Raw genomic sequence first — 112644 nt, forward strand, 5'->3', positions numbered from 1 at the left:
TGGCGCTTTCCTGACCATCCGCGAAAGCCTGCGTTCGATGCTGGAAACCGACTGGGGCCGGGTGATCACGGTCGCCTCGATTGCCGGGCTGCGCGGCGCCCCCGGCGCGGGCGCCTACGCGGCCTCCAAACACGGCATGATCGGGCTGACCCGGACCTACTCGGAAGAGTTCATGGGAACGCCCTACACGTTCAACGCGCTTTGCCCCGGATATGTCGACACGCCGATCGTCGAGCGCAATACCGCCTCGATCTCGCAACGCACCGGCATGGCAGCCGATGACGCCCTGCAACTGATGGTGAACCAGAACCGGCACAAGCGGCTGATCGCCCCCGAAGAGGTGGCCGCCGCCGCCCTGTGGCTGGTGCGCCCCGGTTCGCAGAGCATCAACGGCCAGTGCATCGAGATTGCCGGCGGTCAGACCTGAGCCGGTATCGCATTTTGGCGCGGGCGGTTTCCAAAACAGAATAGCGCCCGCACAGATCACTGTAACCGTTTGTTTTCAAAAACATCCCTTCGACGCAGGGCAGAGATGCCCCGCGCCCCTGCCCCCTTGCGCATGGGCAATTTCCCCAACAAAAGCTGGACAGACCGGGCGGCGATGCGTATCCCTGCCCCAGATGCTTTAGGCTTAAAATATCCATGTGAGGACTCATGACCGACTTTGCCGCCACCAAGGCCATGTTCGACCTGCCCCAGGGGGTGCTCTATCTCGACGGCAATTCGCTGGGACCGCTGCCGCGGGCTGCGGCCGCGCGGGTACAGCAGGCGGTGACCGACGAATGGGGCCAGATGCTGATCACCGGTTGGAACAAGGCCGGATGGATGGCGCAGCCCAGCGAGCTGGGAGACCGCATCGGTCGGCTGATCGGCGCCGAACCGGGTCACGTGGTCACCGGCGACACCCTGTCGATCAAGGTCTATCAGGCGGTTGCCTCGGCGCTGGAACTGAACCCGGACCGCAAGGTGGTGTTGTCGGACAACGGCAACTTTCCCACCGACCTTTACATGGTCGAGGGGCTGCTGCGCTCGATGGGTCCGGGATACGAGTTGCGCGTGGTCGCCCCCGAAGAGGTCGAGGCGGCGATCACCGACGAGATCGCAGTGCTGATGCTGACCGAGGTCGATTACCGCACCGGGCGCAAGCATGACATGGCGGCGCTCACCGCGCGCGCCCATGCGGCGGGCGCGTTGACGGTCTGGGATCTGGCCCATTCCGCCGGGGCGCTGCCGGTCGATCTGGCCGGATGCGGCGCCGATTTCGCGGTGGGTTGCACTTATAAATACCTCAACGGCGGCCCCGGCGCGCCCGCCTTCATCTATGTCGCCCCCCGCCATGCGGAGCAGGTGCGTCCGGCGCTGTCGGGCTGGCTGGGTCATCAGGCGCCGTTTGCCTTTGACCTCGACTATCGCCCCGGCGCCGGAATCGAGCGGATGCGGGTCGGCACCCCGCCGGTGATCCAGATGGCGGCGCTGTCGGCAGCGCTCGATGTCTGGGACATGGCCGATATGGCCGACGTGCGCGCCAAATCCATCGAACTGACCGAGATGTTCATCGCCGGGGTCGAGACCACCTGCCCCGATCTGGAACTGGCCAGCCCGCGTGACCCCGCCCAGCGCGGCAGTCAGGTCTCGTTCCGCTTTGCCGATGGCTATGCCGCCATGCAGGCGCTGATCGCGCGCGGTGTGATCGGCGATTTCCGGGCGCCCGATATCATGCGGTTCGGCTTTACCCCGCTGTTCATCGACGCAGGCGATGTCGAGGCCGCCGTGGCGATCATCGCCGATGTGATGCAGAACCGGCTGTGGGACAAACCGGAATACAAGACCCGCGCCCGTGTGACCTGAGCGCGGATTACCCGCGCATAAGCCCGGCGCCGAGGATCTGCGCCAGTTGCGCGATGCGGGTCTGATAGGTCGCAAAATCGGGGGTCGTCATCTTGACCCCTTTCAGCGCGGCGGCGATGGTCGCCGCCACCTCGGGCGCCGGCCCCGACAGCATGACCCGCCCGGCGGTCGCCTCGCGCGTCAGCCAGTCGGCATAAAGCGCGCAAAGCCCGGCCTCGCCCGCCTCGACGATATCAGGCGCGGTCGAGCTGCCGGCATCCAGCAACTCCACCCCATGCGGGGAGTCAAGCAAGGCCATCACCGTTTGCCCATGGGCGGCAAAGGCGCGTTCCAGCACCTCGGGCACAGCGCCGCCTGCGCCCAGCGCGGCGGCCACCGCCTCGGCGGTCAGGTCATAGCAATACTGGACCACGGCGCGAAAAATCGCCTCTTTGTTCTTGTAATACAGATAGACCGCAGGCCGCGACATGCGGGCGCCGCGGGCTATGTCGTCCATCGAGGTCTTGCGGAACCCATAGGCGGCAAAGACCTGCCAGGCAGAGTCGAGGATCGCTTGTTGCTTGGGGTCGATAACGTCGTCTTTCATGTCCGACCTCTGACAGTTTTTCGCGATTTTGTCAATTGACACTCTGACAAATAGCGCTAATTTTGTCAGAAACTCATCTGACAGCCATCAGCACAGCAAAGCGAGGACCACAATGGCCACTTCCCTGACCGTCAACGGAGAAACGCATCGGGTCGACCTGCCCGACGATGTCCCGCTCTTGTGGGTGCTGCGCGACGAGATCGGACTGACCGGTACCAAATTCGGCTGTGGTGTCGCCGCCTGTGGCGCCTGCACCGTGCATATCGACGGCGAGGCGGTGCGCAGTTGCCAGGTGTCGCTGGGCGATGTCTGGGGCCAGGTCACCACGATCGAAGGCACCGGCACGCCCGAGGCGCTGTCGGTCCTGCAACAGGCCTGGGTCGAGCATCAGGTGGCGCAATGCGGCTATTGCCAGTCCGGCCAGATCATGCAGGCCGCCGCGCTGCTGGCAGAGACCCCCGCCCCCAGCGACGCCGAGATCGACGACGCGATGCAGGGCAACCTGTGCCGCTGCGGTACCTATCCCCGCATTCGCGCCGCCATCCACGGCGCCGCCGCCAAGCTGCAGGAGGTCTGATCCATGGCCCGCATTGGCAAGATCGTTCGCCGTACCTTTCTGATCGGTTCCGCCGCCATCATCGGCGGCGTGGCTTTTGGCGCCTATTACGTCTCGCGCCCTGCCCCCAACCCGTTGAAGCCCGGCCTGGGCGAGGCGGCGCTCAACCCCTTTGTGCTGATCGACCAGCAAGGCGTCACGCTGTTTGCCCCGCGCGCCGAGATGGGTCAGGGGGTGATGACCACCTGGGCCGCGCTGATCGCCGAAGAGCTGGACGTGATCCCCGATCAGGTGCGGGTGCTGCACGGCCCGGCGGCAGCGGCCTATTACAACAGCGCCCTGATGGGCGACGCCCTGCCCGGCAAGGGTTATGACACCTCGAATTTCCAACACAGCCTGGGCGAGGCGCTGGGGGTGATCGGCAAGGTGCTGAGCCTTCAGGTGACCGGCGGTTCGACCTCGATGAAGGACGGGTTCGTGCGGATGCGCGAGGCCGGCGCCAGCGCCCGCGAGACCCTTAAACAGGCCGCTGCCAACCGGCTGGGCGTGGCGCGCGATACCTTGCGGACCGAGGCGGGCGCGGTGATCGCCCCCGATGGCAGTCGCATCCCCTATCCCGAGCTGGCAGAGGACGCGGCCAAGCTGGACCCGGTCGAGGCGCCGCTGCGCGACCCGTCGGAATGGCGCTATCTGGGCCGCACCCTGCCCCGGCTCGACATGGTGGCCAAATCCACAGGCACCGCCGAATTCGGGGTCGATGTGCGACTGCCGGGGATGAAATTCGCCAGCGTGCGGATGAACCCCAATCTGGGCGGCGGCATGAAAGGTTTTGACGACAGCGCCGCCCGCGCCATGCCCGGGGTGGAACAGGTGGTCGATCTGGGCACCGGTGTGGCGGTCATCGCCTCCAACACCTGGCTGGCGATGCAGGCGGTCGAGGCGATCGCGGTCGAGTGGGAAGCGGCGCCCTATCCGCCCGAAACCGACGCCATCTTTGCTCAGATTGCCCGCGCCTTTGACGACAGCCCCAACTCGACCATGCGCGACGACGGCGATGTCACCACCCTGCCCGAGGGCGCGACGGTGATCGAGGCCGAGTACAGCGCCCCCTACCTGGCCCATGCCACGATGGAGCCGATGAACGGCACCGCGCTTTACACCGGCGACCGGGTGGAGTTCTGGGGCGGCAACCAGGCGCCGACGATCATCCAGAGCAAGATCGCCGAGACCGCGGGCCTCGAGACCGAGGCGGTCGAGGTGCACACCACCTATCTGGGTGGCGGTTTTGGCCGCCGGGCCGAGTTCGATTTCGGCGTGATCGCCACCCGCGTCGCGATGGCCTTGCCCGGCGTGCCGGTGCAGACCACCTGGAGCCGTGAAGAGGACATGCGCCACGATTTCTACCGCCCCGGCGCGCTGGCCCGGATGCGCGGCGCGGTCAAGGATGGCAAGGCAGTGATGATCGACGGGCGACTGGCCACGCAATCGCCCTCGCGCCAGGCGATGCAGCGGGTCACGGGGATGCCCGGCGCCGGCCCCGACAAGGTGCTGGTCGAGGGGTTCTTCAACCAACCCTATGCGGTACCCAATTACCGGATCAGCGGCCATATCGCCGAACTGGCGGTTCCCGTCGGCTTCTGGCGTTCGGTCGGTAACAGCCATAACGGGTTTTTCCACGAGACCTTTGTCGACGAAATGGCCCATGCGGCCGGGCGCGACCCGCTGGAGTTCCGGCTGGAACTGATGCGCGCCGAACACGCGCCCTCGGCCGGGTGCCTGGAGGCGGTGCGCGAGATGTCGGGCTGGACCGGCAAGACACCCGAGGGTGTCGGACGCGGCGTTGCCTTTACCTATAGTTTCGGCACCTCGGTCGCGCAGGTGATCGAAGTGGTCGACGAAGACGGCACCATCCGCATCGCGCGCGCCTGGATCGCCTGCGATATCGGTCTGGCGCTCGACCCCGAAACGGTCAAGGCGCAGATGTTCGGCGGCATGGTCTATGGCCTGTCGGCGGCGGCCCATGGCAAGATCACCTTTGCCGGTGGCGCGGTCGAACAGGGCAATTTCCCCGATTACGACGCCCTGCGCATGCACAACACGCCGCAGGTCGAGGTTCGCGTTCTGGAAACAAACCGCCATATGGGGGGCGCGGGCGAACCCGGCACGCCCCCCGCGATGCCCGCCCTGGGCAATGCCTTGTTCGATCTGACCGGCAAACGTGTGCGCAGCATGCCCTTTGCCGAGCATTTCAACCTGCTGGTCTGACCCTGCACCTCGCCCGTATCCGGTCGGATACGGGCGAAACTCACCACAATTTTACCCAAATTTGTTTCCAGATCGGACAAAATCCGACCCCGGATTTGCCACGCCCCCTCTCTATTCCTGACCATGACGGCAAAGGTTTCGACCCAGCCGCAGCATGAACAAGGAACAGGCGGTCCCAGGCCGCGATTGAGGTGAACCCATGCCCAGCGGCTATCTCGTCACGCTCGGAGTCGATCAGGACCTGTCGCTTGCCGCCAGCATCGGCGGCGCGCTGGTCAATTTCACCACCGCCCAACTGATCGGCACCGGCGAATGGGCCTGGACGGGGTCAGTCGGCAGCACCTCGTACAACAACGAACTGGAAACCGGCCAATATTACCTGGCCACGGACGGAAACCTGTACTTCGTGCCCGATCTGGGCCCGGTCGGCACGTTGTCCAGCGCCGAGCCGGTGGCAGCACCCTATTTCTCGCCCTTCAACAAGGTTCAGGGCACGACCAACGACGACCTGATCGACGATACTTATGTCGATAACAACGGCAACTCGGTCGACAGCGGTGAGGGTACCGGCCCTGACGGCAATGGCGATCAGGTCTTTGCCTCCAAGGGGAACGACACCGTCGATGCGGGCCTCGGGAACGATATCGTCTATGGTGGCAGCGGCGATGATGACATCCAGGGCGGCGACGGCGATGACCTGCTGTATGGTGACGGTCAGGGTGGCAGCACCGAATCCCTGAACTGGTTCGCCGAAGGCACCGACGGCACCGACCTTTCGGCCGGTTTCACGCAGGCGACCGGACGTATGAACGTGTCGGTCAGTTTTACCGATGATGGTAATAACAGCCCGGCTTTCGAGGTCGATACCGGTGAAGAAAGCTATGTCCGCAGCGGCGAGACGCAGTCCGAGTTCTCTTCTCTCTATCTTGCCGGACAAGGCCGCGGAGCAACCTCGACGACCCGGATAGAGTTTGCAGCCCGTACCGATTTCGATGTCGAAAACGAAGTCGAGAACGTGATGTTCCGCATCAACGATATTGACTGGGCCAACCGCAATCACCGCGATATTCTCGAGGTCAATGCATATGACGCCAACGGCAATCCGGTTGCCGTCACCCTTACCCCTACCGGCGCGGGCACCAGCCCCGACACTGTCTCGGGCAATACGATTACTGCCGGGAGCCAGTCCGACAGCGCCCTGGACGAATCCGGGTCCGTCCTCGTCGAGATTGCCGGACCGGTTCAAGCGATCGAGATCGTCTACTCAAACACACTCAACGGAACTCAGGCCGTTTGGGTCAGTGACGTCTACTTCGACACGCGCGTCCCACAGGACGGCAACGACACGATCGACGGCGGCAGCGGCGATGACACGCTTTCGGGCCAGGGTGGTGACGATCTTCTGCTTGGCAATACCGGTGCCGATCAGGTGTTCGGCGGCGATGGCAACGATACCATCGAAGCCGCACAGGGAGACGCAGCCGAAGGCGGTGCGGGCGATGACCTTTTCATCCTCACCGAGCTTGGCGAAGCGGGCAGCGGCACCATCTCGATCATCGGGAACGAGGAGAACGAGATCAATGGCGACACGCTCGACCTTGGAGGCGTCGCCGACCGTAACACCCTGAACCTGACCACCAACCTGCCCGGCGAACTGGCCGGCACGGTTGAACTGACCGACGGCACGCTGGTCACCTTTTCGAACATCGAGAATATAATCTGCTTTACTCCCGGAACGCTGATCGCCACCGCCCATGGCCCGCGCGCGATCGAAACGCTGCGTCCGGGTGACCTGATCGTCACCCGCGACAACGGCCTGCAACCGCTGCGCTGGGTCGGCAGCCGCGCCGTGGCCGCCAAGGGCAAACACGCCCCGATCCAACTGGACCCGACCCTGTTGCAGGGCGCCAGCGCCCCCCTGCTGGTGTCGCCCCAGCACCGGATGCTGTGGACGGGATCACGGGCTCAGATGTATTTCGGCGAGAGCGAGGTTCTGGTGGCCGCAACCCACCTGCTGAGCAGCCCGGCAGCACGCCGGATCGAAGGTGGCAACGTCACCTATATGCATCTGATGCTGGACCGGCACGAGGTGATCTATGCCAACGATGCCGCGACCGAGAGCTTCTTTCCCGGCGACGAGGGTCTGGACGCACTCAGCGACCGGTCCCGGCAGGAAGTCTTCGACCTGTTCCCCGAACTCCGCAGCCACGCCGGTGCCTTTGGCGATACCGCGCGGCTCTGCCTCAAGGCGCATGAGGCGCGCATTCTGGCGGCGTAAGCGGTGATGCGCTGCCTAATCCGGTAAACAACGATCAGAGCAGCAACCAAGCGCAGAGCAAGCACACTGCCAGCTTCGCAAACGGGCCGAAGCTGCCGTCCGACCGTGGTTGCCGTTGCTGCGGGTGCGGGTGCCGCTCGTGAGAGAAACCATCCGCTCCGGCGGCAAGTTGCAACAGCACTTGCAGGTTGGCAACGCGCCAAGGGCATACAAATCGACTTTGCGTCAAAGGCCCTGTGGCCAGCAAATCTTCAACCTCACGCGGGCTCAGCGCAAACCGATGGTTCGCCCGGACTGCATGGCCGATAATCGAGCGTGGGAAACCGAATTCCATGAAGCTGGAGAGATCAGACAGATTCAGCAAAGCTCGGCGCCATGACCGAACGACAGTACCGACAACCTGACGATACCAGCCAAGCTACAGGTATTGGCACCTCTGGACTTCTTGGTGCCTCTGGCGGGCGGATTGCTCGGGTGCTGTCGCGCGCCATACAAGCGCGGCGAGCCAATGACGTTCCTATGGGGCTGCGCCCCTGAATGCCTGGCGTTCAGGTTTCGCTGTCCCTGGCTGCAAAATGTTCTGAAACGGCCTCAGCTGTCTGCAAGTCAAGAAGGTCGGCCCTGTCGGCAAGGACCTCGGCATAGTAGGGAATGTTCAATAGCCGCTCTTCCCTTGGCTCAGACACCTGCATCGCATTGTAGCCGGTCTGATGGAAATAGGTGACATAGGCTCGAACCTGTGCGGCCCGACCAGTGAATCCCATTGCCAGAAATACCTGATGCAGTTGCTGGATCCTGAGCGCCTCGATTTCTTTCAGTACTTCGGCCGTTCGCTTTGAGCTATGTGCCCAGTCCCGGATCGCGTTGTCATATTGGGGTATGTATTCTTCCTCTTTCAGCAGCACGCCCACATAGGCGAGGTACTGCTCCCAACCGTCATCGCCTGCGGCCTCGATCGCTCTCGTGAACGGTGCGGTATTGCGTTGTGCCCAGTCCTGCCGCACGTCTTCCAGAAGCTCTTCGAGATTGGCGAATTGCCAGTAGAAGGCCCCGGTTGTTGCGCCCAACTCTTCTGCAAGTTGGCGCAGGCTGATACCGGCGATGCCCTTTTCTATCAGCATCTTGCGCGCAGCCGCAATCCAGCTTGCCTTGTCTAGGTTCCTGTCTTTCCTCGGTTTTCGCTCCGCCATGCCAGCTCCTGTTGCCGGACCTGGGGGCGCCCGGAAAAATTTATTGACTCACCTACAGGACATAACGCATGTTACGCAATATACGTAACACCTGTTATGTAGAAGCGCCGTAGAACAACCCAACAAGGAGGATTGAGATGTTTCGAAGCTTTTTTTCGGCTGTCGTGTTCGGAACCGCGCTGGCCGCAACGGCCGCCTCGGCGGAAATCGAACTGAAGTTTGCCACCGATTCCGGGGACCGCGAATCTCCGTCGGGCGTCGCTCTTGCCGCCTGGGCGAATGCCGTGAAGGAAGGGTCCAACGGTGAGATCGACGTCAAGATCTTCTACCAGAATGAACTCGGCGGCCAGCTTGAGGTGTTCGATCTGTTCGTCGCCGGCGAAGTCAATGCCATGATTTCATGGCCTTCGACCTCATATGACAAGCGGATCGGTATCCTGAACACCCCTTACATGGTCACCTCTTGGGAAGAGGCGCTGGACGCATACAAGCCCGGCGGCTGGGCCAATGGCGTGCTGAACACGGTGTTCAACGACATCGGGCTGAAGTATTTCGGCGCCTGGCCCGAAGGTTTCAGCGGTGTCGCAACCCGCGGCGCCTATGCCACCGATGTCGCCGGTGCCGCGAACATCAAGGTGCGGACGCCGCCGCTGTTCCCCTTTCCGCAGATTCTGGAATCGATGGGCTACCAGACCGCCGCGATCGACTGGGGCGAAGTATACACCTCGATCCAGACCGGTGTGGTCGACGGTGACGCGGGCAACGTGATCTACTGGGACTACGAATATTTCCGCGACGTGCTGGACTACTATGTCCGCACGAAACACACCTTTGTCACCGGAAACCTGCTGGTCAACCTCGAGACCTACGAGGGCCTCTCGGACGAACACAAGAAGCTGATCGAAGACGCCGCTGTCGCCGTCATGGAGGCGCGTTTCAAGGCCGCCCGTGACGAAGACCAGCATTATGTTGATCTGGCCGTCCAGTCGGGCATGGAATATTTCGAACTCACGGACGAGCAGATTGCGCCGCTCGCCGAGAAGGTTCGTGCCGAAGTCTGGCCGCAAATGGAACCCGATGTCGGCAAAGACATCATGGACCTGATCCGCGCCCAGGTGAACTGACCTGCACCGTGGCCGGGATCTGACGGTTCCGGCCGCCCTCCTATCAAACATGCTGCGAACCGGGAGAAACGCGACATGGTCGACCTTCTCAGAAAGCTCGATGCCGGGCTGATCGGCATTCTCAACCTCATCGTGATTGTGACAAGTCTCGCGATCACCGGGCTGATCCTGTTTCTGGTTCTCGCCCGTTTCGTGCTTGGCTGGTCGGTCGTGGGCGTGCTGGAGCTCGCCACCCTTTCGGCAATGTGGCTTTACATGTGCGGCGCCGTCGTCGCGGCCCGCAACCATGAACATCTGGTGGTCGATTTCCTTGCCCTGTCTTTGAAAACTCCAAAGCACAAGGCCCTGCACACCTTTGCCGTATCCGTGATCATGGTCGTACTAAGCCTGTTCTTTCTGAGCCTGGCCAATGACATGGTCGCCTGGTCGATCAAGCGGCCGCAAACAACCGCCGCTCTCAGCATTCCCCTCATCGTTCCACAGTCTGCGGTCGTCCTCGCTGCCGTACTCTGTGCTGTCTATGCCGTCCGGGACGCCATCCTCGCCGCTGCTGCCGTTTTTGGCAAAACCGATCAAGAAACAGGAGAGGTCTGAACCATGGAAGCTCTTTTTGGTATCTTGCTTCTGATGGCCCTGATGATCTTCGGGGTACCGGTTGCATGGTCTTTCGCGGGCGTCCTGATGTTTCTGGTTTGGGCCTATGATGTCAGCACGTCGACATTGCTTTTGCAGGGGTTCCGGTCGCTCGACTCGGTTATCCTGCTGGCGCTGCCGCTATTCGTTCTGGCCGGCTATCTGATGCAAAGCGGCGGGGTTGCCGCACGTCTGATCAGCTTCATGTCCATGGCGATGCGGGGCCGCAAGGGTGGCTTGGGTGCAGCCCTGATCGGATCCTCCGGAGTATTCGGTGCGATTTCAGGAACGGCGACCGCCGCCGTTGCCTCGATCGGCACCATCATGGGCGATCCGCTGGCCGCTCGCGGCTATCCCCGCGGTTACACCAGCGCCCTGCTTGGCGTGTCCTCGCTTCTGGGCATCCTGATCCCTCCGTCGATCACGCTCATCCTTTTCGGCGTTGTCACGCGCCAGTCCATCACCGCCCTCTTCGCGGCGACGATCGTGCCAGGTCTGCTGCTGATGTTTGGCCTGATGCTCTTCAACAAGATCGTGACCGCACGCATGCTGGTCGACACGCCCGAACGCATGGCGGCGATTTCGGCACAGAAATCACCCCATGGCCCGCTGCGTGCCACGCTTCAGGCCCTTCCGGCCCTGATGATGCCGGTGGTCATTCTGGGCGGCATCTATGGCGGCGTGTTCACCCCGACCGAGGCCGCAGCGGTTGCCTTGTTCATGGCGATCCTGATCGGCTTCTTCATCTACCGCGATCTTACCTTGTCGCGCTTCCGTCAAAGCCTGGTCGAGGCCGGCGAAACGACGGGCACGATCATTCTTATCCTGCTGTTTTCCTTCATGATCGGACGCATCATGGTGGCCGAAAGCGTGCCGCAGGAACTGACCGAAGCCGTCACGCACCTGACAGAGAACAAGATCCTGATCCTGCTCTTGGTCAACGCATTCCTGATCTTCGTCGGAATGATCATGGACGACCTGTCGGTGACCGTGGTGATCGCGCCGCTGATGATGCCCCTGATGGTTCATCATGGCGTCGACCCGGTCCACTATGCCTCTATCGTGGCCTGTTCGGTCGTGATCGGTGCCAACAGCCCGCCGGTCGCCCCGATCCTTTACATGGCCTGCCGCATCGGCAAGGTTTCTATTCATGAAGCGGTCAAGCCAGCCTTGCAAATCATCTTCTACGTGGCACTTCCCGTGATGCTTCTGGTTACGTTTTTCCCGGAGCTGTCGCTTTTTGTCCCGCGACTGTTGGGCTTGCACTGAGAACAGAGAACCAAAATGCCACTGCTCACTCTTGCCCTTTTTCAAGCTCGCCCAGCGTTTCGTTCCGCTGACGACGCTCTCACCGATCTAGATCTGGCAATGTCGCGTGCCGCAGCAGCAGGCGCCGGCATGCTGATCACACCAGAGTTGTACCTTTCAGGCTATGGCTCTGCTGGCGCCGTGCGAGCAACGGCCCAGGTCCAGGGATCGCAATTTCTACGCGCTGCCGGACAGCTTGCGGCACGGCATCGCGTCGGGCTGGTTCTCGGATACCCGGAACAAAGCGGCTGCGCGCTCTATAACAGCGCCGCCGTCTTTGACCGGGCCGGGCACCTGATCAGCAACTATCGCAAGGTGGCGTTGCCGAACGACTTCGAAAGGGACTGTTTCACGCCGGGGGCCGGACCGGAAGCGTTCGACTTTGAAGGCATCCGCTGTTCGGTCCTGATCTGCTATGACATCGAATTCCCTGAACTGGCGCGGCGGGCTGCGCTGTTGGGAACTGAACTCTTGCTCGTGCCGACAGCGCTTCGGGCCAAGTGGCGCTTTGTCTCGGATGCCATCGTGCCGTCGCGGGCGTATGAAAACGCCATGTTCATCGGCTATTGCGATTTCGCGGCCGACGAAGCCAATTCAGAATTCAGTGGAACCAGTTCGATCTGCGCCCCGGATGGACAGCACCTTTGCCGCGCGTCCGGCCGGGAGGACATGGTGTTGGCGACAATCGACACCTCCGCCGTTCATCTGCGCAAGTCCGACTTCGACTTCTTGCAGGATCTAGAGCGGTTTGACCTCGCAACACCGCCGTTCCCGAAGATCGCTTGAACACCCGGCTAGATAGAAAGCATCGCGATGGCCTATGCAAGCCACACTCCGGTAATTCCGCCACTTGACCGACCGTCCGGCTGGCGCCCGGCAGATGAAATCGTCCCCATCAACGAAGTTTCCGAGATCGGCGCCAACTATGACTGGCTCATCGTTGGCGCTGGCATCACCGGGCTGTCCGCGGCGCATCGTCTGGGTGAACTGGTGCCACAGGACCGCATTCTGCTCGTCGATGCGCGCCCGGTCGGCTGGGGGGCATCGGGGCGAAACTCTGGTTTTCTTCTCGATCTGCCGCACAAGTTCGACCTGGATCACCCCGATGCCACGAGGCTTCGCAAGATCATGGCTCTGAACCGCAGCGCGATTTCGGTGCTTGGGGAGCAGACCGAGCGCTTGGGAATCGATTGCGACTGGTCGCCCGTCGGCAAGCTGCAAGGTGCGGTACGTGAGCGCGGAACGGGCATGATGCGCAAGTTCTGCGCGGCGCTGGACAAGATTGGCGAACCTTACGAGGTTCTCGACCGGCAAAGTTGCGCTGCCATCATGGGAACGGAATACTACGCTGGCGCCGTCTTTACCCCCGGCGCTGTGCTGGTGGACCCTTTCCTGCTGGTCAGAGGATTGGCGCGGCAGCTGCCGGAAAACGTGACCCTGCGCGACGATGCGGCAGTCGTCGAGTTTTCGGAAAAGGCCGGGGGATTTGCGGCCGAGCTGCGTTTGGCCGATGGGAGCACAGTCTCCGTTTCGGCCAATAAGGTCATTCTCGGGACCGACCCCTACACGCCGGAGTTCGGCTATATGAAAGACCGGATTCTGCCAACGATCACCTATGCAAGCATCACGCGGGCGCTCACTCCCGCCGAGCGCAAGCGCTACACCGGCAAGATGAACTGGGGACTGACCCCGGCCGATGCGGGTGGAACCACGCTCAGGATGACATCGGACGGGCGGCTCCTGATCCGTAACCACTATGGCTTTGCCCCGAACTACAAGGCGTCTTCGCGCGACCTCGGCAAGGTGGCCGAAGCGCACCGGCAGGGGCTCGACAACCGGTTCCCGGCCTTGGCCAACGTCCCGATCAGCTCGAGCTGGGGCGGGGTCGTCAGCCTGTCGCGGAACCATGCGACATTCTTCGGCGAAATGGCTCCAGGGGTCTATTCGGCGAACTGTTACAATGGTGTCGGCATGACGCGCGGCACCAGCTCGGGTCGTCTTCTGGTCGATCTCGCGCTCGGGAGATCCTCGCAGGCGCTCGAAGACATCATCGCCGTCAGTGGCCGGCCTTCGACGATTCCACCGGATCCATTCCGTTCGCTCGGTGTCAGCGGACGCATGAAACTGGTCGAGTGGGAAAGCCGCTCCGAAATCTGAGATTCGGCAAATCTGAAAGAAAACGAAATGAAGGCAGTCCGTCACAAGATTGGTCCGCGCATGAGTCAGGCCGTGCGCGCGGGCGACATGGTATACTTCGCCGGGCAGATTCCCGATGATCGGACGACCGACATCATGGGCCAAACTGCCGAAACTCTGGGCAAGATTGACGCGCTTTTGGCCGAGATGGGCGGCACCAAGTCCGACCTCGTCTCAGTTCAGATCTGGCTGAGCGACATGACGGATTTTGCGGGGATGAACATCGTCTGGGAGTCTTGGGTAGACTCGGAAAACCCGCCAGCCAGAGCAACAGCAGGAGTCGCGCTGGCCAGCCCGGATGTACGTGTAGAGATTATAGCGATCGCTCACATCCAGGCGGGCGCAGAAACCGCTGGCACTGATGGTCCAACAATGTCCGCATCCTCAGATACGCGGTGACCAGTTCGCACCAACAGCAAACGGCAGCTCCGCGCCCCGAACGACAATTTGCAGGAGCAGGTGCGGGCTTGCAGCCGTTGTTGGACAACCTTGTATCGACCAAACGCCCGATGTGCCCGCCAGGTGGCTTCCAGTTGCGCGGGTTGCCGTCAGGTGAAAAACTCTAGCCCGTTTTCTGCAAAACGGGCCCGGTTCCGCGCGCGGCCCAGGCGCGCACGGCGTCGCCGAAGGCGGTGAACAGCGGCCGCGAGACCGGATCGCTGGCCGCGTCCCATTCGGGATGCCATTGCACCGACAGGGTAAAGCCCGGCGCGTCGCGCACATAGATCGCCTCGGGAGTACCGTCCGGGGCATGACCGTCGATCTCGATGCGGGCACCCGCGGTCTTGATCCCCTGCCCGTGCAGCGTGTTGGTCATTACCTCGCGGGCGCCGAAAACACGGTGGAACACGCCGCCTTCGGTCACGCTGACGATATGGCGCAGGGCGAACTTCTCTTCCAGCGTGCCATCCGGCGGCATCCGGTGGTTCATCCGGCCCGGCAGGTCGCGGATCTCGGGGTAGAGCGTGCCGCCCATCGCCACGTTCACCTCTTGAAAGCCGCGGCAGATGCCCAGAAAGGGCTGGCCCCGCTCGACACAGGCGCGCACCAGCGGCAGGGTGATGGCATCGCGGGCACGGTCGAATTCGCCATGCGCGGCGGTTTCGCTCTCGCCATATTCCTCGGGATGAACATTGGGGCGACCGCCGGTCAGCAGGAACCCGTCGCAGACATCAAGCAGTTCGGAAACCGAGACATAACGCGGGTCGGCCGGGATCAGCAGCGGCAGACAGCCCGAGACATTGGCCACCGCGTCCGAATTCATCGTCCCGCCCGCATGGGTCGGATACTGATCGTTCAGCAGATACGAGTTGCCGATGATCCCTACGACTGGCCGCGTCATCCCGTCCCCTTGCGCTTGCCCCTTTCGACGCAGCCTAGCCGCGCCTCACAAGCGCTGCAACAGCGGCCGCATCGCAGCAAGCGCGCAGGCGCGTGTTCACCTGCGCACACAGGGGCGTGACCGGCTTGCGGGATCAGGCGCCAAGGCTGGCCTTCAGTTCCAGCCGGCGGGCATGCAGAACCGGCTCGGTATAGCCCGAGGGCTGCACCCGCCCCTTGAACACCAGATCGCAGGCCGCCTGGAAGGCGATGCCGTCGAACCCCGGCGCCATCGGGCGATAGGCCGGGTCGTCCGCGTTCTGATCATCGACCACCGCCGCCATCTTGCGCATGGCCGCCATCACCTCCTGCGCGTCCACCACGCCATGATGCAGCCAGTTGGCGATGTGCTGCGCCGAGATGCGGCAGGTGGCGCGGTCCTCCATCAGGCCCACGTTGTTGATATCCGGCACCTTGGAGCAACCAACGCCCTGATCGACCCAGCGCACGACATAGCCGAGAATGCCCTGCGCGTTGTTCTCGACCTCGCGGCGGATCTGATCGGACGACCATTTGCGGAAGCTGGCCAGAGGGATTTCCAGGATCCCGTCCACATGCGCCCGCCGTCCGCCGGCGCGCAGCGCGGCCTGTACCGCGAACACGTCGACCTTGTGATAATGCAGCGCATGCAGGGTGGCCGCCGTCGGGCTGGGCACCCAGGCGCAATTGGCGCCTGCCTTGGGATGCTCGATCTTGGTCTCGATCATGGCCGCCATCCGGTCCGGCATCGCCCACATGCCCTTGCCGATCTGCGCCTTGCCCGAGAGGCCGCATTCCAGACCGATATCGACATTCAGGTTCTCATAGGCGGTGATCCAGGATTTGCGCTTGATGAAATCCTTACGGCTGAACGGCCCCGCCTCCATCGAGGTATGGATTTCGTCGCCGGTCCGGTCGAGGAACCCGGTGTTGATGAAGCAGACCCGCGATCTGGCGGCACGGATACATTCCTTGAGGTTGACGCTGGTGCGCCGCTCTTCGTCCATGATGCCGATCTTGACCGTGTTGCGCGGCAGGCCAAGAATATCCTCGACCATGTCAAAGGTCCGGACGGCAAAACCCACCTCTTCCGGCCCGTGCATCTTGGGCTTGACCACATAGACCGAGCCGGCAAGCGAATTGCCGCCCGCCCGGTTCAGGTCATGCATCGCGATGGCGACGGTGACCAGCGCGTCCATCAAGCCTTCGAAGATTTCCGCCCCATCCGCATCCAGCACCGCCGGGTTGGTCATCAGGTGACCGACATTGCGCACCAGCATCAGCGCCCGGCCCTTGACGCTCATCGCGCTGCCATCGGGGGCAAGATAGTCCAGATCGCCGGCCAGCGCGCGGGTGAAGGTGGCACCACCCTTGGTCACCTCCTCGCTCAGGTCACCACGCATCAGGCCCAGCCAGTTGCCATAGGCCAACACCTTGTCCTCGGCGTCGACACAGGCCACCGAATCCTCGCAATCCATGATCGCCGAGACCGCGCTTTCCAGCCGCACATCGGCCAGACCCGCCTGATCGTGGCAGCCCACCGGATGGGTGCGGTCAAAGACCAGCTCCACATGCAACCCGTTGTTGCGCAAGAGCACCGCGTCGGGCGCCTTGGGGTGACCGCGATAGCCTGCGAATTTCGCCGGGTCGATCAGCGGCTGACCATCGACCAGCAACGCGCCTTCACGGATGTGATAGCGGCGGGCATCGGCATGGCTGACGCCCTGCACCGGAAACGCCTCGTCCAGAAAGACACGCGCGCGCGCCACCACACGGGCGCCACGACCCCGGTCGTAGCCGCCCGCCGGTATCGGCCCGGCCATGGCGTCGGTGCCATAAAGCGCATCATACAGGCTGCCCCAGCGGGCATTGGCGGCGTTGAGCGCGTAGCGGGCATTGGTGATCGGCACCACCAGCTGCGGCCCCGGCACCGATGCGATTTCAGGGTCGGTATCGGCCGTTTCGATCTCGAAGGCCGCGCCTTCGGGCAGCAGATAACCGATCTGGGCCAGAAACGCCTTGTACGCTTCGTGATCATGCGGCCGGTCGCGATGGGCGACATGCCAGGCGTCGATCTGCTCCTGAAGCGCCTCGCGCCGCGCCAGCAATGCGCGGTTCACCGGTGCCAGTTCGGCCACCATCCGCGCCATCCCGGCCCAGAAATCGGCGGGTTCCACCCCGGTACCGGGCAAGGCGCGCGTCTCGATGAAATCCGCCAGTTCCCCAGCGACTTTCAGCCCGTTCCGTTCCACTCTGCCGCTCATCATCGCGCCTCCGCCTTGCCGCCTGTGTACAATCGCATACTCCAGTTATCGCGAATGCAGCGGTCAAACAACAAAATGGCACGCCGGATTTACCAATGAAGCCGAAGGCAGTTTCCACCATTCCCGAACAGCGCAGACCATGAACGGCAAAGGAGCGCCGCTTGCACCCCCGGCGTGTTCTACCTAACGTCTCGCCAAACCGACAGCAGCCGAGGTTCCCATGCGCGACGCCGCCCCGAAAACCATCCACCTCAAGGATTACACCCCGTTCGGCTATCTGGTGGACGAGGTGCGCCTGACCTTTGACCTGGCGCCCGACGCAACCCGCGTCACCTCGCGCATCGCCTTTCGCCCCAATCCCGAGACGACCGACCGCCGGTTCTTTCTGCATGGCGAGGAACTGCGCCTGCTGCGCGCCGCCATCGACGGTGCCGAGATCGCCCCCGAAATCACCGACGAGGGTCTGATCTGCGCCGTTCCCGATGCGCCCTTTGTCTGGGAAGCCGAGGTCGAGATCGCACCGGCCGCCAATACCGCGCTCGAAGGACTTTATCTCTCGAACGGGATGTACTGCACCCAATGCGAGGCCGAAGGCTTTCGCAAGATCACCTATTACCCCGACCGCCCCGATGTCATGAGCACCTTTACCGTGCGTATCAACGGCACGCATCCGGTGCTCTTGTCCAATGGCAACCCGGTCGATAGCGGCGAGGGCTTTGCAGAATGGCATGACCCATGGCCAAAACCGGCCTATCTCTTTGCACTGGTGGCGGGGGACCTGCTGGCTCATTCCGACACGTTCACCACCGTTTCGGGCCGCGTAGTGGATCTGAACCTCTGGGTCCGTCCCGGAGACGAGGGCAAATGCGCCTTTGGCATGGAGGCGCTGAAGAAATCCATGCGCTGGGATGAAGAGGTCTATGGCCGCGAATACGATCTGGACGTGTTCAACATCGTTGCGGTCGACGATTTCAACATGGGCGCGATGGAGAACAAGGGGCTGAACATCTTCAATTCGGCCGCCGTGCTGGCCAGCCCCGAAACCTCGACCGACGACAATTTCGAACGGATCGAGGCGATCATCGCGCATGAGTATTTCCACAACTGGACCGGCAACCGCATCACCTGCCGCGACTGGTTCCAGCTCTGCCTCAAGGAAGGGCTGACCGTGTTCCGCGACGCCCAGTTCACCTCGGACCTGCGCAGCGCGCCCGTCAAACGCATCCGCGACGTGATCGACCTGCGCGCCCGCCAGTTCCCCGAGGATCAGGGCCCGCTCAGCCACCCGGTGCGGCCCGAAAGCTTTCAGGAGATCAACAACTTTTACACCGCCACCGTCTATGAAAAGGGCGCCGAGGTGATCGGCATGCTGAAACGGCTGGTGGGCGATGCCGCCTATGCCGAGGCGCTGGACCTCTATTTCGCCCGCCATGACGGGCAGGCCTGCACCATCGAGGACTGGCTCAAGGTGTTCGAGGATGTCACAGGGCGCGACCTGTCGCAGTTCAAGCGCTGGTACAGCCAGGCCGGCACCCCGCGCCTGACGGTCGAGGAGGCGTGGCAGGACGGCACCTTTACCCTGACCCTGTCGCAAGAGACCCCCGCCACGCCCGGCCAGCCCGACAAGCTGCCACAGGTGATCCCGGTCGCCGTCGGACTGCTCAACCCCAATGGCGACGAGGTGCGCGCCACCGAGGTGCTGGAACTGACGCAGGCGCGTCAGAGCTTCTCGTTTGACGGGCTGGCGGCACGTCCAGTGGCCTCGGTGCTGCGCGATTTCTCGGCGCCGGTGGTTCTGGACCATGACCTCTCGCCCGAGCAGCGCGCCTTTCTGTTGGCCCATGACACCGATCCCTTCAACCGTTGGGAAGCGGGCCGTGCGCTGGCCGGGCAATGCCTGCTCGACATGATCACCGAGGACGCCGCGCCCGATACCGCCTATCTGGACGGGTTGACGGCGGTGCTGCGCGACGATGGGCTGGACCCGGCCTATCGCGCGCTGATGCTGGGCCTGCCCAGCCAGTCGGAACTGGCCGCCACCCTGCATCAGCGCGGCCTGATCCCCGATCCGCAGGCGATCTGGGAGGCGACCGAGACCCTGCGCCAGACCACCGCCCAACACATGCAGGACCTGCTGCCACGGCTCAGGGCCGAGGCACAGATCGAGGCACCGTTCCGGCCCGATGCAGACCAGGCCGGCAAGCGCGCATTGGGCAGCGCCGCACTGGCTCTGCTGTCGCGGCTCGATAGCGGTACGCAGGCGGCGGCGGATTATGCCTGCGCCGACAACATGACGCTGCAACTTTCGGCGCTGTCCTGTCTGCTCAAGGCGGGCAAGGGCGAAGTCGAACTGGCCGCCTTTTATGACCAGTGGCGCGGCGACCGGCTGGTGATCGACAAATGGTTCGGGCTTCAGGTGGCACTGGCGGCGCCCGAACAGGCGGCGGAAACCGCCCGGCGCCTGAGCGCGCATGCCGAGTTCAACTGGCGCAATCCGAACCGGTTCCGTGCCGTCTTCGGCGCGCTGGCCATGCACCATGCCGGCTTCCATCATGCCTCGGGCGCGGCATACCAGCTGTTGGCGGACTGGCTGATCCGGCTGGATCCGGTAAACCCGCAGACCACCGCGCGGATGTGCTCGGCCTATCAGACCTGGCGACGGTATGACAACGACCGGCAGCTGCTGATCGGCGCCCAGCTGGATCGCATTCTGGCCCAGCCGAACCTCAGCCGGGACACCACCGAGATGCTGACCCGCATCCGGGGCAGCTGAGCCATGCGCCGAACCCTGCTCATCACCGGGGCCAGCGCCGGGATCGGCGCCGCCATCGCCCGCCTCGCCGCCACGCGCGGCTATGATCTTGCGCTCAACTACCGGCAGGACCGGGCCGGGGCCGAGTCGGTGGCCGAGGCCGCCCGCCATGCGGGCGCTACTGTGATCCTGTGCCCCGGCGACGTGGCCGACCCCGAAGACATCCGGCGCATCTATGCGCGGGTGGATGAGGGCTTTGACCGCCTCGACGGGCTGGTCAACAATGCTGGCATCGTCGACCGCGCGGCCCGTGTCACCGACCTCACTCATGACCGCCTGCGGCGCATGTTCGATGTCAACGTGATCGGCGCCATTCTGGTCGCCAAAGAGGCGGTGCTGCGGATGCAGGCCCATGGCCGGGGCGGCGCCATCGTCAATCTTTCCTCTGCCGCTGCGCGTCTGGGCTCGGCCAACCAATATGTCGATTACGCCGCCAGCAAGGCCGCGATCGACACCTTTACCAAGGGCCTCGCCGACGAGGTCGCCGCAGAGGGGATCCGCGTCAACGCGCTCCGCCCCGGTCTGATCGAGACCGGGATCCATGCCAAGGGCGGCGAACCGGATCGGGCGCAACGGTTGGCGCCGGGTGTCCCGATGCAGCGGACCGGCACCGTGACCGAGGTGGCCGAAGCGGCGCTTTTCCTGCTCTCGGACGCGGCGTCTTACATCACCGGCACCACGCTCGACGTCAGCGGCGGGCGGTGACCCTCACGATGACCGAACCGCTCCGCTACGTCCGCCACGCCCGCAGCCCCCGCAATGTCGTGCTGCTGCTGGCGGTCTGGACGGGGCTTGCGACAGTGATGGTTCTGTTTCAAGCGGCCTGGTGGCTGATCGCGCTGTGCGCCCTGCCGACCCTGCCGCTGTTGTCCGAGATCATCACCGACCGCCGCGCGGGTCTCGATCTGGACGCCGCTCGGCTCAGCTGGTTCTCGGGGCGCCTGGACGGGTCTGTCGCGCTGGACGAGATCGCGCAGGTTCGGCTGGATACGCGCTGGGATTTCAGCATTCGCGCCACGCTGTGCCTGCATTCAGGCAAAGAGATACGGCTGCCACAAGAGTCTCTGCCCCCGCATCGTGAGTTCGAAGAGATCCTGACCGCGCGTGGACTGGCCGTGGTTCGGCATCATTTCGCCGGTCGTTAGCGGATTGATGCCAGTCCGGGCGCAATCCCCAGAGCCCGCCGCAAAACCTGTCCCGAAACACCCCGCTCCGGCCTTTTTTGTGCCGCAAATCAGCGTCAGCCTGAAGCCAATACGACACCACACAGGCCAAGCATTAATCAGTATGCTGAAAAGATCCCGCACCGTTCTGAGTTCTTTGCCTGATCTGACCGCGCGACTGTTCGGTCGCGCGGTCGACTTCTCGGCTCAGACAGAACCGCGCCCTCCGATCCGGCTCGAAGATTTCCTGTCGATCCCGATCGCCGAGCACGGACAGGACGAAGACATCCGCGCCAGGCTGCGCGCTCATGGCCAGTTCCTGGCCCGGCAAGAGCGCTGGCAGGACCTGTCGGATGAAATCCGCGCCGCCGATGCCACTCGCGAAGCCACGCCGGGCGGGACCCCGGTTGCCGACCTGCTGGCCTTTGGTGCCCGGTCCGACGTGGTGCTGGCCGTCGAAGAGGCGCTGATGGACAGCCATCGCACCGATCAGGCCCCGTTGATCAACGGGATCCGGGCGCTGGAATTCGTGCGTCAGGATCATGCCGACGATCCCTATATCGCGCTGATCGTGGCGCTGACCCATATCGACCTGGCCTGGGCCTGGCGCGGCACCGGATGGGACACGATCGTGCCCCGACTCCACCGCGAGAAATGCGCCGCGCATTTCGACCGCGCCATCGAGATCCTGTCACCCTGGTGCGGCGTCAGGATGGACAGCCCGGTCCTGCAATCGGCCTGCTGCGCCTTGCTGGCCGGTCGCCGGACGCCGCAACGCAGGGTCGCGGATTGCTACGAGGCACTGATCGACCTCGATCCGTACAATCCCCGCCACATGCGCGCGCTGGGCAACCACCTGTTGCCGCGCTGGTTCGGCTCCTACGCGGAATTGGAACTGGAGGCCCGCCGGACCGCCGCGCGGACACAGGATATCTGGGGCGCCGGCGGTTATACTTGGGTCAGCCTGGACGCGATCGCCCAGGATGAAGAGGCCTGTGCCCGCGTCGATGTCGACTTCTTTGTCGACGGGTTGCGGGACATCGTGCGCGCCCGCCCCGAGCAAGAGACCATCAACATGCTGGCGTCCTATTGCGCGGTGACCCTGCGCGGCAATCTTGGCCTGCATGAAGAAGCGGATCTGAACCGCATCCGTATCTGCAACGCGGCCGACTGGTTGATCCGCGACCACCTGACCGAAGTGCATCCGATGATCTGGGCGCATGCCGCCGATGGCTTCGACAACAACATGCGCGTCAGTTCACCCAGCCGGTTCGCCGCGCGCGGTCGGGCCGATGCCCTGCAGGTCATCGCCAATCTGTTCCGCGACGAGATCCGCGAGGGCAACCGGGTCGTTTTCACGCCCGAGGGGCCTCAGTTGCACGGCGCCTGAGGTCCCCCGCTTCGGGTGACATCGTCGAACCGGGGGCGCCAGCCCAGCGCGGTCAGGCGCGGTGCAGCCAGCCTTTGATCCAGCATCGGCCCCAAGGCGCTGTCGCCATAACGCACCAAGGCCTCGGCCCGGTCCAGCACCCTGATGGACGCATCGGGCCCGGCGACGGCGCGCGCGATCTCGCCCACCGGGCGGCCGGGTTCGGCGGTGGCGAGGAAATCTCCGCCCTGCCCCGGCAGCCCCGCCAGCAGCAGATAGGCTTGTGCCAGGTCATCGGCATGCACCAGTGGCCAGCGGATCGCCGGGTCGCCCAGGATCTCGACCTCGGGCGCGTGGAACCGTTCCAGCATGCCACCCGCGTTGCTATCATAGACCGCACCCGGATGCAGCACTGCCAGATCGGTGGCATTGCTCGCTTCCAGCATCGCCACGGTATCAAGCATCCAGCCCCAGGGCGTAGCAGGGTCAAAGGGCGCGGTTTCATCCCTGACCTGCCCGCCGGTATCGCCGTAAAGCCATATGCCGCCTGTATAAATCAGGCGCGGATGGCGCCCGGCCCGGCGCGCTGCCGTTACCAGTGCCTCCATCGCGGCGCGGTCGACGTCGCCCATATCCGGGCCAAAGGTGGCCGCGGCATGGATGATGGCATCCGCCGCCACGGCCTCTGCCGCCCAGACCTCGGGTTGACGCAGATCGCCGCGACAGACCTGCCCTCCGTCACCCTCTACCTGCGCGGCCGCGTGGCCGGACCGGGCCAGCCCGGTCACCTGGTGCCCCGCCGCGACGCCAGCGCGCAGAACCGCCCCCCCGACCAACCCGCTGGCCCCTGTCACAAACAGCCTCATTTCCGTGCCTCCCTTCTGGATTCGTCCCAACCTGCCGCCTCAACCATGGTTGAGATCAAGCCCCTTTCCCCGTGCCCCCTTGCCCAACGCCGCGCACGCGCCTAGAAGGCGGTTTGAACCAAGCGGACAAGAGGCACACCCATGCTGGACCTGACCTTCGAGACCCCCAAACCCAAGACCATCGCCGGTGCCAAGCACGACTGGGAACTGGTGATTGGCATGGAGGTGCATGCTCAGGTCGCGTCGCAGGCGAAACTGTTCTCGGGCGCCTCGACCGCTTTTGGCGCCGAGCCCAATTCCAACGTCTCTTTCGTGGATGCGGCGATGCCGGGCATGCTGCCTGTGATCAACGAGTTCTGCGTCGAACAGGCGGTGCGCACCGGGCTGGGGCTGAAGGCCGAGATCAACCTGAAATCGGCCTTTGACCGCAAGAACTATTTCTACCCCGACCTGCCACAGGGATACCAGATCTCCCAGCTTTATCATCCCATTGTGGGCGAAGGAGAAGTGCTGGTCGAGATGGGAGACGGCACCGCGCGCCGGGTCCGGATCGAACGTATCCACATGGAACAGGACGCGGGCAAGTCGATCCACGACATGGATCCGAACATGTCCTTTGTCGACCTGAACCGGACCGGCGTCTGCCTGATGGAGATCGTCAGCCGTCCCGATATCCGTGGCCCCGAAGAGGCCGCCGCCTATATCGCCAAGCTGCGCCAGATCCTGCGCTATCTGGGCACCTGCGACGGCAACATGCAGAACGGCAACCTGCGGGCCGATGTGAACGTGTCGATCTGCCGTCCGGGCGCCTATGAGAAGTATCAGGAAACACAGGACTTTTCGCATCTGGGCACGCGTTGCGAGATCAAGAACATGAACTCGATGCGGTTCATCCAGGCGGCCATCGAATACGAGGCGCGCCGCCAGATCGCCATTGTCGAGGCGGGCGGCAAGGTGGATCAGGAAACCCGGCTCTATGACCCGGACAAGAACGAGACCCGCTCGATGCGGTCCAAGGAAGAGGCGCATGATTACCGCTACTTCCCCGATCCCGACCTGTTGCCGCTGGAGATCGAGCAGGCCTGGGTCGACGATATCGCGGCCAACCTGCCCGAACTGCCAGACGACAAAAAGGCGCGTTTCATCAAGGATTTCGGCCTGACCGATTATGACGCCTCGGTGCTGACCGCCGAGGTGGAATCGGCCGCTTATTTCGAAGACGTGGCCAAGGGCCGCAACGGCAAGCTGGCGGCCAACTGGGTCATCAACGAGCTGTTCGGACGGCTGAAGAAAGAGGACCACGATATCACCGACAGCCCGGTCAGCCCGGCGCAGCTGGGCGGCATCATCGACCTGATCGCGTCTGATGCAATCTCGGGCAAGATCGCCAAGGACCTGTTCGAAATCGTCTATACCGAAGGCGGTGACCCGGCCGAGATCGTCGAGGCCCGCGGCATGAAGCAGGTCACCGACACCGGCGCCATCGAGGCCGCGCTGGACGAGATCATCGCCGCCAACCCGGCGCAGGTGGAAAAGGCCAAGGTGAACCCGAAACTGGCGGGCTGGTTCGTCGGTCAGGTGATGAAGGCCACCGGCGGCAAGGCCAATCCGGGTGTCGTCAACCAGATGGTTTCGAAGAAACTGAATGGCTGACACAGCCGCTCTCGCATGATCCAAGGGATCGTGCGAGCGCGCGCCAAGGCCGTCTAGGATCTGGCCACGGCCAAGCTGGGCCTGTGATCTGTACGGGGCTTTGACCGTTTTACACCGGAGATCAAGGGCGCCCTCGGGCGCCCTTTTTGCTGCGCCAACGGATACAGCAAGGGGGTACGGAGCGGATCAACCCACCTTGCTCTCCACCGGTTTCACGCTCCGATCGCGGACGTGATCCAGAAACGCCACCACGTGATCGGCCGGTCGCCCGGTGCCTGACCATGCCCAGACAAATTCGAACCGGGCCGGAGCGCCGTCGGCGCGCAGCAGCGGAACCGCGCTCGTGGCATCGGCCAGCAGCTTGGCCCGGGGCAAAATCCCCGCCCCCAGCCCCAGCCAGGTCCATTCCTGGATCACCTGATAGCTGAGCGCATAGCCCGGATAGGCGGGCGGCGAGATGCCTTCGGCCTCGAACAACACCTCAAGCGAGCGATTGAGACCGCACCCACCCGCTGTCATGATGACCGGATCATTGGGCAGATCGGTCAGACACAGGGCCACGGGCGGTTCAACCCTTTGCCCCGATTGCGGCAGATAGTAGAGCGGATCGGAATAGAACGGCGTCTGTTGCATCCCGTCCGGGACACTGTCGCGCGGCAGGATCGCCATGTCGATGGCACCGCTCTCCAGCCGCCCGGCCAGATCGTCCAGCAGGCATTCCTTGAAAAACACCTCGACCCCTTGGTGCAGGCGGCAGAACGGATCGGTCACGCCAGTCAGCATCCGCATGTCCACCAGCGGGGAAAATCCCAGCCGCAGCAGTTTGCGCGCGGGGTTGTGAAAGGCGGCGGCGGCGGCTGTGACCTCGTCACGCGCGGACAGGACGCTTTCGAGATGGGGCAGGATATGCCGCCCGAACGGGGTCAGCGCCACCTTGCGCGTGGTCCGGGCAAAGAGTTTGGCGCCCAGTTCCTCCTCGATCTGCGCCACCGCGCTGGACAAGCTGGGCTGGGTCGCGTGGCAGATATCGGCGGCCCGGCTGAACGATTGCTCGCGCGCCACTGTCACCACAAATTCGATCTGTCTGAGTTTCATGCCGAACCCCGCCCGATTAATACACAATACCTATCAATGATATCCATTAATGCAATTTCTCTTTTGAAGCAGCCAGAGCGACAGTGCCGGGGAAAGCCAACCAGAAGGGACAATGAAATGGCATTTGATTTTCGGAACAAGCTCTTGGGCCAGATTTCGGGCGCGGCACTGATGCTGGCCGTGACAACCGATGGGGCAATGGCTGGGGACCTGAGCGACGCGCAGATCCTTGGCATTTATTCCCAGGTCAACAGTTTCGACATAGAAACCGCGCTGCTGGGGCAGCTCAAAGGCGCCTCGGACGAGGTGCGCGCCATCGGTGCCATGGTGTCGGCCGATCATACCGGCGTGCGCGCGGCGGCGCATCAGCTGGCCGCCAGCATCGGGGTGACCCCGGAACTGCCGCCCGCGCGCATCGACGCGGCGCGCGACCATGACGCGGTGATCCTGAGCCTGCACAAGCTGGAGGGCGCCGAGTTCGATGCCGCCTATCTGCGCCACGAGATCGCCTTTCACACCGCTGCCATCAGCGCGGTCGAGGGATTGCTCTTGCCCAGCGCCGACAGCCCCGAGCTGAAGGCACATTTCGAGGCGGTGCTGCCTGCCTTTCAGCATCACCTGCAAATGAACCTGGACGCCGCCGAAACACTGGGTGTCGCTCTAGAGTAACCCCCTGGCGCGCGCGCTCCTGCCCGCGCTCAGGTGGTGCCGGCGGGACGTCGCTGTCCTGTCCGGCACCTCTGGTCTTTTTGCATCCGCCTGGAGTAGTCTGCGCGCGATCCAAAGAGGCTCTGAGCATGATCCGCTACGAATACAAGGTTGTCCCCGCCCCGGAGAAGGGCATCAAGGCCAAGGGCGTCAAGACCGCGCCGGCGCGGTTCGCGCTGTCGGTGGAACAGGCGCTGAACCAAATGGCCGCCGAGGGCTGGGAATATCAGCGGGCCGAGTTGCTGCCCAGCGAGGAGCGCTCGGGCCTGACCGGCTCGACCACCAACTGGCGCAACGTGCTGGTGTTCCGCCGCCCCCTGCCCGCAGGTCCCGAAGTATTGCCCGAGGCCGAGGTCGCGGCAGAGCCCGTGGCCGAGGCGACCGCGCCCCTGAGTGCCGACAGCCCGCCGCTGGCCCGGCCCGTACCCGGCCCGTCCGAGGCGGATCGCCGCGCGCCCGCGCCCATCGCGGCGCCGGTCAACGATCCGCCGATGCATGGTGCCAAGACCACGGACGCCGGCAGCACAGAGCCCGAGGCCAAGGTCGAGAAGGACTAGGTGCCGATATCCAGTGCCAGCGCATGGATGCGCGGCACGATATCGCCCAGCGCCTGATGCACCGCGCGATGCCGCGCCACCCGGCTTTGCCCGGCAAAGGCGGCGGCACGGATGCGGATGTTGAAATGGCTCTGACCGCCCTCGCGAAATCCGGCGTGGCCGCGATGGCTTTCACTGTCGTCCACCACCTCCAGCTCGGTCGGCGCGAATGCCGCCTGCAACCGCGTGCGCATTTCCTCTGCGATCGTCATGCCCGTCTGCCCTCACATTCCCGCGCAATCTGCGCTCTTTTCCGCGCGGCCGCGATTTTCTTGCCGCCGCCCTCTTCTATCTGGCGTCACTTAGACTAAACTCCTGCCTCCGAGTCGAGAAGCCGCAACCGAAAGGGCCCGCCATGAGCAAATCAGATCCGTTCGGATTCGATATGTCCGTCTCTTCCGCCAAGAAAAAGAACCCGCGCGGGCGCCGGGGCATGTCGGGCGCGTCCGAAACCTCGGTCCGGGTCTGCGAACACGAGGGTTGCACCGAGGCAGGCAAGTTCCGCGCGCCCAAGGCCCCCGATGTGCTGGACGACTATTTCTGGTTCTGCCAGCAGCATGTGCGCGAATATAACCAGAAATGGAACTTCTTCGACGGCACCACCGAGGCCGAGATGAACGCGCAAATGTCCAAGGACAAGGTGTGGGAACGCAAGACGCGACCGATGACCGACCCCGAGGCGCGCGCCTGGGCACGGCTGGGCATCGAGGACCCGCATCAGGTTCTGGGGGCCAACGCCACCCAGAATCCGGGCCGCGTCAATACCGGCCGCCGCCTGCCGCCGACCGAGCGCCGCGCCATCGAGATTCTCGAAGCCAAGGACAGCTGGACCAAGGCCGAGGTGCGCGCCGCCTACAAGAAGCTCATCAAGGTGCTGCACCCGGACATGAACGGCGGCGACCGCAGCCAGGAAGAGCAGTTGCAAGAGGTGGTCTGGGCCTGGGACCAGATCAAGGACAGCCGGAACTTCAAATAGGCGCCGGCTCCGGCGCCGACCGGCCCCATCAGCGCCTGTCCGCGCGTTGGGGGCGTGATACGGCCGTGACAATCCGTCGATAGGGCTCATTCGGATGCGCGCGGCACTGCTCGACTGATGCCCCCGAGATCGTGACGGCAAAAAGCGCCCGCGCGGCGCTTTTCGCCTTTTCCTTGCGGCTGGGGGCGATATGGTGCACCCCGACAAGATTGGCCCGCCCCGACGCGGCGCGGCAAGGCGATAAGGACGATTGGTATGGCTGACGGAACGATCCCGATGAACGCAAAACCCACCGAGGAGATTTCCGTCCGCGAAGTCTTTGGCATCGACACGCCGATGGTGGTCAAGGGCTTTGCCGAGCGCAGCGACCGGGTGCCCGAGATCGATCAGACCTACAAGTTCGATCCCGATACCACGCTGGCCATTCTGGCGGGCTTCAGCCACAACCGCCGCGTCATGGTGCAGGGCTATCACGGCACCGGCAAATCGACCCATATCGAACAGGTCGCCGCGCGGCTGAACTGGCCCTGCGTGCGCGTCAACCTCGACAGCCATATCAGCCGGATCGACCTGATCGGCAAGGACGCGATCAAGCTGCGCGACGGCAAGCAGGTTACCGAGTTCCACGAAGGCATCCTGCCCTGGGCGCTGCGCAACCCGGTGGCCATCGTGTTCGACGAATACGACGCGGGCCGCGCCGACGTGATGTTCGTGATCCAGCGGGTGCTGGAACATGACGGCAAGCTGACCCTGCTGGACCAGAACGAGATCATCACGCCGAACCCCTGTTTCCGCCTGTTCGCCACCGCCAACACGGTGGGACTGGGCGACACCACCGGCCTCTATCACGGCACCCAGCAGATCAACCAGGCCCAGATGGACCGCTGGTCGCTGGTGGCGACGCTGAACTATCTCAGCCATGACGCCGAAACGATGATCGTGCTCAGCAAGGCGCCGCATTACAACACCGAGAAGGGCCGCAAGCAGGTCAGCCAGATGGTGACCGTGGCCGACCTGACCCGGACCGCCTTCATGAACGGCGATCTGTCGACCGTGATGTCGCCCCGGACCGTGATCAACTGGGCGCAGAATGCCGAGATCTTCCGCGATGTGGGCTATGCCTTCCGGCTGACCTTCCTCAACAAATGCGACGAGCTGGAGCGCCAGACGGTGGCCGAGTTCTATCAGCGCTGTTTCGACGAGGAACTGCCCGAAAGCGCGGCAAGCACGAGCCTGGGGTGATCCGGGCGGCCGCCATATCCGCCTTGCGGCCCACCATGGGCCGCGACCGCCTGTTTGCAGGACCGAAGTGACATGAGCAAACCGACCGACAACCCCGCCGATCCGTTCAAGAAGGCGCTGGCCGAGGCGACCAAGGTGATGGCCGACGACCCGGATCTGTCGGTCAGCTATACGGTCGATCCCTCGGGTGTCAGCGGCGACGCGATGCGCCTGCCGCAGGTCAGCCGCCGGATGACCCGCGACGAGGTGTTGCTGGCGCGCGGCACGGCGGATGCGCTGGCGCTCTATCGCCGCTATCACGACGACGCCACCCACAGCCGCTATGCCCCGCCGGGCGACATGGCGCGCGACCTCTACGAAGCGATGGAGACCGCCCGTTGCGAGGCGATGGGCGCCCGCGACATGCCCGGCACCGCGTCCAACATCGACGTCAAGATCACCCATGAGGCGCTGCGGCGCGGCTATGACCAGTGCAAGCAGCCCTCCGAGGCACCGCTGCCGGTGGCGGCGGGCTATCTGGTGCGGCATCTGGCGACCGGGCGCGACCTGCCGGCGGCGGCGGCCAATGTGATGAACCTGTGGCGCGGCTTTATCGAGGAACAGGCCGGCGGCACGCTGGAAAACCTGAGCGATATCCTCTCAGATCAGGCCGAATTCGCCAAATTCGCGCGCCAGGTGATCAAGGACCTCGGCTATGGCGACCAGCTGGGCGATGACCCGGACGAAATGGACGAGGATCAGGAGGATCAGGCCGAGGACGACGCCGACGAGCAGCCCGATCCGGACAGCACCGGCCAGGACGATCAGGATGATCAGGACGCCGACGCCGATCCCGAGCAGAGCCAGGAACAGCAGCAGGACGAAAGCCAGGCCCAGGTCTCGATGGACGAGCTGGCCGACGAGGAGCTGGCCGAAGAAACCGAGATGCCCGATGGCGAGGCGCCGCTGGAGCCGCCCCCGCCGCCGCCCGCCTCGGAGGCCGATCCGAACTACAAGGTCTATCTCGATACCCATGACGAGGAGATCGCCGCCGAAGAGCTGGCCGAACCGGCCGAGCTGGAGCGGCTGCGCGCCTATCTCGACCAGCAGCTGGAGCCGCTGAAAGGCGCGGTGTCGCGCCTTGCCAACAAGCTGCAACGCCGCCTTCAGGCGCAGCAGAACCGCAGCTGGGAATTTGACCGCGAAGAGGGCATTCTGGATGCCGGCCGACTGGCGCGGGTTGTGGCCAACCCGACCACGCCGCTGTCGTTCAAGGTGGAGAAGGATACCGAGTTCCGTGATACGGTGGTGACGCTGCTCTTGGATAACTCGGGCTCGATGCGGGGACGCCCGATTTCGATCGCGGCGATCTGCGCCGATGTGCTGGCGCGCACGCTGGAACGCTGCAACGTCAAGGTCGAGATCCTGGGCTTTACCACCCGCGCCTGGAAGGGCGGGCTGGCGCGCGAGGCCTGGCTGAACGAAGGCCGCCCGCAGCAGCCCGGTCGCCTCAATGACCTGCGCCACATCATCTACAAGGCCGCCGACGCGCCGATGCGGCGCACACGGCAGAACCTGGGCCTGATGATGAAAGAGGGCCTCTTGAAGGAAAACATCGACGGCGAGGCGCTGGAATGGGCGCATCGCCGGATGCTGGGCCGCCGCGAGCAGCGCAAGATCCTGATGGTGATCTCGGACGGGGCGCCGGTGGACGATTCCACCCTGAGTGTGAACCCGGCGAATTACCTGGAAAAACACCTGCGCGACGTGATCGCCATGGTGGAAAAGCGCAAGCAGGTCGAACTGCTGGCCATCGGTATCGGCCATGACGTGACCCGCTATTACCAGCGCGCGGTGACGATCACCGATGTCGAGCAGCTGGCCGGTGCCATGACCGAGCAGCTGGCGGCGCTGTTCGACAGCGACCCGCGCGCCCGCGCGCGGGTGATGGGCATGAAACGCGCCAGCTGACCCGGATCGGTGGCGCCTGTCTTGCTTCCGGGCGCCTCCGGCGGGAGTATTTCCGACCAGAAAGAAGCACAGGGTCCGTCTCCCCCCTCAGCCCGTCAAGACAGGCTGACAAGACGCCGAAAGGCGAACAGTCGGGCGATCCGTCCTGCCCGCCAAGCTTTTGCGGTCCGACGCGGTGTCACGTATCGGGCGGCCGTCCTTTCTTCCTCACTCGGCGGTTGCAGATGGACAGGGCGGTGGCTGAGAAGCGCGGTATCGGTATGCAGGATCATGTCAGGTCTCCTTGTTGTGTTCCCAGCATGGCAGCATCGGGCGCGCGGCGCTTTCAGACAGCCTTGGGAAACCCCTGCCTGAATCCTTATTTTTTGCTTGGGGCTTGCCGAAACACCGAAAGCGGGGTGTTAATTCACCATGCGCTATGTGTTTCGCGATTGCGTTCTGGATACCGGGCGGCATGTCTTGATGCGGGGCGATGCGCCGGTTGCCGTCGAGCCGCAGGTATTCGACCTGCTACACCTGCTGGCACGCAATGCCGGGCAGCTGGTCACCCGTGACGAAATCCTGGCCGAGGTCTGGAACGGGCGCATCGTCTCGGAAAGCGCCGTCAGCGCCCGCATCGCCGCCGCGCGCAAAGCCGTAGGCGACGACGGCAAGGCACAGCGGGTCATCCGTACAATCGCCCGGCGGGGGTTGCAGATGGTGACCGAGGTCACGGAACGAACCCACGAGACCGCCCCCATGGCGACCGGGGACAGGACAGACGAGCCACGCATTCGTTACATCATTCTGCCCACCGGACATTCCATGGCCTATTCGGTTTCGGGTCCCGGCCCTCCTGTGATCCTGCTCGGCCAAACACGTTCGGATATTGCCGCGGAGTGGCGGCTGCCTTTCGAACGTCATCGCTTCGAAGCCTTGTCACGCCAAAACGCGCTGATCCGGTTCGACGCCATTGGTTCGGGGCAATCCGACCCCCGGTCCGATCGTTCCACGATTGATGAGCAGGCCGAAGATGTCCTGTGCCTTGCCGACGCGCTGGGGCTCGACCGGTTCGCGCTCTATTCCCAATCCGGTGGTTGTGCTCAGGGCCTTTACATCGCAGCGCATCACCCTGAACGCGTAACACGTCTGGCCATGATGGGCGCCTATGCCGAAGGGCGCGCGGTGCGCGACAATGCGGATGGCAAGGAGGCCGAACCCTTGCAAGCCATGTTGCAAACCGCGCGGTCGCGGTCGGATAGCACCTTTTTCGAAGCCTTCCTGCTGGCATATCAGCCCGAAGGGCCACTGGACTCCGTCCGGGCCTATGCCCGGATGATGCTGGATTCGGCGACCAGAGAACATGACCTGCGCCACCGCCACGTGATCAATCATCATTCGAGCCTGGACTTCCTGTCACGGATCACTTGTCCGACGCTGATCCTGCATTCCCGCCACGATGCGGTTCATCCACTCTCCGAGGCCCGCAAGCTGGCCGCTGGCATCGCGGATGCGGAAATGGTGGTGCTCGACTGCGCCAATCACATTCCCTGGCAGGGCAATGCGGCCTATGACACCTACCTGGAAACGCTGACCCGGTTCCTTGCGGCGGGGGTGGGCTAGACCGCCATGCGCTATGCTTTTGCCAACTGCCTGCTGGATACCGACGAGTTGACGCTGGTTCGGGACGCCGAGGAGATTGCCGTCGAGCCGCAGGTATTCGACCTGTTACACCTGCTGGCGCGCAATCCCGGACGGCTGGTGACCCGAGATGAAATCCTGGCCGAGGTCTGGAACGGGCGCATCGTTTCGGAAAGCGCGATCAGCGCCCGCATCGCGGCGGCACGCAAGGCGGTGGGTGACGATGGCAAGGCGCAACGGATCATTCAGACGGTCACCCGGCGGGGGCTGAAATTCGTAGCCGAGGTGACGGCGGACACGCCGCCTGCCCTGCTCCGGCCTGCCCACATGGTGCAGCGCATCCGGTACACACGCACGGCGGAGGGGAAGTCGCTGGCATATGCCGTCATCGGAGCCGGCCCACCGGTGGTGCGCGGCGGCTACAACACCACCGATCTGGAAGCAGAGTGGAACACGCCCTCGGAACGGGCGATGTTCGATGCAATTGCCGAGCGCCACAGCCTGTTGCGGTTCGATCCGATCGGGTTCGGGCGGTCGGACCGGGCGCTGGAGGAATTCTCGTTCGATACCCTGGCCGAGAACCTGAAGCTGGCAGCGGATGCGGCGGGGTTCGAACGGTTCGCGCTCTACAGCGAATCCGGCGGCGTTCTGTCGGCGCTGCGCTTTGCGGTCAAGTACCCCGAGCGGGTCAGCCGCCTGGCCATTGTCGGCGGCTATGCCGAAGGGCGCGGGAGGCGAAACCCCGACCTGAAGGCCGACGTGATGCATTCGCTGGTCACCGAGGGCTGGACCGCGCAGGAGATCAGTTTCGTCTCGGCGATGATGCTGAGCTATTTTCCCGAAGGTCCGCTGGAGGCGATCCACGACATGGCGCGCAACATGATCAATGCTTCGTCGCGCGAGACCATGCTGAAGGTTCGGGCGGCGATCCACGATGTCTCGCTGTTGCCGCTGTTGCCCCAGGTGCGATGCCCGACCCTGATCATCCATGCCCGGCATGACAATGTGCATCCGCTGTCCGAGGCACAGAAACTGGCGGCTGGCATTCCAGGGGCCGAACTGATGGTGCTGGAAACCGCCAACCACATCCCGATACCGGGCAATGCGGTCTGGGACGAATATCAATCGACCTTGTTGGGTTTCCTTGGGGAACGGGAACGGTCGCCCGCCCAAGGGGTCACTCGCCCAGCATTTCCCTGAAGGGTTTGTAATCGGCCCCATAACAGTGGGACAACAGGCCGGTAACGTTCCGGGTCCTCAATACGGTCTCGCCATCCGCGCTGAGCGTGACCTCCCAATAGTCGCGACCGATATAGGTACCTCGGGCATTGCGGGCATCCGACGTGGCGCAAAGCTTGATCGTATCGCCTTGCTTGACAAGCCGCGAGACCCGCGCCTGTCCGGGATTTGCCGGGTTTGCAAGCTTCTTGCCGATGGCATCGGCCGCATTGCGGCGGGCGATCTCGGGTGTTGGCCGCTTTTCCTCCTGCGCGGCAAGCGGCAGGGCAAGGCTGGCAAGGACAATCAGGGCAGGCAAACGGATCATGCCGGCATGATAGGCCAAGTCGCGCGCATCACAAGAGCGTCGCGGAGGTGCTGGACATTTCCGGTTCCACGCCGCACCTTTCGCGGCAACAGCAACACGGAGGCGCAGCATGTACCAGAGCTTCGAGGTGACCGCCCGCCCGGAACAGGGGCCACCGCGGCTGGAGCGCCTGCGCGCCGAAATCGAGGCCGAGGCTCTGAGCGGGTTCCTGGTGCCGCGCGCGGATGCGCATCAGGGCGAATATGTCGCCGCCCATGACGAGCGTCTGGCCTGGCTCACCGGCTTTACCGGCTCGGCCGGGTTCTGCGCCGCGCTCAAGGATGCGGCGGGCGTGTTCATCGACGGGCGCTATCGTACTCAGGTCAAGGCGCAGGTGTCTGATGTCTTTACACCCGTTCCCTGGCCCGATGTAAGCCTGACCGACTGGCTCAAGAAGCAGTTGCCGCAGGGCGGGCGTGTGGGGTTCGATCCCTGGCTGCATGCAGCCGGTCAGATCCGCACCGCGGTAAGCGAGTTGAAGGGCAGCGGGATCGAACTGGTGCGCTGCGACAATCTGGTGGATCGGATCTGGCCGGATCAACCCAGCCCACCGATGGAACCGGTCAAGGTGCATCCGCTGGAATTCGCAGGTGAAACCGCCGCCGACAAGGCGGCGCGGCTGGCCGAGGACCTGCGCAGCGCCGGCCAGAAGGCGGCTGTGATCACCCTGCCGGATTCGATCATGTGGCTGTTGAACATTCGCGGCGCCGATATTCCACGCAACCCGGTGGCACATGGCTTTGCCATCCTGCATGACGACGGGCGGGTCGACCTGTTCATGGCAGCGGCCAAGCTGACCGGTCTGGAGGAGCATCTGGGGCCGATGGTGACGCAGTACGAGCCGGATGCGTTTCTTGATGCGGTAGAGGCACTGGCAGGTCCGGTGCGGGTTGACCTGAGCACGGTACCGCAGATTGTCGCAGATCGGCTGGGACACCGGCTGGCCAAGGGGGGGGATCCCTGCGCCCTGCCCAAGGCCCGCAAAAACGCCGCCGAGATCGCAGGCGCCGCCGAGGCACATCTGCGCGACGGGGCCGCGATGGTGGACCTGCTGGCCTGGCTCGATGCGCAAGAGCCCGGCAGCCTGACTGAAACGCAGGTGGTCAGCCAGCTGGAGGCCTGCCGCCGCCGTGACAACGCGCTCCAGGATATCAGCTTTGAGACCATCGCGGGCACCGGGCCCAATGGTGCGATCATGCATTACCGGGTGACCGAGGAGACCGACAGCCGTCTCGAGGACGGGCATCTTCTGGTGCTGGACAGCGGCGGCCAGTATCTGGACGGGACCACCGACATCACCCGCACCATCGCCATCGGCACCGTGGGGGACGAGGAGAAAACCTGTTTCACGCGGGTGCTGAAAGGCATGATCGCCATGTCCATGCTGCGCTGGCCCGTGGGGCTGGCGGGGCGCGATATCGAATGCGTGGCGCGGCTGCCTCTGTGGCTGGCGGGACAGGATTTCAACCACGGGGTCGGGCATGGCGTCGGTGCGTATCTGAGCGTGCATGAGGGGCCGCAGCGGCTGGCACGGGTCAGCCACGTGCCGCTGGAACCGGGCATGATCCTGTCGAACGAGCCGGGATATTATCGCGAGGGCGCATTCGGCATCCGCATCGAGAACCTGGTGGTGGTGCAAGAGGCCGCCCCCCTGCCCGGTGGCGACGCAGAGCGCGCCATGCTGAATTGGCGCACCCTGACCTATGTCCCGATTGATCGGCGGCTGATCGTCGCGGAGATGCTGACGGTTGAGGAACGCGACTGGCTGAACGCCTATCATGCCGACGTCGCGGCAAAGATCGGTCCACGTCTGGGCGCCGAGACGCGGATGTGGTTGGATGCCGCAACCGCGCCGCTTTGACACGCGGCTGTTACACCGGCGGGGCAACACTCGCCGCCGGACCGAAAAATACGAGATACGAGATACGAGATACGGGGAAGGAAACGGAACATGAGCGATCACATCACCATCCGCAAGGCGCCGGGCAAATGGAGCGTCCGGTCGGGCGGCGCCATCCTGGGCGAAAGCAGCAACGCGCTGGAACTGAGCGAGGGCGATCTGCCGCCGGTGATCTATTTCCCGCGCGCCGATATCGCCATGGCCTTCCTGGACCGCAGCGACAAAACCACCCATTGCCCGCACAAGGGCGATGCCAGCTATTACTCGATCGTCAACCGGTCTTCGGTGACCAAGGACGCGGTCTGGAGCTATGAGGACCCGCTGCCCGCGATGGAGCGGATCAAGGGCCATCTGGCCTTTGTGCTGAGCGACAGCGTCAAGGTGGAACAGATCTGAACGAAAAGAAACGCCGTGCAGGACCTTGCTCCTGCACGGCGTCGTGCCTTTTGGGACGTGCCCCTTAGCCTGCCGCGCGCACAAGCCCCTGCGGAACCACCTCGTACCCCGGCTCTTCGGGTTCGTCGTCCACCATCTCGGGCGGAAAGCCCGGCGCGGTGATGTCGAGGCCGGTCGCCTCTTCCAGGCGGCGGATGATGTCGTCGGACTGGGCCCGCATGCCATAGCGGGCGATCCCGTCCTCGAAGATGCTGATCATCAGCGGCGAGATTTCCAGCGGTACGCCGGTGCGGTCGGCAATCGACTGAAACAGGCCGATATCCTTTTTCACCAGGTCCATGGTGAAGTTGATGTCGCGACTGCCGTTCAGGATCACCTGGCTTTCCGTCTCGTGCACGAAGGAGGTGCCCGAGCTGATCTTGATCGCCTCGTAGGTGGTGTTCAGATCCATGCCGGCGGCCTTCATCGTCACCAGCGCCTCGCAGCAGGTCAGCAGGTTTGCGGTGGCCAGATAGTTGGTCATCACCTTCAGGACCGAGGCGCTGCCCAGCGGTCCGGTATGCAGGATGCGACGGCCCATGACGGTCAGAAAGGGCAGGATGCGCTCGAACGTGGCCCGGTCGCAGCCCGCGAAAATCGAGATATTGCCGGTATCGGCCCGGTGACAGCCCCCCGAGACCGGGCAGTCGACCGCGGCCCCGCCGCGCGCGATCACCTGTTCACCCAGCCGTTTGACCTCGGCCTCGTCGGTGGTGGACATTTCCATCCAGATCTTGCCGGGTCCGACCTCGGGCAACATCTCCTCCATCACCGCGGCACTGGCGGCGGGCGACGGCAGACAGGTGATCACCGCGTCGCAATCGCGCATCATCTGCGCCGGCCCTTCAGCCGCCTTGGCGCCGCGCGAGACGAAACCCGCGACAAGATCGGGGTTGAGATCGTGCACCGTCAGGTCGATGCCATTGCGCAGGAGCGAGCCCGAGAGCTTGCCACCCACATTGCCCAGTCCGATAAAGCCTACTTTCATTGCGTCCTCCCTTGCCGGTCCTGCCGGGGTCATGGTTCGCGCGCAGTATGAAAGCTGGATTTAGCCAAGAGAAACGAATAAAAAATCGAAAGATGCCATGAATTTTTTGGTGATGGATGTCGAACCAGCGCAGCCGACAAAATTTCCCCGGAAATTTTGTCCCAGAAAATTTGAATTTTCTGGGCCCCGCCCCGATCCTCGGTCCCGAGCCACGCTGAGATGGCCCGCCTGCCCAACCCGGTCTGGCTGCGGACGTTCGAGGCCGCCGCGCGCCATCTGAACTTCACCGAGGCCGCGCGCGAATTGGGGCTGACCCAGACCGCCGTATCCCTGCATATCCGTTCGCTCGAGGCGGAACTGGGCGAGCCGCTCTTCACGCGCGCCGCCCGGCGGCTGGGCCTGACCGAGCTGGGGCGCAGCTATGCGCTGTCGGTGCGGCAGGCGCTGGCGGATGTGGCGTTGTCGACCTCCAGCCTGTTCGGCCCGGCCAGGCGCGGCATCCTGCGCATCCGTGCGCCGATCTCCTCGGCGACCTACTGGCTGGCCGCCACCCTGCCTGATTTTGCCACCGATCATCCCGGCATCCCGGTCCGGCTGGTTTCGAACATCTGGGATGACGGTCCGGCGGCGGGCGGCGTGGATGTGGATATCCGGCTGGGGCGCGGCGACTGGGCAGGGCTGGTGACCGAGAAGCTCTGCGATGAGACCATCGTGCCGGTGGTCCGGGCCGGGGCGCCGGAGCAGCCCCTCGCGGCGTTACAGGCGCACCAGTTGATCCACATCCTGGGTTACGAGGACAACTGGCCGCGCTGGTTCGCGGCGCAGGGCCTGCCCGCTCCGACCGGCGGCAGCCTTTATTCAGTCGATACCACCGTCGCGGCGCTGCAACTGGTGATGGCGGGTGCCGGGCTGGCCATCGTGCTGACCCGCTTTGCCCAGGGCGCCATCGCCCAGGGGGCTCCGCTTCGGCTGGCGGGACCGCCGATTCCCTTTTCGCAGGCGCATTACTTGGTTCGGCCTGAACGCGCCGCCGCGCCCGGGGCCCCGGCACAGCTCTATCTCGACTGGCTGCGTACGCGGCTGGCGGCGGATGCCGCTGGCTGAACGTCAGAGGTCGCTTTTCCCCTGCCCCCTCAGGCGCACCGCCAAGCGCGCTTGACAAGGCCCCTGCCCATGCCGCATGTCCGCCCTGTTGGTGTCCGGGAAACCGGATGAAAAGGGAATGCGCCAGCGGATCGGCCCCAAGGCCGGACGTCAAGCGCAGCCGCCCCCGCGACCGTGACCGGAGAGGGTGCCCAAGCCACTGGCCGATTGGCCGGGAAGGCGGGACGCCCGACAGGGCAAGACCCTGACATCCGCAAGCCGGGAGACCTGCCAGCACCCGAAGACAAGACCGGACGGGGTGTTCCGGTGTCGGGTCCATGTCCGAGAGCGTGGCCCGCGCAAGCCCCGTCCCCCGCACCAGACGAGGGGGGATGAGAGACATGACCGAAGCTGCACCAGTCGAACTGCTGGTCTGCACCACCTGCCGCCGCGGTTTGCCGGTCGAGGACGATGCCCAGCGCCCCGGCGCCCTGCTGCACCGCGCGCTGAGCGCGGCCGAACTGCCCGAAGGGGTCACCGTGAGGCCGGTCGAATGCCTGTCCAATTGCGATCAGGGCTGTTCCATCGTGTTGCGCGGCGGCCCGGCGCGCTGGACCTTTGTTTATGAGAACCTCAACGAGGCCGACGACGTGGCCACCATCGTCGAGGGCGTCACCAAGTATCACGCCACCGCCGACGGGCTGGTGCCCTGGCGCGAGCGTCCCGTCCATTTCCGCAAGAACTGCGCCGCGCGCATCCCCCCGATCGGAGCCTGAGCCATGAGCACCCTTGAAAAACTCCCCGTTACCGTGATCACCGGCTTTCTCGGCTCGGGCAAGACCACGCTGATCCGCCACCTGATGCAGAACCCGCAGGGCAAGCGGCTGGCCGTGGTGGTCAACGAGTTTGGCGATGTTGGCGTCGATGGCGAGATCCTGAAAAGCTGCGCCATCCCGGAATGCCCGGCGGAAAACATCATGGAACTGGCCAATGGCTGCATCTGCTGCACCGTGGCCGATGATTTCATTCCTACCATCGAGGCGCTGATGGCGCTGGAGCCGCGCCCCGATCACATCCTGATCGAGACCTCGGGCCTGGCGCTGCCGAAACCGCTCTTGAAGGCGTTCGACTGGCCCGATATCCGGTCCAAGATCACCGTGGATGGCGTCATCGCGCTGGCCGATGCCGAGGCGGTGGCGGCAGGCCGCTTCGCGCCCAATGTCGCGGCGGTGGATGCCCAGCGGCTGGCAGACGACTCGATCGACCATGAAACGCCCCTGTCCGAGGTGTTCGAGGATCAGATTTCTTGCGCCGACATCATCCTGCTGACCAAGCCCGATCTGGCCGGCCCCGACGGCGTGGCCCGCGCGCGCGAAGTGATCGCGGCCGAGGCCCCCCGCCCGCTGCCGGTGGTCGAGGTGGCCGAGGGCGCGGTGGATGTGCGGGTGATCCTGGGCCTTGGCGCCGCCGCCGAGGACGACATGGACGCCCGCCCCAGCCATCACGACGGCCATGACGATCACGAGCATGACGATTTCGAAAGCATCGTGGTGGAACTGCCCGAACAGGCCGACCCGGCGGAGCTGGTCGCGCGGATCGAACGGTTGGCCAACGAGTTGAACATCCTGCGCGTCAAGGGCTATGCCGCCGTTGCGGGCAAGCCCATGCGCCTGCTGGTGCAGGCGGTGGGCGCGCGGGTGCGCCACCAGTATGACCGTCCGTGGCAACCCGGAGAGGAGCGCCGCTCGCGCATGGTGGTGATCGCCGAGCATCACGACATCGACCCGATCGCGATCCGTGCCATCCTGACCGGCGTTTCCGAGCCTGCGGAGTAAGCACACGCCATGCATGTCGTTTTCCGCGAAAGCCACGGGCTGGAAGAGACCGAGACCCCGACCGACCTGGGCCAGAGCCCGGCGGATCTGGTGGTTTTGTCGTTCTCGGACAGCGACCTGGGGGCTTTTGCGGCGGGCTGGCATCGCGGCGGCGGGACGGTGGGCAGAATGCCCACCCTACGACTGGCCAACCTGACGGCACTCAAGCATCCTCTGTCGGTCGATACCTATGTGGAAAATACCTTGTCAGGGGCCAAGGGCATTCTGATCCGGCTGATCGGCGGGGTGCCCTATTGGGCCTATGGGCTGCAACAGGTGCTGGCGCTGGCGCAGGAAAAGGGGCTGGCGCTGGCGGTGTTGCCGGCGGACGGGCGCGAGGATACGCGCCTTGACGCCTTTTCCACCCTGCCAGTGTCCACCCTGCGGAGGCTGCAACATCTGTGCGATACCGGCGGCGAGGTGGCGGCGCAGGCGGCACTGGCACAGATGGCTCTGGCGACCGGGCTTTATGCCGGGCCAGTGGTCGGGTCAAAGATACTACCCGAATGCGGGTTCTGGTGCCCCGAGCGCGGCGTGATCGCCCCCGAGACCGTGTTCGAGGGCGACGCCCCGCGCATTCTGGTGACCTTTTACCGCGCCTACCTGACTTCGGCCGACACGGCCTCGGTCGCGGCGCTGATCCGCGCCTTTCGCGCGCGTGGGTTTCAGGCGATGGGCATGTTCGCGCCCTCACTGAAGGCGCCCGCCGCTGCCGACTGGATTGCCGGGCAGATGCAGGGGCTGGCCCCGGCGGCCATCGTCAATGCCACCTCTTTCTCCGGCAAGGGCGCCAATGGCGCCTCGCCGCTTGATGCCGCCGGTGTACCGGTGTTCCAGGTGGCGCTGGCCACCTCGCGCCGCAAGGCCTGGGCCGAGGCCGAGCGTGGTCTGTCGCCTGCAGATCTGGCCATGCATGTGGTCCTGCCCGAGGTCGACGGGCGCATCGACGCAGGCCTGATCTCGTTCAAGGAGCCGGGCAAACGCGACCCGGAGTTGGAGTATTCCCGTTTCGCGCACCGCCCAGAACCCGACCGGATCGAGGCGGTGGTGAACCGGGTGTCGGGCTGGCTGCGGCTGGCGGCCAAACCCGCTGCCGAGCGGGTGCTGGCGCTGGTTCTGTCCACCTATCCCGGCAAGGACTGGCAGATGGCCCATGCGGTGGGTCTGGACGCGCTGGCCTCGGCCGAGGCGATCCTGAGTGATTTGCAGGATGAAGGGTACGGCGTCGCATCAGGGCAACCGATTGCGGAAGACCTGCAAAATGTGTCGATTTCGTGGCCAATCGCGGAATACCGCAAAGCTTTGGCCAGCTTTCCGCCACAATTGCGCCAAAATCTGCAAGACGTCTGGGGTGAGCCCGAAAGTGATCCGGCATTTTCGCAAGGTAATTTGCAGTTTCGCGCCATCCGGCGTGGCAAGGCGCTGGTCGCCCTGCAACCGGAACGGGGCACGCCCGAGGCGCGCGATGACGATTATCACGACCTCTCCCGCACTCCGCGCCACGGCTATGTCGCCTTCTATCTCTGGCTGCGGCAGGCGCTGGGGACCGATGCGCTGATCCATATCGGCGCCCATGGCACGCTGGAATGGCTGCCGGGCAAGGCGGTGGCGCTGTCGGGGGCCTGCTGGCCCGAGGTGCTGATCGGCGATCTGCCGGTGATCTATCCCTTTATCGTCAACGATCCGGGCGAGGCCGCACAGGCCAAGCGCCGCATCGGCGCGGTGACGCTGGGCCATATCCCCCCAGCCCTGCGCAGCAGCGGCACGCCGGACCGGATGGTGCAACTCGAAGCACTGCTGGACGAGTTTTCCAATGCCGACGGGCTGGACCCCAAGCGCCGCGACCGCTTGCAGGGAGATATCCGGGCCGAGGCGCAGGCGCTGGGGCTGGAAGACGATCTGGGCCTTGATCGCGCCACCTCGACCGCCGAGGCGATCACCCGCATCGACCGCTTTGTCTGCGACGTGAAGGAAAGCCAGTATGGCGACGGGCTGCATGTCTATGGCCGCCTGCCCGAGGTCAGCGGCCCGTTCGATCCCGCTCCTTCGGCGCAGGGCGAGGCGCGCGCGCTGATCGACGCGCTGGCGGGCAAGCGGATCGCGGCGGGGCCGTCGGGGTCGCCTTATCGGGGGCGGACCGATGTGCTGCCCACGGGGCGCAACCTTTATACCACCGATCCACGGTCGGTCCCCACCCGCGCGGCCTATGCGCAGGGCGTGAAGCTGGCCGAGGAACTGGTGCGGCGGCATTTGCAGGAAGAAGGCGATTACCCCAAGGGGCTGATCGTCGATCTCTGGGGCTCGGCCACCATGCGCACGGCGGGCGAGGAATTCGCTATGGCGCTGCATCTGCTCGGTGTAAAACCGGTGTGGGATCAGGGGTCCGAGCGGGTTTCGGGGATCGAGGTGCTGCCGATCACCGACCTGGACCGGCCCCGGCTCGACGTGACCCTGCGCGTTTCGGGCCTGTTCCGCGACGTGTTTCCGACCCTTTCGGCGCTCTTCGGTCAGGCGGTGCGCGCGCTTTGCGCGCGTGACGAGGCGCCCGACTGGAACCCCTATGCCGGACACGCGCCCGCCGCCCGCGTCTATGGCCCGGCGCCGGGCAGCTATGGGCTGGGCATGGGCCACCTGCCCGAGACCTATACGGACGAGGCCCGCCAACAGGCGGGAGAGGCCTGGCTGGCGGCCAGTTCCTTTGCGCTCGAGGGCGAGAACATCGCCCGCGATGCCGAGGGCATCCGCGACCGCGTCGCCAAGGCCGACGGGTTCGTGCATTTGCAGGACCTGGCCGAGACCGACCTTCTCCTGGCCGCCGACTATGCCACGCATGAGGCAGGCTTTGCCGCCGCCAAACGGGTGACAGGGGGCACCGCGCAACTTTATCACCTCGACAACACCAACCCCGACACCCCGCGCGCCCGGACCCTGCCCGAGGAAATCGCCCGCGTGGTGCGCGCCCGCGCCGCCCATCCCGGCTGGATCGCGGGCATGATGCGGCACGGGTTCCGGGGCGCCGCCGAGATCGCGGCGACGCTCGACCACATGGCCTCGTTCGCGCATCTGGCCGACAGCGTGGCGCCGCATCTCTTTGACCTCTACCACGATGCCACTTTGGGAGACGCGCAGGTCGCGGCCTTCCTGCAAGAGGCCAATCCGCAGGCCTATCAGGCCATGCTGGACCGGTTCCGCGCGCTCTACGAGGCGGGTCTGTGGCAGACCAGGCGCAACTCGATCCGGGCCGATCTGGAGGGGCTGGCATGACCGCACCCATCGTACAGGGCTGGTGCCCCGGCGCGCATCGCCCGATGATGTCGGGCGACGGGCTGGTGGTGCGGGTGCGCCCGCGCCTCGCCCGGCTGAGCGTGGCGCAGGCGCTGGGTCTTTGCGTGCTGGCAGACCGGTTCGGCAATGGCACCATCGACCTGACCAACCGCGCCAACCTGCAACTGCGCGGGGTGGGTGAGGCGGATCATCAGCCGCTCTTGGCGGAACTGGCGGCGCTTGACCTGTTGGACGGTGAACCGGGGATCGAGGTACGGCGCAACATCCTGTTCTCTCCGCTTTACCGCGACGGCGACATGACCGACCGGCTGGGATGCGAGTTGACGGCGCGATTGGGCGAACTCCCCGCGCTGCCGGCGAAATTCGGCTTTGCCATCGACACCGGGGCGGGCCGCCTGCTGAGCGGGGACTCGGCGGATATCCGGCTGGAAACCGGCGGAAATGGCCTGATCCTGCGCGCCGATGGCATGGCCACGGGGCGCGAAGTGACCGAGGGCGAGGCGATTGATCGCCTGATCGAACTGGCGCGCTGGTTTGCTGACCGGTTTACCCCCGACACCCGCCGCATGGCGCGGCTGGTGCGGGCCGAACGCTTGCCGGCGATCTGGCAGGGCACGCAAACGGGGCCGGTTGGTGAACCGCTTGCGCCCGGTGACACCACACTTGGCCCGCTTTATGGTGCGGCCTTTGGTCAGTTGCCCGCGCAATCGCTGGCTGCGCTCTTGCGCGACAGCGGCGCGGTCGCTTTGCGCGTCACCCCCTGGCGGCTGATCCTGCTGGAAGGCGCTCGGGCCATCCCCGCCGCCGATTTCGTCACCCGCACCGGCGACCCTCTTCTAACTACAGACGCCTGCCCCGGTGCGCCCTATTGCCCGCAGGCCCAGGCCGAGACCCGCGATCTGGCCCGCGCCCTGGCCGGGCGCGTGAGCGGCAGCCTGCATGTCTCGGGCTGCGCCAAGGGCTGCGCCCGGATGGGACGCGCCGATATCACGCTTGTCGGGAATGGCGGGCAATTTGACCTTGTAAAACAGGGCCGCGCGGGGGATGAGCCCTGCCAACGCGGCCTGACACCCGAAACACTGAAGACGATGGACCTGACCTGATGCCCTATGAATACGAAACCGATGGAGCGGCGATCTACAAACAGTCCTTTGCCACCATCCGGGCCGAGGCCGATCTCGCCCGCTTTGACGCGGACGAGGAACAGGTCGCGGTACGGATGATCCATGCCGCCGGCATGGTCGGGCTGGAGGAGTTCGTGCATTTCTCGCCCGGCTTCGTCAGCGCCGCGCGGGATGCTCTGGAGGCGGGCGCGCCGATCCTCTGCGATGCGCGCATGGTCAGCGAGGGCGTGACCCGGTTTCGCCTGCCGGCCGATAACGAGGTGATCTGTACCCTGCATGACGAGCGCGTGCGCCCGCTGGCCACCGAGATGGGCAATACCCGCTCGGCCGCCGCGCTGGAACTGTGGCGTCCTCACCTGGCGGGCGCCGTGGTGGCGATCGGCAATGCGCCCACCGCCCTCTTTCACCTGTTGAACATGCTCGAGGACCCCGACTGCCCCCGCCCCGCCGCGATCATCGGCTGCCCGGTGGGTTTTGTCGGCGCGGTCGAGTCGAAAGACGCCCTGTGGGAGGCCCAGCCGGTGCCCTGCTGCATCGTCAAGGGCCGACTGGGCGGCAGCGCCATCACCGTTGCGGCGATCAACGCCATCGCGAGCCGCGCCGAATGAGCGCGGGCACCATATACGGTCTGGGCCTGGGCCCCGGCGACCCCGACCTGATGAGCGTCAAGGCCGACCGCCTGCTGCGCGGCGCCCGCCACGTGGCCTATTTCCGCAAGCCCGGCCGCAGCGGTCAGGCCCGCAAGATCGTCAACGGCATGGTCCCCGAGGCCGCTGTCGAGTTTCCGATGGAATACCCGGTGACGACCGAGATCCCGGTCACCGACCCCCGCTATAACCAGCTGCTGTCCGAGTTCTACGAGGGTGCCGCCGCCCATCTGCGCGCGCTGGCGGACGCGGGCGAGGATGTGGTTGTCCTGTGTGAGGGTGACCCGTTCTTCTACGGCTCGTTCATGCATCTTTATACGCGCCTGCGCGATCTGGTCCCGGTCGAGGTGATCCCCGCCATCACCGGCATGTCCGGCGCCTGGACCGCAACCGGCACCCCGATCACCTGGGGCGACGATGTGTTGACCGTGCTGCCCGGTACCCTGCCCGAGGATGTGCTGGCCGCCCGCATGGCCGAAACCGACGCGCTGGTGGTGATGAAGCTGGGCCGCAACCTCGACAAGGTGGTGCGCGCGCTCAAGACCTCCGGTCTGTTCGAACGCGCCTGGATCGTCGAATACGCCCAGATGGCCAATCAGCAGGTCTCGCGCCTGTCCGAGAAATGCACCGGCATCACGCCCTATTTCTCGATCATCATCGTGCATGGCCAGGGGCGGCGGCCATGAGCGGCTGGCTGCGGATTGTCGGACTTGGCCCGGGCGCCGAGGCACTGGTGACGCCCGAGGTGACGGCGGTGCTGGCCGAGGCCACCGATGTGGTGGGCTATATTCCCTACGTCGCGCGGGTGGCTGAACGGCCCGGCCTGACGCTGCATGCCAGCGACAACCGGGTCGAGATCGACCGGTCGCGCCACGCGCTGGAGATGGCTGCCGAGGGACACCGGGTTGTCGTGGTCTCGTCGGGCGATCCCGGCGTGTTCGCCATGGCCTCGGCAGTGTTCGAGGCGGTGGACTCTGGGCCGCGCGCATGGCGCGATCTGGATATTCAGGTGCTGCCCGGCATCACCTCCATGCTCGCCGCTGCTGCGCGCGCTGGCGCGCCGCTGGGCCATGATTTCTGCTGCATCAATCTCAGCGACAACCTGAAGCCATGGCCGTTGATCGAACACCGCTTGCGGCTGGCCGCACAGGCGGATTTTGCCATGGCCTTCTACAATCCGCGCTCGAAGTCCAGGCCCGAAGGGTTTGAAAAGACGCTGCAAATCCTGCGCGAGGAATGTGAGCCTGAGCGGCTGATCCTGTTCGCCCGCGCGGTGTCGCGCCCGGACGAGGCGCTGCGTGTCACGCAGCTGGCCGAGGCGACACCCGAGATGGCCGATATGCAGACCGTGGTTCTGGTGGGATCGTCACGCACCCGTCTCATCGAAAGAGATGGCGCACCAATCGTTTACACGCCGAGGTTCACGCCGGAATGACGCAGCCAGCGCAGCACATCGGCGGGGGTGGCAAGCTCGATCCGGGGGGGCAGAACGGGGCGGTCGATCATCAGCACCGGCAGGCCCAGATCGCGCGCCGCGTCCAGCTTGGCCCGCGCGCCCGCTCCGCCTGCGTTCTTGCTGACTACAAGCTGCGTTTTATGCTGTTGCATCAGGGCCTTGTCTCCCTCTCTTTTGAAGGGCCCCCGCGACACCACGACCTGCGCCTTGGGCAAGGGCAGCGGACCGCCGGGTGCATCGACGAGACGCAGCAGATAGTCGTGCTGCGGCTGGGCGGCAAAGTCGTCCAGATGCATCCGTCCAACCGCCAGAAACACGCGCTGCGGCGTCCCCGCGAGTGCGGCTACAGCGGCAGGGATATCGCGAACGTGGCGCCAGTTGTCTCCATCGACGGGCTGCCAGGCGGGCCGCGTCAGCGCGGCCAGCGGCGTGCCCGTTTGGGCGCAGGCAGTGTAGGCATTGATGCTCATCTGCGCGGCAAAAGGATGCGTCGCATCAACAAGATGCGTGACGTTGTTGCTGTGAATGAAATCCACCAGACCGGTCACACCACCGAATCCGCCGACCCGCACCGGGATCGGCTGCTCGCGCGGCGCCTCGACCCGGCCGGCATAGGAATAGGTCGCGCGCAGGCCCGTGTCTGCCACGGCGCGCGCCAAGGCGTTCGCTTCGGTGGTACCGCCCAGGATCAGGAGGTGGGACATGTCTGATGCTCCGTGGCTGAGCGTGATCGGCATGGGCGAGGATGGACTGGATGGCCTGCCACCCGCAAGCCGTCAAGCCCTGGACGCGGCCGATGTGATCATGGCGCCGCCCCGGCACCTGTCGCTGCTGCCCGAGGGACCGCAAGAGCGCATCGCCTGGCCTGTCCCCTATGCCGACGGGTTGGAGATTCTGGTCGGGCTGCGCGGACGCCGTGTCGCGGTGCTGGCCTCGGGCGATCCGTTCTGGTTTGGCGCGGGCGCGGTCATTGCCCGGCATTTCAATGCGGGCGAGTGGCGCGCACTACCGGGAGCGTCGACCTTTTCGCTGGCGGCAGCGCGACTGGGCTGGCCGCTGGAGAAGACCCTGACGCTTGGCCTGCACGCTGCCCCGCTGACCCGGTTGCGCCCGCATCTGGCATCCGGCCTGCGCGCGCTGGTCCTGCTGCGCGACGGCGCGGCGGTCACCGAACTGGCGCGCTATCTGGACCGGATCGGCTTTACCACCAGCCGCCTGCATGTGATGGAGGCGCTGGGGGGGCCGCGCGAGCGCGTGCAAGCGCTGTCTCTGACCGAGGCGCAGGCGGGCGATTTTGCCCACCCGGTCTGTGTCGGCATCGAGGTGGCGGGGGATGGCGCCGCGATCCCAAAGGCCAGCGGCAGGCCCGACGCGATCTTTGACACCGACGGACAGATCACCAAGCGCCCGGTGCGGGCGCTGACGCTTTCGGCACTGGCACCGCAACGGGGCGAACACCTGTGGGATATCGGCGGCGGCAGTGGCTCGATCGGGATCGAGTGGTTGATGAGCGATCCGACGCTGAGCGCCACCACGGTCGAACCCCGCGCCGGCCGCGCCGCGCGCATCCGCGCCAATGCCGACGCATTGGGTCAGGACCACCTGCGCGTGGTCGAGGGCAGCGCGCCCGAGGTTCTGGGTAGCCTTGCGCGGCCCGATGCCGTGTTTATCGGTGGCGGTCTCAGCGTGTCACTGCTGGAATGGCTCTTTGCGCAACTGCCCCCCGGCACCCGGCTTGTCGCCAATGCGGTGACGCTGGAAAGCGAGGCTTTGCTGGCGCAATGGCAGGCCGACAAGGGCGGCGATCTGCTGCGGATCGAACTGGCGCAGGCTGCTCCGCTGGGGCCGCGCCGGGGTTGGAAATCGGCCTATCCGGTGGTGCAGTGGAGCGTCACGCTATGATCGTCGCGGGACTGGGTTTCACAACCACGGCTGAGGCGGTCAGCCTGCGCGCGGCCTATGACAAGGCCGCCGCCGGACAGGCGGTGGCCGCGCTCGCCACCGTTGCCGACAAGGCCGGGCACCCGGCGCTGGAGGCGCTGGCTGAGGAACTCGCCCTACCCTTGCACCTGATCCCCGCCGCTGAACTTGCAGGGCAGCGCACCCTCACCTGCTCGCCGCAAAGCCGCGCCAGCTATGGCACCGGCAGCGTGGCCGAGGCCGCAGCACTGGTCGCCGCCGGGCCGGGCGCGCGGCTGATCACCCCCAGACAGATATCGGACGACCGGCGCGCCACCTGCGCCCTCGCCATCGGAGACAAGACATGACCGTTCATTTCATCGGCGCCGGACCGGGCGCCGCCGACCTGCTGACCCTGCGTGGCCGCGATATCATCGCCTCTTGCCCGGTCTGCCTCTATGCCGGGTCGCTGGTGCCCGAGGAGATCCTGAGCCATTGCCCCGAGGGGGCCAGGATCGTCAACACCGCGCCGATGGATCTGGATCAGATCATGGCCGAGATCGAGGCTGCGCATAAGGCAGGCCAGGATGTGGCACGGCTGCATTCGGGCGACCTGTCGGTCTGGTCGGCCATGGGCGAGCAGATCCGGCGGCTGAAACAGATGGGCATCCCGGTCAGCGTGACGCCCGGCGTGCCCTCGTTTGCCGCCGCCGCCGCCGCGCTGGGGACCGAGCTGACCCTGCCGGGTCTGGGGCAATCGGTGGTACTGACCCGCACGCCCGGTCGCGCCTCGTCAATGCCCGAGGGCGAGAGCCTGGAGAATTTCGCCCGTACCGGCGCCACGCTGGCCATCCACCTGTCGATCGGCAATCTGGATAAGGTGGTCGCCGATCTGGTGCCGCATTACGGCGCCGATTGCCCGGTGGCGGTGGTCTATCGTGCCAGCTGGCCCGACGAGCGGATCATCCGCGCCACGCTGGAGACGCTCAAAGAGGCGCTGGACGAAAGCATCTCGCGCACCGCGCTGATCCTGGTGGGGCCGGTGCTGAAGGGCGAAGGGTTCGACGAAAGCTGCCTCTATTCCCGCGAATACGACCGCCGTTACCGGCCGCAAAGCGCCGACAGCCCCTGGTCGAGCTGGAGCCATGGCGATGACTAACCCCCGCGGCCTGATGATCTCGGCCCCGGCCTCGGGCACCGGCAAGACCACGGTCATGCTGGGGTTGTTGCGCGCGCTGGCCGAGGATGGGCTGACCGTGCAACCCTTCAAGAGCGGACCGGACTATATCGACCCCGCCTTTCATCTGGCGGCGGCGGGACGGGCCTCGTTCAACCTCGACAGCTGGGCGATGGGCAAGGGTCTGCTGGATGCTGTGGCCGCGCAGGCGTCGGGCGCCGATATCGTGGTGGCCGAAGGGTCCATGGGCCTGTTCGACGGCGTGGCGAAACCGGGCGAAACCGGCCACGGGTCGAGCGCCGAAACCGCGCTCAGGATGGGCTGGCCGGTAGTGCTGGTTCTCGATGTGGGCGGACAGGCGCAATCGGCGGCGGCGACCGCGCTGGGGTTCCGGATGTACAACCCCGACCTGCCCTTTGCCGGAGTGATCCTGAACCGCTGTGCCAGCCCCCGGCACGAGCGGCTGACCCGGCTGGGAATGGAGCGCGCGGGCCTGCCGGTTCTGGGCGTGCTGCCCCGGCGCGGCGACCTGACCCTGCCCGAGCGGCATCTGGGCCTCATTCAGGCGGTCGAACACCCCGACCTGGAGGCCGCCATCGCGGGCTATGCCGCCTTCCTGCGCGACCATGTGGATCTGGAGGCGATCAAGGGGGCAGCGGTCTCCTCAGGCCCCAATGGGCCATCGTCGACCGCGCTGCCGCCGCCCCCGGCCCAGCGCATCGCATTGGCGCGGGACGCCGCGTTCTCGTTCACCTATCCGCATCTGCTGGAAGGCTGGCGCGCGGGCGGCGCCGAGATCCTGCCGTTTTCGCCGCTGGCTGACGAGGCCCCCGCACCCGATGCCGATCTGGTCTGGCTGCCCGGCGGCTATCCCGAACTGCATGCGGGCACACTTGCCGCCGCCGAAACCTTTCGCGCGGGGCTGAGACGGCATGCCGAAACCCGGCCCGTGCATGGCGAATGCGGCGGCTACATGGCATTGGGTGAGGCGCTGATCGACAAGGATGGCACCCGCCACCGGATGGCGGGTCTGTTGGGCCTCGTCACCTCGTATGAAAAGCGCAAGTTCAACCTGGGCTATCGCCGGGCCGAACTGCTGGCGCCCCTGCCCGGCTATGGCACCGGCACCACCCTGCGCGGGCACGAGTTCCACTATTCCTCGATCCTGGAACAACCCGACGCGCCGCTGGCCCGTGTGTTCGATGCCGAAGGCGTCGAGGGGCCGCAAACCGGGTCCGTGCGCGGGAATGTCACCGGCACCTTCTTTCACCTGATCGCAGAGGCGGGATCATGAGCGGCTTTGTCTCCTTTGTCGGCTCGGGGCCGGGCGACCCGGACCTGTTGACGCTGAAAGCGGTGGATCGGCTGGGCAAGGCCGATGCGGTGCTGTTCGACGATCTGTCGAGCGGTCCGATCCTGACCCATGCGCGCGCGGATGCCGATCTGGTGGGGGTGGGCAAACGGGCGGGCCGCGCCTCGCCCAAACAGGACCATGTGAGCCGCCTGCTGGTGGATTATGCCCAGACCGGCGCGCATGTCGTGCGGCTGAAATCCGGCGATGGCGGTCTCTTTGGCCGGCTGGAGGAGGAACTGGTCGCGCTGCGCGCGGCCGGGATCGGATACGAGATCATCCCCGGCATCCCCTCGGCGGTGGCGGCGGCGGCGGCGGCGGGCATCCCGCTGACCCGACGACTGACCGCGCGGCGGGTGCAATTCGTCACCGGCCATGACGTCAGCGGGCAATTGCCCCCCGACCTGAACCTGCCCGCACTGGCAGACCCGCAGGCCACCACGGTCGTGTTCATGGGCAAGCGCACCTTTCCACTGCTGCTGGATGCGCTTGAGGCGCATGGCCTGCCACGTTCGACGCCTGCGCTGATGGCCGAAAGCGTCTCGACCCCTGAACAGCGCCTGACCCGCGCCACCATGGGTGAACTGGCCGAACGGCTGGCAGCGGAGATCGGCACCGCACCCGCCCTGATCCTGTATGGTCCGCTGGCGGAGTTCGGCGATGACTGAGCTTCTCCTGATCGGAATCGGCACCGGCAATCCCGACCACATCACCCGCGAAGGCATCGCCGCCATTCGCGCCGCCGATCTGATCCTGATCCCGCGCAAGGGGGCGGGGAAATCCGATCTGGCCGGGCTGCGCGAGCGCATCATCACTGACGCCACCGACACGCCGCCGCAGATCGCCTATTTCGACATCCCCGCGCGCCGCGCCGAGGATGGGTATCTGAAGGGTGTCGACGAGTGGCACGATGCCATTGCGCTCCGCTGGCAGGCGGCGATGGAGGACCACCCCGACGCGGCGCGGGTGGCGCTGCTGATCTGGGGCGACCCGTCGCTCTATGACAGTTCGCTGCGAATCGCGGCGCGGCTCGATCCGCAACCCAGGGTACGGGTGATTCCCGGCATCACCGCGCTTCAGGCGCTGACGGCGGCGCATGGCATTCCGGTCAACGCATTGGGGGCACCGTTCTTGGTCACCACCGGGCGGCGCCTGCGCGACGAAGGCTGGCCGCCCGCGGTGGATACCGCGGCCGTGATGCTGGACGGCGAATGCTCGTTCCAGGCGCTGGATATGTCCGATTACCACATCTGGTGGGGCGCCTATGTGGGCATGGAGGAACAGATTCTGGTGGCGGGACCACTGGCCGAGATGGCGGGCGAAATCGTCGAAACCCGTGCCCGCGCCCGTGCCGATCACGGCTGGATCATGGATATCTATCTTTTGAAAAAGCGCGAAAACTGACCGGAAAGGTCGCAAATGACGATTGCGCCGGATGCGCGTTCGCGGCTAAATGGAGGGGTCTGGTCCTGCCGGAGCAATCCGGATGCTAAGAGGGAATTTGGTGCGACCGCCCGTCGGTTCAGGCCAAAGCCGCCCCCGCGACTGTAAGCGGTGAGCCTCTGTTCAACCAGCCACTCCCGGGTTCGCTCCGGGGGGAAGGCGAACAGAGGCACCGACCCGCGAGCCAGGAGACCTGCCAGACAGGTAATGAAACACCGGCCGTCGGGTGCGGCGGCAAGGAGGAAATGACATGACGACCAAAACACTCAAGGCATCGGCCACCGGTTCCGCGATCCTGCCGGCTCTGTTCGCCGTGATCCTGGGCCTGGGCATCGTGACCCTGGCGGGCCATGTGCAGGCATCCGCGCTGCATGACGCCGCCCACGACGTGCGCCACGCAACCGGCTTTCCCTGCCACTGAACCATGTTCAGTCGCATTCTGACCAGCGCGTTGTTCGCTGGCGCTGCAGCAGGGCTGATTGCCGCCTTGCTGCAGTTTCTGTTCGTGCAGCCCGTGTTGCTGCATGCCGAGTTGTATGAAACCGGCGAACTGGTGCATTTCGGCGCCGAGGCGGTAAGTGCCCAGCCCGACCTGCCCGGCATGTTCGCCGATCCGATGCGCGATGCGCTGACGGTCGTTTTTGCAATGCTCACCTATACCGGCTATGCGGTGGTGATGGTCGCCCTGATGTCGGTGTCCGAGGGGATGGGTCATGCGGTCACCGCGCGCGCCGGTCTGCTCTGGGGTCTGGCCGGGTTCATCACCTTTCACTTCGCGCCCGGACTGAGCCTCGCGCCCGAGGTGCCCGGTGTGTCCTATACCGATATCACCGCCCGCCAGATCTGGTGGACCGCGACCGTGGCCGCGGCGGGTATCGCCATGTGGCTGATCGCCTTCGGCGGCAACCTGATGGCCTATGGCGCCGCCGCGCTGCTGTTGATGGCGCCGCATCTGATCGGCGCGCCCGAGCCTGACAGCTTTGCCGGCCCGGTGCCGACCGAACTGGGCGCCCTGTTTGCCGCCCGCGCCTTTGGTGTCGGGATGGCAGCCTGGGTGTTGCTGGGTGGTTTCGCCGGTTACTTCTGGCAGACCGAGAGCAAGCGCGCCGAAGCGCACGCCTGATCCGTCGACCCATATGCCCCGCCGGACCCGTCCGGCGGGGTTTTCCTTTGCTAGGAGACTGATATGTCCCGCTCTCTCGCTCTCTTCGCCATCGGCCTTGTCTTTGGTGGCGGTGCCGGTTTCGTCACCGCGGCGGCCTATGGTGTCACCTTTGACGGTCATGACCACGGCGACGCGGCCCAGCATGGCGCCCATGACACGGCACAAGGCGGCCACGACCACGCCCAGGCCACCCATCTGCCCGCAGGCCCCGACGCACCCGGTGTGTCCGTGGCACTGACCCGCGATCCGATGTCGGGCTGGAACCTGCATGTAAGCCCGCAGAATTTCCGCTTTGCCCCCGAAAACGCCTCGGCCAGTGACGTGCCGGGCGAAGGCCATGCCCATGTCTATGTCAACGACGTGAAACTGGCCCGGCTTTACAGCGAATGGATGCATATCCCCGACCTGCCCAAAGGTCCGGTCGAGGTGAAGGTCTCGCTGAACGCCAACAGCCACAGCCCGCTGATGGTCGATGGCATTCCGGTCGAGGCCGTGGTCACGGTTCAGGTGGAATAGGCCGGGATTCGCGCCAGCAGGCATTGCCGCAACCGTCCACAGGGACGGGCATCGGCAATCCAGCCTCCGGGGCTGTCCAGATAGACACGGCAGGTGGCGGCGATATCGTCGGCATCCGCCACCACGTCGAGGTCCGAGAACACATAGCTAGCCCGCCCCGGCCCCTGAAGGGCCAGCGCCACCGGGGTGGCGCAGGCGCCGAAACAGGCATGCTCCACCAGCTCCACCCGCCCGCTGAGCCCAGCGCGCGCCAACGCGTCGGACACGGCGGCACGCTCGGCCCCTTGGTCGCGGTCCCGCTCACCCTGACAGCTGGAGCAAAGGGAAAGGCGCATGTCGCTCATGGTGTCTCCTTGATCGGTGCGGCAGATGTGGCGCATCGGGTCCGCCGAGGCAAGCTCAACGCGCCATTTGCGCGGCCTCTATCCGCAGCGCATCCAGCACCCCGGCGACCGAGGGCGACAGGCTGGCAGATTTGCGCATCGACACGCCCACCGGCCCGATCGGGATCGGCACCGGCCAGTCGACCCGTGACAGTGTTCCGGCGCTGATATCGTGGCGCGGCACATGCGCGGGCATCACCGCCAGCATGTCCGACCCCACCAACAGGCCCCGATTGGCCAGATACGACACCGATTCCACCGCATAGGGCGGCGCACCACCGCCCAGGTCGACAAAGACCTGATCCAGCTGGCGGCGCAACGTGGTTTCCGCCGGTGGCAGGATCCAGGGGTATTCCATCAGGTCGGTCAGCGCGGGCGCGGCATGGCGATGTACCGGGTGGTCACTCCGGGCGACACATATCACCTCTTCGTCGAACAGCCTCTCCTGCACGATCTCGGCCCGGTGCCGGTGCATCGGCAAGCGCCCCACCACCAGATCGACATCGCCCGAGCGCAGCGCCGGCATCAGCACCTCGTTGGTGCCCTCGACCAGTTTCACCACCAGCCCCGGCTTGTCGGTCAGAAGCCGGGTCAGCACGCGGGGCAAAAACTCGGCCGAGGCGGCCAACAGCGTACCCACCACCACGCGCCCGCCATTGCCCTCGTTCAGATCGTCAAGTTCCTGGGCTGCATGGGAAATCTGCGCCAGGATCAGCTTGCCATGCCGGATCAGCGCCGCCCCGAACACGGTGGGCACCATGCCGCGATTGGTGCGGTCGAACAGCTGCACGTCGAAATCCAGCTCCAGATCCTTGATCAGCTTGGTGGCGGCGGGCTGGGACATGTTCAGCGCCTGCGCCGCATGCAGGATCGAATGCCGCTCGCCCACGGCGACCAGCAGGCGCAGCTGTTTCAGCTTGAGCCGGGTCAACACGCGCTCGACGATGCGGATCTGGGTGCGGTTCATGGTTTTTGCGATATCATGAAGCGTGGCTATCGGTCAAAGCGATAGCCGGATCGCCGCGCCGCGCTGTCGCAGCGCCGCCAGCAGGCTGAGCGCGGTCAGCGCCGAGGAACGCGGATTGCCCGGCAGCGGCAAGCCCTCGATCTGAAACCGGAACCGGCCAAAGGCGCCCTCGGCCGCAATCTCGTGGATATTGGCGGTGGCGCCGGGATCGGCGATCAGCTCGGCCCGGGTGGCGTCCAGCCCGGCCCCGGCCAGCGCCACGGCGGCGGCCACATTGGCGTTCTTGGGATAGGCCTGCGCCGCCGCGCGCGCGGTGCCGGTGAAATGGGTGGCGGGTGCGGTAAGCGCGTCCAGATCCAGCACATTTTCGGCGCGGCTGCCGCGCCAGCCCTGCGGCGGCTTGCGCCCGGTATAGGTGACCTGCAAGCCCGTCCCCATCGCCGCCGCCGCCAGCGCATCCAGCGCCCCGATCGCGCCCGAGGCAAGGCAGAGCCGCGTGCCACCGGCGCGGGCGGCAGCCTCCAGCTCGGCACAGAACACGACATCGGCCAGCGCACCGACCGAAACGGTCAGCACCTCGACCCCCGCGCCCAGCGCCGCCACCCCATGGGCGCGCAGGCCGGAATGACCGGCGCAATCGACCAGCAGGTCGGGCCGCTCGGACAGGCCCTCCAGCGCCTGCGCCACTGGCACGCCCAAGACCGCGTGCGCGGCCTGCTCTCGCCCGGGCCGGCAGAGCGCCCCGGTCAGCCTGACGCCTTCGGGCAGATGCGCCGCCACATGGGCGGCAATGGGCCCGTGCCCGATCAGTGCTATCCTCACGCTGTCCCCCTTTGGCCAACTGCTCCATAGTTTCCACATATCAGCATGATTGTGATATGCCGATTGCGGATAGCAGGATGCAATTTCGCGATTTGTGCCCACCCGGTCGGGCTTGCAGGATCGAGGCACCCGCCACCGCAACCGAGACCCCCGTGACCAGATCCGCACCCTATACCGGACAAGCGCTGCCCCGGCGCGAAGACCCCCGCCTGCTGCGGGGAGAGGGGCAGTATACGGGTGATATCCATCTGCCGGGGGCGCTGCATCTGGCCTTTCTGCGCAGTTCCCATGCCAGCGGGCAGCTCGTTGCCTGCGATACCTCTGTCGCCCGCGCGATGCCCGGCGTGGCAGCGGTGCTGACCGCCGCCGACCTCGGCGCTCTGGGTGGGCTCGAGGTCAACCCGGTGCTGCCGCTCGACCATGCCACACCCTATCCGATCCTTGCCGGCGACACGGTCTCGGCAGTGGGTCAGCCCATCGCGGCGGTGCTGGCCGAAACACCGGGACAGGCGCTGGACGCGGTCGAGGAGATCTGGGCCGAGATCGACGAGACCCCCTCCCCACCCTCCGAACTTCTGGCCATGCAACATTGGCAAAGCGGCGATCCGGCGGCAGAGTTTGCCCGCGCCGCCCAGGTGGTCACGGTCCGGGTCGCGCATCCCCGCCTTGCCCCCAGCCCGATGGAGCCGCGCGCCATCGCCATCCTGCCCGAGGGTGGCGGCTTGACAGTCTGGCTGTCCACCCAGACGCCGCACCGGGCGCGGGCCGATCTGGCCCGTATCCTGTCGCTCGACCCCGAACACCTACGCGTGATCGCCCGCGATGTGGGCGGCGCCTTTGGCATGAAGGCCTCGCTTTACCCTGAGGAGGTGCTGGCGGTCTGGGCCGCGCATCATCTGGGCCGCCCCGTGCGCTGGACCGCCACCCGCAGCGAAGAGTTCCTGTCGGCCACCCATGGCCGGGGGCTGACAAGTGAAGGCCAGCTTGCTATTGACGGTGACGGGCGGTTTCTGGCGCTCAAGGCCCGCGTCGAGGCGCCGCTGGGTCATTGGCTGCCCAATTCGGCGCTGATCCCGGCCTGGAACGCCGCCCGCATCCTGCCCGGCCCCTATGACATCGCCGCCACCGATCTGGGCACCAGCGCCCGACGCGCCCATACCGCGCCCACCGGCATCTATCGCGGTGCCGGCCGCCCCGAGGCCTGCGCGCTGATGGAGCGTCTGGCCGATGCCGCCGCCCGCGCCACCGGCCTTGATCCCGCCGAGATCCGCCGCCGCAACCTGAACCGCTTGAACGGCCCGCGCGACCTGCCCGCGGGCCGGGTCGAGGGGGCCGATTATGCCACGGCACTCGACCGCTTCCTGACGCTGGCCGATTACCCCGCCTGGTGCGCCCAACGCGACGCAAGACGCGCCGACGGCGCATTGGCGGGTGTCGGACTGGGGTTCTATGTCGAGCCCTCGGGTAAGGGCTGGGAAAGCGCCCGGGTCACCCTTGAGGCAGGCCGCGCCACAGTGGAATTTGGCGGCAGCAGCCAGGGCCACGGGCGCGAAACCGCGCTGGCCCAGATTGCCGCCGACGCGCTGGAGCTTTCGCCCTCCGATATCACCGTGCTGCATGGCGACACCGCCACCTGCCCGGCAGGCATCGGCGCGCTGGCCAGCCGCAGCACCCCCATCGGCGCCAGCGCCGTGCTCGAGGCCTGCCGCGAGATCATCCGCCGCCGGGGCGCGGGCGAAAGTGAACCGATCACCGCCGACACCGTCTATACCGCCCCGGGCGAGGCCTGGGGCCATGGTTGCTACCTCGCCGCGATCGAGATCGACCGCGACACCGGCGCCCCTCAGCTGACGCATATGGCCTGCCTCGACGATGCCGGGCGGCTGATCAACCCCATGCTGGCCGAGGGACAGGTGATGGGTGGCTTCGCGCAAGGTCTGGGAGAGGCGATGTTGGAAGCGCTGCATTTCGACGAGGGCCAGCTTCTCACTGGCTCGTTCATGGATTACGCGATGCCGCGCGCGGATGACCTACCGTCACTCACCATCCTCAAGACCGAGACGCTCGCCACCACCAACGCGCTCGGCGCCAAGGGCATCGGCGAGGCCGGCACCATCGGCGCCCCGGCGGCGATCCTGAACGCCGCGCTGGACGCGCTGGCGCCGCTGGGCGTGACCGATCTGCAAATGCCGCTTACCAGCCTGTCGCTCTGGCAGGCGATCACCGATGCAAGCAAGGAACCCCAGACATGAACTATGCCAAGAGCGAGGCCAAGGACCATGCCCGCGAACATATGCGCGGCATCTGGGCCGCCGCCCTCAACCCCTTTGCCGAGGATCTGTCGTTTGACGAGGCCGGTTTTCGCCGCAACATCCGCCACTGGGTCGATGATCTGGGCATCGAGGGCCTCTTCATCTGCGGCAAACAGGGAGAGTTCTTCTCGATGTCGCTGGAGGAGCGCAAGCGCAACCTCGAGGTCGCGGTCGAGGAATGCGCCGGGCGCGCGGGTACCATGATGTCGGTCTCGGACCAGAATTTCGACACCGTGCTGGAACTGGCCCGCCATGCCCAGGACGTGGGTGCCGATTATATCGTGGTGCATGCGCCGGTGCTGCATTTCGTGCATGACCGCGACGCGCTGCTTTACGAATACTACAAGGCCATCAGCGAGGCGGTCGATATCGGTATCGCCATGTGGAGCCATCCTGACAGCGGTTACCTGATGAGTCCCGAGCTATGCGCCCGCATCGCTGATCTGCCCAATGTGGTGGCGATCAAATACTCGGTCCCGCGCGAGATGTATGCCCGCCTGACCGAGCTGGCGGGTGACCGGATCCAGGTCTCTACCGCCTCCGAAGAGGAATGGTTCGACAATATCGTGGAACTGGGCTGGCGGCTTTACCTCTGCTCCTCGCCGCCCTACCAGCTGCAAACCGCAAACGACCGGCGCATGCATGACTATACCCAACTGGCTTTTGCCGGCCGCATCGACGAGGCACGCGCCATCCGCGACAGCCTCGACCCGGTGCGCCAGGCGATCAAATCCACCAAACCGGGCGGCAAGCCGCAGGCGCATGGCAAATACTGGCAAGAGCTGCTTGGACAGACCGGCGGGCGAGTGCGCTTTCCCATGCAGGAGCTGACCGAGGCGGAAAAATCCGCCACACGTGCTGCCTTTAAGGCCTGCGGCCTGCGCCTCTGACCCTTCATTTCGCTGAAAATACTCCGGGGGAGTCGCGCACGGCGCGGCGGGGGCAGCGCCCCCTCCCCAACTCCGCTAAAGCAGAACCTCGATCAGGTTTGGCCCCGCCTCGGTAAATCCCCGCTCCAGCGCCTGCGCAAAATCCTCGGCCCGCTCGACCCGGACAGCCGGCACACCAAGGCTTTGCGCCTGCCCGACCCAGTCGATGGCGGGCCGTTCCAGGCTCAGCATGTCCAGCGCGCGTGGGCCGGGGTTCATCACCCCCACGCCCGACAATTCGCCCAGCAGGATGCGATAGCTGCGATTGGCCCAGATCACCACGGTGATATCCAGCCCCTCTCGCGCCATGGTCCACAGCGCCTGCGGCATGTACATGGCCGAGCCATCGCCGGTGAGCGTCATCACCTTGCGGTCCGGGCGGGCGATGGCGGCCCCGATGGCGGCGGCCAGGCTGTACCCGATGGAGCCGCCGCAATTGTTGATCCATGTATGCGGCGCAGCGCCCAGCGTGGCGCCGTGAAAGGCGCGGCCCGTTGTCACCGACTCGTCCAGCACGATGGCGCCTTCGGGGATGCTTTGGCCCAGCACGGCGGCAACGCTCTCGGGCGTACAGGGGCCGCTGACCGATCCCGGTGCGACAGGCGGCGCGAGCACCGGCGCGGCACCCGCAGCGCCCACTGCCTGTTCCAACCCTGCCAGCGCGCCGTCCAGATCGGCGGCCCAATCGGCCAGCGCGATGATCTCGGCCTCGGGATGGGTCAGAACGGCGGGCTTGCCCGGATAAGCGAAAAAGCCGATGGGTGGCCGCGCGCCGAGCAAGACGATGCGCCGAAAGCGCGCCAGCGCCTCCAGCGCCATGTCGATCGGATAGGGCACGCGCGCCACCGGCACCCGGCCCGCGCCGCGCTCCATCCGCGCATTGGCCCATTCCGACAGCAACGCGCAGCCGGTTGCCGCCGCGATGCGGCCAGCACGTTCCAGGTTTTCCTCGGTAAGCGCTTCGCCCCCGAGCAGCAACAGGCTGTCCGGCCCGCTGAGCGCGGCGGCGGCCTGTTCCAGTGTCGCTGCCTCGACCGGCGCGCGCGCAGGCACCGGCAAGGCCGATGCCACCTTCCCGCCTGGGGTCCAGGCCGTGTCAGACGGCAGGATCAGCGTTGCCACCTGCCCCGGCGCGCTGCGCGCCGCCTGTACCGCGCGGGCGGCATCGCGCCCCACATCCGCGGCAGACAGCGAGGTCTCGACCCAATGCGACACCGGCCGCGCCAGCCCTTCGATATCCGCGGTCAGCGGCGCGTCCAGTTCCAGATGGCTGGCCGCGTGCTGGCCCACGATATTGACCACGCCTGACCCGGCCTTCTTGGCGTTGTGCAGGTTCGAGATACCGTTGGCCAGGCCCGGCCCGAGATGCAGCAGCGTCGCCGCCGGTTTGCGCGCCATCCGGTAATAGCCATCCGCCGCCCCGGTCGCGACCCCCTCGAACAGCGCCAGCACCGAGCGCATGCCCGGCACCTGATCGAGCGCCGCCACAAAATGCATCTCGGAGGTGCCGGGATTGGTGAAACAGGTATCGACCCCGCTTTGCAGCAGGCTGCGCACCAGGCTTTCGGCGCCGTTCATTTCGCTCATCACCCTCACTCCTCGCAATTGGGGCGAGCCTAGGCGGCGCGCGGCGTCACGTAAACGGTGCACGATATCGTGAGCAGCGGGGAGCGATGAAATCTGGCATCAAGGGTCCAGCAAAGGAGAGACCCGCCATGCGCCTTGCCATCCTCACCCTGATCACCTGCCTTGCCCTGCCCGCATTGGCGGGTGACCTGAGTCCGCGCCCGGGCTGGGCGGTACACGCCACGGCCAAGACCCATGCACAACTGGTCGAGGATACCCGCGCCGCGATCACCGCAAACGGCTTGGGCATCGTCACCCAGGCGGGCCCGACCGAGGCCGCCGCGAGGCGCGGCATCACCATTCCCGGCAACCGGGTCATCGGCGCCTTCAACAACGATTTCGCTGTGCGGATACTGGCGCTGTCCACCGCCGCGATGATCGAGGCACCGATCCGTTTCTACGTCACCGAAAATACCGATGGCACCGCGACACTGGGCTACAAGCTGCCCTCGCAGGTCTTTGCCCCCTATCTGGACGAAGGTGGCGACGAACTCGCCGCCATTGCCGCCGAGCTGGACGCACGGTTTGCGGCGGTGGCGGCGCAGGCAATCGCCTCACAGTGACGTGACCCCCCTTGCCTTCGGGCGCAGGCTCCGCAATCTCGGCCAGAACCGACCCCTGTAACGGAGCCCCACCATGTCAGACCCCCTTCCCCGCGCCGCCGACCTGCTGGCCCGGCGGCTGTACGAGGCGGGCTGCCGCCATGCCTTTGGCATGCCCGGCGGCGAGGTGCTGACGCTGGTCGATGCGTTGGACAAAGCCGGGATCATCTTTCATCTGGCCAAGCATGAGAATGCCGCGGGCTTCATGGCCGAGGCGGTGCATCACCGCGATGGCGCACCCGCGATCCTGCTGGCAACGCTGGGGCCGGGGGCGATGAACGGGGTCAACGTTGTGGCCAATGCGCTGCAGGACCGGGTGCCGATGATCGTGCTCACCGGCTGCGTCGATGCCGACGAGGCGCTGACCTATACCCATCAGGTGATGGACCATGCCCAGGTGTTCCGCCCGATCACCAAGGGCAGTTTCCGCCTGACCGCCGAAGGCTCGGATATCATCGCCGACAAGGCGGTGTCGCTGGCGATGCAGCCCCGCCCCGGCCCGGTGCATATCGACGTGCCGATCGGCGTGGCCGATACCCCGGTGCGCGAGACAAGGCGGCGGCGGCTGACCACGGCGGCCCCGGTGGCGCCCGGTGGCACCTGTCTGGAGACCGCCCGTCGCTGGGTCGCCGAGGCGCGGCGCCCGCTGGCGGTGATCGGCCTCGACGTGCTGGCGGACAACTCGAAATGTGTCCTGCAAGCCTTTCTGGAACATTTCGAAATTCCCTTTGTCACCACCTACAAGGCCAAGGGTATCCTGCCCGAGGATCACCGCCTGTGCCTCGGCGGCGCGGGCCTGTCGCCGCTGGCAGATAGCCACCTGTTGCCGCTGGTCAAGGCCGCCGACCTGATCCTGTGCCTGGGCTATGACCCGATCGAAATGCGCCCCGGCTGGCGCGAGGTCTGGGACCCCGAACACCAGCGGGTGATCGACATCTCGGCGGTGGTCAACGATCATTACATGCATCAGGCCGGGATCAATATCGTTGCCGATACCGGCGCCACGCTCGAGGCCATCGCCAAGGGGACGACCGGGCATGCCACCTGGCCCGCGGGCGAGCCGCAGGCGGCCCGCGCCGCGCTGGCCCGCGCCTTTCCGCAGGACGAGCTCTGGGGCCCCGCCGCCATCATCGCCGAGGCCCGCGCCGCCCTGCCTGCTGGCACGCTCGCCACCGCCGACAGCGGCGCCCACCGCATCCTGCTGAGCCAGATGTGGCGCTGTGACGAGCCGCGCGGGCTGATCCAGTCCTCGGGCCTGTGCACTATGGGTTGCGCCCTGCCGATGGCGATTGGTCTGAAACTGGCCGCGCCCGACCGTCCCGTAATCAGCTTCTCGGGCGATGCCGGGTTCCTGATGGTCGCCGGAGAGCTGTCGACCGCCGCCGAGATGGGCGGCAACCCGATCTTTCTGGTCTTTGTCGATGCCAGCCTGTCGCTGATCGAGTTGAAACAGCGCGGCCGCCAGTTACCCAATCGGGGCGTCGATTTCGGGCATCACGACTTTGCCGCCATCGGCCGCGCCTTTGGCGGGCATGGACACACCGTGCGCTCGCGGGCAGAGTTGCGCGCGGCGCTGGAGGCGGCGCAGGCAGCGGACCGCTTCACGGTGATCGCCGCCGAAATTGCACGAGGGGATTACGATGGCCGGATCTGAACAACCCAAAGGGCCGCTCGACGGGGTGCGCGTGCTGGACCTCAGCCGCATTCTGGCGGGGCCGACCTGTACCCAGCTGTTGGGTGATCTGGGCGCCAATGTGATCAAGATCGAGAACCCCGGCTCGGGCGGTGATGACACCCGCCAATGGGGGCCGCCCTATGTGACTGATGCGGATGGCAATCCAAGCGATCTGAGTGCCTATTTCATGGCCGCCAACCGCAACAAGAAATCGGTGGCGCTGGATATCTCGACGCCCGAGGGGCAGGCACAAATCCGGCGTCTGGCGGCACATGCCGATATCCTAATCGAGAATTTCAAACCCGGCGGGCTGGCCAAGTACGGGCTGGACTATGCGAGCCTCGGCCCGGAATTTCCGGGCCTTGTCTATTGCTCGATCTCGGGCTTTGGCCAGACCGGCCCCAACGCCTCGAAACCTGGTTATGACCTTATGGCCCAAGGGTTTGGCGGCGTGATGTCCCTGACCGGAGAGCCCGAGGGCGCCCCGATGAAGGTGGGCGTGGGCATCGCCGACGTGATGTGCGGCATGTATGCGACCGTGGGGATCCTCGCCGCGCTGCATCACCGCCAGTGCACCGGCGAGGGCCAGCATATCGACCTGGCGCTGGTCGATGCGCAGGTGGCCTGGATGATCAACGAGGGCGTCAACTATCTGACCAGCGGCGCCCTGCCCCAGCGGCGGGGCAATGCTCATCCCAACATCATGCCCTATGACGTCTACGCCACCAGCGACGGTCATGTGGTGCTGGCGGTCGGCAATGACAGCCAGTTCCGCCGCTTCTGCGGTTTTCTCGACCTGGGCGCGCTGGCGGACAACCCGCGCTTTGCCACCAACCAGGCGCGGTTGCAAAACCGCGCCGAACTGGATGCGCTGCTGCGACCGGCGCTGGCGGCGCGCAGCATGGCCGAGGTGATTGCCGGGCTCGAGGCGCTCAAGGTCACGGTGGGGCCGGTCCAGACCATCGACCAGGTCTTTGCCAGCGATCAGGTCGTGGCCCGGCAGATGCAGATCGACATGGAGGCCGAGCCCGGCCCGGTGCACCTGATCGGCAATCCGCTGAAACTGTCGCGCACCCCTGTCACCTATCGCAGGGCGCCGCCGCGCTGCGGGCAGGACACCGAATCCGTGCTCTCCTCGGACGAGCCGTTTGCAGACTGAAACATCGCCTGTCCCTGGGCGGCAAATTGCTGAAACAACAGGGGCATTCGGCGGCTTTTCCCCCATTTTCCGCACACGCGCTTTCACCAATTCGCGAGCGGCGTCGATCCTGATACGGGGCTCCAATAGACTTGGCAAAGGCGCGAACTGCCCCCTTTGCAAGGAACGGACCCGGTATGAGAGACGATGTTTTTGGACAGACCAACAGCCTGACCCGCGCGGACAGCGCCGAGGCGTGGGACGGCGTTCTGTTGGGCTTCATGGCCCATGCGGCAGTAACCCCGCAGCACCTGGCGCGGGTGTTGGAACTGGAACCCGATTTTGCCCTGGGCCATGCCATCAAGGGGCTGTTCATGCTGCTATTGGGCCGGCGCGAGATGACGCCGGTCGCGGTCGACGCGATGGCCGCCGCCCAGCGCGCGGCCGATGCGCACCCGGTAACGCCGCGCGAGGCGCATTACCTGGCCGCGCTGCGCCACTGGCTGGCAGGCAGCCCCAGCCGCGCGGTTGAGGAATTCGAGGCGGTGCTGCGCACCCATCCCGAGGATACGCTGGCGATGAAGCTCAGCCATGCGACCCGGTTCGTGCTGGGCGATCCCGACGGAATGCGTCGCTCGATCGAGCGGGTGATGCCCGCCTATGCCCCCGATCACGCCGGGCGCGGATACCTGCTGGGTTGCCATGCTTTCGCGCTGGAGGAAACCGGCGCTTACGACAAGGCAGAGATCGCCGGGCGGCAGGCGCTGTGGATGGTTTCGGACGATGCCTGGGGCCTGCATGCGGTTGCGCATGTCCATGAAATGAAAGGACAATCCGAACAAGGCCTGGAATGGTTGGCCGGGCGCGAGTCGGCCTGGTCCCATTGCAACAATTTTCGTTACCACGTCTGGTGGCACAAGGCGCTTATGCATCTGGACCAAGGCCAGATTGATCAGGTATTCGATCTCTACGATTCAGCGATTCGCAAGGATAAGACAGACGACTATCGGGACATATCGAACGCCACCTCGCTGCTGTCGCGGCTCGAGCTCGAAGGCGTAAATGTCGGAGACCGCTGGGAAGAACTGGCCGATCTGAGTGCCGCGCGCACCGAGGATGGATGCCTGATCTTCGCAGACCTGCATTACCTGCTGGCCCTGACCGGGGATACCCGAGAAGACGCCATCTCGCGAATGCTGCACCGGGTCAAACGCGATGCAGACATGGCCCAGTGCGACACCACACGCCGCATGGCCGACCCCGGACTGGCCGCAGCACAAGGGCTCGAAGCCTTTGGCGAGGGGCAGTATGGCCAAGCCTTCGACCACCTGCTGGCCGCGCGCGGCAGCATGCAGCTGGCCGGTGGCAGTCACGCCCAGCGCGACGTTTTCGAACGCATCACCATCGACGCGGGCCTTCGGGCGGGGCGTCTGGACGCAGTCGAGCGGGTGCTGGACGATCGTCGCGCCAAGCGCGGCGGTCATGAAGATACCTATGCCCTCGCCCGCCGGGCCTTGATCGAGGCGGGCCGCGACGACCGCGATTTTCACAGCGTTCCCGCGGAATGACGAGTGACACAGAAGGACCAAGGACGTATGGCGACGATTTCGCCCGCCTCTGATTTCGCCCCCACGGCCGCGGCGCCCCGCGCTGCGGCCACGGCTGCCAGAACCCGCGATCTGCGGCTGGATTTCTTTCGCGGTATCGCGATGTTCATCATTCTGGTGGCGCATATCCCTTTCAACCCCTGGGCCGGCTGGATCCCGGCGCGGTTCGGCTTTTCCGACGCGACCGAGATCTTTGTCTTCTGCTCGGGCATGGCCTCGGCCATCGCCTTTGGCGGCGCCTTTCTGAAACGGGGCTGGTGGATGGGCACCGCCCGCATCGCGTTCCGGGTCTGGCAGGTCTATTGGGCACATATCGGCCTGTTCTTCTTCACCGCCATGTGCATGGCGGCGCTGGATCTCTCGGGACTGTTTGAAAAGAGCTATGTAGACGGGCTGAACCTTCAGCATTTCTTTGGCGATCCGATGCCGCAGATCGTGGGCTTGTTTACGCTCACCTACGTCCCCAACTACTTCGACATTCTGCCGATGTATCTGGTGGTTCTGGCAATGATGCCGCTGATGATGGGACTCAGACAGGTTGGGTTCTGGGCGATGGCGCTGGCCTCGGTGCTGATCTGGGCAGTGGCCCAGACAGGTGCGCTGGCGCTGCCGGCGGAGCCCTGGTCCGAGCGGCAATGGTTCTTCAACCCGTTCGGCTGGCAATTGCTGTTCTTTACCGGCTTTGCCTTCATGCGCGGCTGGATCCCGGCGCCCCCCGTCCACAAGGCGCTGATTTGGGCGGCGGCGCTGTTCGTGGTGCTGTCGGCCCCGTTCGGCTCGTGGAAGGTGTTTCTGTGGGTCGATGCCTGGAACCCCACTGTCAGCGAGCCGATCCGCGAGACCTGGAAAGTGACCGGAGAGCTGCGCGACAAGACCGATTTCGCGCTGCTGCGCTATGTGCATTTCCTGTCGCTGGCCTATCTGGGTTGGGTCGTGGCAGGCGACAAGGGCGCGCGATTGCTGCCGCAGGGCACTGGCGGGCTGGCGCGTCTCTGGCAGATCGTTCTGAACGTCATCCTCAAGGTCGGTCAGCAATCGCTGGCGGTCTTCGTCTTCTCGATGGCCGCGGCCCGCCTCCTTGGTGTGCTGCTGGATCTGGGCGGGCGCGACCCCGCCACCGTTCTTGCCGTCAACCTGTTCGGCTTCGCCCTGATTGCAGCGGTTGCCTATGGCGCCGCCTGGTTCAAATCGCATCCCTGGAAATCCCGCACATGATGCTGTCTCGCCGTTTCTTTCTGGCCTCTGTCTCCTCTCTGGCGCTGGTGCCGCGCGCCTTTGCCGCTGCACCTGCCGAGCCTTTCGAGCGCGCAATGGTGACCGCCATGGCGCGCGATCTGGCATCGCGCGCCTACGCGCCGCGCCCCAGCGTGCCCGAGCCATGGCAGGCGCTGACCTATGAGCAATACCGCTCGATCCGGTTCCGCATCGACCACGGGCTCTGGGCCGGGACCGAGACCCCGTTCAGCGTCGATTTCTTCGCGCCCGGTCTCTATTTTCCGCGCGCTGTTCAGGTCGAGGCGGTCGAGAGCGGCATGACCCGCCCGGTCGCCTTCGAGATGGACATGTTCGACACCGGACCCGAGGTGCCGCCGCTGCCTGCCGACGAGGCACTGGGCTTCTCGGGCCTGCGTCTGCGTACCGAGATGCACCGCCCCGGCGAGACCGATGAATTCTGTGTCTTTCAGGGGGCCAGCTATTTTCGGGCCATCGGCCTGGGCGAGGCCTATGGCCTGTCGGCGCGCGGTCTCGCGCTCAAGACCGGCGATCCGATGGGCGAGGAATTTCCCGATTTCATCCGCTTCTGGCTGGAACGCCCTGAACCGGGTCAACGCACCATGGTCGTGCATGCGCTGATGGACAGCCCCTCGGTCACCGGCGCCTACCGGTTCGAGGTCACCGCCGGCGAGGATACCGTGATGGAGGTCGAGGCGACGCTGTTTGCCCGCGAGGACGTGGACCATGTGGGCTTCGGCCCGCTCACATCGATGTTCCTTTACGACGCCACCGATCGCACCCGGTTCGACGATTTCCGCCCTGCCGTGCATGACAGCAACGGTTTGATGATCCGCAATGGCGCGGGCGAGGTGATCTGGCGACCGCTGGCCAATCCGCGCGCATTGCAGATCTCGTCGTTTGTCGACGAGAACCCGCGTGGTTTCGGCCTGATGCAGCGGGCACGTGACTTTGCCGATTTTGCCGATCTCGAGGCGCATTACCACCGCCGCCCCGGCCTGTGGGTCAAACCGCATGGCGATTGGGGCAAGGGTGCGGTGACCCTGGTCGAGATCCCCGCCGATCAGGAGATCTATGACAATATCGTCGCCTATTGGCGCCCCGCGACCCCCTATGCCGCCGGCAGCGAGATTTCGCTGGCCTATCGTCTGACCTGGGGCGAGGAACCGCACCGCACGCCGCTGCCGCGGGTGATCCGCACCGCCATGGGCGAAAAGACCTTTGGCGAGGGGCGGCTGGTCGTCATCGACTTCGAAGCCAGCCCGCTGTTCGACGATGCCGATACGCTGGAACCGATCGTGCAATCGCCCCATGCCCAGATCGCCCCGCCGGTCCTGCAACGCAACCCCGACACAGGCGGCATGCGACTGGCGTTTTCCTTTGTTCCCGGCGAGGTCCCGCTGGTCGAATTGCGCGCCCAGCTGCGTCACGACAAGGAACCGGCCTCCGAAGTCTGGCTTTACAGGTGGACCGCGTGATGCGCGACGATCTTCATATCATGCCGCCCCGCGCGCCGCTCGACATGCGCGCGCAGGACTTCAGCGCCGGGTTCCGCGACGCGCAGGCCCCGTCCGACACCGCGCCGCAGGACGTGGCACTGTGGCGGGTGCTGGCCTTCTCGCCCGCCATGGCGGCAACGCTGGCGCTGGTCTGGCTGATGGGCGACTGGTTCTCGGACAGCGGCATCTCGGTAATCGAGCTGGTACTGCTGGCTCTGATCTCGTTCAACTTCTTCTGGATCGCCTTTGCGGTCAGCACCGTCCTTCTGGGCATGCTGTCGCTGTCGCGCCAGCCCGCCCGGGCACGCGCGGGCCGGGCCGGGCCGCTGAAGGTGGCGTTGCTGATGCCGGTCTATAACGAAGTGCCCTGGTATGTCCTGGGCAATGCCCGCACCATGCTGGAAGAACTCAAGGCGCGCGGCGGCCAGCATCAATACGCCATGTTCATCCTGTCCGACACCCGCGACGACGCCATTGCCGCGCAGGAACAGGCCAGTGTCGAGGCGCTGCGCACCACGCTGGCGCCGGATCTGGCGCTCTACTATCGGCGCCGGGTGGAAAACACCGACCGCAAGGTGGGCAATATCGCCGATTGGGTCGCCGGCTGGGGCGCCGACTGGGACGCGATGCTGGTGCTGGATGCCGACAGCCTGATGACCGGTCGCGCCATCGTCCGGCTGACCGACGCGCTGGCGCGTGACCCCGGCGCCGGGCTGATCCAGAGCTTTCCGCAACTGATTGGCGCGCAATCGGTTTTTGCCCGGATGCAGCAATTCGCCAATGGCGTCTATGGCGCCGCCTTTGCCGAGGGCATGGCCCGCTGGTGCGGGCAGGAAGGCAACTATTGGGGCCATAACGCGATCATCCGTACCGCCGCATTCGCCAATTGCGCGGGCCTGCCCAAGCTGCGCTCGCTTTCGGGGCGCGAAAAGCTGATCATGAGCCACGATTTCGTGGAGGCCGGACTGTTGCGCCGGGCCGGCTGGTCGGTGCGCTTCCTGCCGCGGATCCGGGGTTCCTATGAGGAAACCCCGCCCACCCTGATCGACCACGTGCTGCGCGACCGCCGCTGGTGCCAGGGCAACCTGCAACACCTGAACCTGCTGAGTGCGCGCGGCTTTCGCTCGGTCTCGCGGTTCCACATGTTCCATGGCGCCATAGGCTATCTGATGTCGCCGATCTGGTTTGCTCTGTTGGTGATGTGGGCACTGATCGGGCATGGGCAGGACGGATCGGTGCTGCATTATTTCAGCCCCGATAACCCCCTGTTCCCGCAATGGCCCGAGATGACCGAGGGTCGGCATGTGCTGATCATCGTGGTGATGTATGCGATGCTGCTCTTGCCCAAACTTCTGGGCGTCGTGGCGCTGCCGCTGAGTGGCGCGCATTACTCGGATTTCGGCGGCGCGGGCCGCTTCCTGCTGTCCTTCGTCTCCGAGGTGGTGCTGTCTATCCTCTATGCGCCGATCCTGATGGTACAGCAGATGATCGCGGTGTTTCGCACCTTTCTGGGCATCCAGAAGGGCTGGTCACCGCAGGCCCGCGACGGCGGCACTTATGGGCTGGCCACGCTGGTCAAATGCCATGCGCTGGAAACGCTGAGCGGCTTGGCGCTGGGTACCGGCATCGCATTGGGTCTGGTCTCGGTCTGGCTGGTGCCCATCGCGTTCAGCCTGGCGCTGGCGGTGCCGCTTTCGGCGCTGTCGGGCGTGACGGCGGGCACCGCGCGGCGGCTGATCGGCATGCGCGAGGAGTTCCGTGAGCCCGCGATCACCCGCAGTGCCCGCGCCTATCGCAACGAATTGAGGGCCTTGCTGGAACGCGGCAGCCGCATTCATCCGGCCGAGTGACGGGTCAGGGCGCGGGCAGCGCCTCGACCCAGTCAGCCATCATGTCGGCCCAGCCCTCGGGCACCGTATGGCCGCCGGGAAACAGCGCGAATTCCAGCGAACCGCCGCTGCAACCCTGCCAGTGGCGGCGCAGAAAGGTGCCCGTCTGATCAAAGCCGTCCGGCTTGTGCTCGACGCAACCATTGGTCTGGCGCCACAGTTCCAGCCCGGCAAAGATATCACCCTGCTGGAACCGGCCACCGCCCAGGAAACGTCCTTCGAGCGGCACGACCGGATCGGCCCAGCCATGGGTCTGGAACAGGTGCACCGGACCGGCACAGCTGTCGGGCTGGGGTCGCCAGAACCCGCCCGAGACCGGCACATAGGCCCGATAGGCCCCGGGCGTGGCGCAGGCCAGATAGGTCACCATGAAGGCGCCCGCCGAAAACCCGCCCAGCACCGCCCGCTCGGCATCGAGCCCGAAGCGCGCGCTGGCATCGGCCAGAACCTGGGCCAGAAAGGCGGTCTCGTCCCGTCCCTCCCATCCGGGAAAGAAGGTCCAGCTGCGCGGGCGACCCGGCGCGCGGGACTGGCCGTCGGGCGCGATCACCGCCCAGCCGCGCGCCAGCAAGGGCGCCACCAGCCGCGCATTGCGCAGGGTCGCCGCGCCCTCGCCGCCATGACCGTGCAAGAAGATCAGGACCGGCGGGTTCTCAACCTCGGGCAAGGCGATGTGATAGGTGCCGTCTGAGGTCTCGCAGGGGGCGGCGTCGCCTGCACAGCCTGCCAACGCCCCCTGTCCCCAGAAACCGGCCAGCAGCGCCAGAACAGCCGCGCGCCTCATTCCAGTGCCTCGGCATGGGCCACAACCGGCAGTCCGGCGCGCAGCCAGCCCGGCCCCGCGCGCGAGCCCAGCATCCCCTCGGGCACATCGATGATGCCGGTGAATCCGGCCTGCGCCAGTTGGTTGGCCAATCGGGCCGAGCGCACCCCGCGCGCGCAGATAAGGGCAATCGGTCGCCCCCGGTCTCCACCCGCCAGTTCATCAAGCACCGCCGCGAAATCCTCTCGCCGCATATCGAGCGGCTGTGCCCCGGCCCCGATCCCTGTCGAGGCCCATTCATCGGGACGGCGGATATCGACCAGCAATACCTTACCCGAGGCGGCCCGCGCATGTGCCTCTTCCACGCTCAGGGCGCCACCGGCGAAATCCTCGGGCGTCAGCAGGTATTCCCGAACGGCAAATCCGGCCAGGGCCGCAGCGCCCAGCACCAGTACGGCCCGGCGACCGAGCCGGTGGGCAAGCATGGTGGATGCGGTCAAAGCAGCGTCCTTTCTGTCGAATTCGCCTGTTTCTAACACGGACGGGCCCCTGCCGCGCGCCTGGATTGGCACCTGAATGATCAAGAAAACGTCAGTCCGGAATACATGAAACACTCTGTCGCGCCGAAACTTCGGGCTTTGCATCCTTGCAATACCGGCCAAGGACATAAATTATCGCTGCAAAGCGGAAACAAGAATAACCAGCAGCGGAGTAATCGACGGTGTCCCTCTTCCTCATCGCCGCCCTTCCCTTTCTCGGGGCAATCTTCCCTGCCCTGTTGATCCGGGCGGGACGCAACGCCTCGGCCTCGGCGGCGGGACTGACCAGCTTTCTGGCCTTTACCGGTCTGATGATCCATGCCCCGACCGTGCTGTCGGGCGGGGTGGTTACGGCAAGGTTCGACTGGCTGCCCGGTCTGGGTCTGAACGCCAATTTCATGCTGGACGGTCTGGGATTCCTGTTTGCAACGCTGATCCTGGGGATCGGCATGCTGATCATCCTCTATGCCCGGTTCTATCTGTCGCGGCATGACCCGATGGGGCAGTTCTATACCTATCTGCTGCTCTTCCAAGGCGCGATGGTGGGCATCGTCCTGTCCGACAACATCCTGCTTTTGCTGGTGTTCTGGGAGCTGACCTCGCTCAGTTCCTTCCTGCTGATCGGCTATTGGAAACACCTGCCCGAAGGCCGCCAGGGTGCGCGCATGGCGCTGGCTGTGACCGGGTCGGGCGGGCTGGCGATGATCGCGGGCATGTTGATCCTGGGCCATATCGCCGGGTCCTATGACCTGAGCGTGATCCTGCAACACAAGGAGGCGATCCAGGCCTCGCCGCTCTATCTGCCGGCGCTGATCCTGATCCTGTTGGGCTGTTTCACCAAATCGGCGCAGTTCCCGTTCCATTTCTGGCTGCCGCACGCGATGGCGGCGCCGACGCCGGTATCGGCCTATCTGCACTCGGCCACCATGGTGAAGGCGGGGCTGTTCCTGATGGCGCGCATGTGGCCGGTGCTGGCGGGCACGCCCGAGTGGTTCTATATCGTGGCCACCACCGGTCTGGTGACGATGGTGGTGGGCGCGGTCATCGCGCTGTTCAAGGACGATCTCAAGGCGCTGCTGGCCTTTTCGACTGTCAGCCACCTGGGGCTGATCACCATGCTGTTGGGCTTTGGCACCAAGGTCGCGGCGGTGGCGGCGGTGTTTCACATCATCAACCACGCCACCTTCAAGGCCGCCCTGTTCATGAGCGCCGGGATCATCGACCACGAGACCGGCACCCGCGACATCAAGCTGCTCGGCGGTTTGCGCCGGCTGATGCCGATTACCTTTGGCATCGCGCTGATCGCGGCCCTGTCGATGGCCGGCATTCCGCCGCTCAACGGATTCCTCAGCAAGGAGATGATGCTGGAAGAGACGTTCCACATCGTCTGGCTGGACAGTCATGTGGTGGTGCCTGCGCTGGCGGTTTTCGCGGCGCTGTTCTCGGCGGCCTATTCCTTTCGCTATATCGCGCATGTGTTCCTGGGGCCCGAGCGCGAGAGCTATCCGCAGAACCCGCATGATCCCGGTCCGGGCCTGTGGCTGTCGCCCGCCCTGCTGGTGGTGCTGGTGGTGATCATCGGCCTGAATTCCGCCACCGTGGCGGGACCGCTGGTCAAGGCCGCAGCCGGGGCAGTCATCGGGGGCGAATTGCCCTATTTCAAGCTCAAGCTCTGGCATGGGTTCACGCCCGCGCTCTACATGTCCATCGTGGCGGTGCTGGGCGGCCTGCTGCTTTTGGCGCTGCACCGGCATCTGGAGCGGTTCTGGAACGCCCTGCCCCGACCCGAGGCAAAGGTCATCTTTGATGCGGTGATCGACGCGCTGACCACGCTGTCGCGCCTTGTAACCGACGGGCTGCACAACGGTGTCATCAGCCGCTATGCCGCCATCATGGTCGCCTTTACCGTGGGCATCGGCTATTACGCCTATGCCTCGGGCAGCATGGGTGCACCGACCCGTGTGCCGCTACCCGCACCGATCCTGCCGATCATCGGCTGGGTATGCCTGGTGGGCGCAACACTGGCGATCATGTGGTTCCACCGCAATCGCCTGCTGTCGCTGGTGCTGATCGGGGTCGTCGGCCTGATCGTGTCGATGGCGTTCAACTATCTCTCGGCCCCCGACCTGGCGCTGACCCAGATCTCGGTCGAGGTGGTGACGATGATCCTGCTGCTGCTCTCGCTAAACTTCATGCCGACGGAAACGCCGGTGGACAGCACCAATGGGCGCAAGCTGCGCGATGCGGCGATCTCGATCGTCGCGGGCATCGGCGCGGGCGGACTGATCTATGCGCTGATGCTGCGCGATTTCGCCTTTCCGACGATTTCCGAGTTCCACCTGGCCAATTCCTACAAGGGCGGTGGCGGCACCAATGTGGTCAACGTGATCCTGGTGGATTTCCGGGGCTTTGATACCTTTGGCGAGATCATCGTGCTGGGCATCGCGGCGCTGGTGATCTTTGCCCTGACCGAAAGCGTGCTGGCCACCAAGGTGCGGGCCTATCTGCTCAATCGCAAGCCGCACTGGCCGCAATCGGGGGATGCGCATCCGCTGATGATGGTGGTGGTGACCCGCGTGATGATGCCCATCGCGCTGATGGTGGGGGCCTATATCTTCTTCCGGGGTCACAATCAGCCGGGCGGCGGTTTCATCGCCGGTCTGGTGGTCGCCATCGCCTTCTTGATGCAATACATGGCCAGCGGTTTTACTTGGGCGGCCGAGCGGCAGCGGTTCTATTACCATGCCACCATCGGCTGGGGCGTGCTGATCGCGGCGGCCACCGGTCTGGGCGCCTGGTTCAACGACATGCCCTTCCTGACCAGCGATTTCGGCTATCTGCACTGGCCGCCACTGGAAGAGTTCGAATGGGCCACCGCGATGCTGTTTGACACCGGCGTCTTCCTGGCGGTGCTGGGCGCGGTGATGCTGACGCTGGAAAGCCTGTCGCGCTTTGCCTGGCAGCCGGGGATGACCCAGGAATTCCCGATGGATATCAACCCCGCGCGCGAGGCGCTGCGCCAGTTCGTCGAGGAGACCAAGCAGAAGATGGCCGAACAGGGAAAGACCATAGACTCGGAAAAGGGGGCCTGAGATGGAAGCGCTTCTTGCATCCGCCGTGGGCGTTCTGACCGCCGCCGGCATTTTCCTGATCCTGCGCCGGCGCACCTTTCCGGTGATCCTGGGTCTGTCGCTGCTGACCTATGCGGTCAACGCTTTCCTGTTCGCCACCGGGCGGCTGGCGCTGAACGCGCCGCCGGTGCTGAACAAGTACAAGGAGGTCGCCTATACCGATCCGTTGCCGCAGGCGCTGGTGCTGACGGCCATCGTGATCTCGTTCGGGATGACGGCGGTGATCGTGATGATCGCGCTCAGCGCCTATCTGTCGTCGCGCGATGACCGCATCGACATGAGCGCGCAGGACAGTGTCGACGCGGCGGGAGAGGACGCATGAACCACTGGATCATCGCCCCCATCGTGCTGCCGGCACTGCTGGCGCCCTTCATCATCATGGTGCTGCGCTATCACCTTGATTTGCAGCGCATCTTTTCGGTCGCAGGCACCGTCGGCCTGGTCGGTATCGCGTTGACGCTGACCGCGCAGGCCTCGACCGGCGTTGTTCAAGTCTATGAGTTGGGGAACTGGCCCGCGCCCTTTGGTATCGTGCTGGTGCTCGACCGGATGTCGGCGCTGTTCGTGCTGCTGACATCTCTGCTGGCACTGGTCGTGGTGCTTTATGCGATGGGATCGGGCTGGGACAAACGCGGGCGGCATTTCCACCCGCTGTTCCAGTTCCAGCTGATGGGGGTTTGCGGTGCCTTTCTGACCGGCGACGCCTTCAACCTGTTTGTGTTCTTCGAGGTGTTGCTGATCGCCTCTTACGGGCTGATGACCCATGGCGGCGGTGCGGTGCGGCTTAAGGCCGGGGTGCAATATGTCACCTATAACCTGCTTGGCTCCACCCTGTTCCTGTTCGCGCTCGGTACGCTTTACGCGGTGACCGGCACGCTGAACATGGCCGATCTGGCGGTGCGGGTGGCCGAGTTGCCACCCGAGGATACCGCCCTGCTGCGCGTTGGGGCTGTCCTTCTGCTCCTGGTGTTCTGCATCAAGGCCGCGGTGCTGCCGCTGCATTTCTGGCTGCCGGCCAGCTATGCCAATGCACCGCTGCCGGTGGCGGCATTGTTTGCGATCATGACCAAGGTCGGCGCCTATGCCATCCTGCGCATGTATACGCTGGTCTTTGGCCCCGATCTGGCGATTGCCGAGGGGCTGGCGGGCGCCTGGCTGCTGCCCGCTGCTCTGGTCACGCTCGCGGTGGGCGCGATCGGTATCCTGGGCACCCAGCATATTGCCCGCATGGCGGCCTTTGGCGCCATCGCCTCGATGGGCACATTGTTGATCGCGGTCTCGCTGTTCACCCCGCAGGCCACGGCGGCGGCGCTGTATTACGCGGTGCATTCGACCCTGGCGGCGGCGCTGCTGTTCCTGGTCGCCGATCTGGTGATGGAGCGTCAGGGCGGACGCATCGACGGCATGCCGCCGATGGCGCAATCGGGGCTGATCGCGGTGCTGTTCTTTATCGGTTCGATCGCGCTGGCCGGGATGCCACCACTGTCGGGCTTTGTCGGCAAGCTGCTGGTGATGGACGCCGCGCGCGACGCGGGAGATTTCGCCGCGATCTGGGCGGTGATCCTGATCAGCTCCTTCGTCACCATCGTCGGTCTGGCGCGGGCGGGGTCGCTGATCTTCTGGCAGAGCCATGACGAGCGTCACAACACCGAGCCGGACCCGGAAAACGAGGACGAGGTGATCCACCAACCCGCGCCCGAACCGATGCCCGGCCTGACCTTTGCCGCCGTGTTCGGCCTGGTGGCCGGTCTGGCGGCGGTCACCCTCTTTGCCGGGCCGATGATGGACTATACCCGCGCCACCGCGGAACAGCTTTATGCGCCGCAAGGGTATATCGACGCCGTGCTGACGGGAGATGAAGAATGAAGCTCTTGCGCCGCATCTTTCCACACCCGCATCTGACGCTGCTGTTGACGCTGGTCTGGGTGCTGCTGGCCAACGCGCCCTCGCTCAACTCGGTGCTGTTCGGGCTGATCCTGGGGATCGTGATCCCCTTCATCACCCAGCCCTATTGGCCGGACCGACCCAAACTGCGCAACTGGCCGATGGTGGTGGAATACATTCTGGTCGTGCTGTGGGATATCGTGGTGGCCAATGTCACCGTTGCCGGCATCATCCTGTTCAAGCGCGACGCCGACCGCAAACCGGCCTGGATCTCGATCCCGCTGGAACTGCGCAGCCCCGAGGCGATCACCGTTCTGGCGGGCACCATCACCATGACCCCCGGTACCGTCAGCTGCGACCTGTCCGAGCGCGGCCTGAACCTGCTGGTGCATTGCCTGGACGCGCCCGACCCCGACGCGGTGCGCGACGAGATCAAGCACCGCTATGAACGCCGCCTGAAGGAGATTTTCGAATGATCCTGACCTATGCGATCTATTTCACTTTTGCCTGTTTCGGCGCGGCGATCATGATGTGCCTGTGGCGGATCATTACCGCCGACGGGGTCGGTACACGGGTGCTGGCGCTGGATACGATGGTGATCAACACCATCGCGCTGATGATCCTTTATGGCCTGGCCATCGGCAGCGAGATCTTCTTCGAGGCGGCCATGATCATCGCCATGCTGGGTTTTGTTTCAACCGTGGCCTATGCGCGCTTCATGCTGCGCGGCAATATCATCGAGTGAGGGCAGGATGGAACAAATCTGGGAAATCGTCATCGCCTTCTTCCTGATCGTGTCGGGCGTGTTCGGCTTTGTCGGCTCGTTCGGGATGATCAAGCTCAAGGACCCGATGTCGCGCCTGCACGCGCCGACCAAGGCCACCACGTTGGGGGTGGGCGGGGTCCTGATCGCCTCGATCCTGCATTCTCTGACGCTCGAGGATCACATCTCGCTGCATGAATTGCTGATCACGCTGTTTCTGTTCCTGACGGCGCCGGTCACGGCGCTGTTCATTGCAAAATGGCACATTCACCGGCATGAAACGCCCGAGACCCTGCCGCCCACCGGCGGGGATGGCAGATGGGCCACCCATGCGGTTGCCCCCGACAACGACACACCAGAGCATACGGCCAACTGACAACATGCACATACCGCCCCTGCCCCGCACCCGTGACCTTGTACTGATCGGCGGGGGTCACACCCATGCGCTGGTGCTGCGCAAATGGGGGATGCTGCCACTGGCCGGTACCCGGGTGACGGTGATCAATCCCGGCCCCACCGCGCCCTATTCCGGCATGCTGCCCGGTTTCGTCGCCGGACACTATGACCGCGCGGCGCTGGATATCGACCTGGTGCAACTGGCGCGCTTCGCGGGCGCGCGGGTGGTGCTGGGCGCGGTCCAGGGAATCGACCTCGACCGGCGCGAGATACATGTGCCGGGGCGTCCGCCGGTCGGCTTTGACGTGGCCTCGATCAATGTCGGCATCACCTCGGCCATGCCCGAGATGGAGGGTTTTGCCGATCACGCGGTTCCGGCCAAACCGCTGGGCCCCTTCGCCGCCCGCTGGGCGGCCTATCTGGCGGGCACCGGCCCGGCGCGTGTGGCGGTGATCGGGGGCGGGGTGGCGGGGGCCGAACTGGTCATGGCCATGACCCATGCCCTGCGCAGCCGGGGTCGCGCGGCTCAGGTCACGCTGATCGACCGCGCGCGGGTGCTGGCGGGTCTCGGCCCGCGCGCCACCCAACGCATCCGGCAAGCTATGGAGGGGCTGGGCGTGACCCTGGTCGAAGGGGTCGAGATTGCCCGGATCACCGCCAAAGCGGTCGAACTGGCGGATGGCCGCCGGATCGAGGCCGATTTCGTGACCGGCGCCGCCGGCGCGCGCGCCTATCCCTGGCTGACCGAGACCGGGCTCGACACCGTCGATGGGTTCATCTCGGTCGATGCCTGCCTGCGCTCGAGCGATCCGATGGTGTTCGCCGCCGGAGATTGCGCGCATCTGACCGACAATCCGCGCCCCAAGGCCGGGGTCTATGCCGTGCGCGAGGCGCCGGTTCTCTATGACAACCTGCGCGCGGCGCTGGGGGCCGGGCATCCGCGCCCCTATTGCCCGCAATCCGATTACCTCAAGCTGATCTCGTTGGGCGGCAAATCCGCCCTGGCCGAGAAATGGGGCCGTGTCTTTGCGGGGCCCGCCATGTGGCGATGGAAGGACCGGATCGACCGGACCTTCATGGACCGCTTCCGCGAGCTGCCGCAGATGGGCCAGCCCGCCCTGCCCGAGCTTCACAGCGCCGGGCTGAGCGAGGCGCTGGGGGACAAGCCACTTTGCGGCGGTTGCGGCGCCAAGGTCGGGCGCTCTGCGTTGCGCGCGGCGCTGGCGCCACTACCGGGCGCGATACGCAACGATATCACCCCGCTGCCCGGCGACGACGCGGCGCTGCTGTCAACCGGCGGTGTCCGGCAGGTGATGACCTCGGACCACCTGCGCGCGCTGGTCGAGGATCCGGTGCTGATGACCCGCATCGCCGCCCATCACGCGCTGGGCGATATCTGGGCCATGGGGGCAGAGCCGCAGGCGGCCACCGCAACGGTGATCCTGCCGCGCCTGTCGCCCGAGTTGCAACAGCGCAGCCTGACCGAGATCATGGCCGCTGCAACCGAGGTGATGCGCGCCGCCGGGGCCGAGATCGTCGGCGGCCACAGCTCGGTCGGGGACGAGTTGACCATCGGTTTCACCCTGACGGGCCTTTGTGCACAAGACCCAATCACTCTAGCGGGTGGAAGACCCGGAGATGTCCTGATCCTGACCAAACCACTGGGCAGCGGTATTGTGATGGCCGCCGAGATGGCGGGCCAGGCGCCAGGCACCGATGTAGCCGCAGCTTATGCCCATATGACCACAGACCAGGGAGCCGCCGCGCGAATACTGACCACGGCCCGTGCGATGACCGATGTAACGGGCTTCGGCCTGGCCGGTCACCTGCACGGCATATGCGAGGCCTCGGGTACCGGGGCCGAGATCGCCCTCGACGCGGTGCCGCTGATGGCGGGCGCGCTGGCCCTGTCCGAGGCGGGTCACCGCTCGTCCATCTTCGCCGATAACCGGATGCTGGTGCCGGAATTGCCCGCCACCGGCGCGGCGGCGCTGCTCTTTGATCCGCAAACCGCGGGCGGTCTGTTGGCCGCTGTCGCCCCCGATCAGGCCCAAACGTGTCTCGCAGCATTGATCAAAGCAGGTTACCCCGCCGCCCGGATCGGGACACTCACCGAAAAGCCCGGCCTGCGCCTCGCCCGTTGACGGGGGGCCAGCCCCCCGCCGCCCGTTCCGGGCGCCTCCCCCCGGAGTATTTCCAACCAGAAAGAAGCAGCAGGCCACACCCCTTCATTTCGCCCCAAAATACTCCGGGGGAGTCGCGGCCCGCCGCGACGGGGGCAGCGCCCCCTCGCGCAGCACTCAGAGGTTATCCAGCGCTGCGGCCACCTGTTCCGCCAGCGCATCAATGCCTGCATGGTCGAGTATGTCGGACCGCAGGCACGCCGCAACCTGCACCGCATGGCTGGCGCGGGATTTACGGTAAGCCGGGTCGTAATGCTGCTCCATCAGGGCACGGGTGACCCTGTGTTTGTCACCTGCCGCGACCAGGGCCAGCCACCCCTCGACAACCGCATGCCCCCGGTGATAGCGCAGCGGGTCGAGCCGGGCACTCAAAGTCTCGGCATCCGACAGGATATCGTCATAGGCAGCGGTCAGATACGCGGTGCGGGCGGCGACCGGCGCCTCGATCTCGATCCGGGGCGCGGCGCAGAGCGCGGCCCAGAGGCTGGGCGGCAGGATGCGTTCGCCAATCTTGGAGCTTTCCGCCTCGACCACCACCGGGCGCGCGGTGTCGAGGGCGCAAAGTTTCCCTGCCAGCGCCGATTCGAACGCCTTCTGCCCGGGTTGGCCGCCGGGACGCGCCCCCAGCAGCGAACCGCGATGATTGGCCAGCCCTTCGAGGTCCAGCATCTGGACGCCCAGCGCGGGCAAGCGGGCCAGGATCTCGGTCTTGGCGGTGCCGGTGAACCCGTCGAGCGCCACCAGCCTGTGCGGCAGCGGATCGTCGTAGAGGTACCGGTTCACCAACCGGCGATAGCTGCGGTACCCGCCCGAGACCACCTCGGCCCGCCAGCCGATCTGTTGCAGCATCCAGGTGAACGAGCCGGACCGCTGCCCGCCCCGCCAGCAATAGACCAGCGGCCGCCAGTTGCCCGCGTGATGACTGAGGCTCTGCTCCACATGGTTTGCGGCGTTGCGGAACACCAGCGCCGCGCCCAGCTTGCGCGCCAGAAACGGGCTTTGCTGCTTGTAGATGGTGCCGACGCGGGCGCGTTCTTCGTTGTCCAGCACCGGCAGGTTGATGGCGCCGGGCAGATGATCTTCGGCATATTCTGCCGGGCTGCGCACGTCGATGACGGCGTCATAGCCATGCGCATAGAGCTGTGGGAGCGTGGTGAATTCAAGAGCCATGCGCGCGGTGTAGCGCCCTTTGCGGATCAGTAAAAGATCACCCGTCGAAAGGTTCGATCAGTTCGGGTCCGGTGGCGCGGTTCGAATTCACCGCCGGGTCGACGCGGTGATAATCCAGCACATCTTCGGCACCCGGCTGCATCAGCCGGGCGGCACCATGGCCTGCCTCGCCCAGCCAGAGTGGCCAATCATCTGGTTCCAGGATCAGCGGCATCCGGTGATGCAGCTTACCCAGATGATTGTTGGCTGCGGTGGTGACGATGGCGCAGGTGGGCTGGCGCGCGCCCTCGGGTCCCCAGTCCTGCCAGATCCCGGCAAAGGCGATCGGCGCACCGTCGCGGCGGTGGATGTACCATGGCAGGCGCACGTCCCCGCCCGGTCGCGTCCATTCATAGAAACCGGTGGCCGGGATCAGACAGCGCCGCTGGCGACAAGCGGCGCGGAAAGCGGGTTTGTCGGCCAGCGTCTCGGCGCGGGCATTGATCAGCAGCGGGCCGTCGGTTTCGGTCTTGTACCACTGCGGCAGGAAGCCCCAACGCATCGCCAACAGGGTCCGCCCGCCCGGCCCCGCCCGCACCACATGCACCGGGTTGGTCGGGCAGATATTGTAGTTCGGCACCAATGGCAGGTCATTGGCCGGCTGCGCCTGGAACAGGCGCGCCATGGCATCGCTGGGCAGGGTGTTGGCGATCCGTCCGCACATGGCGGCAGGTTACGAGGCCGCCTGCACCTTGGCCAGCACCTCTTGCACCTGAGCCTCGGCAATCTGCCAGGCCGGCAGTGCTTCGATCGCCGCGATCCAGCGGTGAACATTGGCAAAGCCGTCCAGCGGATACTGGCACTGCGCGCGCAGGCTGAGGATGCAGGCGACCGAGATATCGGCCAGCGTCACCCCGTCGCCAACCAGCCAGTCACGCCCGGCCAGATGAGCGTCGAGAACGGCCCCGTATCTGGCGGTCTGCGTGGTGGCGGCTTCCAGATCGGCATCCATCTGGCCAAAGATATGGCGGCTGATGAACGGCGAGAGCGCAGGCGTCCAATGCGCGGTCTCCCAGAACTGCCAGCGCAGGATATCATAGCGGATGTCGGATTTCGGCCAGAGGGTGGTCTCGGCCTCGGCACAGAGCCGCGCCATGATGGCGTTCGATTCCCAGAGCGTGCCGCCGTCTTCATATTCGAGCACCGGCACCTTGGCATTTGGGTTGAGGGCAACAAATCCCGGGGCGTGCTGCTCGTCGGTGGCAAGATTGACCAATTCCAGCGGCAGGTTCAGACCCAGATGGGCGTTGACCACAAGCACCTTGCGAGAGTTCGGGGACGGAGGAAAGACATGCAGTTTCATGGGGCACCCATTATTTAACCATTTCGTTAATTATATGATCTTCCTGCCCTGCGTCAACCCGTGTGTCCAAGGCCGCGGCGGTTGCGGCCCCGCGCCTTGCACCCTAAACCTGTGCTCATCTTGTAACGGAGACAGCTCAAGGTGCAGAACGACATCTCTCAGGCACAGCGCGCCGTCCAAGGCGGCGACTTCCGCACCGCTCAACGACTGGCCCGCAAGGGGCTGAAAGCCGACAAGACGCATCCCGGCTGGATGAACATCGCCGGGATCGCCGAATGCGGCCTGGGCCGGCACAAGGCCGGGCTGCCGCATTTCCAGCTGGCGCTGAAGCTTGCCCCCGATTTCCATGACGCCCGGCGCAATCTGGCACAGACGTTGGTGCTGTTGGGACGCACGGACGAGGCCGACATGCACCTGAGACAGCTGACCGATGCGAACCCGCAGGACGCCGGGGCCTGGGCGCTGCTGGCGCAGGTTGGAATGGCACGGGGCGATGACGTGGCAGCGAAGGCTGCGGTCGACCGCGTGATCGCGCTGTATCCCGGTCAGGCGCACGGGTATCTGCTCAGGGCGCGGTTGTTGGGGCAAACGGGTGACGAGATGGGGGCACTGGCCGATCTCGAACGCGCGGCAGAGCTTGAGCCGGGCAATGTCGAGGCGCTGATCGCGCTGTCGCTGCCACTGGCGCGGGCCGACCGGCCCGATGCGGCCCGCACGGTGGCGGAACGGGCGGTGGCGCTGGCCCCGGGTCATGTTCCGGCTCGGCTGGCGCTGGCAATGCGGCTGGTGGAACAGGGTCAGACCGAGGCCGCCAAGGAACAGTACCGGGCGGTGCTGGAGATCACGCCGGGACAGCCTGAGGCGCTGGAGCAACTGGCGCAGATCAATTCGGGCGCGGAAAACGCCGCGTTGATCCCACAGGCGTTGGCGGCGCTGAAGGCCGCCGATGACAGCGGCCCGGCCAAGGGGCAGTTGCATTTCGCACTGGCCCGGATCGCCGCACAAGCGGGCGACGAGGACGGGTTTGCCAAACACCTGACCCGCGCCAATGCAGCGATGGCGCGGTTGATGCCCTATGACGCCGGGGCCGACACCCGGCTGAGCGAGGCGCTGATGGCGCGGTTCGTGCCGGGCGCGGACCGTGACGGGTCGGGCGATGGTGTGGCACCGGTCTATGTGCTGGGCCTGCCGCGATCCGGCACCTCTCTGACCGAGGCAATGCTGGGCGCGCATCCGGCGGTACATCCGCTGGGCGAGCGCATCGCGCCGGGTCGGCTGCTGGCCCCCTTGATCAACGGCAACCTGCCATTCGATGAACAGGCGCGCGCCACCTTCCGCAAAGGTGAGGCCGAGAGCCTGCCCGCCCTGCCCGACGGCACCCGGTTCTATACCGACAAGATGCCCGAGAACTATCGGCTGGTGGGGTTCCTGCTGACGGCGCGGGCGGATGCGCGGGTGATCCACCTGCGGCGCGACCCGCGCGATGTGGCGCTGTCGCTGTGGCAGGCGCATCTGGCGGGATCGGCGCTGAACTATGCCTATGACCTGCGGGCCATGGCGCATCGGTTCAACCAGTATGCCCGGATGATGGCGCATTGGCATGCGGAGTTCCCGGGCCGCATCCTGGATCTGGCTTACGAGGATCTGGTGGCGGATGTAGAGGGCGCCAGCCACCGGCTGGCCGCACATCTGGGGCTGGACTGGGTGCCCGAAATGGCGCGACCCGATCAGGCGGCAGGCCAGGTGCTGACACTCAGCGCAAACCAGTTGCGCCAGCCGGTGCACACCCGCTCGGTCGGCAAATGGCGCAAGCATGAGGCCATGCTTGCGCCATTCATCGCAGGTCTCGACCCCGGGCTCTGGCCCGAGTTGGGCCAGGCCAGAGTCTGACGGTCACTTCTTGACGATGCGCCCATCCACATAGGGCTGATAAGGCGCGTTGGCGGCAAGGTATTCCGCTGTCACATCGGCCAGATCGGGACCGTAGTCATAGGCGTTCTTGTCGTCGCCCGAGAACATCGCATAGCCGTCACCGCCATTGCGGACATAGTTGTTGGTCACAACCATGTAGGTCGCGGCCGGATCGAGAGGCACAAAACCGTCCTCGCTGGCGACCATGACCTCGACAATGCGGCTGCCGGCAGGCTGCGCGCTGTCCCAGGCATAGGTCAGGCCCGAGACCTGCGGAAAGCGACCCGCGCCCTCTTCAACCTGGCTGACGCCGTTCTCCAGCGCCTCGACGATCAGGGCGCCGGTCGCCTCGAAGGTCGACAGCGTGTTCTGGAACGGCAGTACCGTCAGCACCTCGCCCATGGTCACGTCACCCGCGTCAATCGAGGCGCGCAGCCCGCCCGAATTGGCGATGGCGATGGTGACGCCCTGATCGGCGACGCGATCCAGCATGGCGTCAGCCACCAGATTGCCCATCTGGCATTCCTGCACCCGACAGACATCGCGGTTGCCCTCGATGGGCGCGGCGGCATTGGCGACCACCTTGTTGCGGATCTCCTCCAGCGGCACCGCCAGTTCCTGGATGCGGGCGACGGTAGCGGCGTCCTCGGACACAGCGGCGTCCATGATCAGCGGCTCGCCCACCGCCTCGGTCACATTGCCCGCATCGTCAAAGGTGACGTTCAGCTCGCCCAGGAACTTGCCATAGGCATAGGCCTGAACGATCTGCACTCCGTTGACCACGGTGGGATAGGGGCCCGACGCCTTGTCCGAGACATTCGACAGGTAGGTGTTGGAATGACCACCCACGATCACGTCGACGCCGGTCGTTTCCGCCGCGACCCGCTGGTCGGTGCCATAGCCCGAATGGCTGAGGACGATGATCTTGTTCACGCCCTCGGCGGTCAGCCGGTCAACCTCGGCCTGCACGGCAGGCACCGGGTCCGAGAACGAGATATTCGGGCCGGGGCTGGCCAGTTCATGGGTATCCTCGGGCGTCAGGCCGATCAGGCCGATCTTTTCGCCACCCTTCTCGATCACCGTCGATTTCAACAGCTTGGTGGCCAGCAGCTCCTCGCCGCTGAAATCGGCATTGGACATCAGGACCGGAAAGCCCACCGCATCCATGAAGCCGCGCAGCACCTCGGGGCCGTCGTCGAATTCGTGGTTGCCCACGGTCATCGCGTCATAGCCGAGCTTGTTCATGAACTCGGCCGCAACCTTGCCCTTGTAATAGGTATAGAACAGCGTCCCCTGGAACTGGTCGCCGCCATCGACAAGGATGGAATTGCCGGCGCGGGCGCGGGCGGCTTCGATCGCGGTCACCAGGCGGGCGGTGCCCCCGAAACACTTGCCTTCGGTATTCTCTTCGGGCTTGCACCCGCTGTCATATTTGCTGATCGGTTCGAACCGGGCGTGGAAATCGTTGGTATGCAGAATGGTCAGCTTATATTCGGCGGCGGCCATGCCGGCCGTCAGGCCCAGCGCCGCGACCGAAGTCATGAAACGGGTGAACATGCTATCAACTCCCTGTTGTTATTGCGCGTGATGGTGCGCGCGGAATTGAGCGGAGTCAAAGGTCTCGTGAGGGAAATCGCGCTTGATTCCTCCCCCTGCCCAAGGCATCACCGGGCCATGCTGATCTACAAGATTTTCCGGGCCGACGAATGGGCGGCGCTGACATGTGACGGCCAGAGCGCCGGGGCACCGGTGGACCTAGCCGACGGGTTCGTGCATTTCTCGACCGCCCAGCAGGCGGCGGAAACGGCAGCCAAGCATTTTGCCGGGGCCGAGGGGCTGGTCTTGCTGGCCTGCGAAGCGGATGCCATGGGCGAGGCACTGAAATGGGAAGTGTCGCGCGGCGGTGCCCTCTTTCCGCATCTTTACCGCGAATTGCGGCTGTCGGATGTGGTCTGGTCGCAGACGCTGCCGCTGGTGGATGGCATGCATCAATTCCCGCAGGAGATGACATGACAGGTTACATCGACCCCGACCGCGCCCAGTTCGAGGCGTTCAAGTCGCTGGACCGCGACCATCCCATCGAGATGCTGAACCTTGTCAGGTTCCGCGACCACGCCGCCTATCCCGAGGGCCACGCGCTGGCCGGCGCCGGGCTGAGCGGGGCCGAGGCCTATCGCAATTATGGCCGCGAGACCGCGCCGATCATCGCGCGGCTGGGCGCCTCGATCGTCTGGCGCGGCGCGTTTCAGACCGTGCTGATCGGCCCCGGCGACGAGGTCTGGGACGAGATGTTCATCGCCCGCTACCCCAATGCCCATGCGTTTCTGGAGATGGTGACCGATCCCGCCTATCGGCAGGCGGTGGTTCACCGGCAGGCAGCTGTCGAAACCTCGCGCCTGATCCGCACCAAACCCGGCACAGGGGGCACAAGCTTCGGATGAAGATGATCGAGAAACTGGGGCTGGCGGCCCTGCACCGGCTGGACCCGGAAACCGCGCATGGCCTGTCGATCAAGGCGCTGCAGGCGGGGCTGGTACCCCTGCCCGGCCCGGTGACCTCGCCCCGGCTGCGCACGCGGATGGCGGGGCTCGATCTGCCCAACCCGGTGGGGCTGGCGGCTGGGTTCGACAAGAATGCCGAGGCACTGGCGCCACTCTCGCGGGCAGGCTTCGGGTTTATCGAGGTGGGGGCAGCAACGCCGCGCCCGCAGCCGGGCAACCCGCGCCCGCGCCTGTTTCGCCTGACCGAGGACCGCGCCGCGATCAACCGGTTCGGCTTCAACAACCAAGGGATGGAGGCGATTGCCGCGCGACTGGCAAAGCGCCCCCGCGACGCGGTGATCGGTCTCAATCTGGGGGCGAACAAGGACAGCACCGACCGGCCCGGCGATTTCGCCCGCGTGCTGGCGCATTGCGCGGCGCATCTGGATTTTGCCACCGTGAACGTGAGCTCTCCCAACACCGAGAAACTGCGCGACCTGCAAGGGCGCGCGGCGCTGACGGCGCTGCTCTCGGGCGTGATCGAGACCCGCGATGCGCTGGCGCGACCGATCCCGGTGTTCCTGAAAATCGCGCCGGACCTGAGCGAGGACGAGATCGCCGATATCGCCGCCGTGGCGCGTGATACGGGTGTGGATGCGGTGATTGCCACCAACACCACCCTGTCGCGCGAGGGGCTGCACAGCACCCACAAGGATGAGGCGGGCGGGCTGTCGGGCGCGCCGCTGTTTGACAAATCGACCCGAGTACTGGCGCGGCTGTCGGCGCTGACTGGCGGCGAGATCCCGTTGATCGGCGTCGGCGGCATCAGCAATGCCGAACAAGCCTATGCCAAGATCCGCGCCGGCGCCTCGGCGGTGCAGTTCTATACCGCGATGGTCTACGGCGGTGTCGCGCTGGCAGCTGAGATCGCGCGCGGGCTTGATGCGCTTTTGGCGCGCGACGGCTTCGCCTCGGTCGCCGAGGCGGTGGGAACCGGAAGAAAGGACTGGCTGTGATCGAATACTGGCATAATCCGCGTTGTTCCAAGTCGCGGCAGGGTCTGGCGCTGCTGGAAAAACGCGGCGCCGAGGTGCAGGTGCGTCGCTATCTGGAGCAGGCGCCCAGCCTTGAGGAGTTGCAGGCCGCGCAGGCGGCGCTGGGGGTTGCGGCCATCGACATGATGCGCACGGGCGAGGCGCGGTTCAAGGAACTGGGTCTCAGCAAGAGCGACCCCGACGAGGTTCTGCTGGCCGCCATGGCGGAAAACCCGGTGCTGATCGAACGGCCGCTGGCAATCAAGGGCCATCGGGCGGTGATCGGGCGCCCGCCCGAGGATATGCTCAGCCTGTTGGACTGACCGCCGCGCGCTCCAGCGCCGGATAGCGCAGGCCCAGCGTGATGCCGCGCGCGATGAAGGAAATCGTCAGCGCCATCCACAGGCCGTGATTGCCGTAGGGCTCGATCAGCAACCAGACGGCGGCGAAGTAGATCGCCGCCGAGAGCGCCATCATGTTGCGCATGTCGGCCGAGCGGGTGGCGCCGATAAAGATGCCATCGAACATCACCAGTGCCAGGATCAAGAGCGGCGCCGCCACCATCCAGGCCAGATAGCCGCGCGCCGCCAGTTGCACGCTCGGATCCTTGGTCATCACGTCGATCAGCCAGGGCCCGAGCGCCCAGAACACCACCGCCAGCAACAGAGCCAGCACCAGTCCCCAGAGGCTGGTCATCCATGCCGCGCGCCTGAGCCGGGCCACCGCACCGGCGCCAAAGGCCTGCCCCACCAGCGACTCGGCGGCAAAGGCAAAGCCGTCCAACGCATAGCCGGTGATATGGATGAATTGCAGCAAGACCTGGTTGGCCGCCAGCGTCACATCGCCGAACCGCCCGCCGAGCAACAGGAAGCTGACAAAGATCGCCTGAAGCAGCATCGAGCGGATCAGGATATCGGTGTTGACCACCGCCATGCGGCGCAGGCGGGCGGCCTCGAACACCCGCGCCCAGTCGCGCCAGCGCGGGTTCAGAAAAGCATCGCGGCAGAGCCAGAGGCCAAAGGCGAGCCCGGTCCACTCGGCCAGGAAAGTGGCAAAGGCAACCCCGTTCACCCCCCAGCCGAGACCAAGCACGAACCACAGGTCGAGCCCCATGTTGAGCCCGTTCATCCACAGTTGCAGCACCAGCACCGCCCGTGTGCGCTCCAGCGCGATCAGCCAGCCGGTTATGCCGTAGATGGCGATGGCGGCGGGGGCCGACCAGATGCGGATGGACATGTAGCCGCGCGCCAGCGTCTCGACCTCGGCGCTGGCCGGGCTGAGGGCCAACGCGCCCCAATAGATCGGCAGTTGCAGCAGAATCAGTGCGACTCCACCTGCCACACCGATCATCAGCGAGCGGGTCAGCAGGGCGGCAACCTCGCCCTCTTGCCCTGCCCCATGGGCCTGCGCCGTCAAGCCGGCAGTGCCCATGCGCAGAAAGCCAAAGATCCAGTAGATCGCCGACAGGATGATCGCGCCGACGCCAACGGCGGCGATGGGTGCGGCCTGGGGGATCTGCCCCACCACGGCGGTATCCACCGCGCCAAGGATCGGCACGGTCATGTTGGCCAGCATGATCGGAACGGCGATCTTCAGAACCCGCTGATGCGTGATCGGGGCCGCGTCGGACATGTACCGCTCAGCTTTCGGGTTTGGGATCCTGCGGCATCAGGAAATGCCCGGTCCCCTGCGCATAAAGCTTGTCGTGGTGGTCCTGCCATGCCTCGACCCGGACCGAGGCATAGCGCCGCCCGGCGCGGCTGATATAGGCGCGCGCATAGGCGTCGCGCGGCAGGCCCGAGCGCAGGTAGTCGATGGTAAAGTCGATGGTCTTGGGAAAGCGCATATTCTCGTCGGTCAGAATATCCTCGGGCGCCAGGTCACCGCTCTCGATCCGTTCGAACAGATGCGCCCAACTGAGGGTGATGATTGCCGTCACCTCGAGAAACGCCGCCGTCACCCCGCCGTGAATGGCGGGCAGGAACGGGTTGCCGATCAGCTTGTCGTCGAAATTCAGCACCCCGGTCAGCTCATCCCCGCGCCGGTCAAAGGTGATGCCCAGAAAGCGGATATAGGGCACGCCGCTGACCAGCGCGTTCAACGCGGCATCGCGGCGCTGCTTGACCACCTGCATCGGTTCGGGACGGGTCCGGGCCATCTCAGCGACCCTCCACAGTAAACGCACCGGCAGCGGTGGCGACGGGACGGTCGGTATCGTCATCGGTGGCCACCGCACGCACAAAGGCCACATTGCGGGTGATATGATGACAGGTCGCACGGGTGGTGATGGTCTGCCCCGGGGTCGCGGCCCGCATGTAGTCGATCCTGAGGTCGATTGTCGCAGTTCCGCCCGGCGCTGCGGGATGACTCATGACTGCGGCGCCGCAGCAGGTATCCAGCATCGCCGACACCGCGCCGCCATGAATGACCCCTGTGCGCGGATCGCCCACCAGATCGGGGTTGTAGGGCATGGAAATCTCGGCCTCGCCCTGACCGATATGGGTCAACTCCAGCCCCAGCGCCTTGGCATGGGGTATCGCCTGGATGAATTGCCGGGCCAGTTTCACCTTGTCTGTCATGCGCTTGCGATCCCGCCTTTGTTCCGCTCCTTTATGAGCAGGCCGCGACACAAAGGGCAAGCCCGGCAGTTGCGCTGGAATTCGCAAGCCCCTAGGTTGCGGGCAAGGAGATTGGACATGCCCGAGACGCGTTTGTCATTCAAGGAGATGTGCGCCGAGTTCGACGTGACCCCGCGCACGCTCAGATATTACGAGTATATCGAACTCCTCCAGCCCGACCGCGAAGGGCGTGCCCGCTATTACGGCGCCCGCGAACGGGCGCGGATGAAGCTGATCATGCGCGGCCGACGCTTTGGATTTGCGCTGGAAGAAATCCGTCAGTGGCTGCTGATCTACGAGGACGAAGGCAACCAGGCGCAGATGACCGCCTTTGTCGAAATGGCCGACCGCCAGATGAACGAATTGCGCCTGCAACAGCAGCAACTGGAAGAAGCCATGAGCGAGTTGCAGCAGCTGCGTGAACAAACCGCCAAAGGCATCAAGTAAACCGCTCCTTGCCGCAAACGTGATCCGGGCGCGCGCGCCGATGGGTTGCCTTTGATCCCTGCCTGGCGCAGGCTGGACCCTGCCCTGCACCTGCCGGCGGGGCCTTTGCGGGAGGATCAGATGCCGAACCCTGCACTCCTTGTGACCCTGATGATCGCGGCCATTGCACTGGCGGCCTGTGATCCCGGTCCAACCGGCTATGGCACCGCGCCTGCGGGCGTCGATCAGGCGCAATGGGACCGCGAGATCGCCGCCCGCCGTCAGGCGCGCAGCGACTTCTACCGCGGGCCACGCGGCGGTGCCACCGGACGCTGATTCCGCAGCTTTACCGTCGGTACCGGCCGCGAAACGCAGCTCGGACGCGGCTTCCGCGGGTAAGGAAATGTCGTCAAAGGTGCCTTCCGCGACTTGATCTTACGTCAGCAAAAAAGTGACGTGACGTTCGGCTTACGTCAACGTCAACTGAATGTTGTAAACGGCGGGCAAGCTGATCACCTCTCTGCCATGACGCCAGCGACGAGAGATTGAGAGAATGACCGAAGACCTGATGACCATCCGCGAAATGTGCGACGCCTATGACGTGACGCCGCGCACGTTGCGGTTCTACGAATCCAAGGAGCTTCTGTTCCCGGTCCGGGAAGGTCAGAAGCGCCTGTTCACCAAACGCGACCGCGCCCGGCTCAAGCTGATCCTGCGTGGCAAACGGTTCGGCTTCAGCCTGGAGCAGATCCGCCAGCTGCTGGACCTCTATCACGTGGGCGACCAGCAGCACATGCAGCTGAACCGCACCTACGAGATCGCCCACGAGCGGCTTGCCGATATGGAAGCGCAGCGCGACGAGCTGACCCAGGCCATCGACGACCTGCGCGAACAGCTGCGCTGGGGCGAGAAGGTGCTTGCCTCGATGAAAGACACCAATAAGGCGGCCGAATAAGCCGCCTGATCCGACACCAGACCCACGACTTCAGGGAGCCATCCATGCCCATCTATACCGCCCCCACCAAGGACACGCAGTTCATCCTGCACGACGTTCTCAAGGTCTCGCAATCCGACACCCCCGGCTATGCCGAACTGGACGCCGATTTCACCGGCGCCGTGCTGGAAGAGGCCGGCAAGATCGCCACGAACGTGCTGCACCCGCTGAACGCGGTGGGCGATACCGAGGGCTGCCGGCTGGAAAACGGCGTGGTCTACACGCCGACTGGGTTCAAGGACGCCTTTGAGCAGGTCAAGGAAGGCGGTTGGACCGGGCTGGACATGCCCGAGCAATATGGCGGCCAGAACATGCCCTATGTGATCGGCACCGCAGTGGGCGAGATGTTCTCGGCCTCGAACCAGGCCTTCACCATGTATCAGGGCCTGACCCATGGCGCCGCCTCGGCGATTCTGGCGCATGGCTCGGACGCGCAGAAGGATACCTATCTGCCCAAGATGGTATCCTGCGAATGGACCGGCACCATGAACCTGACCGAGCCCCATTGCGGCACCGATCTGGGCCTGATGCGCACCAAGGCCGAACCGCAGGCGGACGGTTCCTACAAGATCACCGGGCAGAAGATCTTCATCTCGTCGGGCGATCACGACATGGCCGACAACATCGTGCACCTGGTGCTGGCCAAGATCGTGGGCGGTCCCGAGGGCATCAAGGGCGTGTCGCTGTTCATTGTCCCGAAGTTCATGGTGAACGAGGATGGCAGCCTGGGCGCGCGCAATGCCGTCTCGGTCGGCAAGATCGAGGAAAAGATGGGCATCCACGGCAACTCGACCTGTGTGATGAACTATGACGGCGCCACCGGCTATCTGCTGGGCGAGGAACACAAGGGCATGCGCGCCATGTTCACCATGATGAACGAGGCGCGGCTGGGTGTCGGCATGCAGGGCCTGGCCCAGGCCGATGCCGCGTACCAGAACGCGCTGGAATATGCCAAGGACCGGCTTCAGGGCCGCGACGTGACCGGGGCCAAGAACCCCGACGGCCCGGCCGATCCGCTGATCGTGCACCCCGACATCCGTCGCAACCTGATGGATCAGAAGAGCTTTACCGAGGGCGCCCGCGCCTTCATCCTGTGGGGCGCCACCATGATCGACGCCGCCCATCGCGCAGGCGACAAGGATGCCGATGGGCTGGTGTCGCTGCTGACACCGGTGATCAAGGGCTTCCTGACCGATCAGGGCTATGACATGACCGTGCAGGCGCAGCAGGTCTATGGCGGCCATGGCTACATCGAGGAATGGGGCATGTCGCAATATACCCGCGACGCCCGTATCGCGATGATCTACGAAGGCGCAAACGGCGTGCAGGCGCTGGACCTGGTGGGCCGCAAGCTGGCCCAGGACGGCGGCAAGCACGTGATGGCCTTCTTCGAACTGGTCAAGACCTTCTGCAAGGACAACGCAGGCGAGGACGAAGCCTATGACAAAGGGTTCATCGAACCGCTGAAAGCGGCGTCCAAGGATCTTCAGGCGGCGGGCATGTATTTCATGCAGAACGGCATGAAGAACCCCAACAACGCGCTGTCGGGTTCCTATGACTTCATGCACATGTTCGGCCATGTCTGCCTGGGCCTGATGTGGGCGCAGATGGCCAAGGCCGCCCGCGCCGCGCTGGCTGGCGGCGCCTCGGATACCGCGTTCTATGAGACGAAGATCGCGACCGGGCGCTACTACATGGCCCGCCGCCTGCCCGCCACCGCCATGCACCTGGCCCGCATCCAGACCGGCGCCGAAACGGTCATGGCCCTGGACGCGGCGAACTTCTAAGCTGCCGGGTGGGCAGAGATGCCCACCCACCCCAGCCCGACAGGAGAGCCCGATGCCGAAACGTTTCCGCCTGACCCGCCGCTTCCCGGTTGCGATGACCGAGGACGGCTATCGCAGGCTCAAGAGCTTCTCGCGCGAGGCCGGGCTGGACGAAGGCGAGGCATTGTCCTTTCTGTTCGAGAATTTCAACAGCGTGATCAACGAGGAGAATCTGACCCACCGGCTGCGCCTGTTCAACGCCGAGCTCGACGACCGCAAGCGGTAGAAGGCGCCTTCGGCGAGAGTATTTGCAGCGGAATGAAGACCATGGACGTCCACCCCGCCCTCCGGCCCGACCGCCAGACGGAACGCAGGCGGGACGCGGGGCTTCACTCCGCGCGGTCATCGGCTCTCCAGCCTGTACCGCAGCCGAAAACAGACCAGATTAACCTTAATGCCCGGTAAAGAGGCCCCTGCTTCATTTCGCCGGAAATACTCCACGGGGGTGCGGGGGTGTGAAACCCCCGCCGCGACATTGGCCAAAGGGAGGCTTGGATGACGATCAAACTCTACTGCTTCGGAGAAAGCGGCAATTCCTACAAGGCGGCGCTGGCGCTGCAACTCTCTGGCCTCGACTGGGAACCGGTCTTTGTCGACTTCTTCGGCGGTGAGACGCGAACACCCGAATATCGCGCCAATATCAATGCGCTGGGCGAGGCTCCGGTACTGGTCGATGGCGATTTCAAGACCGGACAGTCGGGCGCGATCCAGGCCTATGTGACCGAGGCAACCGGCAAGTTCGGCGGCAAGACCCGTGAAGAGAATTACGAGATCCTGCGCTGGGTGCTGTGGGACAACCACAAGCTCAGCTCGATGGCCGGTCTGACCCGCTTCCTGATGAATTTCCTGCCCCAGGACAAACGCCCGCAAGAGGTGATCGCCTTCAACCAGGGCCGGCTCAAGGCCGCCTATGCCACGCTGAACGCCCATCTCGAGGGCCGCGACTGGATCGTGGGTGATGGCCCCACCAATGCCGATCTCAGCTGCTGCGGCTACCTCTATTATCCCGAACCTTTCGGCTTTGACCGCGCCGACTGGCCCCATATCGACGCCTGGCTGGACCGCATCGCCGCCCTGCCCGGCTGGAAACACCCCTATGACCTGATGCCCGGCAATCCGTCGGATCGCGCTTGAGGAGACCAAGATGACCGAAGCTTATATCTATGACGCCGTGCGCACCCCGCGTGGCAAGGGCCGCAAGGACGGCAGCCTGCACGAGGTGACCTCGGTGCGCCTCAGCGCGCTGACGCTGAACGCGCTGAAAGAGCGCAACAATCTCGAAGGCCACGCGGTCGAGGACGTGATCTGGGGTAACGTCACCCAGGTGATGGAACAGGGCGGCTGCCTGGCGCGGACCGCGGTGCTGGCCTCGGATCTCGACCAGTCGATCCCGGGCCTTGCCATCAACCGGTTCTGTGCCAGCGGCATGGAGGCGGTGAACCTGGCTGCCAACCAGGTCAAGGGCGGCGCGGGCGATGCCTATATCGCCGGCGGGGTCGAGATGATGGGCCGCGTGGCCATGGGCAGCGACGGCGCCGCCATCGCCGTCGATCCCAGCATCGCGATGGAGACCTATTTCGTGCCGCAGGGCATCTCGGCCGACATCATCGCCACCGAATACGGCTTTACCCGCGACCAGGCCGACGCGCTGGCGATGGAAAGCCAGCGTCGCGCCAAGGAGGCCTGGGACGAGGGCCGCTTTGCCAAATCGGTGATCCCGGTACGCGACCAGAACGGGCTGACCATCCTGGATCATGACGAATACATGCGTCCGGGCACCGACATGCAGTCGCTGGGCGGCCTCAACCCCGCCTTCCAGATGATGGGCGAGCAGATGCCCGGCTTCGACAAGATCGCGATGCTGAAATATCCACATCTGGAGCGGATCAACCATATCCACCATGCGGGCAACTCCTCGGGCATCGTGGATGGCGCCGCCGGCGTGCTGATCGGCAACAAGGAATTCGGCGAGAAATACGGGCTGAAGCCGCGCGCGCGCATCAAGGCCACCGCCAAGATCGGCACCGATCCGACCATCATGCTGACCGGCCCGGTGCCGGTGACCGAGAAGATCCTGGCGGACAACGGCATGAAGATCGGCGATCTCGACCTGTTCGAGGTGAACGAAGCCTTTGCGTCGGTCGTCCTGCGCTTCCAGCAGGCGTTCGATGTCGACCCGGCGCTGGTCAACGTCAACGGCGGCTCGATTGCCATGGGTCACCCGCTGGGCGCGACCGGCGCGATCATCATCGGCACCCTGCTGGACGAGCTGGAGCGTCGTGACCTGGAAACCGGTCTTGCAACGCTCTGCATCGCGTCCGGCATGGGCGCGGCCACGATCATCGAGCGCGTGTGATGCCGAAACTGGACCTCGACAGTATCGAACGGCGTATCGGCTCGGTCTATCCGGGTCGGCTGAACGCGGCCATGGATGGCCGATCCAGCCTGCGCCTGGGCGATGCCGGCGGGCTGAGCCAGTTCGGTGTCAACCTCGTGCGGCTGGAACCCGGAGCGATGTCGTCGCTGCGCCATTACCACATGGAGCAGGACGAGTTCGTCATGGTGACCGAGGGTGCGCTGGTTCTGATCGACGACCAGGGCGAGCATCCGATGGTTCCGGGCGACTGCGCCACCTTTCCCGCTGGCGACCCGAACGGGCACCAGTTCGTCAATCGCACCGATGCGCCCGCCACCTTCCTGGTGGTGGGCACGCGGACCCCGACCGAGACTGCTTATTACAGCGATATGGACATGATGGTGAAACAGGATGCCTCGGGCTTCGCTTTCACCCGCAAGGATGGCAGCCCGCTGACGGCTGACCAGATCGGAGACGACAATGAGTGATTTTACGCTGACCAAGGACGCCGACGGCGTCGCCTTCATCACCTGGGATGCTCAGGGCAAGTCGATGAACGTGATGACCCGCGAGGCCTTTGAACTGGTTGACAGCCTGGTCGATCAGGCGCTGGCCGATGACGAGGTCAAGGGCATCGTCATCACCAGCGGCAAGTCGGATTTTGCCGGTGGCATGGACCTGAACACGCTGGCGGTGATCCGCGAGGAAGCGGGCGACAACCCGGCTCAGGGCCTGTTCGACTTTGTCATGGGCGGCCACCGCATCCTGCGCAAGCTGGAACTGGCAGGCATGGATCCCAAGACCAAGAAGGGCGGCAAGCCGGTGGCCTGCGCCATCAACGGCACCTGCGCCGGGATCGGCACCGAGATCGCGCTGGCCTGCCATCACCGGGTGATGACCAGCAATCCCAAGGCCAAGATCGGCCTGCCCGAGATCCTGCTGGGCATCTTCCCCGGCGGTGGCGGCACCATCCGCTATTCCCGCATGGTCGGCGCCATGGCCGCCGCCCCGGTCCTCTTGGAAGGCAAGATGATGGACCCGGCCAAGGCCAAGGGCGCGCAGATGGTCGATGCCCTGGCGGATGATCCGGTCGCCGCGGCCAAGGAATGGGTGCTGAACGCCAAGGATGCCGACCTGGTCAAACCCTGGGACGCCAAGGGATACAAGATGCCCGGCGGCGCCCCCTATCACCCGGCGGGCTTCATGACCTTTGTCGGCGCCTCGGCCATGGTCAACGGCAAGACCCAAGGTGCCTTCCCCGCCCCCAAGGCACTCTTGAGCGCGATCTACGAGGGCGCGCTGGTCGATTTCGACACCGCGCTGCGCATCGAGGCACGCTGGTTCACCCATGTGCTGATGAACCCTTCGTCCTCGGCCATGATCCGCAGCCTCTTCATCAACAAGCAGGCGCTGGAAAAAGGCGCCGTGCGGCCCAAGGACATCCCCGACCAGCGGGTCAAGAAACTGGGCGTGCTGGGCGCGGGCATGATGGGCGCGGGCATCGCGCTGGTCAGCGCGCAGGCGGGCATGGAGGTCGTGCTGATCGACCGTGACCAGGCAGCCGCCGACAAGGGCAAGGCCTATACCGAAGCCTATCTCGACAAGGGGATGAAGCGCGGCAAGGTTACCGCCGAAAAGAAAGAGGCGATGCTGGGCCTGATCACCGCCACCCCGGATCTGGACGCGCTCAAGGGCTGTGACCTGATCATCGAGGCGGTGTTCGAGGATCCGGGCGTGAAGGCCGAGATGACCAAGAAGGTCGAGGCGATCATCCCCGAGGACTGCATCTTTGCCTCAAACACCTCGACCCTGCCGATCACCGGTCTGGCCAAGGCAAGCGTGCGGCCCGAGCAGTTCATCGGCATCCACTTCTTCTCGCCGGTCGAAAAGATGCTGCTGGTCGAGATCATCAAGGGCAAGGAAACCGGCCCGCGCGCGGTGGCCAAGGCGCTGGATTACGTGCGCCAGATCCGCAAAACACCGATCGTGGTCAACGATGCGCGCTTCTTCTACTGCAACCGCTGCATCATCCCGTATGTCAACGAAGGCGCGCGGATGATCACCGAAGGCGTGTCGCCGGTGCTGATCGACAATGCGGCGCGGCAGCTGGGCTTCCCGGTGGGTCCGATCCAGCTGACCGACGAGACCTCGATTGATCTCGGCGCCAAGATCGCGCGCGCGACCAAGGCGGCGATGGGCAATGCCTATCCCGAAAGCCCGGCCGACGACCTGATCTTCTGGATGGAAGAGCTGGGCCGGATGGGCCGCAAGGCCAATGCGGGCTTCTTCGACTATGACGACAAGGGCAAGCGCACCGGCTACTGGAAAGGCCTCCAGGATAAGTACCCGCTGGCCGAGGAACAGCCCGACCTGATCGAGGTTCAGGAACGGCTGATGTTCGCCCAGGTGCTGGAAGCGGTCCGCGCGCTGGAGGAAGGCGTGCTGGAAGACATCCGCGAAGGCGACGTGGGCGCCATCCTGGCCTGGGGCTTTGCCCCCTGGTCGGGCGGCCCGCTCAGCTGGATCGACATCATCGGCACGCCCTATGCGGCGGACCGCTGCGACCAGCTGGCGGCGAAATACGGCGAGCGCTTCGCCTGCCCGCCGCTGCTCCGCGAAATGGCCGACAAGGGCCAGAGCTTCTATGGACGTTTCGACCCCGAGGCGAAATCGGCGGCCTGAAACGCGGCCTGAAAAAGAGTACCGGCGCCCTCTCACGGAGGCGCCGGTTTGTCATAAGGGGGGGTCTGATCAGCCGAACGGGTTCGGCGCCACCGGGCGGCCAGGGCGTGGCGGACGCATCGGCAGGTTGGGTAGATCAGCAGGTTCGCAGCCCAGCGCGCGATCGTCATCATCGTCGATCAGGCAGTTGACCAGGAACCGCGCCGCCGCGCCACCAAGCCGTTCGTATAGCGCTTTGTGCGAAATATCAGCGCTGTCCAGCAGTTGCCGGGGTGCCGGGCAATGGACAAGTAACCCGCCCTCGACATAGACCACTTCGTCCTGGCGAAAGGCCAGCGTGATCAGCTCTATCCGGTCGCTGGGCCGACCCGCCGCGATACCGCGATAGCCACGCAGCAGGCGGGCGGGCACCACCGCATAGGGATCGCCCAGCGTATCCAGCACCGCCTCGCATTCCACCAGCAGGCCCTGATCGGGCATCAGCCACAAATCTTGTCGGTTGTGGCACGCCCCTTTTGGCACCCGAACCGGGTGCAACGCGGTTGGCCGATCGGTCGGCAACGTCACCGTCTCCCTTTGGATATCGGCAACCGTCTGCATGGCATGGTCAAAGGTCAGTACCTGGTCGCCCACCTTGAGCGTTTCCACGGGTTGCCAGCCAAGATTGGAGGCGATCGAGGTTCCCGCCAGGAACCCCGATTGCCCTGTGATCAGCGGTACGTCGAGCATCGCCATAGCGTCTTCCATGACGGGACTCTCCCCCGCTCCTTTTTGTTTCCATCCGAACATACGCGCCGTCCCTCATGTGGCAGCAGCAAGAGCCTGGCTTGCCGGATTAACCAAGTTGTGAGGACAGGACACTCGATTCGAGGGCCGGAAACGGGCCGCGACAAGGGAGAAATTGTGGCATTGGCCGGGCTATTTCGGACAATGCCGCGCGGTCTGGCGGATTGACGCCGAGCGCGCAACAGCCCCCTAGTCGAAGCGGTAACCAAACCGAGCGATATCGCTTGCACAGGCCTCGCCCAAGGCCTCGGCGGCGCGGTCCGAGTAGTACGTGCGATAATCGGCGGCGCGCTCGGACCGGTTCGCGCGTGGCATGTCCAGCGCAAAGCCCAGATGCGCGGTCAGCGGTGCCAGATCGGTCTCCAGATGCTCCAGCCGGATATAGGCGGCGCAGTGTTCCACCCCGTCGGCGCGGCGCATATAGCTGGGGGCCGGGGCCGCACGAAAGGCCGCCAGCGTCTGCGGAGCGGTGACAAAACCCTCGAACTCCACCCGCCGGGCCAGATGTACCGCCGGATGGTCAAAGCCCTGCACCCGCAGCCAGTGATAATAGCTGACAGCCCGGTCCCAGGGATTGCGCACAAGGGTGAAGGCAAAGAGGTCGGCCAGCGCCTCAGGCGCGATCAGCCCGTCGATATCGGCCAGGGTCGAATGTTTCCACAAGCGACCGCGCGCCCGAACCCCCTTCAGACGACCGCGCCGGCGGATCGCCTTGGGCGTGTCGCCGATCAGGATGTCATCCTTCATCGCCCGCGCCTCCAGCGCCAGCGCCAGCGAGGTGCCGCCCGTCTTGGGGATGTGCACGAAGATATAGCCGCGACCCGGTGAAATGATCATGCCGTCACGGTAGCGACGCGGACAGCGGCCCTCAACCCGATCTGAGCGCGATGATCGCGCCCGCCAGCACGATCAGCCCGATGCCCAGCATTTGCCAGGGCCCCAACCCCACGCCCAGCACTACCCAGGCAAAGAGCGGACCAAAGATCATCACCGAAAATTCGAAGACAGAGACATAAGAGGGCTCGCCCAGTTGATAGGCCCGGATCAACATGAAGACGGCGGTGGCCGATCCCACTGCCTGAAGCGCAACCCAAGGCATCGCCTCGGTCATCGGCCAGACCCAGCCGCGCGCGACGAACCCGTCCGGCCCAGGCACCGGCGCCGCAGGAAAGAACGCCAGCCAGATCAATCCCGCCAGACCGGTCAGGCCCAACGCCGTCACCATCGCCGCCAGCAGCGCCGCCGTGCTCTCGCCCGCGCAGTGGTTGCGGGTGACCACCGCACCCAACGCATAGAAGAACCCTCCCGCAACCGGGATCAGCACCGTCGCATCGAAGGCGCTCGGATCGGGTTGCAACACGAACAGGATACCGGCAAAGCCCATCAGAACCGCCAGGATGCGCCAGGGTCCGATCCGCTGGCGCAATCCAAAGGCGGTGATCAGCAGCACGAAGATCGGCGAGGTGAACAACCCCGCCAGCGCCTGCGCGATCGGCATGAAGGCCAAAGCACTGAAATAGAACAGCATCGCCACCGTCAACAACAGGCTGCGCAACAGGACCCAGCCCTTGCGGCGCGGCAGCAATCCACCCAGACCCATCAGAGACATCAGCGCCACCAGGGGCAGCATCATCACCGCGCGGGTGAAATGGAACTGCCACAGCCCGATGCTCTCGGCCAGCCGGATCACGAAATTGTCGATCACGCCGATGATGCTCATCGCCGCGATCATGTAGAGTGCCGCCGCCAGGGGCGCCGAAGGATTTTCTGCCTGCATCCCGACGGAATAGTCGGGGCTTGCGAACTGGTCTTGTCCCAAAGCGACACCGGAGACAGGTTTTTCCTGCGACCTCAGACACCGCGCTACCCATTTGCCGCTGGCTCGGCAACAGTGTAGTCTGATGAAAAACGAGAACGAGCATCCCGTACCAGGCATGACAGCGCTCAAGCAATACGAACGGATCGAGGCAACCGGCCTCTGGCGCCCTGCGCCAGAAGCTCAGAGGCGTGAGGTTCTGGTCTCGATCGGCGAAGCGACGCTGACGATCTCTGATTTCAATGATCGGGCCCTGACCCACTGGTCGCTGGCGGCATTGGAACGACAAAACCCCGGCGCATTCCCGGCGCTCTATTCCCCCGACGGTGATCCGGGCGAAACGCTGGAACTGGCCGAAGGCGAGACCACGATGATCACCGCAATAGACCGCCTGCAACGGGCCATAGACAGCCGGCGGGCCCGTCCCGGTCGCATCCGCTGGATTACTGTGGCGCTGGTGATGACGGTTGTGCTGGCGGGACTGGCCCTTTGGCTGCCCGGCGCCTTGAGGCGGCATGTGGTAGCGGTGGTTCCCGAGATCAAGCGGCAAGAGATCGGCCGCGCAGTTCTGGTCCGCGTAGAGCGGGTCACCGGGCAGGCTTGTACCGGCGAGGAGACCGACGCGATCCTGTCCCGGCTTGCCCAACGCACTGGTGTGCGGCGGCTGGTCGTGGTGCCCGGAGGGCGCGCGGACAGCTTGTTCTTACCTGGCGGTATCGTAGTTCTGAACCACGCGCTGATCGGTGATCACGAGGACAGTTCCATCGCCGCGGGTTACATCCTGGCAGAGCGCGCCCGGGCTCAGGCCCAGGATCCGCTCGATGACCTGCTTTATCGCGCTGGCCCTGTCGCGTCGTTCCGGCTGTTGACGACCGGTTCACTGACACCTGGCATTCTTGACAGCTATGCCGAGCGCGTGCTGGCCGAACCACGCCCCGATCTTCCCGATGAAACGCTGCTGGGAGTGTTCAGCCAGGCAGCGATCCCGTCGTCACCTTATGCCTATGCGCGCGACATCACCGGCGAAACCGTGCTGGGCCTGATCGAGGCCGACCCGATGACGGGACGCACGCTGGAACCGGTTCTGGCCGATCGCGACTGGGTTCGGTTGCAGGATATCTGCGGCGGCTAAGACACCCGCTCCGGTCACAAACGAAAAGGGCCGCCAGGTTGGCGGCCCTTTTCGCTAAAAAAACATAATCAGCGGCTGCTTCGCGTCACCTTACCCGCCGTACCGGCCGGGGCGCTGCGCGTTGACAATCGCAAATGCAGAGGTGGCTTGGCACCATTTGTATATGCCCGTTCGCCATGCACCACGGTGATCGTTCTGGGATTGGTCTCGACCGGCAGCAGGGTACGCGGCAGTTCGCGAGTCCAAAGCTGTTCCATCTGTGCGTCCCCTTCGGCAGTACGCATACCGCGCAGCGGGTTCAACCGGCCATCCTCGCGATGAACAGCTCGGAACCCTGTGGGGGTGTTGAAACTGCTATACTGGATCGCCGGGCGCAGGGTGCGTTCGGCCCTATGCGGGTTGAGCCGATCGTCGGTCCAGACTGGCCGATAGCCGGCCGGAATCTGCACATTGGTGGTGTTCTGACGTTTGTCGTAGATATGTTGTGGCACGACGCGGGTGTTGAGCGAAACGCGAACTCCGGTGTCGCCTACTTTCAGCGACGAGTTCTTGCGGGTGCCATAGGTGATCGGAGGCTCTGCCTGTGGTCCGCAGCGCACTCCGGTCTGATTGATATAGCGCTGGCTCAGTGTCGAAGCGTTGGAACAGCCCCCCGTCGCCGCAGCTGGCGCAACCATGCGTGGCTTTACCTGCGCAGGCGCTGCGGCCGGTGCCACGGGCACGGCGACCGGAGTCGGGCGCGCGGTGGTGGTCCGGGTAGTCGGTACCGCGACAGGGCGCGCGGTGGCGGCCCGGATTGTCGGCGTCCGGGGTGTGGTCGCGGTGCTAACCGTCGTTGCAGGCGTTGTGCGGACGGTTGTCGCCGGAGCTGTTCGGGGTGCTGGGCTAGCCGCCGTGCGCACCTGCGGTTTCGGCGTCGCGGTGGCGGTTGTCCTGGTCGTGGGTTTCGCTGCAGGCTGGTCGAGGGTGATCACCTTCGGCGCTGCTTGTTGCGGCGCGGCCTTGGTCGCCCCGGCCACTGCGGTAGGCTTGTAGCCACAGACTTGCTTGCGCTCGCGAGAGACGCGTGGCACCCAGGTCACATTACCGTCTATGCCAGCGCGGATATAGATGCACCCACGGCTGTCAACGTATTGCTTGCCCTGGTAGGAAGTGGGCGGAAACTCGGCCGGTGGTGTCGCGTTGCGCAACGTCTGAGCGTTCAGCGTACTGAATCCGATACTGAGCCCGATCACCGAAAGCGCAACAATTCTTGTAACTCGCATACCTGCCCCCACAAGATGTGGACGCAGGATGCAGGAAATCCCATAGTTAGTAAAGCGACAGTTGCCGCAATCTGCCCCTATTTCGTGCCGAACATGCGGTCACCGGCATCGCCCAGGCCCGGCATGATATAGCCCTTGGAGTTCAGCGCCCGGTCGAGCGAAGCGGTGACGATCGGCACATCCGGGTGCGCCTCTTTCATCCGCGCCACGCCTTCGGGCGCGGCCAGCAGGCAGAGGAAGCGGATATCGGTGGCGCCAGCCTGTTTCAGCAGGTCGATGGCTGCGGCGGAACTATTGCCTGTGGCCAGCATAGGATCGACCGCGATCACCAGCCGATCCTGCAACCCTTCGGGCACCTTGAAATAATACTGCACCGGTTGCAGCGTTTCCTCGTCGCGATAAAGGCCGACAAAGCCGACCCGCGCCGAAGGGACCAGTTCCAGCACCCCGTCGAGCATGCCGTTGCCCGCCCGCAGGATCGACACCAGCGCCAGCTTCTTGCCCGCGAGTATAGGCGCCTCCATCTCTTCCAGCGGGGTCTCGATGGTGCGGGTGGTCAGCGGCATCTCACGCGTGACCTCATAGGCCAAAAGCTGGGTGATCTCGCGCAGAAGCTGGCGGAATGATGCGGTCGAGGTGCCCTTGTCCCGCATCAGGGTCAGTTTGTGCTGCACCAGCGGGTGGTCGACGACGGTCAGATGTTCGTTCATGATGTCTCCAGTCTCTTTGCGACCCGGCTCCGGGTGTCTTCATCGCAGAATGCCGCGCTAAGCGCCGTGGCGTTCAGGTGGGCGAAATCCTCTGTCCCCCAGCCAAAGGCCTTGGCCAGCATCTCATATTCGCGCCGCATCGTGGTATGGAAAAACGGCGGATCGTCGGTGGATATGGTGACGCGGACACCCGCGTCGCGCAAACGCGCGATGGGATGGGCCGCAAACGAGGGGTAAAGGCCCAGCACCACGTTCGAGCCGGGACAGACCTCGAGCGTGACGCCCCGGTCGGCCAGTTCATGCACCAGATCGGGGTTCTCGATGGCGCGCACGCCATGGCCGATGCGTTCGACCCCCAGCACGCGCACCGCGTCGCGCACGCTGTCCGGCCCGCCAAACTCGCCCGCATGGGTGGTGAGTCTCAGCCCCGCCTCGCGCGCGCAGTCAAAAGACCAGGCATAATCGCCCTGTTTGCCCACACCCTCGTTGCCGCCCATGCCGAACCCCACGATCCAGTCGCCCGCCGTCTCGGCAGCGCAGCGGGCGGCGCGCTTGGCCTGATCGGGGCCGAAATGGCGCACACAGGTGACGACACCACGCAGGGTGATGCCCAGTTTCGCCTCGGCCGCGTCCGCAGCATCGCGGATGGCGGCCAGATAGTCGCGCCAGGCGGCGACATCGCCGCCACCGCAGAAATCGGGGCTAAGGAAGGTCTCGGAATAGAGCACCCCGTTCTCGGCGCTTTGTTCCAGGATGGCCCAGGTCAGGCGGCGGAACTCCTCGGGGCCGGTCAGCACCGAGGAAGCGGCTTCGTAGATGCTGAGGAAATGGGTGAAACCGCGGAAATCATAGGACCCGTCGGGCTTGAAGATGCCGCGCAGGTCGATCTTTTTCTCATGCGCCAGCTGCCGGATCAGGGCGGGGGGTGCCGCGCCTTCGTGATGCAGGTGCAATTCGACCTTGGGCAGGTCGGCGACCGGGGGCTGTCCTTCGCTCACAGGAAGCTCCTCCCCGGCCCCTGCGCCGGAATAGCCAGATGCGCCGCCACCGAGGCGGCGATATCGGCGAAATTCACCTGTCCGATTTGCCCGGCGCCACGCCCGGCCACCAGAACCGGCACCTGTTCGCGGGTGTGATCGGTGCCAGGCCAACTGGGATCGTTGCCATGATCGGCGGTCAGAACCATCAGGTCGCCGGGCCGCAGGCTTTGCAGGATTTGCCCGATCTCACGGTCGAACCACTCCAGCGCCCGTGCATATCCGCTGATGTCGCGGCGGTGACCATAAAGGCTGTCGAACTCGACAAAATTGGCAAAGGTCAGGCTGCCCTCTTCGGCGGTGGCGACCAGCCGGGCAAGATGGGTCATCAGCTCGGCATCCGACCCTTTGACCACATCATCGATCCCCTGCATCGAGAAGATATCGCCGATCTTGCCAACGCCGTGCACCCGGCGCCCCACATCCTGCGCCCAGTTGGTCAGCACCGGCGCGGGCGGGGTGATGGCAAAATCCTTGCGGTTGGTGGTGCGGGTGAACCCGGTCTCGGGCGTGCCGACAAAGGGCCGCGCGATCACCCGCCCCACCTTCATCGCATGCAGGCGCGGCGCGACGGCCTTGCACAGCGCCAAGAGCCGGTCGAGGCCAAAGGTTTCCTCATGCGCGGCGATCTGGAACACGCTGTCAGCCGAGGTATAGCAGATGGGCTGGCCCGTCCGCATATGCTCGGCCCCGTGGCGGTCGATGATCACCGTGCCCGAAGCGTGGCAATTGCCAAGGATACCGTCGCTGCCAGCAGCCTCGGCCACCGCCTGCACCAGATCATTCGGGAAGGCGGGAATGGTGTCGGGGAAATAGTGCCAGTCCCACGGCACCGGCAGGCCCGCCAGCTCCCAATGGCCCGACGGCGTGTCCTTGCCCCGGCTGTGTTCGCGCGCGCAGCCCCAGAGGCCAGAAGGGTCCGCCGCCAGCCCCGGCGTCGCCGCACCCGAGGCGAGCCGGGTCGCCGCGCCCAGGCCCAGCCGGTTGAGATGGGGCAGATGCAGCGGGCCGCTGCGCCCCTCCTCCGCCGCGCCACGCGCGCAGGCCTGGGCGATATGGGCCAGCGTGTTGGCGCCGGTATCGGGGCGGTCGCCGTTAAAGAAAGTATCGGCATCCGGCGCACCGCCGATGCCGACCGAATCCATCACCACCAGAAAGGCACGGGTCATGGCGTGATCCTTTCATGGATAAGCGGTGGCGCGGCCACCGGCTCTGGCCCGATGGTGATCGCCGCGCGCAGGGTGGCCTCGGCGGCCTCTGCCGCCTCTTGCCTTGCGGCGTGGATGGTGGCGAGCGGGGTGCTTGGGTTAACCGCTGTGCCCAGCCGGATCACCCGTGACAGGCCAACCGCCGGGTCAACAACATCGGTCTCGACCTGCCGCCCGCCGCCCAGCGCCACCACGGCAAGGCCCAGCGCCTCGCCGTCGATGGCGGTGACATAGCCTGACGCGCGGGCGGGAACCTCGCGGATCACGGTTGCCTCGGGCAGGAACCGCTGCCAGTTCTCGACAAATTGCACCGGCCCGCCGACAGCCGCGATCATGCGACCAAAGCGGTCGGCCGCGCGACCGTCTGAGATGATGGCAGCAATGCGCGCGGCCCCGCTGACCGCATCCGGTGCCAGCCCCGCATCAGAGAGCAGCACGCCGCCCAGCTCGGCCGAGAGTTGTGCCAGCGGGTCATCAGCGTGACCAGAGGTCAGCACCCGCATCACCTCGCCCACCTCGAGCGCATTGCCGAGGCTGGGCGCCAGCGGCTGGCTCATATCGGTGATCAGGGCCGAGGTCCGGCAGCCAGCGGCATTGGCGGTCTCGGTCAGGGCAAGGGCCAGCGCGCGCGCCTCGTCCGGCGATTTCATGAAGGCGCCGCTGCCCAGTTTCACGTCCAGTACCAACGCATCGGGGCTGGCGGCCAGTTTCTTGGACAGGATCGAGGCGGTGATCAGATCGAGGCTTTCGACCGTGGCGGTCACATCGCGGATGGCATAGAGCCGCTTGTCGGCGGGCGCGATGCGGGCGGTGGCGCCGACAATTGCGGCCCCGGTGTCGCGCACCACCTGCGCCAGCCGGTCAGGCCCAAGCTGGGTGGTGACGCCGGGGATCGCCTCCATCTTGTCGAGCGTGCCGCCGGTATGGCCCAGCCCCCGGCCCGAGATCATCGGCACATAGGCGCCGCATTCAGCGAGCGCGGGCGCCAGCACCAGGCTGACGCAATCGCCCACCCCACCGGTGGAATGCTTGTCGATCACCGGCCCGTCGAAATCCCATTGCAGCACATCGCCGGTATCGCGCATGGCCAGCGTCAGCGCCGCGCGCCCCTCGGGGCCAAGCCGCCCCATGCAAACACCCATGGCAAAGGCGCCAGCCTGGGCATCGCTGACTGAACCGTCGGCAAGGCCCTGGGCAAACCAGGCCAGCTCAGGCGCACTGGGCACCTCGTGCCGTCTGAGCCGGGCAATGATGGCACGTGCATCCATGGTTCAGCTTTTGTCCATATGGGCCGCGCCGAAGGCGCCGGGCAGGAGCTGACCGATGGTCATCGCGGTTTCGATCCCATCGAGATTGGCCATGGTCACGACAACATCCGGATCCCCGAATTCAGCCAGTTTCTGTCGGCAGCCACCGCAGGGCGGCACCGGCGCCGGGCTATCGGCGACCACATAGACCTCGGTCAGGCGGCTTTCGCCCGCGGCAACCATTGCAGCGATGGCGCCCGCTTCGGCGCAGGTGCCTTCGGGATAGGCGATGTTTTCCACGTTGCAACCGGCATAGACCGCGCCCGAGGCGGCCCTAATCGCCGCGCCCACCTTGAACCGGGAATAAGGCGCATGGGCGTTTTCACGAACGGTCAGGGCGGCGGATTTGAGGCTCATAGCGATTCCCCGGTTTTTGATCATCTGGTCGGAAATGCATAGCCTATCCCGCACCCGCGCGCGAGAGGAACCACCGGGCAAGGGGGCGCTGCCCCCGTCCTGCGGACTCCCCCGGAGTATTTTGGGCAGAATGAAGGAGCTTTAGCCCAGTGTGGTGGTGAAGGTTCCGGGCAAGGTGACCTCGAGCAATTCGATATCGTCGGAAGGGTCGGACAGGCGGGTGCGCATGCCCGGCGGGATCACGAAGGCGTCGCCCTGTTCCAGCGGGTACGGATCGCGCCCCTCGCCCTCGAGCGTCACGGTGCCGTTCATCACGAAAGTGAAGAGGATATCGGTGTCATGGGCCGCCCATTGCGGCACACCCTGCCCCCGGCGCACCACCTGCACTCCGGCCACGCCCTTGGTGTTGGCGGCGATGGTGGTGTCACGGCAGATATAGCCCGGCAGGCGGAAGGGGGACCATTCGGCGCCCTCGGCGCGGTTATAGACAAAGCGCTGGCCCTGCCACTCGCGGTCGGGGCGCAGGTGCGGTGTGGGCAGGGTCATCTCGTGGTCGATCTCGGTGACATGCTCGGCCGGCACGCCAATCTCGATCACCTGCACGTTGTCGCTGGCCTCGAGCACGCGGTGGCGAATCTCGGGCGGCTGGATGAAGCAATCCCCGGCGGTCAGGCGCATCTTGTCGCCCTGATCCTCGTAGACCACATCGACCCAGCCATGAATGCAGAAGATGAGCTGAAAGCCGACCCGGTGGAAATGCACCATGTCAGGCACCGGCCCGCCGTCGGGGATGCGGATATGGCTGGCGATGATCGAGCCGCCCAGGCGCGAGGGCACCAGATCGCGGTAATGCATGCCGGCCCGCCCGATGATCCAGGGCGCCTGATCCTTGAGCCGGCGCACCACGAATGTGTGTTCGGTCTGCGGCATCACCAATGGCGGGTGGCGCTCTTCAATCTCGATCCGCGTGCCATTGGGCGCGGTCAGGCGGCGCTGGCCATCGGCGAATCCGTCCGGGTCATCGGTGAGGATGCGCAGGGTGCCGGGCGCTTCGGGCGCGCCTTTTTCGATGCGCAGGCGCAGGCCGTGGCCCGAGAACACCGCGATGCGCGGGTCATCGGCGGGATAGATCATGTCCATCCGCATGCCCAGAACCCTGGTATAAAAGGGGATGTCGTCGCGCAACTCCTGCGTCGGCAGGCGCATCTCGGCTATGGTGTCGGTCATCGGTCCCTCCCTCGCGGGGCGAGAGTGGCGGTCGTGCTCCGCTTTGGCAAGCGGGGCTGCGACCTTGTTGCGCAAAAATCCCGGTTTCCGCCACGTCAAATTTAGTTTAATGCTAAACTAGTTCCCCGAGGAGGATTTTCCGAGATGTCCGACCAGCCCAGCCAGCGCCAGGCGGCGCTTGATTACCACGCCTTTCCCAAGCCCGGAAAGCTGGAGATCCGGGCCACCAAACCCATGGCCAACGGCCGCGATCTGGCCCGCGCCTATTCGCCCGGCGTGGCCGAGGCCTGTCTGGAGATCAAGGATAACGCCGCCCATGCCGAGACCTATACCGCGCGCGGCAACCTGGTGGCGGTGGTGTCCAACGGCACCGCGGTGCTCGGGCTCGGCAATATCGGCGCGCTGGCCAGCAAACCGGTGATGGAAGGCAAGGCGGTTCTGTTCAAGAAATTCGCGGGCATCGACTGTTTCGACCTTGAGGTGAACGAGAGCGACCCGGAGAAACTGGCCGATATCGTCTGTGCGCTCGAGCCGACTTTCGGAGCCATCAACCTGGAAGACATCAAGGCGCCCGACTGTTTCATCGTCGAGAAGCTGTGCCGCGAGCGGATGAACATCCCCGTCTTTCACGACGACCAGCACGGCACCGCCATTGTGGTAGGTGCCGCTGCGCGCAATGCGCTGCATGTGGCGGGCAAGGCGTTCGGGGATATCAAGATCGTCTCGACCGGCGGTGGCGCGGCCGGGATCGCCTGCCTGAACATGCTGGTGAAACTGGGCGTGAAGCGCGAGAACATCTGGCTGTGTGACATTCACGGGCTGGTCTATGAGGGCCGCACCGAAGACATGAACCCGCAAAAGGCGTGTTTTGCCCAGGCTACCGATCTGCGCACGCTGGACGATGTGATCGAGGGGGCCGATCTGTTCCTGGGCCTCAGCGGGCCCAACGTGCTGAAGCCCGAGATGGTGGCGCGCATGGCGAAACGTCCGATCATCTTTGCGCTGGCCAACCCCACGCCCGAGATCCTGCCCGA

General features: G+C 65.3%; 109 protein-coding genes and 2 riboswitches (2 of these 111 cut by a window edge). Of the genes, 75 read left to right on the plus strand and 34 right to left on the minus strand.

What is annotated here, in order from left to right:
- Positions 1-427: the 3' portion of an SDR family NAD(P)-dependent oxidoreductase gene (locus MB818_RS06185; protein ID WP_234143471.1), read on the plus strand. The gene continues 326 nt to the left of window position 1, outside the view; 427 of the gene's 753 nt are visible here — the last part of the coding sequence; the start codon falls outside the window, past its left edge; the stop codon is at positions 425-427.
- A gap of 227 nt (positions 428-654) precedes the next feature.
- Positions 655-1848, plus strand: coding sequence for a kynureninase (kynU, locus tag MB818_RS06190; RefSeq protein WP_238904429.1), 1194 nt, complete (start codon positions 655-657; stop codon positions 1846-1848).
- Between the two features lie 7 nt (positions 1849-1855).
- Here kynU and MB818_RS06195 read toward each other — a convergent pair whose 3' ends face one another.
- Positions 1856-2434, minus strand: coding sequence for a TetR/AcrR family transcriptional regulator (locus tag MB818_RS06195; protein ID WP_234143469.1), 579 nt, complete (start codon positions 2432-2434; stop codon positions 1856-1858).
- A 112-nt stretch (positions 2435-2546) separates the two neighbouring features.
- Between MB818_RS06195 and MB818_RS06200 the strand changes: the two genes are divergently transcribed.
- From MB818_RS06200 to MB818_RS06210, 3 genes are all read left to right on the plus strand, one after another.
- The gene (locus MB818_RS06200) at positions 2547-3011 is read left to right on the plus strand and encodes a (2Fe-2S)-binding protein (RefSeq protein WP_238904431.1); all 465 of its coding nucleotides are present in this window, start codon (positions 2547-2549) and stop codon (positions 3009-3011) included.
- A 3-nt stretch (positions 3012-3014) separates the two neighbouring features.
- Positions 3015-5255, plus strand: coding sequence for a xanthine dehydrogenase family protein molybdopterin-binding subunit (locus MB818_RS06205; protein ID WP_238904433.1), 2241 nt, complete (start codon positions 3015-3017; stop codon positions 5253-5255).
- A 199-nt stretch (positions 5256-5454) separates the two neighbouring features.
- Positions 5455-7533, plus strand: coding sequence for a Hint domain-containing protein (locus MB818_RS06210; RefSeq protein ID WP_238904435.1), 2079 nt, complete (start codon positions 5455-5457; stop codon positions 7531-7533).
- A 34-nt stretch (positions 7534-7567) separates the two neighbouring features.
- On the opposite strand, the gene MB818_RS22125 is transcribed toward MB818_RS06210, so the two are convergent.
- Both MB818_RS22125 and MB818_RS06220 read right to left on the minus strand, forming a co-directional pair.
- A complete protein-coding gene (locus tag MB818_RS22125) occupies positions 7568-7897 on the minus strand; it encodes a hypothetical protein (RefSeq protein ID WP_439653276.1) in 330 nt (109 codons plus the stop codon).
- Positions 7898-8081: 184 nt separating this feature from the next.
- Positions 8082-8723 carry a TetR/AcrR family transcriptional regulator gene (locus MB818_RS06220; protein WP_234143464.1) on the minus strand — a complete coding sequence of 214 codons (642 nt, stop codon included), beginning with the start codon at positions 8721-8723 and terminating at the stop codon, positions 8082-8084.
- Between the two features lie 137 nt (positions 8724-8860).
- Between MB818_RS06220 and dctP the strand changes: the two genes are divergently transcribed.
- The 6 genes from dctP to MB818_RS06250 all read left to right on the plus strand — a co-directional run bounded on the left by dctP (position 8861) and on the right by MB818_RS06250 (position 14383).
- A complete protein-coding gene (dctP, locus tag MB818_RS06225) occupies positions 8861-9847 on the plus strand; it encodes a TRAP transporter substrate-binding protein DctP (protein ID WP_234138923.1) in 987 nt (328 codons plus the stop codon).
- Between the two features lie 75 nt (positions 9848-9922).
- A complete protein-coding gene (locus MB818_RS06230) occupies positions 9923-10441 on the plus strand; it encodes a TRAP transporter small permease (protein ID WP_234143462.1) in 519 nt (172 codons plus the stop codon).
- Between the two features lie 3 nt (positions 10442-10444).
- Complete coding sequence (locus tag MB818_RS06235) at positions 10445-11749, plus strand: TRAP transporter large permease (RefSeq protein ID WP_234138921.1); 1305 nt, start codon at positions 10445-10447, stop codon at positions 11747-11749.
- A gap of 15 nt (positions 11750-11764) precedes the next feature.
- Positions 11765-12574, plus strand: coding sequence for a nitrilase-related carbon-nitrogen hydrolase (locus MB818_RS06240; protein WP_238904437.1), 810 nt, complete (start codon positions 11765-11767; stop codon positions 12572-12574).
- Between the two features lie 27 nt (positions 12575-12601).
- Positions 12602-13945 carry an NAD(P)/FAD-dependent oxidoreductase gene (locus tag MB818_RS06245; protein WP_238904439.1) on the plus strand — a complete coding sequence of 448 codons (1344 nt, stop codon included), beginning with the start codon at positions 12602-12604 and terminating at the stop codon, positions 13943-13945.
- A 27-nt stretch (positions 13946-13972) separates the two neighbouring features.
- On the plus strand, positions 13973-14383 hold the full coding sequence (locus MB818_RS06250) for a RidA family protein (protein ID WP_238904441.1): 411 nt from the start codon (positions 13973-13975) through the stop codon (positions 14381-14383).
- 163 nt (positions 14384-14546) lie between these two features.
- On the opposite strand, the gene MB818_RS06255 is transcribed toward MB818_RS06250, so the two are convergent.
- Positions 14547-15326 carry a gamma-glutamyl-gamma-aminobutyrate hydrolase family protein gene (locus MB818_RS06255; protein WP_238904443.1) on the minus strand — a complete coding sequence of 260 codons (780 nt, stop codon included), beginning with the start codon at positions 15324-15326 and terminating at the stop codon, positions 14547-14549.
- 133 nt (positions 15327-15459) lie between these two features.
- Positions 15460-17607 (minus strand): malate synthase G, encoded by a 2148-nt coding sequence (locus MB818_RS06260; protein WP_238904445.1) that lies wholly within the window; start codon positions 17605-17607, stop codon positions 15460-15462.
- 220 nt (positions 17608-17827) lie between these two features.
- Here MB818_RS06260 and pepN point away from each other — a divergent pair, with 220 nt between their 5' ends.
- The 4 genes from pepN (at position 17828) to MB818_RS06280 (ending at position 22972) form a co-directional block, all read left to right on the plus strand.
- Positions 17828-20380, plus strand: coding sequence for an aminopeptidase N (gene pepN, locus MB818_RS06265; protein ID WP_238904447.1), 2553 nt, complete (start codon positions 17828-17830; stop codon positions 20378-20380).
- Positions 20381-20383: 3 nt separating this feature from the next.
- Positions 20384-21124: an SDR family oxidoreductase gene (locus tag MB818_RS06270; protein WP_234138914.1), complete on the plus strand. Its 741-nt coding sequence runs from the start codon at positions 20384-20386 to the stop codon at positions 21122-21124.
- Positions 21125-21132: 8 nt separating this feature from the next.
- Complete coding sequence (locus MB818_RS06275) at positions 21133-21564, plus strand: hypothetical protein (protein ID WP_234138913.1); 432 nt, start codon at positions 21133-21135, stop codon at positions 21562-21564.
- 175 nt (positions 21565-21739) lie between these two features.
- The gene (locus MB818_RS06280; RefSeq protein WP_238904449.1) at positions 21740-22972 is read left to right on the plus strand and encodes a hypothetical protein; all 1233 of its coding nucleotides are present in this window, start codon (positions 21740-21742) and stop codon (positions 22970-22972) included.
- Here MB818_RS06280 and MB818_RS06285 read toward each other — a convergent pair.
- Positions 22954-23817, minus strand: a complete 864-nt coding sequence (locus MB818_RS06285) for an NAD-dependent epimerase/dehydratase family protein (protein WP_234183151.1) — start codon at positions 23815-23817, stop codon at positions 22954-22956. The genes MB818_RS06280 and MB818_RS06285 overlap by 19 nt on opposite strands.
- Before the next feature lie 141 nt (positions 23818-23958).
- Between MB818_RS06285 and gatB the strand changes: the two genes are divergently transcribed.
- Entirely contained in the window at positions 23959-25470 is a 1512-nt protein-coding gene (gene gatB, locus MB818_RS06290; protein ID WP_234177339.1) for an Asp-tRNA(Asn)/Glu-tRNA(Gln) amidotransferase subunit GatB, read from the plus strand.
- 186 nt (positions 25471-25656) lie between these two features.
- On the opposite strand, the gene MB818_RS06295 is transcribed toward gatB, so the two are convergent.
- Positions 25657-26565, minus strand: a complete 909-nt coding sequence (locus MB818_RS06295; RefSeq protein ID WP_238904450.1) for a LysR family transcriptional regulator — start codon at positions 26563-26565, stop codon at positions 25657-25659.
- Between the two features lie 117 nt (positions 26566-26682).
- Between MB818_RS06295 and MB818_RS06300 the strand changes: the two genes are divergently transcribed.
- Both MB818_RS06300 and MB818_RS06305 read left to right on the plus strand, forming a co-directional pair.
- Positions 26683-27234 carry a DUF4142 domain-containing protein gene (locus MB818_RS06300; RefSeq protein ID WP_238904452.1) on the plus strand — a complete coding sequence of 184 codons (552 nt, stop codon included), beginning with the start codon at positions 26683-26685 and terminating at the stop codon, positions 27232-27234.
- Positions 27235-27362: 128 nt separating this feature from the next.
- Positions 27363-27830 (plus strand): DUF4177 domain-containing protein, encoded by a 468-nt coding sequence (locus MB818_RS06305; protein WP_238904454.1) that lies wholly within the window; start codon positions 27363-27365, stop codon positions 27828-27830.
- On the opposite strand, the gene MB818_RS06310 is transcribed toward MB818_RS06305, so the two are convergent.
- On the minus strand, positions 27827-28081 hold the full coding sequence (locus MB818_RS06310) for a BolA family protein (RefSeq protein ID WP_234143448.1): 255 nt from the start codon (positions 28079-28081) through the stop codon (positions 27827-27829). The genes MB818_RS06305 and MB818_RS06310 overlap by 4 nt on opposite strands.
- 143 nt (positions 28082-28224) lie before the next feature.
- Between MB818_RS06310 and MB818_RS06315 the strand changes: the two genes are divergently transcribed.
- From MB818_RS06315 to MB818_RS06335, 5 genes are all read left to right on the plus strand, one after another.
- Positions 28225-28845, plus strand: coding sequence for a J domain-containing protein (locus MB818_RS06315; protein ID WP_234138905.1), 621 nt, complete (start codon positions 28225-28227; stop codon positions 28843-28845).
- 255 nt (positions 28846-29100) lie between these two features.
- Positions 29101-30087 carry a cobaltochelatase subunit CobS gene (gene cobS, locus MB818_RS06320; protein ID WP_234138904.1) on the plus strand — a complete coding sequence of 329 codons (987 nt, stop codon included), beginning with the start codon at positions 29101-29103 and terminating at the stop codon, positions 30085-30087.
- Positions 30088-30159: 72 nt separating this feature from the next.
- Positions 30160-32037: a cobaltochelatase subunit CobT gene (cobT, locus tag MB818_RS06325; protein WP_234143447.1), complete on the plus strand. Its 1878-nt coding sequence runs from the start codon at positions 30160-30162 to the stop codon at positions 32035-32037.
- A gap of 411 nt (positions 32038-32448) precedes the next feature.
- Positions 32449-33639 (plus strand): alpha/beta hydrolase, encoded by a 1191-nt coding sequence (locus tag MB818_RS06330; RefSeq protein WP_238904456.1) that lies wholly within the window; start codon positions 32449-32451, stop codon positions 33637-33639.
- A gap of 6 nt (positions 33640-33645) precedes the next feature.
- Positions 33646-34857, plus strand: coding sequence for an alpha/beta hydrolase (locus MB818_RS06335; protein WP_238904458.1), 1212 nt, complete (start codon positions 33646-33648; stop codon positions 34855-34857).
- Here the strand turns inward: MB818_RS06335 and MB818_RS06340 are convergent.
- A complete protein-coding gene (locus MB818_RS06340; RefSeq protein WP_234143444.1) occupies positions 34835-35203 on the minus strand; it encodes a hypothetical protein in 369 nt (122 codons plus the stop codon). The genes MB818_RS06335 and MB818_RS06340 overlap by 23 nt on opposite strands.
- A gap of 109 nt (positions 35204-35312) precedes the next feature.
- Here MB818_RS06340 and MB818_RS06345 point away from each other — a divergent pair, with 109 nt between their 5' ends.
- Positions 35313-37103 (plus strand): aminopeptidase P family protein, encoded by a 1791-nt coding sequence (locus MB818_RS06345; RefSeq protein WP_238904460.1) that lies wholly within the window; start codon positions 35313-35315, stop codon positions 37101-37103.
- A 90-nt stretch (positions 37104-37193) separates the two neighbouring features.
- Positions 37194-37538 (plus strand): DUF427 domain-containing protein, encoded by a 345-nt coding sequence (locus MB818_RS06350; RefSeq protein WP_234138898.1) that lies wholly within the window; start codon positions 37194-37196, stop codon positions 37536-37538.
- 64 nt (positions 37539-37602) lie between these two features.
- Here MB818_RS06350 and MB818_RS06355 read toward each other — a convergent pair whose 3' ends face one another.
- A complete protein-coding gene (locus MB818_RS06355) occupies positions 37603-38565 on the minus strand; it encodes an NAD(P)-dependent oxidoreductase (protein WP_234138897.1) in 963 nt (320 codons plus the stop codon).
- Positions 38566-38784: 219 nt separating this feature from the next.
- Here MB818_RS06355 and MB818_RS06360 point away from each other — a divergent pair, with 219 nt between their 5' ends.
- From MB818_RS06360 to cobJ, 8 genes are all read left to right on the plus strand, one after another.
- The gene (locus MB818_RS06360) at positions 38785-39669 is read left to right on the plus strand and encodes a LysR substrate-binding domain-containing protein (RefSeq protein WP_234143441.1); all 885 of its coding nucleotides are present in this window, start codon (positions 38785-38787) and stop codon (positions 39667-39669) included.
- A gap of 72 nt (positions 39670-39741) precedes the next feature.
- Positions 39742-39958: riboswitch (cobalamin riboswitch) on the plus strand.
- A gap of 91 nt (positions 39959-40049) precedes the next feature.
- On the plus strand, positions 40050-40424 hold the full coding sequence (locus tag MB818_RS06365) for a DUF1636 family protein (protein ID WP_234138895.1): 375 nt from the start codon (positions 40050-40052) through the stop codon (positions 40422-40424).
- A gap of 3 nt (positions 40425-40427) precedes the next feature.
- Positions 40428-41483, plus strand: a complete 1056-nt coding sequence (gene cobW / locus MB818_RS06370) for a cobalamin biosynthesis protein CobW (RefSeq protein WP_234138894.1) — start codon at positions 40428-40430, stop codon at positions 41481-41483.
- 9 nt (positions 41484-41492) lie between these two features.
- Positions 41493-44786, plus strand: coding sequence for a cobaltochelatase subunit CobN (gene cobN, locus MB818_RS06375; protein WP_238904461.1), 3294 nt, complete (start codon positions 41493-41495; stop codon positions 44784-44786).
- Positions 44783-45910, plus strand: a complete 1128-nt coding sequence (locus MB818_RS06380; RefSeq protein WP_238904463.1) for a ferredoxin-like domain-containing protein — start codon at positions 44783-44785, stop codon at positions 45908-45910. The genes cobN and MB818_RS06380 overlap by 4 nt, the downstream gene beginning before the upstream one ends.
- Complete coding sequence (locus MB818_RS06385; RefSeq protein WP_234138891.1) at positions 45910-46539, plus strand: precorrin-8X methylmutase; 630 nt, start codon at positions 45910-45912, stop codon at positions 46537-46539. Before MB818_RS06380 ends, MB818_RS06385 begins: the two co-directional genes overlap by 1 nt.
- Positions 46536-47264: a precorrin-2 C(20)-methyltransferase gene (locus tag MB818_RS06390; RefSeq protein ID WP_238904465.1), complete on the plus strand. Its 729-nt coding sequence runs from the start codon at positions 46536-46538 to the stop codon at positions 47262-47264. The genes MB818_RS06385 and MB818_RS06390 overlap by 4 nt, the downstream gene beginning before the upstream one ends.
- Positions 47261-48013 carry a precorrin-3B C(17)-methyltransferase gene (gene cobJ / locus MB818_RS06395; protein WP_238904467.1) on the plus strand — a complete coding sequence of 251 codons (753 nt, stop codon included), beginning with the start codon at positions 47261-47263 and terminating at the stop codon, positions 48011-48013. Before MB818_RS06390 ends, cobJ begins: the two co-directional genes overlap by 4 nt.
- Here the strand turns inward: cobJ and MB818_RS06400 are convergent.
- Positions 47986-48738 (minus strand): cobalt-precorrin-6A reductase, encoded by a 753-nt coding sequence (locus MB818_RS06400; protein WP_238904469.1) that lies wholly within the window; start codon positions 48736-48738, stop codon positions 47986-47988. The genes cobJ and MB818_RS06400 overlap by 28 nt on opposite strands.
- Here MB818_RS06400 and cbiE point away from each other — a divergent pair.
- The 9 genes from cbiE (at position 48737) to MB818_RS06445 (ending at position 55585) form a co-directional block, all read left to right on the plus strand.
- The gene (gene cbiE / locus MB818_RS06405; RefSeq protein ID WP_238904471.1) at positions 48737-49936 is read left to right on the plus strand and encodes a precorrin-6y C5,15-methyltransferase (decarboxylating) subunit CbiE; all 1200 of its coding nucleotides are present in this window, start codon (positions 48737-48739) and stop codon (positions 49934-49936) included. The genes MB818_RS06400 and cbiE overlap by 2 nt on opposite strands.
- Positions 49933-50301: a cobalamin biosynthesis protein gene (locus MB818_RS06410; RefSeq protein WP_234138886.1), complete on the plus strand. Its 369-nt coding sequence runs from the start codon at positions 49933-49935 to the stop codon at positions 50299-50301. Before cbiE ends, MB818_RS06410 begins: the two co-directional genes overlap by 4 nt.
- Entirely contained in the window at positions 50298-51092 is a 795-nt protein-coding gene (gene cobM, locus MB818_RS06415) for a precorrin-4 C(11)-methyltransferase (RefSeq protein WP_234216994.1), read from the plus strand. Before MB818_RS06410 ends, cobM begins: the two co-directional genes overlap by 4 nt.
- On the plus strand, positions 51079-52404 hold the full coding sequence (locus MB818_RS06420) for a cobyrinic acid a,c-diamide synthase CobB (protein ID WP_238904473.1): 1326 nt from the start codon (positions 51079-51081) through the stop codon (positions 52402-52404). Before cobM ends, MB818_RS06420 begins: the two co-directional genes overlap by 14 nt.
- Positions 52401-53129: a uroporphyrinogen-III C-methyltransferase gene (gene cobA / locus MB818_RS06425; protein ID WP_238904475.1), complete on the plus strand. Its 729-nt coding sequence runs from the start codon at positions 52401-52403 to the stop codon at positions 53127-53129. The genes MB818_RS06420 and cobA overlap by 4 nt, the downstream gene beginning before the upstream one ends.
- Entirely contained in the window at positions 53122-53865 is a 744-nt protein-coding gene (gene cobF, locus MB818_RS06430) for a precorrin-6A synthase (deacetylating) (protein ID WP_238904476.1), read from the plus strand. The genes cobA and cobF overlap by 8 nt, the downstream gene beginning before the upstream one ends.
- A 43-nt stretch (positions 53866-53908) precedes the next feature.
- Positions 53909-54119, plus strand: a riboswitch (cobalamin riboswitch).
- A gap of 35 nt (positions 54120-54154) precedes the next feature.
- A complete protein-coding gene (locus tag MB818_RS06435) occupies positions 54155-54325 on the plus strand; it encodes a CbtB domain-containing protein (RefSeq protein ID WP_234138881.1) in 171 nt (56 codons plus the stop codon).
- A 3-nt stretch (positions 54326-54328) separates the two neighbouring features.
- Entirely contained in the window at positions 54329-55027 is a 699-nt protein-coding gene (locus MB818_RS06440) for a CbtA family protein (protein ID WP_238904478.1), read from the plus strand.
- A 63-nt stretch (positions 55028-55090) separates the two neighbouring features.
- Positions 55091-55585, plus strand: a complete 495-nt coding sequence (locus MB818_RS06445; RefSeq protein ID WP_234163084.1) for a hypothetical protein — start codon at positions 55091-55093, stop codon at positions 55583-55585.
- Here the strand turns inward: MB818_RS06445 and MB818_RS06450 are convergent.
- The 3 genes from MB818_RS06450 to MB818_RS06460 are packed head-to-tail and all read right to left on the minus strand — an operon-like array spanning position 55573 to position 57796.
- Entirely contained in the window at positions 55573-55929 is a 357-nt protein-coding gene (locus MB818_RS06450; RefSeq protein WP_234138878.1) for a DUF1636 family protein, read from the minus strand. The two genes, MB818_RS06445 and MB818_RS06450, sit on opposite strands and share 13 nt — an antisense overlap.
- Positions 55930-55984: 55 nt before the next feature.
- Positions 55985-56935, minus strand: coding sequence for a LysR substrate-binding domain-containing protein (locus tag MB818_RS06455; RefSeq protein WP_238904479.1), 951 nt, complete (start codon positions 56933-56935; stop codon positions 55985-55987).
- 33 nt (positions 56936-56968) lie between these two features.
- Positions 56969-57796, minus strand: coding sequence for an aspartate dehydrogenase (locus MB818_RS06460; protein ID WP_238904481.1), 828 nt, complete (start codon positions 57794-57796; stop codon positions 56969-56971).
- Positions 57797-57909: 113 nt separating this feature from the next.
- On the opposite strand from MB818_RS06460, the gene MB818_RS06465 reads away from it, so the two are divergent.
- Both MB818_RS06465 and MB818_RS06470 read left to right on the plus strand, forming a co-directional pair.
- Complete coding sequence (locus MB818_RS06465) at positions 57910-60009, plus strand: xanthine dehydrogenase family protein molybdopterin-binding subunit (RefSeq protein WP_238904484.1); 2100 nt, start codon at positions 57910-57912, stop codon at positions 60007-60009.
- Positions 60006-60959 (plus strand): dihydrodipicolinate synthase family protein, encoded by a 954-nt coding sequence (locus tag MB818_RS06470; RefSeq protein WP_238904486.1) that lies wholly within the window; start codon positions 60006-60008, stop codon positions 60957-60959. The genes MB818_RS06465 and MB818_RS06470 overlap by 4 nt, the downstream gene beginning before the upstream one ends.
- Positions 60960-61034: 75 nt before the next feature.
- On the opposite strand, the gene MB818_RS06475 is transcribed toward MB818_RS06470, so the two are convergent.
- Positions 61035-62585 carry an acetolactate synthase large subunit gene (locus MB818_RS06475; RefSeq protein WP_238904488.1) on the minus strand — a complete coding sequence of 517 codons (1551 nt, stop codon included), beginning with the start codon at positions 62583-62585 and terminating at the stop codon, positions 61035-61037.
- Positions 62586-62713: 128 nt separating this feature from the next.
- On the opposite strand from MB818_RS06475, the gene MB818_RS06480 reads away from it, so the two are divergent.
- The 7 genes from MB818_RS06480 (at position 62714) to mdoH (ending at position 72228) form a co-directional block, all read left to right on the plus strand.
- On the plus strand, positions 62714-63187 hold the full coding sequence (locus MB818_RS06480; RefSeq protein ID WP_234143420.1) for a DUF302 domain-containing protein: 474 nt from the start codon (positions 62714-62716) through the stop codon (positions 63185-63187).
- Positions 63188-63260: 73 nt separating this feature from the next.
- A complete protein-coding gene (locus MB818_RS06485; RefSeq protein WP_234217005.1) occupies positions 63261-64880 on the plus strand; it encodes a thiamine pyrophosphate-binding protein in 1620 nt (539 codons plus the stop codon).
- Positions 64867-66060, plus strand: a complete 1194-nt coding sequence (locus tag MB818_RS06490; RefSeq protein WP_238904491.1) for a CaiB/BaiF CoA transferase family protein — start codon at positions 64867-64869, stop codon at positions 66058-66060. Before MB818_RS06485 ends, MB818_RS06490 begins: the two co-directional genes overlap by 14 nt.
- 176 nt (positions 66061-66236) lie before the next feature.
- The gene (locus MB818_RS06495) at positions 66237-67607 is read left to right on the plus strand and encodes a tetratricopeptide repeat protein (protein WP_238904493.1); all 1371 of its coding nucleotides are present in this window, start codon (positions 66237-66239) and stop codon (positions 67605-67607) included.
- A gap of 27 nt (positions 67608-67634) precedes the next feature.
- Positions 67635-68861 (plus strand): OpgC family protein, encoded by a 1227-nt coding sequence (locus MB818_RS06500; RefSeq protein WP_234217008.1) that lies wholly within the window; start codon positions 67635-67637, stop codon positions 68859-68861.
- Entirely contained in the window at positions 68858-70357 is a 1500-nt protein-coding gene (locus MB818_RS06505) for an OpgD/OpgG family glucan biosynthesis protein (RefSeq protein WP_238904495.1), read from the plus strand. Before MB818_RS06500 ends, MB818_RS06505 begins: the two co-directional genes overlap by 4 nt.
- Positions 70357-72228 (plus strand): glucans biosynthesis glucosyltransferase MdoH, encoded by a 1872-nt coding sequence (gene mdoH / locus MB818_RS06510; protein WP_238904497.1) that lies wholly within the window; start codon positions 70357-70359, stop codon positions 72226-72228. Before MB818_RS06505 ends, mdoH begins: the two co-directional genes overlap by 1 nt.
- 4 nt (positions 72229-72232) lie before the next feature.
- Here mdoH and MB818_RS06515 read toward each other — a convergent pair whose 3' ends face one another.
- Both MB818_RS06515 and MB818_RS06520 read right to left on the minus strand, forming a co-directional pair.
- Positions 72233-73051 carry a CE1 family esterase gene (locus MB818_RS06515; protein WP_234138865.1) on the minus strand — a complete coding sequence of 273 codons (819 nt, stop codon included), beginning with the start codon at positions 73049-73051 and terminating at the stop codon, positions 72233-72235.
- The gene (locus MB818_RS06520; RefSeq protein WP_439653277.1) at positions 73048-73515 is read right to left on the minus strand and encodes a rhodanese-like domain-containing protein; all 468 of its coding nucleotides are present in this window, start codon (positions 73513-73515) and stop codon (positions 73048-73050) included. The genes MB818_RS06515 and MB818_RS06520 overlap by 4 nt, the downstream gene beginning before the upstream one ends.
- A 236-nt stretch (positions 73516-73751) precedes the next feature.
- Between MB818_RS06520 and MB818_RS06525 the strand changes: the two genes are divergently transcribed.
- The 7 genes from MB818_RS06525 to selD are packed head-to-tail and all read left to right on the plus strand — an operon-like array spanning position 73752 to position 81887.
- Complete coding sequence (locus tag MB818_RS06525) at positions 73752-76661, plus strand: monovalent cation/H+ antiporter subunit A (protein WP_234138863.1); 2910 nt, start codon at positions 73752-73754, stop codon at positions 76659-76661.
- Between the two features lies 1 nt (position 76662).
- On the plus strand, positions 76663-77022 hold the full coding sequence (locus tag MB818_RS06530; RefSeq protein WP_234138862.1) for a Na+/H+ antiporter subunit C: 360 nt from the start codon (positions 76663-76665) through the stop codon (positions 77020-77022).
- Positions 77019-78566 carry a monovalent cation/H+ antiporter subunit D gene (locus MB818_RS06535; protein WP_234163091.1) on the plus strand — a complete coding sequence of 516 codons (1548 nt, stop codon included), beginning with the start codon at positions 77019-77021 and terminating at the stop codon, positions 78564-78566. The genes MB818_RS06530 and MB818_RS06535 overlap by 4 nt, the downstream gene beginning before the upstream one ends.
- Positions 78563-79060 carry a Na+/H+ antiporter subunit E gene (locus MB818_RS06540; protein WP_234138860.1) on the plus strand — a complete coding sequence of 166 codons (498 nt, stop codon included), beginning with the start codon at positions 78563-78565 and terminating at the stop codon, positions 79058-79060. Before MB818_RS06535 ends, MB818_RS06540 begins: the two co-directional genes overlap by 4 nt.
- Complete coding sequence (locus MB818_RS06545) at positions 79057-79329, plus strand: K+/H+ antiporter subunit F (protein WP_235776030.1); 273 nt, start codon at positions 79057-79059, stop codon at positions 79327-79329. Before MB818_RS06540 ends, MB818_RS06545 begins: the two co-directional genes overlap by 4 nt.
- Positions 79330-79336: 7 nt before the next feature.
- Entirely contained in the window at positions 79337-79723 is a 387-nt protein-coding gene (locus MB818_RS06550; protein WP_234138859.1) for a Na+/H+ antiporter subunit G, read from the plus strand.
- Positions 79724-79727: 4 nt separating this feature from the next.
- Positions 79728-81887 (plus strand): selenide, water dikinase SelD, encoded by a 2160-nt coding sequence (gene selD, locus MB818_RS06555; protein ID WP_238904501.1) that lies wholly within the window; start codon positions 79728-79730, stop codon positions 81885-81887.
- A gap of 156 nt (positions 81888-82043) precedes the next feature.
- Here the strand turns inward: selD and mnmH are convergent, their stop codons facing one another.
- From mnmH to MB818_RS06570, 3 genes are read right to left on the minus strand one after another with little or no spacing between them, the layout of a single operon-like run.
- Positions 82044-83096 (minus strand): tRNA 2-selenouridine(34) synthase MnmH, encoded by a 1053-nt coding sequence (mnmH, locus tag MB818_RS06560; RefSeq protein WP_234177298.1) that lies wholly within the window; start codon positions 83094-83096, stop codon positions 82044-82046.
- Positions 83097-83133: 37 nt separating this feature from the next.
- Positions 83134-83799, minus strand: coding sequence for an SOS response-associated peptidase (locus tag MB818_RS06565; RefSeq protein WP_234217016.1), 666 nt, complete (start codon positions 83797-83799; stop codon positions 83134-83136).
- A gap of 9 nt (positions 83800-83808) precedes the next feature.
- A complete protein-coding gene (locus MB818_RS06570) occupies positions 83809-84438 on the minus strand; it encodes a glutathione S-transferase family protein (protein WP_234177296.1) in 630 nt (209 codons plus the stop codon).
- Positions 84439-84579: 141 nt separating this feature from the next.
- On the opposite strand from MB818_RS06570, the gene MB818_RS22050 reads away from it, so the two are divergent.
- Complete coding sequence (locus MB818_RS22050; protein WP_238904503.1) at positions 84580-86328, plus strand: sulfotransferase; 1749 nt, start codon at positions 84580-84582, stop codon at positions 86326-86328.
- A 3-nt stretch (positions 86329-86331) separates the two neighbouring features.
- Here the strand turns inward: MB818_RS22050 and MB818_RS06580 are convergent, their stop codons facing one another.
- Positions 86332-87906, minus strand: coding sequence for a bifunctional metallophosphatase/5'-nucleotidase (locus tag MB818_RS06580; RefSeq protein WP_234138853.1), 1575 nt, complete (start codon positions 87904-87906; stop codon positions 86332-86334).
- Positions 87907-88023: 117 nt separating this feature from the next.
- On the opposite strand from MB818_RS06580, the gene MB818_RS06585 reads away from it, so the two are divergent.
- The 4 genes from MB818_RS06585 to arsC are packed head-to-tail and all read left to right on the plus strand — an operon-like array spanning position 88024 to position 90186.
- The gene (locus MB818_RS06585; RefSeq protein ID WP_238904505.1) at positions 88024-88362 is read left to right on the plus strand and encodes a DUF952 domain-containing protein; all 339 of its coding nucleotides are present in this window, start codon (positions 88024-88026) and stop codon (positions 88360-88362) included.
- The gene (locus MB818_RS06590; RefSeq protein ID WP_238904507.1) at positions 88359-88790 is read left to right on the plus strand and encodes a DUF1330 domain-containing protein; all 432 of its coding nucleotides are present in this window, start codon (positions 88359-88361) and stop codon (positions 88788-88790) included. The genes MB818_RS06585 and MB818_RS06590 overlap by 4 nt, the downstream gene beginning before the upstream one ends.
- On the plus strand, positions 88787-89845 hold the full coding sequence (locus MB818_RS06595) for a quinone-dependent dihydroorotate dehydrogenase (protein ID WP_238904509.1): 1059 nt from the start codon (positions 88787-88789) through the stop codon (positions 89843-89845). Before MB818_RS06590 ends, MB818_RS06595 begins: the two co-directional genes overlap by 4 nt.
- On the plus strand, positions 89842-90186 hold the full coding sequence (gene arsC, locus MB818_RS06600; RefSeq protein ID WP_238904511.1) for an arsenate reductase (glutaredoxin): 345 nt from the start codon (positions 89842-89844) through the stop codon (positions 90184-90186). The genes MB818_RS06595 and arsC overlap by 4 nt, the downstream gene beginning before the upstream one ends.
- Here the strand turns inward: arsC and MB818_RS06605 are convergent.
- The 3 genes from MB818_RS06605 to MB818_RS06615 are packed head-to-tail and all read right to left on the minus strand — an operon-like array spanning position 90170 to position 92442.
- On the minus strand, positions 90170-91495 hold the full coding sequence (locus MB818_RS06605; protein WP_234138848.1) for an MATE family efflux transporter: 1326 nt from the start codon (positions 91493-91495) through the stop codon (positions 90170-90172). The genes arsC and MB818_RS06605 overlap by 17 nt on opposite strands.
- A 7-nt stretch (positions 91496-91502) precedes the next feature.
- Entirely contained in the window at positions 91503-92021 is a 519-nt protein-coding gene (locus tag MB818_RS06610) for a PaaI family thioesterase (RefSeq protein ID WP_234138847.1), read from the minus strand.
- 1 nt (position 92022) lies between these two features.
- A complete protein-coding gene (locus MB818_RS06615; protein WP_234138846.1) occupies positions 92023-92442 on the minus strand; it encodes a PaaI family thioesterase in 420 nt (139 codons plus the stop codon).
- Between the two features lie 117 nt (positions 92443-92559).
- On the opposite strand from MB818_RS06615, the gene MB818_RS06620 reads away from it, so the two are divergent.
- From MB818_RS06620 to MB818_RS06660, 9 genes are all read left to right on the plus strand, one after another.
- On the plus strand, positions 92560-92928 hold the full coding sequence (locus MB818_RS06620) for a MerR family transcriptional regulator (RefSeq protein ID WP_234138845.1): 369 nt from the start codon (positions 92560-92562) through the stop codon (positions 92926-92928).
- 120 nt (positions 92929-93048) lie between these two features.
- Positions 93049-93243: a hypothetical protein gene (locus tag MB818_RS06625; protein ID WP_234138844.1), complete on the plus strand. Its 195-nt coding sequence runs from the start codon at positions 93049-93051 to the stop codon at positions 93241-93243.
- 217 nt (positions 93244-93460) lie between these two features.
- Positions 93461-93862, plus strand: a complete 402-nt coding sequence (locus MB818_RS06630) for a MerR family transcriptional regulator (RefSeq protein WP_234138843.1) — start codon at positions 93461-93463, stop codon at positions 93860-93862.
- Between the two features lie 44 nt (positions 93863-93906).
- Positions 93907-95688, plus strand: coding sequence for an acyl-CoA dehydrogenase C-terminal domain-containing protein (locus MB818_RS06635; RefSeq protein WP_234138842.1), 1782 nt, complete (start codon positions 93907-93909; stop codon positions 95686-95688).
- A 52-nt stretch (positions 95689-95740) separates the two neighbouring features.
- Positions 95741-95953 carry a hypothetical protein gene (locus MB818_RS06640; protein ID WP_234143398.1) on the plus strand — a complete coding sequence of 71 codons (213 nt, stop codon included), beginning with the start codon at positions 95741-95743 and terminating at the stop codon, positions 95951-95953.
- Between the two features lie 269 nt (positions 95954-96222).
- Entirely contained in the window at positions 96223-96861 is a 639-nt protein-coding gene (locus tag MB818_RS06645) for a glutathione S-transferase family protein (protein WP_238904513.1), read from the plus strand.
- A 10-nt stretch (positions 96862-96871) separates the two neighbouring features.
- Complete coding sequence (locus MB818_RS06650) at positions 96872-98083, plus strand: acetyl-CoA C-acetyltransferase (RefSeq protein WP_234138840.1); 1212 nt, start codon at positions 96872-96874, stop codon at positions 98081-98083.
- A complete protein-coding gene (locus tag MB818_RS06655; protein ID WP_234138839.1) occupies positions 98083-98571 on the plus strand; it encodes a cupin domain-containing protein in 489 nt (162 codons plus the stop codon). Before MB818_RS06650 ends, MB818_RS06655 begins: the two co-directional genes overlap by 1 nt.
- A complete protein-coding gene (locus MB818_RS06660) occupies positions 98564-100765 on the plus strand; it encodes a 3-hydroxyacyl-CoA dehydrogenase NAD-binding domain-containing protein (protein WP_238904515.1) in 2202 nt (733 codons plus the stop codon). The genes MB818_RS06655 and MB818_RS06660 overlap by 8 nt, the downstream gene beginning before the upstream one ends.
- Before the next feature lie 69 nt (positions 100766-100834).
- Here MB818_RS06660 and MB818_RS06665 read toward each other — a convergent pair whose 3' ends face one another.
- The 3 genes from MB818_RS06665 to MB818_RS06675 form a co-directional block, all read right to left on the minus strand.
- The gene (locus tag MB818_RS06665; protein ID WP_238904517.1) at positions 100835-101512 is read right to left on the minus strand and encodes a Hint domain-containing protein; all 678 of its coding nucleotides are present in this window, start codon (positions 101510-101512) and stop codon (positions 100835-100837) included.
- Between the two features lie 228 nt (positions 101513-101740).
- Complete coding sequence (locus MB818_RS06670; RefSeq protein ID WP_234163097.1) at positions 101741-102388, minus strand: sulfotransferase family 2 domain-containing protein; 648 nt, start codon at positions 102386-102388, stop codon at positions 101741-101743.
- 31 nt (positions 102389-102419) lie between these two features.
- Positions 102420-103328, minus strand: a complete 909-nt coding sequence (locus MB818_RS06675; protein ID WP_234138835.1) for a DMT family transporter — start codon at positions 103326-103328, stop codon at positions 102420-102422.
- Positions 103329-103485: 157 nt separating this feature from the next.
- Here MB818_RS06675 and MB818_RS06680 point away from each other — a divergent pair, with 157 nt between their 5' ends.
- Positions 103486-104499, plus strand: a complete 1014-nt coding sequence (locus MB818_RS06680) for a hypothetical protein (RefSeq protein ID WP_234139051.1) — start codon at positions 103486-103488, stop codon at positions 104497-104499.
- Between the two features lie 68 nt (positions 104500-104567).
- Here the strand turns inward: MB818_RS06680 and MB818_RS06685 are convergent, their stop codons facing one another.
- Positions 104568-105176 carry a hypothetical protein gene (locus tag MB818_RS06685; RefSeq protein ID WP_234138834.1) on the minus strand — a complete coding sequence of 203 codons (609 nt, stop codon included), beginning with the start codon at positions 105174-105176 and terminating at the stop codon, positions 104568-104570.
- Here MB818_RS06685 and MB818_RS06690 point away from each other — a divergent pair.
- Positions 105175-105534, plus strand: a complete 360-nt coding sequence (locus MB818_RS06690) for a hypothetical protein (RefSeq protein WP_234138833.1) — start codon at positions 105175-105177, stop codon at positions 105532-105534. The genes MB818_RS06685 and MB818_RS06690 overlap by 2 nt on opposite strands.
- Positions 105535-105841: 307 nt before the next feature.
- On the opposite strand, the gene upp is transcribed toward MB818_RS06690, so the two are convergent.
- From upp to MB818_RS06720, 6 genes are all read right to left on the minus strand, one after another.
- Positions 105842-106474: a uracil phosphoribosyltransferase gene (gene upp / locus MB818_RS06695; protein WP_234138832.1), complete on the minus strand. Its 633-nt coding sequence runs from the start codon at positions 106472-106474 to the stop codon at positions 105842-105844.
- Positions 106471-107472 carry an adenosine deaminase gene (locus tag MB818_RS06700; protein WP_238904519.1) on the minus strand — a complete coding sequence of 334 codons (1002 nt, stop codon included), beginning with the start codon at positions 107470-107472 and terminating at the stop codon, positions 106471-106473. Before MB818_RS06700 ends, upp begins: the two co-directional genes overlap by 4 nt.
- Positions 107469-108680, minus strand: coding sequence for a phosphopentomutase (locus MB818_RS06705; RefSeq protein WP_238904520.1), 1212 nt, complete (start codon positions 108678-108680; stop codon positions 107469-107471). Before MB818_RS06705 ends, MB818_RS06700 begins: the two co-directional genes overlap by 4 nt.
- Positions 108677-109987 carry a thymidine phosphorylase gene (locus MB818_RS06710; protein ID WP_238904522.1) on the minus strand — a complete coding sequence of 437 codons (1311 nt, stop codon included), beginning with the start codon at positions 109985-109987 and terminating at the stop codon, positions 108677-108679. Before MB818_RS06710 ends, MB818_RS06705 begins: the two co-directional genes overlap by 4 nt.
- Before the next feature lie 3 nt (positions 109988-109990).
- Positions 109991-110407, minus strand: coding sequence for a cytidine deaminase (locus MB818_RS06715; RefSeq protein WP_255699963.1), 417 nt, complete (start codon positions 110405-110407; stop codon positions 109991-109993).
- Between the two features lie 117 nt (positions 110408-110524).
- The gene (locus tag MB818_RS06720; RefSeq protein WP_234217024.1) at positions 110525-111610 is read right to left on the minus strand and encodes a cupin domain-containing protein; all 1086 of its coding nucleotides are present in this window, start codon (positions 111608-111610) and stop codon (positions 110525-110527) included.
- A 144-nt stretch (positions 111611-111754) separates the two neighbouring features.
- Here MB818_RS06720 and MB818_RS06725 point away from each other — a divergent pair, with 144 nt between their 5' ends.
- Positions 111755-112644 carry the 5' end (the start) of an NADP-dependent malic enzyme gene (locus MB818_RS06725; protein ID WP_238904525.1) on the plus strand. Its footprint extends 1384 nt past the window's final position, so the window shows 890 of its 2274 coding nt (coding positions 1-890); the start codon lies at positions 111755-111757; its stop codon lies beyond the right edge, outside the window.

Source organism: Ruegeria alba, from assembly GCF_022321465.1.
In the GTDB taxonomy this organism is placed as follows: Bacteria; Pseudomonadota; Alphaproteobacteria; order Rhodobacterales; family Rhodobacteraceae; genus Ruegeria_B; species Ruegeria_B alba.

Bases quoted from the DNA above. Each gene is read 5' to 3' on its own strand.
- kynU (WP_238904429.1), top strand. From the start codon at position 655: ATGACCGACTTTGCCGCCACCAAGGCCATGTTCGACCTGCCCCAGGGG.
- MB818_RS06195 (WP_234143469.1), bottom strand. From the start codon at position 2,434: ATGAAAGACGACGTTATCGACCCCAAGCAACAAGCGATCCTCGACTCT.
- MB818_RS06200 (WP_238904431.1), top strand. From the start codon at position 2,547: ATGGCCACTTCCCTGACCGTCAACGGAGAAACGCATCGGGTCGACCTG.
- MB818_RS06205 (WP_238904433.1), top strand. From the start codon at position 3,015: ATGGCCCGCATTGGCAAGATCGTTCGCCGTACCTTTCTGATCGGTTCC.
- MB818_RS06210 (WP_238904435.1), top strand. From the start codon at position 5,455: ATGCCCAGCGGCTATCTCGTCACGCTCGGAGTCGATCAGGACCTGTCG.
- MB818_RS06220 (WP_234143464.1), bottom strand. From the start codon at position 8,723: ATGGCGGAGCGAAAACCGAGGAAAGACAGGAACCTAGACAAGGCAAGC.
- dctP (WP_234138923.1), top strand. From the start codon at position 8,861: ATGTTTCGAAGCTTTTTTTCGGCTGTCGTGTTCGGAACCGCGCTGGCC.
- MB818_RS06230 (WP_234143462.1), top strand. From the start codon at position 9,923: ATGGTCGACCTTCTCAGAAAGCTCGATGCCGGGCTGATCGGCATTCTC.
- MB818_RS06235 (WP_234138921.1), top strand. From the start codon at position 10,445: ATGGAAGCTCTTTTTGGTATCTTGCTTCTGATGGCCCTGATGATCTTC.
- MB818_RS06240 (WP_238904437.1), top strand. From the start codon at position 11,765: ATGCCACTGCTCACTCTTGCCCTTTTTCAAGCTCGCCCAGCGTTTCGT.
- MB818_RS06245 (WP_238904439.1), top strand. From the start codon at position 12,602: ATGGCCTATGCAAGCCACACTCCGGTAATTCCGCCACTTGACCGACCG.
- MB818_RS06250 (WP_238904441.1), top strand. From the start codon at position 13,973: ATGAAGGCAGTCCGTCACAAGATTGGTCCGCGCATGAGTCAGGCCGTG.
- MB818_RS06255 (WP_238904443.1), bottom strand. From the start codon at position 15,326: ATGACGCGGCCAGTCGTAGGGATCATCGGCAACTCGTATCTGCTGAAC.
- MB818_RS06260 (WP_238904445.1), bottom strand. From the start codon at position 17,607: ATGAGCGGCAGAGTGGAACGGAACGGGCTGAAAGTCGCTGGGGAACTG.
- pepN (WP_238904447.1), top strand. From the start codon at position 17,828: ATGCGCGACGCCGCCCCGAAAACCATCCACCTCAAGGATTACACCCCG.
- MB818_RS06270 (WP_234138914.1), top strand. From the start codon at position 20,384: ATGCGCCGAACCCTGCTCATCACCGGGGCCAGCGCCGGGATCGGCGCC.
- MB818_RS06275 (WP_234138913.1), top strand. From the start codon at position 21,133: ATGACCGAACCGCTCCGCTACGTCCGCCACGCCCGCAGCCCCCGCAAT.
- MB818_RS06285 (WP_234183151.1), bottom strand. From the start codon at position 23,817: ATGAGGCTGTTTGTGACAGGGGCCAGCGGGTTGGTCGGGGGGGCGGTT.
- gatB (WP_234177339.1), top strand. From the start codon at position 23,959: ATGCTGGACCTGACCTTCGAGACCCCCAAACCCAAGACCATCGCCGGT.
- MB818_RS06295 (WP_238904450.1), bottom strand. From the start codon at position 26,565: ATGAAACTCAGACAGATCGAATTTGTGGTGACAGTGGCGCGCGAGCAA.
- MB818_RS06300 (WP_238904452.1), top strand. From the start codon at position 26,683: ATGGCATTTGATTTTCGGAACAAGCTCTTGGGCCAGATTTCGGGCGCG.
- MB818_RS06305 (WP_238904454.1), top strand. From the start codon at position 27,363: ATGATCCGCTACGAATACAAGGTTGTCCCCGCCCCGGAGAAGGGCATC.
- MB818_RS06310 (WP_234143448.1), bottom strand. From the start codon at position 28,081: ATGACGATCGCAGAGGAAATGCGCACGCGGTTGCAGGCGGCATTCGCG.
- MB818_RS06315 (WP_234138905.1), top strand. From the start codon at position 28,225: ATGAGCAAATCAGATCCGTTCGGATTCGATATGTCCGTCTCTTCCGCC.
- cobS (WP_234138904.1), top strand. From the start codon at position 29,101: ATGGCTGACGGAACGATCCCGATGAACGCAAAACCCACCGAGGAGATT.
- cobT (WP_234143447.1), top strand. From the start codon at position 30,160: ATGAGCAAACCGACCGACAACCCCGCCGATCCGTTCAAGAAGGCGCTG.
- MB818_RS06330 (WP_238904456.1), top strand. From the start codon at position 32,449: ATGCGCTATGTGTTTCGCGATTGCGTTCTGGATACCGGGCGGCATGTC.
- MB818_RS06335 (WP_238904458.1), top strand. From the start codon at position 33,646: ATGCGCTATGCTTTTGCCAACTGCCTGCTGGATACCGACGAGTTGACG.
- MB818_RS06340 (WP_234143444.1), bottom strand. From the start codon at position 35,203: ATGATCCGTTTGCCTGCCCTGATTGTCCTTGCCAGCCTTGCCCTGCCG.
- MB818_RS06345 (WP_238904460.1), top strand. From the start codon at position 35,313: ATGTACCAGAGCTTCGAGGTGACCGCCCGCCCGGAACAGGGGCCACCG.
- MB818_RS06350 (WP_234138898.1), top strand. From the start codon at position 37,194: ATGAGCGATCACATCACCATCCGCAAGGCGCCGGGCAAATGGAGCGTC.
- MB818_RS06355 (WP_234138897.1), bottom strand. From the start codon at position 38,565: ATGAAAGTAGGCTTTATCGGACTGGGCAATGTGGGTGGCAAGCTCTCG.
- MB818_RS06360 (WP_234143441.1), top strand. From the start codon at position 38,785: ATGGCCCGCCTGCCCAACCCGGTCTGGCTGCGGACGTTCGAGGCCGCC.
- MB818_RS06365 (WP_234138895.1), top strand. From the start codon at position 40,050: ATGACCGAAGCTGCACCAGTCGAACTGCTGGTCTGCACCACCTGCCGC.
- cobW (WP_234138894.1), top strand. From the start codon at position 40,428: ATGAGCACCCTTGAAAAACTCCCCGTTACCGTGATCACCGGCTTTCTC.
- cobN (WP_238904461.1), top strand. From the start codon at position 41,493: ATGCATGTCGTTTTCCGCGAAAGCCACGGGCTGGAAGAGACCGAGACC.
- MB818_RS06380 (WP_238904463.1), top strand. From the start codon at position 44,783: ATGACCGCACCCATCGTACAGGGCTGGTGCCCCGGCGCGCATCGCCCG.
- MB818_RS06385 (WP_234138891.1), top strand. From the start codon at position 45,910: ATGCCCTATGAATACGAAACCGATGGAGCGGCGATCTACAAACAGTCC.
- MB818_RS06390 (WP_238904465.1), top strand. From the start codon at position 46,536: ATGAGCGCGGGCACCATATACGGTCTGGGCCTGGGCCCCGGCGACCCC.
- cobJ (WP_238904467.1), top strand. From the start codon at position 47,261: ATGAGCGGCTGGCTGCGGATTGTCGGACTTGGCCCGGGCGCCGAGGCA.
- cbiE (WP_238904471.1), top strand. From the start codon at position 48,737: ATGTCTGATGCTCCGTGGCTGAGCGTGATCGGCATGGGCGAGGATGGA.
- MB818_RS06400 (WP_238904469.1), bottom strand. From the start codon at position 48,738: ATGTCCCACCTCCTGATCCTGGGCGGTACCACCGAAGCGAACGCCTTG.
- MB818_RS06410 (WP_234138886.1), top strand. From the start codon at position 49,933: ATGATCGTCGCGGGACTGGGTTTCACAACCACGGCTGAGGCGGTCAGC.
- cobM (WP_234216994.1), top strand. From the start codon at position 50,298: ATGACCGTTCATTTCATCGGCGCCGGACCGGGCGCCGCCGACCTGCTG.
- MB818_RS06420 (WP_238904473.1), top strand. From the start codon at position 51,079: ATGGCGATGACTAACCCCCGCGGCCTGATGATCTCGGCCCCGGCCTCG.
- cobA (WP_238904475.1), top strand. From the start codon at position 52,401: ATGAGCGGCTTTGTCTCCTTTGTCGGCTCGGGGCCGGGCGACCCGGAC.
- cobF (WP_238904476.1), top strand. From the start codon at position 53,122: ATGACTGAGCTTCTCCTGATCGGAATCGGCACCGGCAATCCCGACCAC.
- MB818_RS06435 (WP_234138881.1), top strand. From the start codon at position 54,155: ATGACGACCAAAACACTCAAGGCATCGGCCACCGGTTCCGCGATCCTG.
- MB818_RS06440 (WP_238904478.1), top strand. From the start codon at position 54,329: ATGTTCAGTCGCATTCTGACCAGCGCGTTGTTCGCTGGCGCTGCAGCA.
- MB818_RS06445 (WP_234163084.1), top strand. From the start codon at position 55,091: ATGTCCCGCTCTCTCGCTCTCTTCGCCATCGGCCTTGTCTTTGGTGGC.
- MB818_RS06450 (WP_234138878.1), bottom strand. From the start codon at position 55,929: ATGAGCGACATGCGCCTTTCCCTTTGCTCCAGCTGTCAGGGTGAGCGG.
- MB818_RS06455 (WP_238904479.1), bottom strand. From the start codon at position 56,935: ATGAACCGCACCCAGATCCGCATCGTCGAGCGCGTGTTGACCCGGCTC.
- MB818_RS06460 (WP_238904481.1), bottom strand. From the start codon at position 57,796: ATGTGGAAACTATGGAGCAGTTGGCCAAAGGGGGACAGCGTGAGGATA.
- MB818_RS06470 (WP_238904486.1), top strand. From the start codon at position 60,006: ATGAACTATGCCAAGAGCGAGGCCAAGGACCATGCCCGCGAACATATG.
- MB818_RS06475 (WP_238904488.1), bottom strand. From the start codon at position 62,585: ATGAGCGAAATGAACGGCGCCGAAAGCCTGGTGCGCAGCCTGCTGCAA.
- MB818_RS06480 (WP_234143420.1), top strand. From the start codon at position 62,714: ATGCGCCTTGCCATCCTCACCCTGATCACCTGCCTTGCCCTGCCCGCA.
- MB818_RS06485 (WP_234217005.1), top strand. From the start codon at position 63,261: ATGTCAGACCCCCTTCCCCGCGCCGCCGACCTGCTGGCCCGGCGGCTG.
- MB818_RS06490 (WP_238904491.1), top strand. From the start codon at position 64,867: ATGGCCGGATCTGAACAACCCAAAGGGCCGCTCGACGGGGTGCGCGTG.
- MB818_RS06495 (WP_238904493.1), top strand. From the start codon at position 66,237: ATGAGAGACGATGTTTTTGGACAGACCAACAGCCTGACCCGCGCGGAC.
- MB818_RS06500 (WP_234217008.1), top strand. From the start codon at position 67,635: ATGGCGACGATTTCGCCCGCCTCTGATTTCGCCCCCACGGCCGCGGCG.
- MB818_RS06505 (WP_238904495.1), top strand. From the start codon at position 68,858: ATGATGCTGTCTCGCCGTTTCTTTCTGGCCTCTGTCTCCTCTCTGGCG.
- mdoH (WP_238904497.1), top strand. From the start codon at position 70,357: ATGCGCGACGATCTTCATATCATGCCGCCCCGCGCGCCGCTCGACATG.
- MB818_RS06515 (WP_234138865.1), bottom strand. From the start codon at position 73,051: ATGAGGCGCGCGGCTGTTCTGGCGCTGCTGGCCGGTTTCTGGGGACAG.
- MB818_RS06520 (WP_439653277.1), bottom strand. From the start codon at position 73,515: ATGCTTGCCCACCGGCTCGGTCGCCGGGCCGTACTGGTGCTGGGCGCT.
- MB818_RS06530 (WP_234138862.1), top strand. From the start codon at position 76,663: ATGGAAGCGCTTCTTGCATCCGCCGTGGGCGTTCTGACCGCCGCCGGC.
- MB818_RS06535 (WP_234163091.1), top strand. From the start codon at position 77,019: ATGAACCACTGGATCATCGCCCCCATCGTGCTGCCGGCACTGCTGGCG.
- MB818_RS06540 (WP_234138860.1), top strand. From the start codon at position 78,563: ATGAAGCTCTTGCGCCGCATCTTTCCACACCCGCATCTGACGCTGCTG.
- MB818_RS06545 (WP_235776030.1), top strand. From the start codon at position 79,057: ATGATCCTGACCTATGCGATCTATTTCACTTTTGCCTGTTTCGGCGCG.
- MB818_RS06550 (WP_234138859.1), top strand. From the start codon at position 79,337: ATGGAACAAATCTGGGAAATCGTCATCGCCTTCTTCCTGATCGTGTCG.
- selD (WP_238904501.1), top strand. From the start codon at position 79,728: ATGCACATACCGCCCCTGCCCCGCACCCGTGACCTTGTACTGATCGGC.
- mnmH (WP_234177298.1), bottom strand. From the start codon at position 83,096: ATGGCTCTTGAATTCACCACGCTCCCACAGCTCTATGCGCATGGCTAT.
- MB818_RS06565 (WP_234217016.1), bottom strand. From the start codon at position 83,799: ATGTGCGGACGGATCGCCAACACCCTGCCCAGCGATGCCATGGCGCGC.
- MB818_RS06570 (WP_234177296.1), bottom strand. From the start codon at position 84,438: ATGAAACTGCATGTCTTTCCTCCGTCCCCGAACTCTCGCAAGGTGCTT.
- MB818_RS06580 (WP_234138853.1), bottom strand. From the start codon at position 87,906: ATGTTCACCCGTTTCATGACTTCGGTCGCGGCGCTGGGCCTGACGGCC.
- MB818_RS06585 (WP_238904505.1), top strand. From the start codon at position 88,024: ATGCTGATCTACAAGATTTTCCGGGCCGACGAATGGGCGGCGCTGACA.
- MB818_RS06590 (WP_238904507.1), top strand. From the start codon at position 88,359: ATGACAGGTTACATCGACCCCGACCGCGCCCAGTTCGAGGCGTTCAAG.
- MB818_RS06595 (WP_238904509.1), top strand. From the start codon at position 88,787: ATGAAGATGATCGAGAAACTGGGGCTGGCGGCCCTGCACCGGCTGGAC.
- MB818_RS06605 (WP_234138848.1), bottom strand. From the start codon at position 91,495: ATGTCCGACGCGGCCCCGATCACGCATCAGCGGGTTCTGAAGATCGCC.
- MB818_RS06610 (WP_234138847.1), bottom strand. From the start codon at position 92,021: ATGGCCCGGACCCGTCCCGAACCGATGCAGGTGGTCAAGCAGCGCCGC.
- MB818_RS06615 (WP_234138846.1), bottom strand. From the start codon at position 92,442: ATGACAGACAAGGTGAAACTGGCCCGGCAATTCATCCAGGCGATACCC.
- MB818_RS06620 (WP_234138845.1), top strand. From the start codon at position 92,560: ATGCCCGAGACGCGTTTGTCATTCAAGGAGATGTGCGCCGAGTTCGAC.
- MB818_RS06625 (WP_234138844.1), top strand. From the start codon at position 93,049: ATGCCGAACCCTGCACTCCTTGTGACCCTGATGATCGCGGCCATTGCA.
- MB818_RS06630 (WP_234138843.1), top strand. From the start codon at position 93,461: ATGACCGAAGACCTGATGACCATCCGCGAAATGTGCGACGCCTATGAC.
- MB818_RS06635 (WP_234138842.1), top strand. From the start codon at position 93,907: ATGCCCATCTATACCGCCCCCACCAAGGACACGCAGTTCATCCTGCAC.
- MB818_RS06640 (WP_234143398.1), top strand. From the start codon at position 95,741: ATGCCGAAACGTTTCCGCCTGACCCGCCGCTTCCCGGTTGCGATGACC.
- MB818_RS06645 (WP_238904513.1), top strand. From the start codon at position 96,223: ATGACGATCAAACTCTACTGCTTCGGAGAAAGCGGCAATTCCTACAAG.
- MB818_RS06650 (WP_234138840.1), top strand. From the start codon at position 96,872: ATGACCGAAGCTTATATCTATGACGCCGTGCGCACCCCGCGTGGCAAG.
- MB818_RS06655 (WP_234138839.1), top strand. From the start codon at position 98,083: ATGCCGAAACTGGACCTCGACAGTATCGAACGGCGTATCGGCTCGGTC.
- MB818_RS06660 (WP_238904515.1), top strand. From the start codon at position 98,564: ATGAGTGATTTTACGCTGACCAAGGACGCCGACGGCGTCGCCTTCATC.
- MB818_RS06665 (WP_238904517.1), bottom strand. From the start codon at position 101,512: ATGGAAGACGCTATGGCGATGCTCGACGTACCGCTGATCACAGGGCAA.
- MB818_RS06670 (WP_234163097.1), bottom strand. From the start codon at position 102,388: ATGATCATTTCACCGGGTCGCGGCTATATCTTCGTGCACATCCCCAAG.
- MB818_RS06675 (WP_234138835.1), bottom strand. From the start codon at position 103,328: ATGCAGGCAGAAAATCCTTCGGCGCCCCTGGCGGCGGCACTCTACATG.
- MB818_RS06680 (WP_234139051.1), top strand. From the start codon at position 103,486: ATGACAGCGCTCAAGCAATACGAACGGATCGAGGCAACCGGCCTCTGG.
- MB818_RS06690 (WP_234138833.1), top strand. From the start codon at position 105,175: ATGCGTGGCTTTACCTGCGCAGGCGCTGCGGCCGGTGCCACGGGCACG.
- MB818_RS06685 (WP_234138834.1), bottom strand. From the start codon at position 105,176: ATGGTTGCGCCAGCTGCGGCGACGGGGGGCTGTTCCAACGCTTCGACA.
- upp (WP_234138832.1), bottom strand. From the start codon at position 106,474: ATGAACGAACATCTGACCGTCGTCGACCACCCGCTGGTGCAGCACAAA.
- MB818_RS06705 (WP_238904520.1), bottom strand. From the start codon at position 108,680: ATGACCCGTGCCTTTCTGGTGGTGATGGATTCGGTCGGCATCGGCGGT.
- MB818_RS06710 (WP_238904522.1), bottom strand. From the start codon at position 109,987: ATGGATGCACGTGCCATCATTGCCCGGCTCAGACGGCACGAGGTGCCC.
- MB818_RS06715 (WP_255699963.1), bottom strand. From the start codon at position 110,407: ATGATCAAAAACCGGGGAATCGCTATGAGCCTCAAATCCGCCGCCCTG.
- MB818_RS06720 (WP_234217024.1), bottom strand. From the start codon at position 111,610: ATGACCGACACCATAGCCGAGATGCGCCTGCCGACGCAGGAGTTGCGC.